This window comes from Achromobacter sp. ACM01, assembly GCF_014851745.1.
GTDB classification, from domain to species: Bacteria; Pseudomonadota; Gammaproteobacteria; order Burkholderiales; family Burkholderiaceae_B; genus Achromobacter; species Achromobacter aegrifaciens.
Genome location: NZ_JACVAF010000003.1, coordinates 456,588 through 569,819, shown reverse-complemented (window position 1 = coordinate 569,819; position 113,232 = coordinate 456,588). Strand labels below are relative to the sequence as shown.

At 66.0% G+C, this 113,232-nt stretch carries 107 protein-coding genes and 1 pseudogene (2 of these 108 running past the window's edge); 65 read left to right on the top strand and 43 right to left on the bottom strand.

Features of this window, described 5'->3' with window-relative positions; translation table 11 throughout:
• The 13 genes from IB268_RS17400 to fdxA all read right to left on the bottom strand — a co-directional run.
• Window positions 1-54 carry the beginning of a phosphocholine-specific phospholipase C gene (locus tag IB268_RS17400; protein WP_192354567.1) on the bottom strand. Its footprint begins 2,091 nt before the window's first position, so only the first 54 of its 2,145 coding nucleotides appear in the window; it begins with the start codon at window positions 52-54; the stop codon falls past the left edge of the window.
• 71 nt (window positions 55-125) lie between these two features.
• Window positions 126-971: a branched-chain amino acid aminotransferase gene (locus IB268_RS17395; protein ID WP_054450557.1), complete on the bottom strand. Its 846-nt coding sequence runs from the start codon at window positions 969-971 to the stop codon at window positions 126-128.
• Between the two features lie 86 nt (window positions 972-1,057).
• Window positions 1,058-2,083, bottom strand: coding sequence for an ABC transporter substrate-binding protein (locus tag IB268_RS17390; protein ID WP_192354566.1), 1,026 nt, complete (start codon window positions 2,081-2,083; stop codon window positions 1,058-1,060).
• A gap of 106 nt (window positions 2,084-2,189) precedes the next feature.
• A complete protein-coding gene (locus IB268_RS17385; protein WP_054450559.1) occupies window positions 2,190-3,173 on the bottom strand; it encodes a branched-chain amino acid ABC transporter permease in 984 nt (327 codons plus the stop codon).
• Window positions 3,170-4,057 carry a branched-chain amino acid ABC transporter permease gene (locus IB268_RS17380; RefSeq protein WP_054450560.1) on the bottom strand — a complete coding sequence of 296 codons (888 nt, stop codon included), beginning with the start codon at window positions 4,055-4,057 and terminating at the stop codon, window positions 3,170-3,172. Before IB268_RS17380 ends, IB268_RS17385 begins: the two co-directional genes overlap by 4 nt.
• Window positions 4,058-4,154: 97 nt before the next feature.
• The gene (locus IB268_RS17375; protein ID WP_054450561.1) at window positions 4,155-5,369 is read right to left on the bottom strand and encodes an ABC transporter substrate-binding protein; all 1,215 of its coding nucleotides are present in this window, start codon (window positions 5,367-5,369) and stop codon (window positions 4,155-4,157) included.
• Between the two features lie 62 nt (window positions 5,370-5,431).
• Entirely contained in the window at window positions 5,432-6,142 is a 711-nt protein-coding gene (locus IB268_RS17370; RefSeq protein ID WP_013392192.1) for an ABC transporter ATP-binding protein, read from the bottom strand.
• Window positions 6,139-6,912, bottom strand: a complete 774-nt coding sequence (locus tag IB268_RS17365; protein ID WP_054450562.1) for an ABC transporter ATP-binding protein — start codon at window positions 6,910-6,912, stop codon at window positions 6,139-6,141. The genes IB268_RS17370 and IB268_RS17365 overlap by 4 nt, the downstream gene beginning before the upstream one ends.
• A 356-nt stretch (window positions 6,913-7,268) precedes the next feature.
• A complete protein-coding gene (nth, locus tag IB268_RS17360; RefSeq protein ID WP_054450563.1) occupies window positions 7,269-7,904 on the bottom strand; it encodes an endonuclease III in 636 nt (211 codons plus the stop codon).
• Window positions 7,901-8,545: an electron transport complex subunit RsxB gene (rsxB, locus tag IB268_RS17355; protein WP_119450984.1), complete on the bottom strand. Its 645-nt coding sequence runs from the start codon at window positions 8,543-8,545 to the stop codon at window positions 7,901-7,903. The genes nth and rsxB overlap by 4 nt, the downstream gene beginning before the upstream one ends.
• A 175-nt stretch (window positions 8,546-8,720) precedes the next feature.
• Window positions 8,721-9,947 carry a polyhydroxyalkanoate depolymerase gene (locus IB268_RS17350; RefSeq protein WP_119450983.1) on the bottom strand — a complete coding sequence of 409 codons (1,227 nt, stop codon included), beginning with the start codon at window positions 9,945-9,947 and terminating at the stop codon, window positions 8,721-8,723.
• Window positions 9,948-10,159: 212 nt separating this feature from the next.
• Window positions 10,160-10,960 (bottom strand): ferredoxin--NADP reductase, encoded by an 801-nt coding sequence (locus tag IB268_RS17345; RefSeq protein ID WP_054450568.1) that lies wholly within the window; start codon window positions 10,958-10,960, stop codon window positions 10,160-10,162.
• 49 nt (window positions 10,961-11,009) lie between these two features.
• Window positions 11,010-11,333, bottom strand: a complete 324-nt coding sequence (gene fdxA / locus IB268_RS17340) for a ferredoxin FdxA (protein WP_006389264.1) — start codon at window positions 11,331-11,333, stop codon at window positions 11,010-11,012.
• 156 nt (window positions 11,334-11,489) lie between these two features.
• Between fdxA and pncB the strand changes: the two genes are divergently transcribed.
• On the top strand, window positions 11,490-12,665 hold the full coding sequence (pncB, locus tag IB268_RS17335) for a nicotinate phosphoribosyltransferase (RefSeq protein ID WP_054450570.1): 1,176 nt from the start codon (window positions 11,490-11,492) through the stop codon (window positions 12,663-12,665).
• A 72-nt stretch (window positions 12,666-12,737) separates the two neighbouring features.
• Window positions 12,738-13,088, top strand: coding sequence for a RidA family protein (locus IB268_RS17330; protein WP_042796825.1), 351 nt, complete (start codon window positions 12,738-12,740; stop codon window positions 13,086-13,088).
• Between the two features lie 94 nt (window positions 13,089-13,182).
• Here IB268_RS17330 and IB268_RS17325 read toward each other — a convergent pair whose 3' ends face one another.
• Window positions 13,183-13,692, bottom strand: a complete 510-nt coding sequence (locus tag IB268_RS17325) for a flavodoxin family protein (protein WP_192354565.1) — start codon at window positions 13,690-13,692, stop codon at window positions 13,183-13,185.
• Window positions 13,689-14,522, bottom strand: a complete 834-nt coding sequence (locus tag IB268_RS17320) for a zinc-dependent peptidase (protein ID WP_119450980.1) — start codon at window positions 14,520-14,522, stop codon at window positions 13,689-13,691. The genes IB268_RS17325 and IB268_RS17320 overlap by 4 nt, the downstream gene beginning before the upstream one ends.
• A gap of 105 nt (window positions 14,523-14,627) precedes the next feature.
• Between IB268_RS17320 and IB268_RS17315 the strand changes: the two genes are divergently transcribed.
• Window positions 14,628-16,895: a bifunctional (p)ppGpp synthetase/guanosine-3',5'-bis(diphosphate) 3'-pyrophosphohydrolase gene (locus IB268_RS17315; protein ID WP_054450575.1), complete on the top strand. Its 2,268-nt coding sequence runs from the start codon at window positions 14,628-14,630 to the stop codon at window positions 16,893-16,895.
• A 40-nt stretch (window positions 16,896-16,935) separates the two neighbouring features.
• On the opposite strand, the gene IB268_RS17310 is transcribed toward IB268_RS17315, so the two are convergent.
• Entirely contained in the window at window positions 16,936-18,249 is a 1,314-nt protein-coding gene (locus IB268_RS17310; protein WP_059374811.1) for an MFS transporter, read from the bottom strand.
• 120 nt (window positions 18,250-18,369) lie between these two features.
• Between IB268_RS17310 and argE the strand changes: the two genes are divergently transcribed.
• From argE to IB268_RS17275, 7 genes are all read left to right on the top strand, one after another.
• Window positions 18,370-19,521 (top strand): acetylornithine deacetylase, encoded by a 1,152-nt coding sequence (gene argE / locus IB268_RS17305; RefSeq protein WP_054450578.1) that lies wholly within the window; start codon window positions 18,370-18,372, stop codon window positions 19,519-19,521.
• Window positions 19,522-19,652: 131 nt separating this feature from the next.
• Window positions 19,653-20,852, top strand: coding sequence for a tryptophan synthase subunit beta (gene trpB, locus IB268_RS17300; RefSeq protein ID WP_054451311.1), 1,200 nt, complete (start codon window positions 19,653-19,655; stop codon window positions 20,850-20,852).
• A gap of 10 nt (window positions 20,853-20,862) precedes the next feature.
• On the top strand, window positions 20,863-21,726 hold the full coding sequence (gene trpA, locus IB268_RS17295; RefSeq protein ID WP_054450579.1) for a tryptophan synthase subunit alpha: 864 nt from the start codon (window positions 20,863-20,865) through the stop codon (window positions 21,724-21,726).
• Between the two features lie 35 nt (window positions 21,727-21,761).
• On the top strand, window positions 21,762-22,637 hold the full coding sequence (accD, locus tag IB268_RS17290; protein WP_054450581.1) for an acetyl-CoA carboxylase, carboxyltransferase subunit beta: 876 nt from the start codon (window positions 21,762-21,764) through the stop codon (window positions 22,635-22,637).
• A gap of 234 nt (window positions 22,638-22,871) precedes the next feature.
• Window positions 22,872-23,420, top strand: coding sequence for an acyloxyacyl hydrolase (locus IB268_RS17285; protein WP_054450583.1), 549 nt, complete (start codon window positions 22,872-22,874; stop codon window positions 23,418-23,420).
• Between the two features lie 291 nt (window positions 23,421-23,711).
• Window positions 23,712-24,719: a tripartite tricarboxylate transporter substrate binding protein gene (locus IB268_RS17280; RefSeq protein WP_192354564.1), complete on the top strand. Its 1,008-nt coding sequence runs from the start codon at window positions 23,712-23,714 to the stop codon at window positions 24,717-24,719.
• 46 nt (window positions 24,720-24,765) lie between these two features.
• The gene (locus IB268_RS17275) at window positions 24,766-26,313 is read left to right on the top strand and encodes a UxaA family hydrolase (protein WP_054450586.1); all 1,548 of its coding nucleotides are present in this window, start codon (window positions 24,766-24,768) and stop codon (window positions 26,311-26,313) included.
• 122 nt (window positions 26,314-26,435) lie between these two features.
• Here the strand turns inward: IB268_RS17275 and IB268_RS17270 are convergent, their stop codons facing one another.
• Window positions 26,436-27,371, bottom strand: a complete 936-nt coding sequence (locus IB268_RS17270) for a dihydrodipicolinate synthase family protein (RefSeq protein WP_192354563.1) — start codon at window positions 27,369-27,371, stop codon at window positions 26,436-26,438.
• Window positions 27,372-27,544: 173 nt separating this feature from the next.
• On the opposite strand from IB268_RS17270, the gene IB268_RS17265 reads away from it, so the two are divergent.
• Window positions 27,545-28,441 (top strand): LysR family transcriptional regulator, encoded by an 897-nt coding sequence (locus IB268_RS17265; RefSeq protein WP_054450590.1) that lies wholly within the window; start codon window positions 27,545-27,547, stop codon window positions 28,439-28,441.
• 142 nt (window positions 28,442-28,583) lie between these two features.
• Here the strand turns inward: IB268_RS17265 and IB268_RS17260 are convergent, their stop codons facing one another.
• Complete coding sequence (locus tag IB268_RS17260) at window positions 28,584-31,640, bottom strand: Rne/Rng family ribonuclease (RefSeq protein ID WP_225591433.1); 3,057 nt, start codon at window positions 31,638-31,640, stop codon at window positions 28,584-28,586.
• Window positions 31,624-31,671: pseudogene (locus tag IB268_RS31330) on the bottom strand (hypothetical protein); the annotation flags it as partial. The gene IB268_RS17260 and the pseudogene IB268_RS31330, both read right to left, overlap by 17 nt.
• A 501-nt stretch (window positions 31,672-32,172) precedes the next feature.
• Between IB268_RS31330 and IB268_RS17255 the strand changes: the two are divergent.
• The 4 genes from IB268_RS17255 (at window position 32,173) to msrQ (ending at window position 35,593) form a co-directional block, all read left to right on the top strand.
• Window positions 32,173-33,135 carry an RluA family pseudouridine synthase gene (locus IB268_RS17255; RefSeq protein WP_175181235.1) on the top strand — a complete coding sequence of 321 codons (963 nt, stop codon included), beginning with the start codon at window positions 32,173-32,175 and terminating at the stop codon, window positions 33,133-33,135.
• A gap of 2 nt (window positions 33,136-33,137) precedes the next feature.
• Window positions 33,138-33,788, top strand: coding sequence for an HAD family hydrolase (locus IB268_RS17250; RefSeq protein WP_054450595.1), 651 nt, complete (start codon window positions 33,138-33,140; stop codon window positions 33,786-33,788).
• A 182-nt stretch (window positions 33,789-33,970) separates the two neighbouring features.
• Window positions 33,971-34,933 (top strand): protein-methionine-sulfoxide reductase catalytic subunit MsrP, encoded by a 963-nt coding sequence (gene msrP, locus IB268_RS17245; protein ID WP_192354726.1) that lies wholly within the window; start codon window positions 33,971-33,973, stop codon window positions 34,931-34,933.
• A gap of 9 nt (window positions 34,934-34,942) precedes the next feature.
• Window positions 34,943-35,593, top strand: coding sequence for a protein-methionine-sulfoxide reductase heme-binding subunit MsrQ (msrQ, locus tag IB268_RS17240; RefSeq protein WP_192354562.1), 651 nt, complete (start codon window positions 34,943-34,945; stop codon window positions 35,591-35,593).
• Between the two features lie 12 nt (window positions 35,594-35,605).
• On the opposite strand, the gene IB268_RS17235 is transcribed toward msrQ, so the two are convergent.
• Genes IB268_RS17235 through IB268_RS17225 form a run of 3 tightly spaced genes read right to left on the bottom strand, consistent with a single transcriptional unit; the run spans window position 35,606 to window position 37,704 of the window.
• Entirely contained in the window at window positions 35,606-36,391 is a 786-nt protein-coding gene (locus IB268_RS17235) for an N-acetylmuramoyl-L-alanine amidase (RefSeq protein WP_192354561.1), read from the bottom strand.
• A 3-nt stretch (window positions 36,392-36,394) separates the two neighbouring features.
• On the bottom strand, window positions 36,395-37,105 hold the full coding sequence (locus IB268_RS17230; RefSeq protein ID WP_192354560.1) for an SAM-dependent methyltransferase: 711 nt from the start codon (window positions 37,103-37,105) through the stop codon (window positions 36,395-36,397).
• Window positions 37,102-37,704, bottom strand: a complete 603-nt coding sequence (locus IB268_RS17225; RefSeq protein WP_054450606.1) for a Maf-like protein — start codon at window positions 37,702-37,704, stop codon at window positions 37,102-37,104. Before IB268_RS17225 ends, IB268_RS17230 begins: the two co-directional genes overlap by 4 nt.
• A gap of 241 nt (window positions 37,705-37,945) precedes the next feature.
• On the opposite strand from IB268_RS17225, the gene IB268_RS17220 reads away from it, so the two are divergent.
• The 18 genes from IB268_RS17220 (at window position 37,946) to IB268_RS17135 (ending at window position 54,789) form a co-directional block, all read left to right on the top strand.
• Window positions 37,946-38,494, top strand: a complete 549-nt coding sequence (locus IB268_RS17220) for a DUF177 domain-containing protein (protein WP_225591408.1) — start codon at window positions 37,946-37,948, stop codon at window positions 38,492-38,494.
• A gap of 52 nt (window positions 38,495-38,546) precedes the next feature.
• Window positions 38,547-38,729, top strand: a complete 183-nt coding sequence (gene rpmF, locus IB268_RS17215; protein WP_013392223.1) for a 50S ribosomal protein L32 — start codon at window positions 38,547-38,549, stop codon at window positions 38,727-38,729.
• 59 nt (window positions 38,730-38,788) lie between these two features.
• Window positions 38,789-39,856, top strand: coding sequence for a phosphate acyltransferase PlsX (gene plsX, locus IB268_RS17210; protein ID WP_054450609.1), 1,068 nt, complete (start codon window positions 38,789-38,791; stop codon window positions 39,854-39,856).
• Entirely contained in the window at window positions 39,856-40,842 is a 987-nt protein-coding gene (locus tag IB268_RS17205; protein ID WP_054450612.1) for a beta-ketoacyl-ACP synthase III, read from the top strand. Before plsX ends, IB268_RS17205 begins: the two co-directional genes overlap by 1 nt.
• Window positions 40,843-40,940: 98 nt before the next feature.
• Complete coding sequence (gene fabD, locus IB268_RS17200; protein WP_054450614.1) at window positions 40,941-41,876, top strand: ACP S-malonyltransferase; 936 nt, start codon at window positions 40,941-40,943, stop codon at window positions 41,874-41,876.
• A gap of 4 nt (window positions 41,877-41,880) precedes the next feature.
• On the top strand, window positions 41,881-42,633 hold the full coding sequence (gene fabG, locus IB268_RS17195) for a 3-oxoacyl-ACP reductase FabG (protein ID WP_059374778.1): 753 nt from the start codon (window positions 41,881-41,883) through the stop codon (window positions 42,631-42,633).
• A gap of 215 nt (window positions 42,634-42,848) precedes the next feature.
• Window positions 42,849-43,088, top strand: a complete 240-nt coding sequence (gene acpP / locus IB268_RS17190) for an acyl carrier protein (protein ID WP_003813816.1) — start codon at window positions 42,849-42,851, stop codon at window positions 43,086-43,088.
• A gap of 192 nt (window positions 43,089-43,280) precedes the next feature.
• Window positions 43,281-44,510, top strand: coding sequence for a beta-ketoacyl-ACP synthase II (gene fabF / locus IB268_RS17185; RefSeq protein ID WP_054450616.1), 1,230 nt, complete (start codon window positions 43,281-43,283; stop codon window positions 44,508-44,510).
• 492 nt (window positions 44,511-45,002) lie between these two features.
• Complete coding sequence (gene rpoE / locus IB268_RS17180) at window positions 45,003-45,602, top strand: RNA polymerase sigma factor RpoE (protein WP_006389292.1); 600 nt, start codon at window positions 45,003-45,005, stop codon at window positions 45,600-45,602.
• A 12-nt stretch (window positions 45,603-45,614) separates the two neighbouring features.
• On the top strand, window positions 45,615-46,121 hold the full coding sequence (locus IB268_RS17175) for a sigma-E factor negative regulatory protein (RefSeq protein WP_054450617.1): 507 nt from the start codon (window positions 45,615-45,617) through the stop codon (window positions 46,119-46,121).
• Entirely contained in the window at window positions 46,121-47,203 is a 1,083-nt protein-coding gene (locus tag IB268_RS17170; protein ID WP_054450619.1) for a MucB/RseB C-terminal domain-containing protein, read from the top strand. Before IB268_RS17175 ends, IB268_RS17170 begins: the two co-directional genes overlap by 1 nt.
• A 40-nt stretch (window positions 47,204-47,243) precedes the next feature.
• Entirely contained in the window at window positions 47,244-48,731 is a 1,488-nt protein-coding gene (locus IB268_RS17165; RefSeq protein WP_054450621.1) for a DegQ family serine endoprotease, read from the top strand.
• Between the two features lie 199 nt (window positions 48,732-48,930).
• Window positions 48,931-50,724 (top strand): translation elongation factor 4, encoded by a 1,794-nt coding sequence (lepA, locus tag IB268_RS17160; RefSeq protein ID WP_054450623.1) that lies wholly within the window; start codon window positions 48,931-48,933, stop codon window positions 50,722-50,724.
• A gap of 22 nt (window positions 50,725-50,746) precedes the next feature.
• Window positions 50,747-51,631 carry a signal peptidase I gene (lepB, locus tag IB268_RS17155; RefSeq protein WP_192354559.1) on the top strand — a complete coding sequence of 295 codons (885 nt, stop codon included), beginning with the start codon at window positions 50,747-50,749 and terminating at the stop codon, window positions 51,629-51,631.
• A gap of 2 nt (window positions 51,632-51,633) precedes the next feature.
• The gene (rnc, locus tag IB268_RS17150) at window positions 51,634-52,395 is read left to right on the top strand and encodes a ribonuclease III (protein WP_054450627.1); all 762 of its coding nucleotides are present in this window, start codon (window positions 51,634-51,636) and stop codon (window positions 52,393-52,395) included.
• Window positions 52,392-53,282, top strand: a complete 891-nt coding sequence (era, locus tag IB268_RS17145; RefSeq protein ID WP_054450629.1) for a GTPase Era — start codon at window positions 52,392-52,394, stop codon at window positions 53,280-53,282. Before rnc ends, era begins: the two co-directional genes overlap by 4 nt.
• Window positions 53,275-53,862, top strand: a complete 588-nt coding sequence (gene recO / locus IB268_RS17140) for a DNA repair protein RecO (RefSeq protein WP_054450631.1) — start codon at window positions 53,275-53,277, stop codon at window positions 53,860-53,862. The genes era and recO overlap by 8 nt, the downstream gene beginning before the upstream one ends.
• 18 nt (window positions 53,863-53,880) lie before the next feature.
• On the top strand, window positions 53,881-54,789 hold the full coding sequence (locus tag IB268_RS17135) for a LysR family transcriptional regulator (protein WP_054450632.1): 909 nt from the start codon (window positions 53,881-53,883) through the stop codon (window positions 54,787-54,789).
• A gap of 24 nt (window positions 54,790-54,813) precedes the next feature.
• On the opposite strand, the gene IB268_RS17130 is transcribed toward IB268_RS17135, so the two are convergent.
• From IB268_RS17130 to IB268_RS17090, 9 genes are all read right to left on the bottom strand, one after another.
• Entirely contained in the window at window positions 54,814-55,911 is a 1,098-nt protein-coding gene (locus IB268_RS17130) for a pyridoxal-phosphate dependent enzyme (protein WP_192354558.1), read from the bottom strand.
• A 3-nt stretch (window positions 55,912-55,914) separates the two neighbouring features.
• Window positions 55,915-56,895, bottom strand: coding sequence for a succinylglutamate desuccinylase/aspartoacylase family protein (locus IB268_RS17125; RefSeq protein ID WP_175181238.1), 981 nt, complete (start codon window positions 56,893-56,895; stop codon window positions 55,915-55,917).
• A gap of 31 nt (window positions 56,896-56,926) precedes the next feature.
• Window positions 56,927-57,889, bottom strand: coding sequence for a tripartite tricarboxylate transporter substrate binding protein (locus tag IB268_RS17120; RefSeq protein WP_192354557.1), 963 nt, complete (start codon window positions 57,887-57,889; stop codon window positions 56,927-56,929).
• Window positions 57,890-57,979: 90 nt separating this feature from the next.
• Window positions 57,980-59,269, bottom strand: coding sequence for an NTP/NDP exchange transporter (locus IB268_RS17115; protein ID WP_175181239.1), 1,290 nt, complete (start codon window positions 59,267-59,269; stop codon window positions 57,980-57,982).
• A 4-nt stretch (window positions 59,270-59,273) separates the two neighbouring features.
• Window positions 59,274-60,191, bottom strand: coding sequence for an aldo/keto reductase (locus IB268_RS17110; protein WP_054450642.1), 918 nt, complete (start codon window positions 60,189-60,191; stop codon window positions 59,274-59,276).
• A 131-nt stretch (window positions 60,192-60,322) separates the two neighbouring features.
• The gene (locus tag IB268_RS17105; RefSeq protein WP_054450644.1) at window positions 60,323-61,033 is read right to left on the bottom strand and encodes a Bax inhibitor-1/YccA family protein; all 711 of its coding nucleotides are present in this window, start codon (window positions 61,031-61,033) and stop codon (window positions 60,323-60,325) included.
• Window positions 61,034-61,163: 130 nt separating this feature from the next.
• Window positions 61,164-61,562 (bottom strand): hypothetical protein, encoded by a 399-nt coding sequence (locus IB268_RS17100; RefSeq protein WP_119450967.1) that lies wholly within the window; start codon window positions 61,560-61,562, stop codon window positions 61,164-61,166.
• 46 nt (window positions 61,563-61,608) lie between these two features.
• Entirely contained in the window at window positions 61,609-62,073 is a 465-nt protein-coding gene (locus IB268_RS17095; protein ID WP_119450966.1) for a DNA polymerase III subunit chi, read from the bottom strand.
• Between the two features lie 22 nt (window positions 62,074-62,095).
• Window positions 62,096-63,604, bottom strand: coding sequence for a leucyl aminopeptidase (locus IB268_RS17090; protein WP_054450650.1), 1,509 nt, complete (start codon window positions 63,602-63,604; stop codon window positions 62,096-62,098).
• A 57-nt stretch (window positions 63,605-63,661) separates the two neighbouring features.
• Between IB268_RS17090 and lptF the strand changes: the two genes are divergently transcribed.
• Window positions 63,662-64,765 carry an LPS export ABC transporter permease LptF gene (gene lptF, locus IB268_RS17085; protein WP_054450652.1) on the top strand — a complete coding sequence of 368 codons (1,104 nt, stop codon included), beginning with the start codon at window positions 63,662-63,664 and terminating at the stop codon, window positions 64,763-64,765.
• Window positions 64,766-64,816: 51 nt separating this feature from the next.
• Here the strand turns inward: lptF and IB268_RS17080 are convergent, their stop codons facing one another.
• Entirely contained in the window at window positions 64,817-65,737 is a 921-nt protein-coding gene (locus tag IB268_RS17080) for a LysR family transcriptional regulator (RefSeq protein WP_192354556.1), read from the bottom strand.
• 223 nt (window positions 65,738-65,960) lie between these two features.
• Between IB268_RS17080 and IB268_RS17075 the strand changes: the two genes are divergently transcribed.
• From IB268_RS17075 to IB268_RS17060, 4 genes are all read left to right on the top strand, one after another.
• Complete coding sequence (locus IB268_RS17075; RefSeq protein WP_054450656.1) at window positions 65,961-67,178, top strand: ABC transporter substrate-binding protein; 1,218 nt, start codon at window positions 65,961-65,963, stop codon at window positions 67,176-67,178.
• Between the two features lie 93 nt (window positions 67,179-67,271).
• On the top strand, window positions 67,272-68,765 hold the full coding sequence (locus tag IB268_RS17070; RefSeq protein ID WP_054450658.1) for a CoA-acylating methylmalonate-semialdehyde dehydrogenase: 1,494 nt from the start codon (window positions 67,272-67,274) through the stop codon (window positions 68,763-68,765).
• Between the two features lie 94 nt (window positions 68,766-68,859).
• Window positions 68,860-69,804, top strand: a complete 945-nt coding sequence (locus tag IB268_RS17065; RefSeq protein WP_054450660.1) for a CysB family HTH-type transcriptional regulator — start codon at window positions 68,860-68,862, stop codon at window positions 69,802-69,804.
• Between the two features lie 193 nt (window positions 69,805-69,997).
• A complete protein-coding gene (locus tag IB268_RS17060) occupies window positions 69,998-70,321 on the top strand; it encodes a DUF2325 domain-containing protein (RefSeq protein WP_054451313.1) in 324 nt (107 codons plus the stop codon).
• Between the two features lie 156 nt (window positions 70,322-70,477).
• Here IB268_RS17060 and IB268_RS17055 read toward each other — a convergent pair whose 3' ends face one another.
• Window positions 70,478-71,137, bottom strand: coding sequence for a C40 family peptidase (locus IB268_RS17055; RefSeq protein WP_054450662.1), 660 nt, complete (start codon window positions 71,135-71,137; stop codon window positions 70,478-70,480).
• A gap of 287 nt (window positions 71,138-71,424) precedes the next feature.
• Between IB268_RS17055 and IB268_RS17050 the strand changes: the two genes are divergently transcribed.
• The 6 genes from IB268_RS17050 to ltaE all read left to right on the top strand — a co-directional run bounded on the left by IB268_RS17050 (window position 71,425) and on the right by ltaE (window position 79,342).
• A complete protein-coding gene (locus IB268_RS17050) occupies window positions 71,425-73,314 on the top strand; it encodes a propionate--CoA ligase (protein ID WP_192354555.1) in 1,890 nt (629 codons plus the stop codon).
• Window positions 73,311-73,718 (top strand): heme-binding protein, encoded by a 408-nt coding sequence (locus IB268_RS17045; RefSeq protein WP_088139066.1) that lies wholly within the window; start codon window positions 73,311-73,313, stop codon window positions 73,716-73,718. Before IB268_RS17050 ends, IB268_RS17045 begins: the two co-directional genes overlap by 4 nt.
• A complete protein-coding gene (locus IB268_RS17040) occupies window positions 73,715-75,055 on the top strand; it encodes an MFS transporter (RefSeq protein ID WP_054450669.1) in 1,341 nt (446 codons plus the stop codon). The genes IB268_RS17045 and IB268_RS17040 overlap by 4 nt, the downstream gene beginning before the upstream one ends.
• Window positions 75,056-75,272: 217 nt before the next feature.
• Entirely contained in the window at window positions 75,273-77,252 is a 1,980-nt protein-coding gene (acs, locus tag IB268_RS17035; RefSeq protein ID WP_054450671.1) for an acetate--CoA ligase, read from the top strand.
• A 153-nt stretch (window positions 77,253-77,405) separates the two neighbouring features.
• Window positions 77,406-78,293: a DMT family transporter gene (locus tag IB268_RS17030; protein WP_119450963.1), complete on the top strand. Its 888-nt coding sequence runs from the start codon at window positions 77,406-77,408 to the stop codon at window positions 78,291-78,293.
• A gap of 38 nt (window positions 78,294-78,331) precedes the next feature.
• Window positions 78,332-79,342: a low-specificity L-threonine aldolase gene (gene ltaE / locus IB268_RS17025; protein ID WP_119450962.1), complete on the top strand. Its 1,011-nt coding sequence runs from the start codon at window positions 78,332-78,334 to the stop codon at window positions 79,340-79,342.
• A gap of 13 nt (window positions 79,343-79,355) precedes the next feature.
• Here ltaE and IB268_RS17020 read toward each other — a convergent pair whose 3' ends face one another.
• The gene (locus tag IB268_RS17020; RefSeq protein ID WP_125472906.1) at window positions 79,356-80,690 is read right to left on the bottom strand and encodes an aspartate aminotransferase family protein; all 1,335 of its coding nucleotides are present in this window, start codon (window positions 80,688-80,690) and stop codon (window positions 79,356-79,358) included.
• Between the two features lie 159 nt (window positions 80,691-80,849).
• Window positions 80,850-81,731 (bottom strand): GntR family transcriptional regulator, encoded by an 882-nt coding sequence (locus IB268_RS17015; RefSeq protein ID WP_054450677.1) that lies wholly within the window; start codon window positions 81,729-81,731, stop codon window positions 80,850-80,852.
• 157 nt (window positions 81,732-81,888) lie between these two features.
• On the opposite strand from IB268_RS17015, the gene IB268_RS17010 reads away from it, so the two are divergent.
• From IB268_RS17010 to IB268_RS16990, 5 genes are read left to right on the top strand one after another with little or no spacing between them, the layout of a single operon-like run.
• Window positions 81,889-82,995, top strand: coding sequence for a C45 family peptidase (locus IB268_RS17010; protein WP_192354554.1), 1,107 nt, complete (start codon window positions 81,889-81,891; stop codon window positions 82,993-82,995).
• Between the two features lie 50 nt (window positions 82,996-83,045).
• Window positions 83,046-84,617 carry an ABC transporter substrate-binding protein gene (locus IB268_RS17005; RefSeq protein WP_192354553.1) on the top strand — a complete coding sequence of 524 codons (1,572 nt, stop codon included), beginning with the start codon at window positions 83,046-83,048 and terminating at the stop codon, window positions 84,615-84,617.
• A gap of 6 nt (window positions 84,618-84,623) precedes the next feature.
• Entirely contained in the window at window positions 84,624-85,568 is a 945-nt protein-coding gene (locus tag IB268_RS17000) for an ABC transporter permease (RefSeq protein ID WP_013392266.1), read from the top strand.
• Between the two features lie 7 nt (window positions 85,569-85,575).
• Window positions 85,576-86,397, top strand: a complete 822-nt coding sequence (locus tag IB268_RS16995) for an ABC transporter permease (protein ID WP_054450682.1) — start codon at window positions 85,576-85,578, stop codon at window positions 86,395-86,397.
• Window positions 86,394-88,169: an ABC transporter ATP-binding protein gene (locus IB268_RS16990; RefSeq protein WP_175161939.1), complete on the top strand. Its 1,776-nt coding sequence runs from the start codon at window positions 86,394-86,396 to the stop codon at window positions 88,167-88,169. The genes IB268_RS16995 and IB268_RS16990 overlap by 4 nt, the downstream gene beginning before the upstream one ends.
• A gap of 10 nt (window positions 88,170-88,179) precedes the next feature.
• Here IB268_RS16990 and IB268_RS16985 read toward each other — a convergent pair whose 3' ends face one another.
• From IB268_RS16985 to IB268_RS16970, 4 genes are all read right to left on the bottom strand, one after another.
• The gene (locus tag IB268_RS16985) at window positions 88,180-88,524 is read right to left on the bottom strand and encodes an antibiotic biosynthesis monooxygenase (RefSeq protein WP_054450685.1); all 345 of its coding nucleotides are present in this window, start codon (window positions 88,522-88,524) and stop codon (window positions 88,180-88,182) included.
• Entirely contained in the window at window positions 88,521-89,624 is a 1,104-nt protein-coding gene (locus IB268_RS16980) for a cytochrome (RefSeq protein WP_192354552.1), read from the bottom strand. Before IB268_RS16980 ends, IB268_RS16985 begins: the two co-directional genes overlap by 4 nt.
• A gap of 72 nt (window positions 89,625-89,696) precedes the next feature.
• Complete coding sequence (locus IB268_RS16975) at window positions 89,697-90,557, bottom strand: NAD-dependent epimerase/dehydratase family protein (RefSeq protein WP_175161943.1); 861 nt, start codon at window positions 90,555-90,557, stop codon at window positions 89,697-89,699.
• 75 nt (window positions 90,558-90,632) lie between these two features.
• Entirely contained in the window at window positions 90,633-92,279 is a 1,647-nt protein-coding gene (locus IB268_RS16970) for an electron transfer flavoprotein-ubiquinone oxidoreductase (protein WP_054450691.1), read from the bottom strand.
• A gap of 112 nt (window positions 92,280-92,391) precedes the next feature.
• Here IB268_RS16970 and IB268_RS16965 point away from each other — a divergent pair, with 112 nt between their 5' ends.
• From IB268_RS16965 to IB268_RS16955, 3 genes are all read left to right on the top strand, one after another.
• Entirely contained in the window at window positions 92,392-92,841 is a 450-nt protein-coding gene (locus IB268_RS16965; protein ID WP_054450693.1) for a thioesterase family protein, read from the top strand.
• A gap of 185 nt (window positions 92,842-93,026) precedes the next feature.
• The gene (locus IB268_RS16960) at window positions 93,027-93,725 is read left to right on the top strand and encodes a CoA transferase subunit A (protein ID WP_025137174.1); all 699 of its coding nucleotides are present in this window, start codon (window positions 93,027-93,029) and stop codon (window positions 93,723-93,725) included.
• An 11-nt stretch (window positions 93,726-93,736) separates the two neighbouring features.
• Window positions 93,737-94,390 (top strand): CoA transferase subunit B, encoded by a 654-nt coding sequence (locus IB268_RS16955; RefSeq protein ID WP_054450695.1) that lies wholly within the window; start codon window positions 93,737-93,739, stop codon window positions 94,388-94,390.
• Window positions 94,391-94,434: 44 nt separating this feature from the next.
• On the opposite strand, the gene IB268_RS16950 is transcribed toward IB268_RS16955, so the two are convergent.
• A complete protein-coding gene (locus IB268_RS16950) occupies window positions 94,435-94,893 on the bottom strand; it encodes a GNAT family N-acetyltransferase (protein WP_054450697.1) in 459 nt (152 codons plus the stop codon).
• Window positions 94,894-95,083: 190 nt separating this feature from the next.
• On the opposite strand from IB268_RS16950, the gene IB268_RS16945 reads away from it, so the two are divergent.
• The 9 genes from IB268_RS16945 (at window position 95,084) to IB268_RS16905 (ending at window position 106,251) form a co-directional block, all read left to right on the top strand.
• Window positions 95,084-95,959 carry a MurR/RpiR family transcriptional regulator gene (locus IB268_RS16945; protein ID WP_054450699.1) on the top strand — a complete coding sequence of 292 codons (876 nt, stop codon included), beginning with the start codon at window positions 95,084-95,086 and terminating at the stop codon, window positions 95,957-95,959.
• On the top strand, window positions 95,956-96,936 hold the full coding sequence (locus IB268_RS16940) for an isoaspartyl peptidase/L-asparaginase family protein (protein WP_054450701.1): 981 nt from the start codon (window positions 95,956-95,958) through the stop codon (window positions 96,934-96,936). Before IB268_RS16945 ends, IB268_RS16940 begins: the two co-directional genes overlap by 4 nt.
• A gap of 44 nt (window positions 96,937-96,980) precedes the next feature.
• Window positions 96,981-98,861, top strand: a complete 1,881-nt coding sequence (locus IB268_RS16935) for a dipeptide ABC transporter ATP-binding protein (RefSeq protein ID WP_054450703.1) — start codon at window positions 96,981-96,983, stop codon at window positions 98,859-98,861.
• 66 nt (window positions 98,862-98,927) lie between these two features.
• Window positions 98,928-100,481: a glutathione ABC transporter substrate-binding protein GsiB gene (gene gsiB, locus IB268_RS16930; RefSeq protein ID WP_054450705.1), complete on the top strand. Its 1,554-nt coding sequence runs from the start codon at window positions 98,928-98,930 to the stop codon at window positions 100,479-100,481.
• 89 nt (window positions 100,482-100,570) lie between these two features.
• The gene (gsiC, locus tag IB268_RS16925; protein ID WP_013392281.1) at window positions 100,571-101,491 is read left to right on the top strand and encodes a glutathione ABC transporter permease GsiC; all 921 of its coding nucleotides are present in this window, start codon (window positions 100,571-100,573) and stop codon (window positions 101,489-101,491) included.
• Between the two features lie 7 nt (window positions 101,492-101,498).
• A complete protein-coding gene (gene gsiD, locus IB268_RS16920) occupies window positions 101,499-102,398 on the top strand; it encodes a glutathione ABC transporter permease GsiD (RefSeq protein WP_192354551.1) in 900 nt (299 codons plus the stop codon).
• A 108-nt stretch (window positions 102,399-102,506) separates the two neighbouring features.
• Window positions 102,507-103,601 carry a P1 family peptidase gene (locus tag IB268_RS16915; protein WP_119450955.1) on the top strand — a complete coding sequence of 365 codons (1,095 nt, stop codon included), beginning with the start codon at window positions 102,507-102,509 and terminating at the stop codon, window positions 103,599-103,601.
• Between the two features lie 20 nt (window positions 103,602-103,621).
• Window positions 103,622-104,446 carry a M55 family metallopeptidase gene (locus tag IB268_RS16910; protein ID WP_054450710.1) on the top strand — a complete coding sequence of 275 codons (825 nt, stop codon included), beginning with the start codon at window positions 103,622-103,624 and terminating at the stop codon, window positions 104,444-104,446.
• A gap of 14 nt (window positions 104,447-104,460) precedes the next feature.
• Entirely contained in the window at window positions 104,461-106,251 is a 1,791-nt protein-coding gene (locus IB268_RS16905) for an aminopeptidase P family protein (protein ID WP_192354550.1), read from the top strand.
• Window positions 106,252-106,323: 72 nt separating this feature from the next.
• Here IB268_RS16905 and IB268_RS16900 read toward each other — a convergent pair whose 3' ends face one another.
• Window positions 106,324-107,277 carry a hypothetical protein gene (locus IB268_RS16900; RefSeq protein WP_225590355.1) on the bottom strand — a complete coding sequence of 318 codons (954 nt, stop codon included), beginning with the start codon at window positions 107,275-107,277 and terminating at the stop codon, window positions 106,324-106,326.
• A 268-nt stretch (window positions 107,278-107,545) separates the two neighbouring features.
• On the opposite strand from IB268_RS16900, the gene IB268_RS16895 reads away from it, so the two are divergent.
• From IB268_RS16895 to ftsB, 4 genes are all read left to right on the top strand, one after another.
• Window positions 107,546-109,198 (top strand): CTP synthase, encoded by a 1,653-nt coding sequence (locus tag IB268_RS16895; RefSeq protein WP_054450715.1) that lies wholly within the window; start codon window positions 107,546-107,548, stop codon window positions 109,196-109,198.
• Between the two features lie 203 nt (window positions 109,199-109,401).
• Complete coding sequence (locus tag IB268_RS16890) at window positions 109,402-109,686, top strand: DUF1330 domain-containing protein (protein ID WP_013392289.1); 285 nt, start codon at window positions 109,402-109,404, stop codon at window positions 109,684-109,686.
• A 4-nt stretch (window positions 109,687-109,690) separates the two neighbouring features.
• The gene (eno, locus tag IB268_RS16885; RefSeq protein ID WP_054450719.1) at window positions 109,691-110,977 is read left to right on the top strand and encodes a phosphopyruvate hydratase; all 1,287 of its coding nucleotides are present in this window, start codon (window positions 109,691-109,693) and stop codon (window positions 110,975-110,977) included.
• Between the two features lie 68 nt (window positions 110,978-111,045).
• Complete coding sequence (ftsB, locus tag IB268_RS16880; protein ID WP_054450721.1) at window positions 111,046-111,459, top strand: cell division protein FtsB; 414 nt, start codon at window positions 111,046-111,048, stop codon at window positions 111,457-111,459.
• Between the two features lie 36 nt (window positions 111,460-111,495).
• On the opposite strand, the gene IB268_RS16875 is transcribed toward ftsB, so the two are convergent.
• Both IB268_RS16875 and hslO read right to left on the bottom strand, forming a co-directional pair.
• Window positions 111,496-112,230 (bottom strand): pilus assembly protein, encoded by a 735-nt coding sequence (locus tag IB268_RS16875; RefSeq protein WP_225591407.1) that lies wholly within the window; start codon window positions 112,228-112,230, stop codon window positions 111,496-111,498.
• Window positions 112,231-112,321: 91 nt separating this feature from the next.
• Window positions 112,322-113,232 carry the 3' portion of an Hsp33 family molecular chaperone HslO gene (gene hslO, locus IB268_RS16870; RefSeq protein WP_054450725.1) on the bottom strand. The gene runs 19 nt beyond the window's last position, so the window shows 911 of its 930 coding nt (coding positions 20-930); its start codon lies off the right edge, out of view; its stop codon occupies window positions 112,322-112,324.

Below are 113,232 nucleotides of genomic sequence, written 5' to 3'. Positions count from 1 at the left end.
GCCGGCGCCGGCCAGCGTCGCGCCGCTGCGGAGAAAATCACGTCGGGTCTGCATGAGGCATTCCTGAGAACGACGCTGCCCGCACAGGGGCGGGCAGCAGGGAGGGGGCTGAAACGGCGGCGTTCCTACTTCGCGCCGGTGCTTTCCGCGTAATCCATGTACAGCTTGTGCGCGCGGCGAGCCATGGGGCCGTATTCCAGCTGGCGGTCTTCCACGCGGTTCACGTGCACCACCTTGCCGTAGTTGCCGGACGAGAACACTTCATCGGCTTCCTCGATGTCGGCGCGGGTCAGGCTGCGTTCCTGCACGTCGACGCCGTCGGCCTTCAACAGCGCCAGCACGCGGCGGCGCGTGATGCCGTTCAGGAAGGTGCCGTTGTCGGCGGGCGTGGACACCACGCCGTTCTTGGCGATCCACAGGTTGCTGGTGGCGAATTCGGCGATGTTGCCCGCGCCGTCCAGCATGATGGCGTTGTCGAAGCCCTTTTCGGCGGCCTCGCGGATGGCGCGCTGGCCGTTGGGGTACAGGCAGGACGCCTTGGCGTCGGTGGGCGCCATGTTGGGCCAGGAACGCGCAAAGCTGGAGAAGCAGGCGGAAAAGCCCTGGTCGCCCGGCATCGGCACCTTGAACACGTGCAGCACGAACTGGGTCTTGTCGGCGTCCGGCAGCAGGAAGCCGTCGGCGCAATAGAACATGGGCTTGATGTAGAGTTCGCTGCCTTGCGGGAACTTGGCTACAGCCTGCAGGCACAGCTTTTGGATCTCTTCCCAGCCGATCTGGGGCTTCATCAGCATTTTTTCGGCCGAGCGCACCACGCGCTGGCAATGCAGATCCAGGTCGGGCGTCAGGCCGCGGAATGCGCGCGCGCCGTCGAACACCATGCTGGCCATCCAGAAGGCGTGGTCGGCCGGGCCGAGCAATTTGGGGTTTTCAGTGGTCCAGTGACCGTTGTGCCAGAACAAGGCATCCATGGTTGTCTTCCTTCACTTGAATTGGGGTGGCGCTATCGGCGCGCCGAAACGTCAGGATACATGAGGCAGCGGCCGGCTTCGCGCCGTCATTCGCGCGCCAGCGCCGCCTGCACGCGGTCGGCTGCCTGCGCCGGCATCCATTGCCGCCAGACCGGGCCGTACTGCTTGAGGAAATAGCGCGCGGCGTCCTCGGGTTCCTTGCCTTCGTTTTCCAGCCAGCCCAGGGTGGCGTCGATGGCGTCGCTGGGCACAGTCAGCTTGCCCAGGAATTCGGCGATCTGCGGCGCCTGTTTCGCGAACTCGGCGTTCACGCCGGTGACGACGGGGTTGGGCTTGAACTCGGTGGGCACGGGATTCGCGCACTTGGGATCGGTCATGCAGGTGTAGGCGGCCTGGTCGAACGCGGGCAGTTCCAGCTTCACCAGATCCAGCGCGCCGACCAGCGAGGTGGGCGTCCAGTAGTAGAAGACGATGTCGCGTTTGCGCTTGTAGGCGGACACGATGGCGGCTTTTTGCGCGGCGCCGGAGCCGGGCGCGAACATCGCGTAGTCCTTATCGAGCTTCAAGGCGCGCAGCAGGTTCTCGTTCAGGGTGCCGCAGGCCCAGCCCGCCGGGCAGCCGTAGATCCGGCCGCGGCCGGGTTCTTCGGGATCGGCGAACACGTCCTTGAAGCGCGCCAGGTCGGCCGCGGACTTCAGCTCGGGATGGCGCTCGACGGTGTAGCGAGGCACGTACCAGCCTTCGCCGGCGTCGTAGACGTGGCCCACGCCCAGCACCTTGCCGCTGGCCAGGGCCTTCTTCCATGCACCCTCGATCTGGCCGGGCCACACTTCCGGCGTGACGTCGACATCGCCGCGTTGCAGCGCCGCCAGCATGGGCAGGGTTTCGCCGATTTCGACCGTGGTCTTGCAGCCGTAGCCGTGTTCCAGCACATAGCGTTCGATGCCGGCCAGCACCAGGTTGGATTCCCAGTTCAGGCCGCTGAAGCGGACGGGCCGTTTGACTTCGCATACCGGCGCGGCGGAATCCGCGGCTTGAGCAGCCGCGGGAAGGAGGGCTGCGGCCAGCGCCAGGGCGCCAAGGCCGGGGGCGAGCGGATGCGGTTTGCGCATGGTCAGGCACCTGTTTGGTTGGGTGCCGTTCATTGTACGGGCGGCAGCCGCCGCGCCAAATGAAAACGGGGCCGCATAAAGCGGCCCCGTGCTTGCGCTGTCAGGATCAGGCGCGGGCGGCGCGGCGGCGATCGATGAAGGCGCCGACCTCGCCGACGATGCCGCGGCGGAAGGCCAGCACGCAGATCACGAAGATCAGGCCGATCACGATGGTGACCGATTCGCCCAGGCGCAGGAACCAGTCCACGCCGGTCAGGTTGGCCATCATCTGGCCGAAGTCGCCCACCTTGTTTTCCATCAGCACCACGATGAAGGCGCCGAGGATGGGACCGGTCAAGGTGCCCAGCCCGCCGATCAGCGTCATCAGGATGACCAGGCCGGACATCTGCCAGGTGGCATCGGACAAGGTGGCCGACACGAAGACCAGGGTCTTGGTGGCGCCCGCCAGGCCGGCCAGCGCGGCCGACAGCACGAAGGCCAGCAGCTTGAAGCGGTCGACGTCGTAGCCCAGCGAGATGGCCCGCGGTTCGTTTTCGCGCAGCGCCTGCAGCACCTGGCCGAAGGGCGAATTCACCGTGCGCCAGATGATGAAGTAGCCGATGACGAAGATGGCCATCACCACGTAGTACAGGTTCAGGTCCTTGGACAGGTCGATCAGCCCGAACAGGGTGCCGCGCGGCACGCTTTGCAGGCCGTCCTCGCCGCCGGTGAACTTCGCCTGGAGGAAGAAGAAGAACACCATCTGCGACAGCGCCAGGGTGATCATGGCGAAATAGATGCCGCTGCGGCGGATGGCGATGGCGCCCATCGCCAGGCCCAGCAGCCCCGCCACGGCCACGCCGAACAGCAGGCCGACCTCGGTGGGGAAGCCCCATACCTTGAGCGCGTGGCCGGTGGCGTAGGCCGCGCTGCCCAGGAAGGCGGCGTGGCCGAACGACAGCAGCCCGGTGAAACCCAGCAGCAGGTTGAATGCGCAGGCGAAGAGCGCGTAGCACATGATCTTCATGGCGAAGATCGGATAGACCCCGATAAAGGGAAGAATGGCCACCACGATGGCCAGTACCGCATAGCCCAGGAATTGACGATTCATTTTTCTTTTCCGAACAGCCCGGCCGGGCGGATCAACAGAACGATGGCCATGATGATGAACACGACCGTGCTGGAGGCCTCGGGCCAGAACACCTTGGTCAGTCCTTCGATCACGCCCAGGCCCAGACCGGTCACGATGGCGCCCATGATGGACCCCATGCCACCGATCACGACCACGGCGAACACGACGATGATGAGGTTGGAGCCCATCAGCGGGGAAATCTGCAGCACGGGCGCGGCCAGCACGCCGGCAAAGCCCGCCAGCGCCACGCCGAAGCCATAGGTCAGAGTGATCATGCGCGGCACGTTCACGCCGAAGGCCTCGACCAGGCGGGGGTTTTCGGTGCCGGCGCGCAACAGTGCGCCCAGGCGGGTGCGTTCGATGACGAACCAGGTTGCCAGACACACTACCAGGGAGGCTGCCACGACCCAGCCGCGGTAATTCGGCAGGATCATGAAGCCCAGGTTGGTGGCGCCGCGCAAGGCGTCAGGCGTGGGGTAGGGCTGACCCGAGACGCCGTAGAAGCTGCGGAACAGACCTTCGATGAGCAGCGTCAGGCCGAAGGTCAGCAGCAGCCCGTACAGGTGATCGAGCTTGTACAGGTGTCGCAGCAACAGCTTTTCTATGATGATGCCGAACAGCCCGACGACCAGCGGCGCCAGGATCAGCATGACCCAGTAGTTCAACCCCAGGTACGACAGCCCCATCCAGGCGATGAACGCGCCCAGCATGTAGAGCGCGCCGTGCGCGAAGTTGATGACGTTCAGCAGCCCGAAGATGACGGCCAGCCCGAGCGACAGCATGGCGTAGAAGGAGCCGTTGACCAGGCCTAGCAAAAGCTGGCCGAACAAGGCCTGTATGGGGATGCCGAAAATGTCAGTCATCTTATGAAAATCCTGCGCGTACGGAGGGAAGCGAGCTAATCAAAACGCGGCCCGACGGGTAGGATCGCCGGGTCGCGTCTGGGGCACATGGGCTGGATTACTTCTTGACCAGCTTGCAGGTGGACTCGGACAACTTGGTGTAGACCTCGTCGCCGGGCAGCGTCGCCACGACCTTGTAATAGTCCCACGGGGCCTTGGATTCGGCCGGCGTCTTGACCTGCATCAGGTACATGTCGTGGATCATGCGGCCGTCTTCGCGCACATAACCGCCTTGCGCGAAGAAGTCGTTGACCTTGTTCGACTTCATCCACTTCATGACGGCGTCGCCGTCGTCCGTGCCGGTGGCCTTGATGGCGTTCAGGTAGAAAGCCGTGGCCGAGTAGTCGCCCGCCTGCAGCATGGAGGGCTTGCGGCCGACCTTGGCTTCGAACTTCTTGGACCAGGCGCGCGAGGCGTCGGATTGATCCCAGTACCAGCCGTCGGTCAGGTACATGCCTTGCGTGGCTTGCAGGCCCAGCGCGTGCACGTCGTTGATGAAGACCAGCAGGCCGGCCATCTTCATGGTCTTGGTCACGCCGAATTCATTGGCGGCCTTGATCGAGTTGATGGTGTCGCCGCCCGCGTTGGCCAGGCCCAGGATCTGCGCCTTGGACGATTGCGCCTGCAGCAGGAAGGACGAGAAGTCCGACGCGCCCAGCGGCGCCCGCACCTGGCCCTTGACCTCGCCGCCCGCGGCCTTGACCACGGCCATGGTGTCGCGCTCCAGCGCGTGGCCGAAGGCATAGTCAGCGGTCAGGAAGAACCAGCTCTTGCCGCCGTCTTTCACCACGGCGGAGCCGGTGCCGCGCGCCAGCGCCACGGTGTCGTAGGCGTAGTGCACGGTATAGGGCGAGCATTGGGCGTTGGTCAGGTCCGACGCGCCCGCGCCGATCGCCATGAAGGGCTTCTTCTTCGCGGCGGCCACGCCGGCCATGGCCAGGCTGGTCGACGAGTTGGTGCCGGCGATGATGACGTCCACCTTCTGCTCGTCGAACCATTCGCGCACGCGCGCCGAAGCCACGTCGGCCTTGTTCTGGTGGTCTGCGGAGACGACTTCGATCTTCTTGCCGTTGATCGAACCGCCGGCGTCCTCGATCGCCATGCGCACGGCTTCCAGACCGGCCTTGCCGTCGATGTCCGAATACACGCCGGACATGTCAGTGATGAAGCCGATGCGGATGACATCGTCGGAGATACCTTGCGCGTGGGCGGTTGCCCCAGCAAATCCCAGGCCCGCCATGGCCAGTGCAGCAGTGATGGTGTGCAGCTTCATGGGATGACTCCTCTCTTCCCTACGGTGTAGTGTTGCCGGATTTCCGGCGGATGACACAGGTTCTAGACGCCCAGCAGTTCGTTGAGCGTGTCCTGTTTTTCTGAAAGTTCTGCGGCTTCGAAGTGCTCGACGATCTGGCCGTGCTCCATGACGTAGAAGCGGTCGGCCAGGGGCGCTGCGAAGCGGAAGTTCTGCTCCACCATGACGATGGTGTAGCCGCGCTGCTTCAGCGCCGTGATCATGCGAGCCAGCGCCTGCACGATGACAGGGGCGAGGCCTTCGGAGATTTCGTCGAGCAGCAGCAGGTTGGCGCCGGTGCGCAGGATGCGCGCCACGGCCAGCATTTGCTGTTCGCCGCCAGACAGGCGCGTGCCGGGAGAATTCCGGCGCTCCTGCAGATTGGGGAACATGTCGTAGATTTCTGCCAGCGACATGCCGCCGCCCAGCGAACCGACGACCGGAGGCAGCAGCAGGTTTTCTTCGCAGGACAGGCTGGCGAAGATGCCGCGTTCCTCGGGGCAATAGCCCACGCCCAGATGGGCGATCTTGTAGGTGGGCAGGTCGATGGCTTCGGTGCCATGGATGCGCACCGAGCCCTTGCGCGATCCCGTCAGGCCCAGGATGGCCCGCAGGGTGGTGGTGCGCCCGGCGCCGTTGCGTCCGAGCAGCGTGACCACTTCGCCTTGTCCAACGCGCATATCCACGCCGTGCAGGATATGCGATTCCCCGTACCAGGCCTGCAGGCCCGAAATTTCCAGTGCCGGGGTGCTCATGCGTGCGCTCCTTGAAGTTCGCCGTCGGTGGTGCCCATGTAAGCCTGCATCACGGCCGGATGGCGGGAGACTTCGGCGTACGATCCTTCGGCCAGCACGCTGCCGCGCGCCAGCACAGTAATGGTGTTGGCAATGGAGGACACGACATTCATGTTGTGTTCCACCATCAGGATGGTGCGTCCGGCGCTGACGCGCTTGATCAGTTGCGTGACGCGGTCCACGTCCTCGTGGCCCATGCCTTGTGTGGGTTCGTCCAGCAGCATCAGCTCGGGTTCCATCGCCAGCGTGGTGGCGATTTCAAGCGCGCGCTTGCGGCCATAGGGCAGGTTTACGGTGGTTTCGTTGGCGAAGGCGCCCAGATCCACCTGCTCCAGCAGGTCGCGCGCCGGCTGATTCAGCACGGCGAGCTGCCTGTCGCTTTTCCAGAAGTGGAACGACAGGCCGGTCCTGCGCTGCAGCCCGATGCGCACGTTCTCCAGCACGGTCAGGTGCGGAAACACCGCCGAGATCTGGAATGAACGGATCACGCCGCGGCGCGCGATCTGCGCGGGCCGCTCGCCGGTAATGTCGATACCGTTGAACTTGATGCTTCCCGACGTGGGAGAAAGAAACTTGGTAAGCAGGTTGAAGCAAGTGGTCTTGCCGGCGCCGTTCGGCCCGATCAAGGCATGAATCTCGCCCCGCTTGATACGCAAATCGACCCCATTGACCGCGACGAATCCGCGGAATTCCTTGGTGAGGCCTTTTGTCTCCAGGATCGTGTCGTCCATGTTCGCTGCACCGGCGTTGTATTTATTTCGGTCTCCACCTGCCGTCGTTGCGCCAGGTCCCCGCAGGGTCCGGAAAACTGTTCAGGAAATCGCAGTTTTCTTATGAGTTGCCGGCGAGTATGCGCACCTATTTATCAAAATTCCATGAGGGTTTGTCATAGGTTTTGCAGTGCGGAATGGGCAATTGTCGGCAGGCCGACAATGCTTGCGCCACAAGGGAATAAAGGCTTTCCATAATGGAAATGCAATGCAGCAAATATGCGTTGATCGTCATCAACGCCTGATGGATTTGAGAGGGAGGGAAAACCCGATTTGCGTGCACCGAATGCCGTGTCGGCGCGTAAGCTAACGCGCCGTCAGGCGGGCGTCTTCTGCTTGAATTCGCAGAGGTCGGAAATGCCGCATTGAGGGCATTTGGGTTTGCGCGCCACGCAGACGTAGCGGCCCAGCAGGATCAGCCAGTGGTGAGCGTCCTGCATGTATTCGCGCGGCACGAACTTTTCGAGTTTCTGTTCGACTTCCAGCACATTCTTGCCGGGCGCGATGCCGGTGCGGTTCGACACGCGGAAGATGTGCGTGTCCACCGCCATCGTGGGTTGTCCGAACGCCGTGTTGAGCACCACGTTGGCGGTCTTGCGCCCAACGCCGGGCAGGGCTTCCAGCGCTTCGCGAGTCTGCGGTACTTCGCCGCCGTGCTGCTCGATCAGGATCTTGCAGGTGGCGATGGTGTTCTTCGCCTTGGTGCGATACAGGCCGATGGTCTTGATGTAGTCGGCCAAGCCTTCTTCGCCGAGCGCCAGCAGGGCTTGCGGCGTGCCGTAAGCGGGGAAGAATTTGCGCGTGGCGATGTTGACCGATTTGTCGGTCGCCTGCGCCGACAGCAGCACGGCAATCAGCAACTGGAACGGCGTGTCGTATTCGAGCTCGGTGGTCGGATGCGGGTTGGCGGCCTGCAGGCGGGCGAAGATCTCTCGGCGTTTGGCTGCGTTCATGATTGAGTGGGGTTGCGGCGGGCCCGGGCGCGGGCCAGCGCGGATTCAATGGCGGAACGCTTGCGGTCCTCATTGCGCGCCTCGTCGGCGGCGGGAGCGGAAGCGCTGGGCGCGGCAGCCGCTTCGGGCGCCATCAGGCGCGCGTTGTCGGCAGCCAGGCGTTCGGTGCGTGCCAGATGGCTGCGGTGGCGCTGGCGGCTGATGGCAGCATCCTGCGAATTCCAGGCGCGACCTGCCGGCACCATCTGGATGCAATCGACCGGACAGGGCGCCACGCACAGGTCGCAGCCGGTGCACCAGTCGGCCAGCACGGTATGCATATGCTTGTTGGCGCCCACGATGGCGTCCACGGGACAGGCCTGGATGCACAGCGTACAGCCGATGCAGTGCGCTTCGTCGATGCGCGCGACCAGCAGCGGGCCGGGTTCGCCGCGGGTGGCGTCCAGCGGCAGGATGGGGGTATCGAGCAGGACCGCCAGCGCGGCGATACCGTCGTCGCCGCCGGGCGGGCAGCGGTTGATCGGGGCGGAGCCGTCCGCGATGGCGTCGGCATAGGGCCGGCAGCCGTCGTATCCGCACTTGGTGCATTGCGTCTGGGGTAGCAAGGCATCGATGCGGTCGGCCAATGAGCGACAGGACATGGATGTGAAGATGAAATCGTGGGACGGGGGCGCGAAAGGCAGGAATCAGGGACCCCAAACGCGAATCGCGCGCAACCCATCAAACAGCGCTGAGATTTCCAGTCACCGCTGTTTGATGGGTTGCGCGCGTCGGAGGTCCGGGTTCTAGTCCGGCTTGACTCGCGCTACACCCATCCTACGCAGATTGCCGGATGAATTCGGCAATTTTAGGACAGATCATTTCGCGCCAGCGGCGGCCCGAGAAAATGCCGTAGTGGCCGCAATTGGGCGCCGTGTAGTGCGTCTTGCGCTCGGCCGGGATGTTCTTGCACAGCTTGATGGCGGCGCGCGTCTGGCCCTGGCCCGAGATGTCGTCCAGTTCGCCTTCGATGGTGAGCAGGGCGACCTTCTTGATGTCCGCCGGACGCACCAGTTTGCCGTCCACTTCCCAGGTGCCGTTGGGCAGCTGGAACTCCTGGAACACCATGCGGATCGTGTCCAGATAGAACTCGGCCGGCATGTCCAGCACGGCGTTGTATTCGTCATAGAAGCGGCGGTGCGCTTCGGCGTCGCTGTCGTCGCCGCGCAGCAGGTCCAGGTAGAAGTCGTAATGCGACTTCATGTGGCGGTCGGGGTTCATGGCCATGAACCCCGCGTGCTGCAGGAAACCCGGGTAGACCTTGCGGCCCGCGCCCGGATAGCGCGGCGGCACCGGATGGATGACCTGGTTCTCGAACCAGCTGTAGGGCTTGGTCGTGGCCAGGCGGTTGACCTGCGTGGGCGACTGGCGCGGGTCGATGGGACCACCCATCATCACCATGCTGCGCGGCTGACAGGGATCGTTGGCGGAGGCCATCAGCGAGACGGCGGCCAGCACCGGCACCGTCGGCTGGCACACGGAAATCACGTGCACGTCCGGACCCAGGTGGCGGATGAAATCCTGCACGTAGCGCACGTAGTCGTTCAGATGGAACGGACCGGCCGACAGCGGCACCATGCGGGCGTCGACCCAGTCGGTGACGTAGACGTCGTGGGCCGGCAGCAGGGCGCGCACGGTGTCGCGCAGCAGGGTGGCGTGGTGGCCGGACAGCGGCGCCACCAACAGGACCTTGGGATCGTCGCGGCCCGTGTGGCGGACATCGCGCTGGAAGTGCAGCAGGCGGCAGAACGGCTTGTCGATGGCCACGCCTTCGATGACGCGGACGGACTTGCCGTTGATTTCGGTGGTGGGCAGGTTCCAGGCAGGCTTCTGGTATTCCTTGCCGATGCGGGTCATCAGCTCATACCCGGCTGCCATCTGGCGGGAGATCGGGGTATAGGCGAGAGGGCTGTAGGGACTGGAAAACAGCTGGGAACCGGCGTCCGTAAATGCAGCGAACGGAGTCAGGAAGGCGCGCTGCATTTCGTGCAATTGATACAGCATTTGAGAAAAGTCCTTCTGGGTCGTGCGTGTGTCCCGATTATTGCTCCGGGCACTAACGATATTTCTAAACAGCCTGAAGAAACGCCGACAAAAAAAGCAAATCTGTTGCTAAAAAGCGACCCAATACCCATTGAGCACCAGTTTAGGGCGCTTTTTACAACGTGCTGTCATACCAAAAGAAGGATTTATGCACTAAGTCGGACGGACCGAAGCTACCAGTAGTTTTCCACTGCCAGGTTGCCGGGGATGCCGCGGCGTCCAGGCTTGAAGCCGCGTTCGCCCAGCAGCTTGCGGGCGTCGGCCAGCATGTCGGGATTGCCGCAAAGCATGATCTTGGCCTGCTCGGGGTCCAGCGGCTGGCCTGCGAGCTGCTCCAGGCGGCCGTCGGCGATCAGCGTGGTCAGGCGTTCCTGCGGCATGCCGGGCAGGGCTTCGCGGGTGGCGATGGGCAGGTAGACGAGTTTCTGCGGATCCGCCGCGAAGAACTCGGCCAGCGCCGGCTGATTGCGCCAGGATTCGATTTCGGTGCGATAGGCGAGCTCCGCGGCGGTGCGCACTCCGTGCACCAGGATGATGCGGCGGTAGGCCCGCCAGACTGCCGGGTCGCGCAGGATCGAAAGGTAGGCAGACAGGCCCGTGCCCGAGGCCAGCAGCCAAAGATCGCCGCCCGGCGCGAAGCGCTCCAGGGTCAGAAATCCGTAGGGCGTCTTTTCCACATATAGCGAGTCGCCAGGCTGCAGCCGCGCCATGCGCGGACTGAACAGGCCTTCGGGGACCACGATGGAATAGAACTCCAGCCAGGGTTCGTGCGGCGCCGACACCATGGAATAGGCGCGCCACAGCGTGGGTTCGCCTTCCGAGGCGCCGGCTTCCGGCAGACCGACCCGGGCGAACTGGCCCGGCTGGAACGTATACGCGTCGTCGCGCGTCACGCGCACGGAGAACAGCTTGTCAGGCACCCAGGTGTGGACGTGGGTAACGGTCTGGCGCGTGTATTTGGAGTCGTCGGTCATCGGTACATCGCGCGAGGCCGGCCGCCAGGGCGGGGCCGGCGTTCGCGGATTATTTTTCCAGGTATTGCAGCTTGTCCTGCTTGCCATTCCATTCGTCGGCGTCGGGCAGGGGCTTCTTGGCACGGCTGATGCTGGCGAACTCGGGCGAGAGTTCGGCATTCAGGGCGATGAAATTCAACTGGTCCTGCGGCACGTCTTCTTCGGCGTAGATGGCATTGGCCGGGCATTCCGGGATGCAGACGGCGCAGTCGATGCATTCGTCAGGGTCGATCACGAGGAAGTTCGGACCCTCACGAAAACAGTCCACCGGGCACACGTCTACGCAGTCGGTGTACTTGCATTTAATACAGTTTTCGGTGACAACGTGGGTCATTCAGGAACTCCGGGAGCGGCGGCTTTTGTGTCTTGTTGGGCGGATTTTACCCAATGCCGCGCCGATGTGCCGGCAATACCCGTATTGACATAGTGGCCCTTCGCCCTGAACAGCGGGAGCTCTATGCTATGGTGTCGCGAAACGAAACGCGCCATCATGATAATCACTTCGCTGCTCGACACCGATCTGTATAAATTCAGCATGATGCAGGTGGTTCTGCATCATTTTCCCGCTGCCCAGGTCGAGTACCGTTACAAATGCCGCACGCCCGGGGTCGACCTGCGTCCCTACCTGGACGAAATCCGCGAGGAAGTGCATCAGCTATGCCAGTTGCGCTTCACCGAGGACGAACTTAAATATTTGGGCGGCTTGCGCTTTATCAAAAGCGACTTCGTCGATTTCCTCGAACTGTTCCATCTGCCGGAGCGCTGCATTCACATCGGCGTGGGCGATGGGCCGGGCGAAATCAGCATCGAGGTCAAAGGCCCCTGGCTGCATACGATCCTGTTCGAGATCCCGGTGCTGGCCATCGTCAACGAGGTCTATTTCCGCAACACTCGCAAGAATCCCGACTGGGAAGAGGGCCGCAAGCGCCTGCAGTCCAAGATGCACCTGGTGCTGGACGATCCGGCGCTGGCCGATTTCCGCGTGGCTGAGTACGGCACGCGGCGCCGCTTTTCCAAGATCTGGCACGAAGAAATCGTGTCCACCATGAAGTCGCAGATGGGCGTGCATTTCGCCGGCACCAGCAACGTGCTGCTGGCCAAGCAACACGAAGTGCTGCCCCTGGGCACGATGGGCCACGAATACCTGCAAGCCTGCCAGGCGCTGGGTCCGCGGCTGCGCGATTCGCAGGTGTACGCGCTGGAGGTTTGGGCCAAGGAATACCGTGGCGACCTGGGCATTGCGCTGTCGGACGTCTACGGCATGGATGCCTTCCTGCGTGATTTCGACATGTATTTCTGCAAGCTGTTCGACGGCGCGCGGCATGATTCGGGCGATCCCTTCGTCTGGGGCGAGCGCCTGCTCGAGCACTACCGCAAGAACCGCGTGGATCCGCGCGCCAAGACGCTGGTGTTCTCGGATTCGCTGACTTTCCCGCGCGCCATCGAGCTGGCCCGCCAGTTTTCCGGTCGCTGCAAGGTGTCCTTCGGCATCGGCACCAACCTGACCAACGACCTGGGCCACGAGCCCCTGCAGATCGTCATGAAGATGGTCCGCTGCAATGGCCAGCCGGTGGCCAAGGTGTCCGACGCGCCGGAAAAGACCATGTGCGACGATCCGGCCTACCTGGCCTATCTGCGCCAGGTATTCCAGCTGCCCCCCGCCTGACGGCGGCTCGGGGTAAATTGCGGGTTCTTCAGTATCGTTCCACCCAACCCACTCGAATCTAGGGGACTATTCATGAGCAGCATCAAGCGCTTCCACGTGGCCAAGCGCCTGTCCGACATGGCCGTGTACAACGGCGTCGCGTACCTGGCCGGCCAGGTGCCGGACGATTCCACGCTGGACATCACCGGCCAGACCGAACAGGTGCTCGCCACGATCGACCGCCTGCTGGCCGAAGCCGGCACCGACAAGACCAAGATCCTGATGGCCCAGATCTACGTGGCCAACATGAAGGAATTCGATGGCATGAACAAGGCCTGGGACGCCTGGGTCGCCGACGGCAATTCGCCTCCGCGCGCCACCGTCGAAGCCCGCCTGGCCAATCCGGACTACAAGGTCGAAATCGTCGTGACGGCTGCCGTCTAAGACGCCTGCCGCGTCGGGCGCCCCGGGCGCCTGATGCGTGCACGGGGCGGGCTGGCGCGTGCGCCACCCGTCTCATCATCCCGCGTTGTGCCGGCTACTGCCCGAGCAACAGCGTCGCGGCCAGCAGGCCGCCCAATTCCTCGCATTTCGCAATATCCGCGCCGGCCACGATCTTGGGCGCCAGGATCTGCTGCGCCGTCTGCGCACCCATGTTGACGATAAGCGCCGGCGCCAGCGCGTTGAGCCGCCAGCCCGTGCAGATGCGCTCGACCTGCCGCGCCGCACCCGCGCCGTCGCTGCCCGCGCTGATGGCGCAGGCGTAGGGCAAGCCTTGTATCCGGTCCAGCACCGCGTAATAGTTGCGGTCGAAGAATTCCTTCATCTCGCCGCTCAGCGAGGCCAGGTTCTCGGGGGCGCAGAACAGGTAGGCCTGGCTGGCGAGCATTTCTTCGGCCTGCGTGTCGGCGGCGCGCCGCAAGACCACGTCCAGGTCTGCCGTCTGTTCCAGTTGCGCGGCGGCCGCGCACGCCCCGCGCGCAGCGGCTTCGGCCATCTGCCGCGCGGCGCCGGTGCGCGAATGCCACACGATCAGCAGCTGTTTCATGCGTAGCGTTCCAGCGGATCCTGCCGGTAGTAGGCCCGCAGCAGCCCATACCATTGCGGCAGCGCTTCGTGCATGGGGTAGGGATCCACGAAGAAATGTTCCGAGCTGACCGCGAAGAACTCGGCTTCGTCGGTGGCGGCATACGGGTCCATCGGCAGTTGGCCGTACCAGGCGTCGGCGGCCTCGCTTTCCGGATCCACATCATGCGGGATGGCGGCCTCGACCGCGTCCACGGCAGCGATGAAGCGGTCCAGGCTGTCGTCCAGGATGCGGCGCCAGGCCTGTGGCTTGAGTTCGGGGTGCGCGGCCAGCGAGGGCATGCCGTCGGCATAGCCCGAACGCAGGTCCAGTTTGTGGGCGAACTCGTGGATGACCACGTTGAAGCCGCCGTCGGAGAACTGCGTGTCTTCCCAGGACAGCACCAGCGGCCCGCCTTCCCAGGCTTCGCCGGCGGCGTCCTCCAGGTATTCGTGCACCACGCCGTCATCGTCCTGGCGCGAGCGCGGGATGCGGAAGCTGGCGGGGTACACGATGATCTCGTCCCAGCCTTCATACAGTTCGGGCGCCAGGTTGAGGATGGGCAGGCTGGCCTGGGCCGCGATGCTCAGGCGCATGAAGTCCGAGACCTCCAGTCCTTGCGCGCCGTTGATGTGCTTGCTGGCCAGCAGCCAGGCCGAACGCGCCTGCAACTGGGCCGCTTCATCGGCTTTCAATGCCGCCAGGAACGGGTGGGCGTCCAGCACCTGTTGCCACAGTTCCGGGGAGATGCGGGCCTGCATTTCGGCCACCGCGGAGGGGCGGGCGCCCCGGCCCTTGAGCCAGCGCAACATAAGCTTCGGTTCCTTCCATATGCCGGGGCTAGCGGCTGCTTTTGGTGTCTACAAACCCTAGTGTAGAGTGTCGGGATATCAAACTACATCCGCCTGCCGTCCGTCATGTCCGCCCCGCCTGTTCCCGACGCGCCTACGCCTTTCGACGCTACCTGGCGCCAGGAGGTAGGCGCCGGCCTGGATGCCGAGGGCGTGGCGCTGATCGACCAGGCCGTGGCCTGGGCCGAACCGCGTTTCGAAGGGCAGCAGGCGCTGACCGGCGAACCCCTGGCCGGACACGGCGCGGGCGTGGTCCGCATCCTGGCGGCCTTGCATACCGATGCCGCCACCCGCGCCGCGGCGTTGCTGGCTGCCTTGCCGACCGACCTGATGGCGCCCGCGCCGTCCCTGCGCAGCGATCCGGTCGCGGCCGCCTTCGGTCCCGAGATCGCGCGGCTGGTGCAGGGCACGCGCGCGCTGCTGCGCCTGGGCGTGGTGGCGCGGCAGGCGAGCGACGCCGCCGCCGAAAGCGGCTCGCAAAAGGAAATGCAGCGCAAGATGCTGCTGGCCATGGCGGCCGACCTGCGCATCGTGCTGATGCGGCTGGCCTCGCGCCTGCGCACCTTGCGCTGGCACGCGGAAAGCAAGGCGCCGTGCTCCACCGATTTCGCCCGCGAAACCCTGGACCTGTATGCGCCGCTGGCGAACCGCCTGGGGATCTGGCAGATCAAGTGGGAAATGGAAGATCTGGCGTTCCGCTTCCTGGAGCCCGACAAGTACAAACAGATCGCCCGCCTGCTGGAAGAAAAGCGGGTGGAGCGCGAAGCCTTCATCGCCGGCGCCATCGAGCGCCTGCAGACGGGATTGGCCAAGGCGGGCGTCGAGGCCGAGGTCAGCGGCCGGCCCAAGCACATCTACAGCATCTGGAACAAGATGCGCGTGAAGCGGCTGGATTTCTCGCAGATGTACGACCTGCGCGCGCTGCGCATCATCGTTGACGACGTGCGCGCCTGCTATACGGCGCTGGGCATGGTGCACGAAATGTGGACGCCGATCTCGGAAGAATTCGACGACTATATTTCGCGGCCCAAGCCCAACGGTTACCGCTCGCTGCACACGGTGGTGGCCGACGACGACGGCCGTCCCTTCGAAGTGCAGATCCGCACGCGCGAAATGCATCAGTTCGCCGAATACGGCATGGCCGCGCATTGGCGCTACAAGGAAGCGGGCGCCAAGGGCGGCCAGGTGGCGGCCTCCAGCGAATACGACCGGCAACTGGCGTGGATGCGGCAACTACTGGCCTGGAACAGCGATGTCGAGGGCGGCGGCGAACCCGCCCAGCCCGCGCCCGCCAAGCCGGCATCGGGCAGGCAGCGCGGCCCGGCGGCGGCGCCGGCCCATACCGATGAGCGCATCTACGTGCTGACGCCGCAGGCGCGCGTGATCGAACTGCCCGCCGGCGCCACGCCGGTCGATTTCGCTTATCACCTGCACACCGACCTTGGCCACCGTTGCCGCGGCGCCCGCGTCGACGGGCAGATGGTGCCGCTGCAGACCCATCTGTCCACCGGCCAGACCGTGGAGATCATCTCCGCCAAGTCCGGCGGGCCGTCGCGCGACTGGCTCAACCCGCAGCTGGGCTTTCTGGCCAGTCCGCGGGCCCGCGCCAAGGTGCGCATGTGGTTCAACGCGATCGAATTGCAGCAGCGCATCACGCAGGGCCAGGCGCTGGTCGAAAAGGAATTGCAGCGGCTGGGCAAGACTGCCGTCAATCTGGAACAGCTGGCGCAGAACCTGGGATTCGCCCGCGCCGACGACCTGTACGTGGCGGCGGCCAAGGAAGAGTTCAGCCTCCGGCAGATCGACACCCTGTTCCAGCAGCCCGGGCCGGTCGTCGAGCCGCAGCCGGCCGCCTTGCGCCATGCCAGCGCCGGCAGCGCCGAGAAAAGCGGCAAGAGCGGCGTGCTGGTGGTGGGGGTGGGGTCGCTCTTGACGCAGCTGGCGCGCTGCTGCCGTCCGGCGCCGCCCGATCCGATCGCCGGCTTTGTCACGCGCGGACGCGGGGTGTCGATCCACCGCAGCGATTGCCACAGCTATCTGGCGCTGGCCGCGCGAGAGCCGGAGCGCGTCATCGAGGTGGCCTGGGGCGAAACCGCCGACACGTTCTACCCGGTGGACATCAGTGTGCGCGCGCACGACCGTTCCGGCCTGTTGCGGGACCTGTCCGAAGTCTTTGCGCGGCTGCGCCTGAACGTGGTGGGCGTGAACACACAGAGCAAGCAGTCGCTGGCCCATATGGTGTTCACGGTGGAAGTGCGCGGCGGGGAATCGCTGTCGCGCGCGCTGGACGCCCTGGCCGAAGTGCCGGGCGTGTCGTCGGCGACACGCCGCTAGGCGGGAAACCCGGGCCGGGCGGCCCGGGCGGGAGCAGGACTCAGTTGTCCAGCTCTTCGTGCGCGCGGTCGCGCATGTAGAACGCGGCGATCAGCCCCAGCGCCACGCCGAACATCACGTAATAGGCGGGCGCCATCGGCGAGCCGGTGGTCTTGATCAGCCAGGTCACGATGAACTGCGCGAAACCGCCGAAGATCATCACGGCCACGTTGTAGGCCAGGGACAGGCCCACCGAGCGCACGCGCGCGGGGAACAGTTCCGCCATCACCGTGCTGAACACGCCGAAGAATGCCGACACGAACAGGCAGACCACGACCTGCACGGCCAGCAGGCGGCCGATGGACGGCGCGTCCGACAGCCAGTAGTACAGCGGATACAGCACGATCAGGTAGCCGATGAGCGAGCCGATCACCAGGGGGCGGCGGCCGATGCGGTCGGACCAGGCGCCCATGAAGGGCGTCAGCAGCACCATCAGCGCCGCGCCCGCCATCTGCACCAGGAAGGTCTGGTTCAGCGGCAGCTTCAGGATCTGCGTGGAGTAGGTCACCAGATACGTGAAGGTGATGTAGATGGACACGGTCGCGGTCACGACCAGGCCCACGCCGATCAGCGCTTCGCGGGTATGCGTCTTCAGCATCTGGCCCAGGCTCAGGCGCTGCACGTCGCCGCGGGCGGCGGCTTGGCGCTCTTCTTCCTTGATCTGCTTGAACGCGTCGGTTTCATCGACGTTGCGGCGGATATAGATGGCGATGGGGACAATGACCAGGCCGAACGCGAACGGCAGGCGCCATGCCCAGTCGGCGATCTGTTGCGGGGTGAAGAACTCGGTGATGAGCGTGCCGCAGGCCGCGCCGATCAGCAGCGCCAGCATCTGGCCGGCCATCTGCCAGGAACCGTAGAAGCCGCGCTTGCCGTTGGGCGCCATCTCGATCAGCAGCGCCGTCGAGGTGCCGAATTCGCCGCCGGCGGAGAAACCCTGCAAGAGGCGGGCGATCAGGATGAAGATCGGGGCCAGGATGCCGGCCGCGTGGTAGGTGGGGGCCACGGTGATCAGCGCGATCGACACGGCCATCAGCGAGGTCACCATGACCATGGCGGCCTTGCGGCCTTTCTTGTCGCCGTACAGGCCAAGGATGATGCCGCCCACGGGGCGCATGAAGAAGCCGACGCCGAAAATGGCGGTGGTCATCAGGATGGCGTTCAGCTCGCTGCCGGGAACGCTTGGGTCGGTGGGGAAGAACAGCTTCGAGATGATCGGCGTCATGAACGCGAACACCAGGAAGTCATACCATTCGAGGGCATTGCCTATTACTGCCGCCACGATGTTGCGTGTGGGAACTGCTTTGTGCTGCACGGTTTCTCCTTGGGGTTTGCCTAACCGGGCGACATTCTAGGCGCTTCGCGCGCCGGACCACGCCGAGACGCGAAGGCGCGCTGGCCTTACACTCCTGTTTTTCCCCAAGAGAGTAGTGACATGAACGCGCGCACCTGGCTGGAAACGCTGGTTGGCTTTGACACCACCAGCCGCAATTCCAATCTTGCCCTGATCGAAACCGTCCGGGATTGGCTCAAGGGCCAGGGCGTCGACGCATGGCTGGCGCACAATCCGGAGCGCACCAAGGCCAACCTGTTCGCGACCTTGCCCGCCCAGGACGGCGGCATGCAGGGCGGCATCGTGCTGTCCGGCCACACCGACGTGGTGCCGGTCGACGGCCAGGAATGGAGCACGGATCCGTTCAAGCTCGTCGAAAAGGACGGCCTGCTCTATGGCCGCGGCAGCTGCGACATGAAGGGTTTCATCGCCAGCTCGCTGGCAATGGTGCCGGAATTCCTGGCCATGCCGCGCAAGAAGCCGATGCACCTGGCGTTCTCGTATGACGAGGAAGTCGGCTGCGCCGGCGCGCCCTACATGCTGGCCGACCTGCACGAACGCGGCATCCGCCCCGAAGGTTGCGTGGTGGGCGAGCCCACCGGCATGCAGGTGGTGGTGGCGCACAAGGGCATCAACCTGTTCCGCTGCAAGGTGCACGGCAAGGCGGCGCACTCGTCGCTGACCCCGCGCGGCTGCAACGCCATCGAATATGCCGCCCGCCTGATCTGCCGCATCCGCGACCTGGCCGACAGCTTCAAGGCCAACGGCCCCTACGACCAGTTCTACGACGTGCCGTTCTCCACGATGACCACCAACCAGATCCGGGGCGGCATCGCGGTCAATACCATCCCCGAACTGTGTGAATTCACCTACGAATTCCGTAACCTGCCCGGCATGCAGCCCGACGAGATCCAGGCAGAAGTTGAAAAATACGTGCGCGAAGAGCTCCTGCCGCGCATGAAGGCCGAATTCGACGGCGCCAGCATCGAAATCGAGACGGGCGCGGCCGCGCCCGCCCTGGAAGCGTCCGAGGAAGCCGCCATCACCCAGCTGGTGCGCGCCCTGACCGAAGACCGCGCCACCCGCAAGGTTGCCTACGGCACCGAGGCCGGCCTGTTCCAGGGCATCGGCATCCCCACCGTGGTCTGCGGCCCCGGCCATATCGAACAGGCCCACAAGCCCAACGAGTACGTCGCGCTGGACCAGTTGGCTGCCTGCGACACCTTCCTGCGCCGCCTGGGGCAGTCGCTCTGAGGGCAGGCTGACGGTTCCCGGGGCGGCTGGGGCGTTGCCCCCGGCCGCTGCCGGCGTCAGGTAAAATGACGGGTTGCAAACCGGATTTGCGGCCGGCAGTGGCCTGCCGCGATACCCGGGGGAGATGCTTGGTGAAACCTTACGACTTTCCGGATGCCCAGGGCCATTTTGGCCCTTATGGCGGTGTTTTCGTGGCGGAAACGCTGATGCACGCGCTCGACGAGCTGCGCGCGGCCTATGACCATTACCGTGTCGACCCCGCCTTCCAGGAAGAGTTCAACTACGAACTCAAGCATTTCGTCGGCCGGCCCAGCCCGGTCTACCACGCACGCCGCTGGTCGGAAATGGTGGGCGGCGCCCAGATCTGGTTCAAGCGCGAAGACCTGAACCACACCGGCGCCCACAAGGTCAACAACTGCATCGGCCAGGCCTTGCTGGCCAAGCGCATGGGCAAGCCGCGCGTCATCGCCGAAACCGGCGCCGGCCAGCACGGCGTGGCCACCGCCACGGTAGCGGCCCGCTACGGCATGGAATGCGTGGTCTACATGGGCAGCGAAGACGTCCGCCGTCAGGCCTCGAACGTCTACCGCATGAAGCTGCTGGGCGCGACGGTGGTGCCGGTCACGTCCGGTTCGCGCACCCTGAAGGACGCGCTGAACGAAGCCATGCGCGACTGGGTCACCAACATCGAAAACACCTTCTACATCATCGGCACGGTGGCGGGTCCCGACCCCTATCCCCGCATGGTGCGCGATTTCCAGACCGTCATCGGCAACGAATGCCTGACGCAGATGCCCGAGGCCACCGGCCGCCAGCCCGACTACGTCGTGGCGGCGGTGGGCGGCGGCTCCAACGCCATGGGCATCTTCCATCCCTACATTCCGTACGAAAATGTGCGCCTGATCGGCGTCGAGGCGGCGGGCGAGGGCATGGACAGCGGCCGCCATGCCGCTTCCCTGGCCGCGGGCCAGGTGGGCGTGCTGCACGGCAACCGCACCTATGTCATGCAGGACGCCGACGGCCAGGTTCAGGAAACGCATTCGGTCTCCGCCGGCCTGGACTATCCCGGCGTGGGCCCGGAACATGCCTGGCTGAAGGACTCCGGCCGCGCCGAGTACGTCGGCATCACCGACGCGGAAGCCCTCAAGGCCTTCCACGATTGCTGCCGCATCGAAGGCATCATGCCCGCGCTGGAGTCCTCGCACGCCATCGCGCAAGCCGTGAAGATGGCCGCCACGCTGCCGCGCGACGCCGTCATCCTGGTCAACTTGTCGGGCCGTGGCGACAAGGACATGCATACCGTGGCCGAACAGGCCGGCATCGAGCTCTGAGGCCCTGTCCATGACCACTCGCATCGACCGCATTGCCGCCGCTTTTGCGCGCACCGCCGAATCCGGCCGCGCCGCGGCGCTGATTCCCTACATTGCCGCCGGCGATCCTTCGCCCGCCGCGACCGTTCCCCTGATGCATGCGCTGGTCGAGGCCGGCGCCGACGTCATCGAACTGGGCGTGCCGTTCTCCGATCCCATGGCCGACGGCCCGGTGATCCAGCGCGCCGCCGACCGCGCCATCGCGCAAGGCGTGGGCCTGGCCCGCGTGCTGGAGCTGGTGGCTGAATTCCGCCAGCGCGACGCATCCACGCCGGTGGTGTTGATGGGTTATGCCAACCCGATCGAACGCATGGGCCAGGCCGAGTTCGCGCGTCGCGCCGAGCAGGCGGGCGTGGACGGTGTGCTGGTGGTGGACTATCCGCCCGAAGAAGTCGTCGAGTTCGCCGCCACGCTGGGCGGGCACGGCATTGCGCCCATCTTCCTGCTGGCGCCCACGTCCACGGAAGCGCGCATCAAGGCCGTCGCCGAAGTGGCGCGGGGTTACGTGTACTACGTGTCGCTCAAGGGCGTCACGGGTTCGGGCTCGCTCAACACTGACGACGTTGCCGAGCGCCTGGCCGTGATCCGCCGCCACGTGCGCGACATTCCGGTGGGCGTGGGCTTCGGCATCCGCGACGCCGAAAGCGCCCAACGCGTGGCGCGCGCGGCGGATGCCGTCGTGATCGGCAGCAAACTGATTGAAACCATGGAGCAGGCGGCGGCGAATGCCCCCGCGGCCCAGAAAACCGACGCCGCAGTCACCGCCGCCAGCGGCTGGCTGCGCACCATCCGGCAAGCGCTGGATCAAGTAAAACGAGCAAGCGCGTCGGCCTGAGCGGCGGGCGTGACCTCATACGGGATGAATAATCAATGAGCTGGATCGAAAAACTCCTGCCTCCTCGCATCAATAAAACCAGCGAAAGCGGCCCCCGCCGCGTTCCCGAAGGCCTATGGGTGAAATGCCCGTCGTGCGAATCGGTGCTGTACAGCGAAGACCTCGCGGCCAACCTGCACGTCTGCCCCAAGTGCGACCACCACATGCGCATCGGGGCCCGTGCCCGCATCGACTCGCTGCTGGATGTCGAGGGCCGCGTCGAGATCGGCCAGACCACGCGTTCGGTCGACACGCTGAAGTTCAAGGACACCCGCAAGTACCCCGAGCGTCTGCAGGAAGCGGTCAAGCAGACCGGCGAAACCGACGCGCTGGTGGTCATGAGCGGTTCGATCCGCGGCGTATCCGCAACGCTGGCCTGCTTTGAATTCGAATTCATGGGCGGCTCCATGGGCTCGGTGGTGGGCGAGCGCTTCGCGCGCGGCGCCCAGGCCGCGCTGGACAACAAGACGCCCTTCATCTGCGTGGCTGCCTCGGGCGGCGCGCGCATGCAGGAAAGCCTGCTGTCGCTGATGCAGATGGCCAAGACCAATGCCATGCTGACCCGCCTGTCGGCGGCCGGCCTGCCGTTCATCAGCGTGTTGACCGACCCCACCATGGGCGGCGTGTCAGCCAGCTTCGCCTTCATGGGCGACGTGGTCATCGCAGAACCCAAGGCGCTGATCGGCTTTGCCGGCCCGCGCGTGATTGAACAGACCGTGCGCGAAAAACTGCCGGAAGGCTTCCAGCGCGCCGAGTTCCTGCTGCAGAAGGGCGCCATCGACATGGTCGTGGACCGCCGCCAGCTGCGCGAGGAAATCGCCCGCCTGCTGGCCTTGCTGACCAATCAACCGGCGGACGTGGTTACGGCCTGAGTTTGCCCCGGCCTGCGCCTGAGGGGACGGGCCAGACGAACAGCGCCAAGATGCCGCCGGCAGCCCAGGGCTTCCGGCGGCATTGTCATATGCGGCCCCGGGGCCGCATATGACGAACAATTTGCGGAACAGTGTTTTCCATCCGCGATGTTGCCTGCGTGCGACAAAGCTTGAGCCTTCCGGCCCGGATTTTGCTATGTTGCGTACTAGGTTTGAAATCTACGGAGTTTTCCAATGCAGTTGACCAAGAAGAAGATGCTTACCGGCCTTGTGGGACTTGCCCTGGCTGCAACCGCGTCGCTGGCAAGCGCCCAATCGTCCGAGGGTACTCAGGGCGGCGTCAGCGTGCATTACGGCATTGGAGACCACTATCAGCGCCTGACGATCAACTACGAAACGGCTTCGGTCTGGACCTACCAGTTCGGTGGCAACTGGGGCCGGCTGGACCTGACGCCCGAACTCGGCGCGTCGTACTGGAAGGCGAGCGGCTCGCGCTCCCCGGGCCATGTCTGGCAGCTCAATGCCATCCCGATGTTCCGCTGGTGGACCGGCGAACGCTTCTACATTGAAGCGGGTATTGGCGCCACGCTCTTCTCCAGCACGCGTTTCGCCGACGAGAACATCAGCACCGCTTTCCAGTTTGGCGACCACATCGGCATGGGCTTTCTCGTGACGCCGAACAATCGCATCGGCCTGCGCTATTCGCACTTCTCGAACGCCAGCATCAAGCGCCCGAACCCGGGCCTGGACGTGGTGCAGCTGACGTACACCTACCAGTTCTGATCACGCCATGTATGTGGGCGTGGCGCGGCCCCAAGGGCCCGCCGCACAGACAGATCCACCCTCAGGGGTGGATTTTTTTTGGGCTGCTGTGCTGCATTGCGGCAAGTCCAATTTGATACCTCAAAAATATTATGTTCTGACGCTGCGTATACATACTTGTTGGTAGGGAGTGCAATCGCCAGAATGCTCTGGCACTGCACAACACACAACGAGCCGCCGCGCGGCTCCGCTTCCCGGCACGCTTGGCTGCGGCCGGGGAGGGGCGCGACGATGGCATACGGAGACCAACGCATGAACACCCCCTGTACGCCCGCGCGTCCCCTGACGCGCATGACGGTAGCCCTAGGCCTGGGCCTCGCGCTGTCCTGCGGCTCATCCGCCACCATGGCCGAGGAGTTTCCTAACAAGCCGCTGCGCATGGTCGTGGGCTTTGCCCCGGGAGGCGGCGCGGACATCGTGGCGCGCCTGGTCGGCGCCAAGATGGCCGAAAGCCTGGGGCAGCAGGTGGTGGTCGAAAACCGGGCCGGCGCCACCGGCACCATCGCCGCCGACAACGTCGCCCGTTCGCCTGCCGATGGCTACTCGCTGTTCCTGGGTTCGCAGTCCACCATGGTGGTGGCGCCTTCGCTGTTCCCGTCCTTGCCCTTCAAGCCCGAGAAGGACTTTGCGCCGGTATCGCAGATCGTGACCATGCCGCTGATCCTGGTGGTCAATCCAGCCTTGGTGGATGCCAAGACCGTACAGGAGCTGACGGAACAGATCCGCAAGGCCGGGGATGGCGCAATGAGCTATGCCTCGTCCGGCCAGGGCGGCCCGCAGCACATAGCCGGCGAGCTGTATGCGCACATGGTGGGCACCAAGGTGACGCATGTGCCGTACAAGGGCGAATCGGCCGCCATGGCCGACGTGCTGGGCGGGCACGTGCCGTACATGTTCGCCAATCTGCCTGTGGCCTTGCCTCACATCGCATCGGGCAAGGTCCGGCCGTTGGCCATTACCAGCCTGAAGCGCGACCCCAAGGCACCGCAAATCCCGACCCTGGCCGAGTCCGGGTTCAAGGACTTCGAAGTGTCGACCTGGTATGGCGTGTTCGCGCCGGCCAATACGCCCAAGCCCGTGGTGGCCAAGCTTTCCGCTTCCATCCGCGCCGCCGTGCAGCAGAACGATATGCAGGCCAAGCTCAGCGAGCAGGGCTTCACGGTGGTGGGCAGCGATTCCGATACCTTCACGCGTTTCGTGGGTTCGGAGCTGCCGCGCTGGTCGGTGCTGATCCGCGACATAGGCATCAAACCCGAATAGGCGTCCAGCCCGCGCGGGCGAGCCTTTATCCCTACGAGATCCAGACATGATCGATTTCACTGAAAAACGTGCAGCCGGCCCCGTCATCCGGCTGCATTCCGCGGACAACGTCGTGGTGGCGCGCGTGCCCATCGGCATAGGCATGGCCGTACCCTCCGAAGGCATCGTCAGCCGCAGCCAGATCCCGGCCGGGCATAAGATCGCGGCGCGCGACCTGCGCGCCGGCGAGCCCATCCTCAAGTACAACGTCTGCATCGGCTTTGCAGCGGGCGACATTCCGGCCGGCACCTACGTCCATTCGCACAACATGGACTTCCAGGAGTTCGACCGGGACTACGCGCACGCCCGCGATTACGTGGCGACGCCGGTCCTGCCCGAGTCCGAGCAGGCGCGCTTTCTCGGCATCGTGCGCGCCAACGGACAGGTCGCCACGCGCAACTACATCGGGGTCATGGCGACGGTCAACTGTTCGGCGACGGTGGTGCATCGCATTGCCGAAGCTTTCACGCCGCAGCTGATGGCCGCCTATCCCAATGTGGACGGCGTGGTGGCGCTGAGCCATGGCATGGGCTGCGGCATGGAAATGTCCGGCGAACCCATGGATTTGTTGCGCCGGACGATGGGCGGTTACGCCTGTCACGCCAACTTCGCCGCCGTGCTGATCGTCGGGCTGGGCTGTGAGCGCAATCAGCTGGATGCCTTGCTCAAGGACCAGGGCCTGGAGGCGGGCGCGCGGTTGAAGACTTTCATCATGCAGGAGACCGGCGGCACGCGCAAAACCATCGAGGCGGGCGTCGCCGCGGTGCAGGCGCTGCTGCCCGAGGCCAATCGGGTCGAGCGCGTGCCGGTGCCGGCGCGGCATCTGACGGTGGGCCTGCAATGCGGCGGTTCGGACGGCTTTTCGTCCATCACCGCCAATCCCGCATTGGGGGCGGCCATGGACATCCTGGTGCGCCACGGCGGCACCGCCATCCTGTCCGAAACGCCTGAGATCTATGGCGTGGAGCACACCTTGACCTCGCGCGCCCGCAACCGCGAGGTCGGCGAAAAGCTGGTGCAGCGCATCCGCTGGTGGAAGGAAGAGTACTCGCCGGGGCGCGACGTGCAGATCAACGGCAAGGTCAGTCCGGGCAACCAGATGGGCGGATTGGCCAACATCTTCGAGAAGTCGCTGGGCTCTTCGATGAAGGGCGGCACCACGGCGTTGATGGAGGTCTACCGCTACGCGGAGCCGGTGCGCCAGCCCGGCATGGTGTTCATGGACACGCCGGGCTTCGACCCCGTGTCCGCGACCGGACAGATCGCCGGCGGGGCCAACATGATCTGTTTCACCACCGGGCGCGGTTCGATGTTCGGCGCCAAGCCCGTGCCCTCGATCAAGCTGGCGACCAATACGCCGATGTATGAAAGGCTGACGGAGGACATGGACGTCAATTGCGGCGACATCCTGGACGGCACCGCGACGCTACAGGAAGTGGCGCAGCGCATCTTCGAGGAAATCCTGCTGGTGGCCTCCGGCACGCGCAGCAAGAGCGAGCTGCTGGGACTGGGCGATCACGAGTTCGTGCCCTGGAACATCGGCGTGGTGAGCTGAGCGGCACCGCCAAAAGAAGCGCCCCGGCGCACGGCTTCAGGTCGCCGTGCGCCGGGGCGCTTCGTGCTGCGGATATTGCGCTGTTCAATCCCGCGGACAACTAGCGCCCGCGGGATTGGGCGCTAGTTGTCCGCCAGGGTCTGCGCGCCGGGCATGTCGAAGCCGTTCTCATCCAGGGCGGCCTGCAAGGCGGTGCGCTGTTCAGCGTTCAGTTCCACCAGGGGCGGGCGTACCGTCGCCCAGGCCGGATCGCCGGATTTCCAGGCAATCGCGGCCTTCATCGCGGGGATCATGGGGAATCTGCCGAACACGTTGCGGGTCGCGTTCAGACCGGCCTGGCGAGCGTCGGCGTCGGCTTCCTGCCAGCGCTGCTGCAGGGCGACGATGGGGCCCGGATTGACGTTGCCGGTGGCGGTGATGCAGCCCACGCCGCCCGCGCGCAGGGTCTGCAGCAGGAAGGCTTCGCTGCCCGCGTAGACCTTGAAGCCGCGCGGCGCGAAGCGTTCGATCATGGCCGCCGTGTTGTTCCAGTCCCCACCACTGTCCTTTACCCCGGCGACCTGGCCGGGATAGCGGTCGAGCAGGCGGTCGATCAGGTCCAGGCTCAGCGGCACCTGGCTCACGGGAGGGATGTGATACAGGTACATGCGCAGCCGGTCGTCGCCTACGCCTTCGATCAGTTCGGCGTAGTAGCGGAACAGGCCTTCGTCGCTCACGCCCTTGTAATAGAAGGGGGGCAGGACCAGCACGCCCATGCTGCCGCTGCGCACGGCGTGGCGTGTCAACTCGATCGCGTCGGGCAGCGCGCAGGCGCCCGTGCCGGGCATCAGCGCCGACGGTTCCACGCCCGCTTCCAGCAGCGCGTCCAGCAGGCTGCGCTTTTCCGACAGGGCGAGCGAGTTGGCTTCCGAGTTGGTGCCGAATATGGCCAGCCCGACGGATTGTTCGCGCAGCCAGCGGCAGTGCTTCACATAGCGTCCCAGCGCCGGGCGATAGGCTGCGTCGAATGGCGTCAGGACCGGAGAAAAAACGCCGGGAATGCTGGCTTGGGTGCTCATTGTCTCTACTCGTTTTCTGATGAATGAAAAGGACGCGCCACGGGGCGCAGCGGCAACGTCTGATTCTGGCACCGAAGCGGCCAGTGAACATCTGCTGTTTAATTGCTTCAATCCATAAAATTGTTGTGGTTTGCCCTGGCGCAAACCATGCCTGCAGAAAAAGGGGGGACGCTTTGGATACGCGATATGTGCAGAGCTTTGTGTCGGTGGTCGAATGCGGATCGCTGGCGGAGGCCGCGCGCCGGCTGGACCTGACCCCCGCTGCCATTGCGGCGCGGGTGCGCACCCTGGAGGAAGAGCTGGGCGCCACGCTCATCAAGCGCGTGGGCCGCAGCGTCAAGGCGACCGAAGCGGGCCTGAAAGTGCTGGAACGAGCCCGCAGCGTGCTGCGCGAAGTGCGCGACCTGCGGGCCAGCGCCAGCGACGACGCGCCCTTGGGCGAGTTGAGGCTGGGCGTGTCGGTGTCGGCGCTGACGGGCATCATGCCCACCGTGCTGGCGCGCCTGTACCGGCGCCTGCCCAAGCTGGCCGTTTTCGTGGAGCCAGGCACCTCCAATCACCTGTACCACCGGGTGATCAACGGCGACCTGGACGCGGCCTTCATCGTCAAACCGCAATTCAACCTGTCCAAGGGCTACGCCTGGAAATTGGTGGCGGAAGAGCCGCTGGTGGTGCTGGCGCCGCCCGATACCGTAAGCAATGACGCCCACGAGCTGATGAGCACGCAGCCTTTCATACGCTATGACCGCAACGTCTGGGGCGGCCGGCTGGCGGACCAGTATCTGCGCCAGCACGGCATCGTGCCGCGCGAGCGCCTGGAGGTCGACGGCCTGATGGGCATCGCCTGCATGGTGTCGGAAGGGCTGGGCGTGTCGCTGGTGCCCGATTGGGCGCCGGATTGGGTGGACAGCCGGCGCGTCAAGCGAGTGCCGCTGCCGGGGCGCGCGCCTCTGCGCTGCATGGGGATCATCTGGGCCCGGCATATGCCGCATTCGGCGTTGGCGGAAGCGTTCGTCGAAGAGGCCGGCCTGGCTTTGAACCTGCCCGCGGAGCCGATAGAGGACGAGTGAGCGGCCGAGGGGGCGCGCTGCGAATCGCGCGGGGCGTCGCTGCCCTGCGGACCCACCATGAAAAACACCCCGTACGCTGGATCGGTATCCAGCGTACGGGGTGCGATGTGCTGCCAGTCGCAAGCCCTTGCGGGCCTGCGGTTTAGTGGCGCGTTTCGACCTGAACCAGCGGCTCGTTGGAAACGGGCGCGACCGGCTTGCGCTCGCGGCCCAGGCGGACCGGCGTGTGCGCAGCGGCGATACGCAGCTGGGTCTGGGCGTGGCGGTCCGGATCGGTCTCCACCCACTGCAGGCCGGCGGCATTGACCACGTCGTGCAGGGCCTGGGCCTTGGCCGACGGGGCGACAGCCGGCACCACGATGGGCTGGCTGGCTGCGGGCGTCGCGGCAGCCGCTTCCTGTGCGACAGGCGCGGCCGGAGCAACCGGGGCGACCGGTGCCGGGGCGGGAGCAACCACGGGCTCGACGGCGGCGGCTTCCACCGGCGCCGGCTCGGTCGCTGCGGGGGCGGAAACCTCGCTCGCGGCCTGCACGGACACCGGCTGGGTCACTTCGGCGGCAGCCGTCTGCACGGGCTGGGCCACGGGTTCGACGGCTTGCTCGGCTTGGGCCTGCACGGGCGCTGCCGGTTGGGTTTCAACCGGAGCAGCGGCAACCTGGACGGGCTCGGCTGTCGTGGTTTCGGGCTGCTGGGCTTGCGCCGGAGCGGCCTGGACATGTGCGGCAGGTTCCTCGGTTTGCGCAGCGGTCACGGCGGGCTGGGCAGCGGCTTCTTCCGACTGTTCGATGCTGTCGTCGTCGGCGCCATCTTCCTGCTGGTCGTCGCTGCCGGCCAAGCCAGCTTCTTCCTGGCTGCGGCGGCCACGGCGGCTGCGGCGGCGGCGGCGCTTGCGCTCGGGATCGGCGGCGCCTTCGGCGCCTTCCACGGCGGGTACGCCATCGGCGGTCTGTTCGAGCACGGCTTCGGCTTCGCCGGCCTCGGCGGTCACCGCGGCGGCTTCAGGAGCCGGTTTGGTTTCGGGCAGGGCGGTGGCGACCGTCTGCGCCAGGGCGGCGACCATGCTTTCCTGTTCGCTCATCGGGGCGTCGGACTGGCCTTCCTCGCGGCGATTGCGGCCACGGCCGCGGCGACGGTTGCGGCCGGCGCCGCTGTCCTCGCCGCCAGCTTCCACGGCTTGCTCGGGGCGGTTGGACGCCAGGGCAGCTTGCGCAGCCTGGGTGTCGCGTTCGCCACGGGCGTCGTTGCGGTTGTTGCGGTCGCCGCGTTCCTGGCGCTCGCCCTCGGCGCGGCGGTTGCCGCGGACGTGGTGGCGGCCGCCTTCGCTGCCCTCGGCGCCTTCGCCGCGGGATTCGCCGCGGCGGTTGCGGTTGCGGTCCGAACCATGGCGTTCGCCACGGCGTTCCTGGCCGTCATGGCTGCTGCGGCCCTTGCCGCGGCCGGAGCTGGCGCGCTTGGCGCTGTCTTCCTGGGCAGCGGGAGCGGGCTTGGCCGCTTCGGAGCTGCCGCCCAGCCACCCGAACAGGCGCTTGAACAGGCCGCCCAGGCCGCCGGTTGCTGCCGGCGCGGGAGCCGGCGCAGCGGGAGCCGGGGTCGAAACCGGAGCGGGCTGCGAGGGCGTGATGCCCTTGACCAGCGCTTCCGGACGCGACTTGATTTCGTGCTCGCGCGGCTGCCAGGGGGCGTCCGTGGCCGGGGCTTCAACCAGTTCGAAGCTGGTCTTCAGTTCTTCCAGGCGCGGATCGTCGTGGCGCAGGCGCTCGATGTGGTGGTGCGGCGTTTCCAGATGCTTGTTGGGGATCAGCATCAGGTTGACCTTGAGGCGGGCTTCCATCTTGGTGATGTCGGCGCGCTTTTCGTTCAGCAGGTAGGTCGCAACGTCGACCGGCACTTGGGCGTGCACGGCGGCGGTGTTTTCCTTCATGGCCTCTTCCTGCAGCAGGCGCAGCACATGCAGGGCGCTGGACTCGGCGTCGCGGATCACGCCGGTGCCGTTGCAGCGCGGGCAGGTGATGTGCGAGCCTTCGTTCAGGGCGGGACGCAGGCGCTGGCGCGACAGTTCCATCAGGCCGAAGCGCGAAATCTTGCCCATCTGGACGCGGGCGCGGTCGAAGTGGAGGGCGTCACGCAGGCGCTGTTCGACGGCGCGCTGGTTCTTGCTGTCCTCCATGTCGATGAAGTCGATGACGATCAGGCCGCCCAGGTCGCGCAGGCGCAACTGGCGGGCCACTTCATCGGCTGCTTCCGAGTTGGTGCGCAGCGCGGTTTCCTCGATGTCGGCGCCGCGCGTGGAGCGGGCCGAGTTGACGTCCACGGAAACCAGGGCTTCGGTGTGGTCGATGACGATGGCGCCGCCCGAGGGCAGCGTGACCGTGCGCGAGTACGCCGTTTCGATCTGGTGTTCGATCTGGAAACGGGAGAAGAGGGGGATATCGTCGCGGTAGCGTTTGACGCGCTGGACGTTGTCCGGCATCACCACGCTCATGAAGGCCGTGGCCTGGTCGGCGATCTCGTCGGTATCGATGAGGATCTCGCCGATTTCCGGGGAGAAGTAGTCGCGGATGGCCCGGATGACCAGGCTGGATTCCAGGTAGATCAGGATCGGCGCGGAGTTGTCGCGCGCGGCGCCGTCGATCGCGGTCCAGAGCTGCAACAGGTAGGACAGGTCCCACTGGAGCTCTTCGACGTTGCGGCCGATGCCGGCGGTGCGGGCGATGATGCTCATGCCCTGGGGCAGATCGAGCTGCTCCATCGTGTCGCGCAGTTCCTGGCGGTCCTCGCCCTCGACGCGGCGCGAAACGCCACCGCCACGGGGATTGTTGGGCATCAGGACCAGGTAGCGGCCGGCCAGCGAGATGAACGTGGTCAGGGCGGCGCCCTTGTTGCCGCGCTCTTCCTTTTCAACCTGGACGATCAGTTCCTGGCCTTCGCGCAGGGCGTCCTGGATGCGGGCGCTGCGGACGTCCACGCCTTCCTTGAAGTAGCTGCGGGCCACTTCCTTGAAAGGCAGGAAACCGTGACGGTCTTCACCGTAGTTGACGAAGCAAGCTTCGAGGCCGGGTTCGATCCGGGTGATGACACCTTTGTAGATATTGCCTTTGCGTTGTTCGCGGCCGGCAGTCTCGATGTCGAGGTCGATGAGTTTTTGCCCATCGACGATAGCGACGCGTAATTCTTCCTGATGCGTCGCATTGAACAGCATGCGCTTCATGAGAGGGGTTCTCCGTTGTCATGACGCGCCGATATCGGCGCGTGACCTCGGGTCACTCGGGCTGCGGGCTGAAGCGGGCAAGAGTTGCGGACCGTACCTGGGCGGCGCCCAGGCGTATCCGCCGCGGGTCAGGCGGGCACGTCGAGCCGTGGGGCTCGGGGTTCTGTCAGCAGGAGGGTCAGCTTCACTGAATGTGGTTTGACGGAAAAGTGCTGTGAACGGCAGTTGCGGTCGGATTGGTTGCCCACGCGCAGCTGGTGCTTTAAATATGCGACGATTCTTGCGGTGCTTCAGAGCCGCTTGCGGCATGCAACGGACCTGCTGGGACAGCGGGCAAAATGAATGCCACACCACTATCCGGCAGGGCGCGGTTGCGCCGGCGACCAAATGACCCCGGGGGTTGAATGAGCAGGCAGTACAATGGCGGCCCGCGCGCTCGACGGAGTTGCGTAACGTTGCATCTCTACGTCAGGCGGCTAGTTCAGCCCCTTTAGGCTGTCCCGATTATATGTCGCTTTTCGCAATGCGCAAAGAAACTTCCCCCTCGCTTTCCCTCTCTAAAGCTCCCCCTGCCGTCCGGATGGTGGAAGTCGATGCCGAGCATGCCGGCCAGCGTCTGGACAACTACCTTGCGCGGCTGTGCAAGGGCGTCCCCAAAACCCATATCTACAAGGCCATACGCGGCGGCGAAGTGCGGGTAAACAAGGGACGCACTTCGGCCGACTACCGCGTCGCCGAGGGCGACGTGGTCCGCGTTCCGCCGCTGCGGCTGCCCGACCCGGGCAAGCCCCGGCCGGTGCCTGGCGCCGAATTCCCCGTGGTGTTCGAGGACGAGGCGTTGCTTGTCGTGGACAAGCCCGCCGGCGTGGCGGTCCATGGGGGCAGCGGCGTGTCCTTCGGCGTGATCGAACAGCTGCGGGCGGCCCGGCCCGGCGCCAAGTTCCTGGAACTGGTCCATCGCCTGGACCGGGAGACCTCGGGTCTCTTGATGGTGGCCAAGAAGCGCAGCGCCCTGCTGGCGTTGCACGCCATGCTGCGCGAAGGAAAAGGGGACAAACATTACCTGGCCCTGGTCGAGGGCGATTGGGTCAATGACCGCCAGCACATCAAGTTGGGGCTGTCCAAGTGGACCACCCAGTCCGGCGAGCGCCGGGTCAAGGTCGATCCGGACGGCCAGTCGGCGCACACCATCGTCACGCTCAAGCAGCGTTTTGGTGGCTATAGTCTGGTCGACGCCGAATTGCGTACCGGTCGCACCCATCAGATCCGGGTGCACCTGGCCGCCAGCGGCTTCCCCATCGTGGGCGACGACAAGTACGGCCACGACGAAGTACGGGCGCAGTTCGCGCGCATGGGTTTTGGCAGGATGTTCCTGCACGCCCACCAATTGACCCTGGCCCACCCGGTGACGGGCGAGTCCCTGACGCTTACCGCCGAGCTGCCCCCAGCTTGCCGGAAAATACTGAAACAACTGGAGTCGGTCTGATTATGTCGTATTCGCTGGTCGTTTTTGACTGGGATGGCACCCTGATGGATTCCACGCACAGCATCGTGGCCGCCATCCAGGGCGCCTGCCGCGACCTGGAGCTGGCGGTGCCTTCGGCATCCGATGCCAGCTGGGTGATAGGCCTGTCCCTGGAAAGCGCCCTGCGCCGCGCGGTGCCGGAACTGACGCAGGCGATGCTGCCGCGCTTCCTGGAGCGCTACCGCACGCACTATCTGCTGCGTGATCCGGAATTGCGCCTGTTCGAGGGCGTGCAGGAACTCTTGGCCGAACTGGCCGGGCAGAACGTGCGCCTGGCGGTGGCTACCGGCAAGAGCCGCGTGGGCCTGACCCGCGCGCTGGCCGCGACCGGCCTGGGGCCGCTGTTCGATGCCACGCGCACCGCCGACGAAACTTTCAGCAAGCCGCATCCGGCGATGCTGCACGAGCTGATGCAGGAGCTGGACGTGGATCCGGACCGCGTCGTGATGGTGGGTGACACCTCGCACGACCTGCAGATGGCGATCAATGCCGGCGTGCATGGCCTGGGGGTGACCTATGGCGCACATACCCTGAAGGAACTTGAGGGTTGTTCGCCCCAGGCGGTGCTGGACAGCGTGCCGAAGGTGCGCGAATGGCTGCTGCCGCGTATCTAGCGGCCTGGCGCCCGGGATTCTCCGGGCGTGCGCAGTCCGGGCGCGGAACGCCCGCCGTACGCGCGGGTCTATAGGAAATACCCGCAAGCGCCGGCTGCCGCGGAATATCATGGGGCGGCGCGGCGTCCATGGCTTGCGCAGGGCGCGTCCATGATCCTGCGGGCGCTACACCGGAGACCATGATGTTGATACGCAAGCCCGACGATATTCTTCCGTCCGAGATCACCTCCGAGGGCGTCTGGCGTTCGCGCCGCGAACTGATGCTGCGCGCGGGGCTGGTCGCGGCCGCCGCAGGCCTGCCGGGGTGGGCCATGCGCAGCGCGCACGCCCAGGAGGCCGGCGTTCTGCCGGGCAAGCTCAACCCCACCTTGAGCGTCATGGACAAGCAGACGACGCTGGCCGACGTCACCTCCTACAACAACTACTACGAGTTCGGCGTGGATAAGGGCGATCCGGCCGCCAATGCCGGCAAATTGCAGACACGCCCCTGGAGCGTGAGCGTCGAGGGCGAAGTCGGCAAGCCGCGCACCTTTTCCATCGAAGAGCTGCTCAAGCTGGCGCCGATGGAAGAACGCGTCTACCGGCTGCGCTGCGTCGAGGGCTGGTCCATGGTGATTCCGTGGATGGGCTATTCGCTGTCGGCGCTGCTCAAGCAGGTCGAACCCACGGGCAACGCCAAGTACGTGGAATTCGTCACCGCCGTGCAGCGCGAGAACATGCCGGGCGTACGCGCCGCGATCCTGGAATGGCCTTATGTGGAGGGCCTGCGCATCGACGAAGCCATGAATCCCCTGGCCATGCTGGTGTTCGGCGTCTACGGAAAGGTGCTGCCGAACCAGAACGGCGCGCCGCTCAGGTTGGCGGTACCCTGGAAGTATGGTTTCAAGTCGGCCAAGTCCCTGGTCAAGATCCGTCTGGTCGAAAAGCCGCCCGTGTCGTCGTGGATCAAGGCCGCGCCCCAGGAGTACGGCTTTTACGCCAATGTGAATCCCGAGGTGCCTCATCCGCGCTGGAGCCAGGCCACGGAACGCCGCATTGGCGAGGACGGGCTGTTCTCCCCCAAGCGCAAGACCTTGATGTTCAACGGTTATGCCGAACAGGTGGCGTCGCTCTACCAGGGGATGGACCTGAAGGCGAACTACTGAGGCGATTCCATGCCTGACGGCACTCCGCAGGTGGCTCCGGCCACGCCGCCGCGCAAGACCCAGCTTTCCGCCAAGACTGTGGGGCGCTTCAAACCGTTCCTGTTCCTGCTGGGGCTGGCGCCGTTCGCGCGTTGGATCTGGCTGGGCGTGAATAACGGGCTGACGGCGAACCCGGTCGAGTTCCTGACCCGTTCATCGGGCACCTGGACCCTGGTCTGTCTGCTCGTGACCCTGGCCATCACGCCGCTGCGCCGGCTGACTGGCCAGCCGGCATTGGTGCGTCTGCGGCGCATGTGCGGTTTGTTCGCGTTTTTCTATGGATCCATGCACTTCATGGCCTGGGTCTGGTGGGATCGCGGCTTCGATCCGGCGGGCATGCTGCGCGATATCGGCGAACGCCCCTTCATCATGGTGGGATTTGTGGCGTTCGTGCTGATGGCCGCTCTGGCGGCTACCTCCACGCAGTGGGCCATGCGCAAGCTGGGCAAGCGCTGGCAAAGCCTGCACCGCGCCATCTATGCCATCGGCCTGCTGGCGGTGCTGCATTATTGGTGGCACAAGGCCGGCAAGAACGACCTGACGCAGCCCGCCCTGTACGCCGCCGTGCTGGCCTTGTTGCTGGGCTGGCGGCTGGTCGCCTGGTTGCGCGGCAGGCGGTAGCGCTGCGCGTCCCTACAGCATCGCCAGCATGATGGCGGCAGTCTCCGCGTCCGGCTGGCCGTCGTATAGTCTCGGCCGGTAGTGCATCTGAAAGGCTGCCAGCGCGCCGATCGTGGCCGGGCTCAGTGTGCCGTCCTGCGGACACGCATAGCCCAACCGTGCCAGCTGTTTCTGGAACCATGCAACATCCGGGATGCCCTGGACCTGAAGGCGCGCGAGGTGTTCGGCGGCTCCGGTCTCGTCGTACCAGCGTCCGATTCCCGCCTCGGCCAACGTTTTCCACGGGAAAAGAGGGCCGGGATCCACCTTGCGCTGGGGCGCGATGTCGCTGTGGCCCACGATGTTCTCGGGCGTGACGCCATGCCGTTGCGCAATATCGCGCAGCAATATGGTCAGTGCGCGCAATTGCTGGTCGTTGTACGGATGCCAGACAGGCTTGCCGTCAGAGCCCTCCGTCCAGCCTGGGTTGACGATTTCTATGCCGATGGACGTGCTGTTCATGGCGATGTTGCCATACCAGGAGCTGGCGCCGGCATGCCAGGCGGCGCGGTTCTCGTCGACCAGCCGGTAGACGCGGCCGGCGTCGTTAACCAGATAGTGCGAACTGACCTTGCCCTTGGAGAGCAATTCCATGGAACGGGCGTCGTCCACGCTGGTGTAGTGCAGCACGATGCTGCGTACCCGGCTGGCCTGGCTGACCGCAGTGATCGAGGTGTCCAGGTCCAGGCCGGCGGGGCCGCGCGCGGCGCATCCCGCCAGGATGGCCGCGGCAAGCGGCACAAGGAATAGGCGGCGCATGGATCAGCGCGCCAGGAAGAGGAATAGCGTGGGCAGCTTGTCGAGCTGGGGCGCCGGCTGCTTTTTCCAGTCGGCCACGCTGCGGGTGACGATCCATTCGTCGGCGGTCGTGACCGAGCGCGCCACGCACAGCTTGGTGTCGCCCTTCAGGCTGGCCAGCAGCGTGGCGAACATGGCGGCGTTGCGATAGGGGGTCTCGATCAGCAACTGGGTCTGGTTGTGCTTGGCCGAGTGCTGCTCCCAGGCGCGCAGCTGCTTGGCGCGTTCCGTGGGGTCCACCGGCGCGTAGCCATGGAAGGCAAAGCGCTGGCCGTCCAGTCCGCTGGCCATCAGGCCCAGCAGGATGGAAGAGGGGCCGACCCAGGGTTTTACCGTGATGCCCAGGCGGTGTGCGGCGTCCGCGACCTTGGCGCCCGGGTCCGCGACCGCGGGGCAGCCCGCCTCGGAGACCAGGCCGATTTCCGCGCCCTTGAGCGCCGGTTCCAGCCAGGCCTTGATCTGGGCGGCGTCTACCTTGTCGTTCAGGGTGTGGATGGTGATTTCCTGCAGTGGCCGGGTTGTGCCGATCAGCTTGAGGAAGGCGCGCGCGGTCTTTGCGTTTTCGGCGATGTAGGTGTCCAGCTGGCCTGCCAGGGTGCGGACCTCGGCGGGGAGCCAGCGCTCGGGCGGGGCTTCACCCAGGCCGACCGGGATCAGGTGCAGCGCGCCGCTCATGCGGATGCTCCGGGGGCGTCCAGCGGATCCAGGCCGAACTGCGCCAGCATGCCGGTCAGTGCGATCAGCGGCAGCCCGATGATGGCGGTGGGGTCGTCGCTCTGGATGCTTTCCATCAGGGCGATGCCCAGGCTTTCCGCCTTGGCGCTGCCTGCGGTATCGTAGGGTTCTTCGGCGCGCAGATAGGCTTCGATCGCGCGGTCCGACAGCTGGCGGAAACGGCAGCGCGTGACGATGTCGGCTTTTTCCACCCGCTGGCCGTCCGTGACCGCCAAGGCGCTGTGAAATTCCACGATTTGACCCGACAGGGCCCGCAATTGCGCCAATGCGCGCGGGAAATCCCCCGGTTTGCCGATGGGCTGTCCGTCGATGGTGGCCACCTGGTCCGAGCCGATCACGATGCTGCCGGGGTAATTGGCCGCGACCGCCATGGCCTTGGCCACGGACAGGCGCAGCGCCAGGGCTTCGGGCGTTTCGCCGGAGTGTGGCGTTTCGTCTACATCGGGGGAAATCGCCGTGAAAGGCAGGCGCAGGCGGGACAGCAGTTCTTTGCGGTAACGCGAGCTGGACGCGAGGATCAGGCTGGGCTTGGAAGGCATGCGATATTTGACGTTAAGGCGTAAGTCACAGTATTATCTAACGTTTTGCGGGATTTTTGCATGAATGGACGCGCGAGCAAGCCGGTGGCGAAGCTTGGCGGCCTCGGCAAAATCATGGGTTCTGGGTTTTCCGGGGTTTAAACCCCCGGGGTTTTAAACCCGCGAGTTCGGGCTCTGTGAACAGCCCCGCGAATGCAAAGGACTGAACATCAAGCGCATCGATGCATACGCATTTGCCCAGATGGGCAAGGAAGCGCAAGGAACCATACCTCTTGTGCGGCTTACGCGCGTGGTTGACGGGCTGCCCGAACAACCGCAGGGCGATGCCGTACTCGTGACGTGGTCCGTGCGCGGCGAAATGGGTAGAACCGGCCTGCTGATGGGCCGGCCGCTACTGCATATCCATGTGCAGGCGAATCCGGTGCTGGTGTGCCAACGGTGCAACGAGCCGTTCGTGTATCCGATCGACAGCGAAGTCCTTTTGCAGCTGGTCAAGTCCGAAGCCGATCTCGACGACGATGCTTCCTACGGGGATCCATCCGGCGAGGACGACGAGGACGAAGAAGGAAATGGTTTTGTGTCCAACCTGCCTGAAAAGGTGGTGGGTTCGCATCATTTTGATCTGCTGGCCCAGATCGAAGATGAGCTCATTCTGAGCGTTCCGTATGTGCCCAAGCATGATGTATGCCCGGGCGCGCTGGCCAAGGTCAGCGAAGCTTCTCCCGAGGAGCCCGCTGTCAAGCGTCCGTCGCCGTTTGCGGTGCTGGAACAACTGAAGCACAAAGATTGAGATCAACATCGGGCCGCATCGCGTACAATGCGCCCCGTTTCTAGGAGTCATCATGGCCGTTCAACAAAACAAGAAGTCCCCGTCCAAGCGCGGTATGCACCGCTCGCACGATTTTCTGGTGAACCCGCCGACCGCGATCGAACCCAACACGGGCGAAGCGCATCTGCGTCACCACATCAGCCCCAACGGCTTCTACCGCGGCCGCAAGGTCCTGAAGACCAAGGCCGACGAATAAGGCCCCCGGGCCGAACTCGTACTCGGACCATTTCGGCTGAGCGCTGATACCTGGCACCCGTGATACGCATCGCCATAGACTGTATGGGCGGAGACTTCGGTCTGCCCGTCACGATTCCGGCTGCGATCGAGTTCGCCCGGCAATTTCCGGATACCCGGCTATTGCTGGTCGGGCTTCCCGACGCCATCGAAGCGGCGCTCTCCGAGCACCGCGGCGTGGCGCGTGATCGCATTGAGATCGTGGCGGCTTCCGAAGTCGTCACCATGGACGACCCGGTCGAGGTCGCCCTGCGCCGCAAAAAAGACTCCTCCATGCGCCTGGCCGCCCAGTCCGTCAAGGACGGGCGCGCCGACGCCTGCGTTTCCGCGGGCAATACCGGCGCGTGGATGGCCATTTCACGCTATGTGCTCAAGACGCTGGACGGCATAGACCGCCCCGCGATCGCCACGTCCATTCCGAACCAGACGGGCCGCGCCACCACGGTGCTGGACCTGGGCGCGAATGTGGACTGCACGGCCGAGCATCTACTCCAATTCGCCATCATGGGCGCCGCGCTGTCGCAGGCGGTGGACCATCGCGAGCGCCCCTCGGTGGGCCTGCTCAACATCGGCGAAGAAGTCATCAAGGGCAACGAAGTCGTCAAGGAAGCCGCCGAGCTCCTGCGCAGCAGCCCGCTCAACTTCTACGGCAACGTGGAAGGCAATGACATATTCAAAGGCACGGTCGACGTCGTCGTCTGCGACGGTTTCGTCGGCAACGTCGTGCTCAAGTCCGTCGAAGGGCTGGCGAAGATGTTGTCCAGCGTCATTCGCGAAGAGTTCAAACGCAATCTGATCACGCTGCTGGCTGGCGCGGTGGCCAAGCCGGTGCTCAACCGCCTGCGCACCCGCGTCGACAACCGGCGCTATAACGGCGCCGCGCTGCTGGGCTTGCGCGGCGTGGTCATCAAGAGCCATGGTTCCGCGGACGTCTACGCCTATGGATTTGCGTTGCAGCGCGCCCGTGAAGCCGTAGTGAGTAAACTGCTGGAGCGCACCGCTGAGACGGTCGCTCAGATTACCAAGCGCGTTCAATCTGGCGAAGGCCCCTCGGTGTCGTCGCCAAACGTGGCTGGGGACACCGCTTGATGGATACCGCAATGAAATATTCCGTGATCGCGGGCACCGGCAGCTTCCTGCCGGAACGCGTGGTTTCGAATGACGAACTGGCGGCGGAGCTGGCGACGCGCGACATCGCCACCTCCGACGAATGGATCGTCGAGCGCACCGGCATCCGCCAGCGCCATCTGGCCGAGCGCGGCGTGACCACCAGCGTGCTGGCGACCGAGGCCTCGCGCCGCGCGCTCGCCGATGCCGGCGTGGACGCCTCCGAGGTCGACCTGATCGTCCTGGCCACGTCGACGCCGGACTTCGTGTTTCCGAGCACCGCCTGCATCGTGCAGTCCAATATCGGCGCCAAGGGTTCGGCGGCATTCGACGTGCAGGCCGTGTGCAGCGGTTTCGTCTACGCGATGACCACCGCCGACAGCTTCATCCGTGCCGGCCGCGCGCGTTGCGCGCTGGTCATCGGCGCTGAAGTCTTCTCGCGCATCCTGGACTGGAACGACCGCTCCACCTGCGTGCTGTTCGGCGACGGCGCCGGCGCCGTGGTGCTCAAGGCTTCCGACAAGCCTGGCATCCTGGCCGCGCAACTGCACGCCGACGGCAGCCAGGCCAAGATCCTGAACGCTGCGGGCAACGTAGCCTATGGCGACGTGACCGGCGATCCGTTCCTGCGCATGGACGGGCAGGCCGTGTTCAAGCAGGCCGTTACCGTGCTGGACCGTTCCGCGCGCGACACCTGCGCCGAAGCGGGCGTCGAGATCGCCGACGTCGATTGGCTGATCCCGCACCAGGCCAACGTGCGCATCCTGAATTTCCTGGCGCGCAAGCTTGCCGTGCCGGTCGAGAAGGTCGTCGTCACCGTCGACAGCCACGCCAACACCTCTGCAGCCAGCGTGCCGCTGGCCCTGGACGCCGCGCGCCGCGACGGCCGCGTCAAGCCGGGCCAGTTGATCCTGATGCAAGGCGTGGGCGGCGGATTCACCTGGGGCTCGGTACTGGCCCGCATGTAAGGGCGCGCTCCGGCGCGGCGTGGCGCTCGGCGCCGCGGCCGCCGGAATGATGTGCCTGGCATTCCACACAGACACTGAATCAATCCAAACGGTCAAACATGAAAATCGCTTTTGTCTTTCCTGGCCAAGGTTCCCAAGCTGTCGGCATGCTGGACGCCTGGTCCGGCGTCGCGGCCGTCACGGACACCGTGGCGCGCGCCTCGCAGGCGCTGGGTCAGGACCTGGGCGCGCTGATCGCGCAAGGCCCTGCGGAACAGCTCAACCTGACCACCAACACCCAGCCCGCCATGCTGACCGCTGGCGCTGCGTTCTACGCGGCCTGGTGCGCTGCTGGCGGCCGCAAGCCCGACGTCGTGGCCGGCCACAGCCTGGGCGAATACGCCGCGCTGACGGCCGCGGGCTCGCTCGCGCTTGAAGATGCCGTGCGTCTGGTGCGCGTGCGCGCCGACGCCATGCAGGCCGCGGTGCCGGTAGGCACCGGCGCCATGGCCGCCATCCTGGGTCTGGACGACGACGCCGTGCGCGCGGCCTGCGAAGCCGCCGCCCAGGGCGAGGTTGTCGAGGCCGTGAACTTCAACGCGCCCGCGCAGGTCGTGATCGCAGGCCACAAGGCCGCGGTCGAACGCGCTTGCGAACTGGCCAAGGCCGCAGGCGCCAAGCGCGCGCTGCTGCTGCCGGTGTCCGCGCCGTTCCACTCCAGCCTGCTCAAGCCCGCCGCAGACGTGCTGGCCGGCGCGCTGGCCGGCGTGACCGTGTCCGCGCCGCAGGTGCAAGTGATCAACAACGTCGACGTGGCTTCGCCTGTCGAACCCGATGCCATCCGGGATGCGCTGGTGCGCCAGGCATGGCATCCTGTGCGCTGGGTCGAAACCCTGCGCGCGATGAAGGCGCAAGGCGTCACGCACGTCATCGAATGCGGTCCCGGCAAGGTGCTGGCCGGCCTGACCAAGCGCATCGATCCCGAACTCACGGGCATGGCCATTACCGATCCTGCTTCGCTTGAAGCAGCGTTGGCCGCCGTCAACGGAAATTAAGAACATGGACAACACCTCGATCGAACTGCAGGGCAAGATCGCGCTGGTGACCGGCGCCACGCGTGGCATTGGCCGCGCCATCGCCCAGGAACTGGCTGCGCGCGGCGCCACCGTCGTCGGCACCGCCACGTCCGAATCGGGCGCTGCCGCCATCACCGAAGCGCTGGCGCCCCTGGGCGGCCGCGGCGTGGTGCTGGACGTGACCGACGCCGCTGCCTGCGATGCGCTGATCGACGCGCTGGGCAAGGAGGGCGGCGGTCCCCACATCCTCGTCAATAACGCAGGCATCACCCGTGATACGCTGGCGATGCGCATGAAGGATGAGGACTGGTCGGCTGTCATCGATACCAACCTGGCTTCGGTTTTCCGCCTGTCGCGCGCCGTGCTGCGCAGCATGATGAAGGCCCGCTGGGGACGCATCATCAACGTCACGTCCGTGGTGGGTTCCAGCGGCAACCCGGGCCAGGCCAACTACGCCGCGGCCAAGGCCGGCGTGGCAGGCATGTCGCGCGCCCTGGCGCGTGAACTGGGCAGCCGCAACATCACCGTGAACTGCGTCGCGCCCGGTTTCATCGATACCGACATGACGCGCGCGCTGGGCGAAAATCAGACTGCGGCCTTGCTGCAGCAGATTCCGCTGGGCCGCCTGGGTTCGCCTGCCGACATCGCCCACGCCGTGGCGTTTTTGTCCGGGCCGCAGGCGGGTTACATTACCGGCACCACCCTGCACGTCAACGGCGGGATGTACATGCAATAAGTCACGAATCGCGCGTAGGCGGCCAGTTCCGCCATGCCGCCGCCGGACACAAACGGCGAGGCAACGCGAGGTTCAACCGGAAACGCCGCACACCGGTTTCCTGCGCCATTCCCGGCGACAGATCAAGTGCGCGGTGTTATTTTTGTCACGGCCAGGCGTCGCAAAACTCCGCGCTTGGCTATAATTCGCGGGATTTTTCCCAATTGGAGATCTGCATGGAAAGCATCGAACAGCGCGTCAAGAAGATCGTCGCTGAACAACTTGGCGTCAACGAAGCCGAGATCAAGAACGAATCCTCCTTCCTTGACGACCTCGGTGCCGATTCGCTCGACATGGTCGAACTGGTCATGGCGCTCGAAGACGAATTCGAGACCGAGATCCCCGACGAAGAGGCCGAAAAGATCACGACCGTGCAACAAGCGATTGACTACATCAATTCGCACGGCAAGCAGTAAGCTGGGCTTTTACCCTTCTGGTTGCCTCGCGACGTCCGTCGCAGCCAGCCGGAAAATCGGGGCGGTTTCAGGAATTTGCCGTGCGGTCCGCATGCGGGAAGGGCGTAGTAATGCCCGACCCGCTTTCGCGTGGGCCGCACGTGCAGCGCATCCCGAAAACCGCCTTTCTTTTGTCTGTTTGAGGAGTCATCCGTGAAGCGACGTGTCGTCATCACTGGCCTGGGTATCGTTTCTCCCGTCGGGAACGACTTGACCACCGCTTGGGACAATATCGTCAACGGACGTTCTGGCATCAGCCGCATCACCCGTTTCGATCCCTCGGCCATCACCACGCATATTGCCGGCGAAGTCAAAGACTTCGACATCAGCACCTATATCTCGGCCAAGGAAGCCCGCCAGATGGATACCTTCATCCATTACGGCCTGGCCGCCGGGATGCAGGCATGGCGCGACAGCGGCCTGGAAGTCACCGAAGCCAACGCGGAACGCATCGGCGTGATCGTGGGCTCGGGCATCGGCGGTCTGCCGCGCATCGAGGAAACGCAGGTTGAATACCTGGCCAAGGGTCCGCGCCGCATTTCGCCGTTCTTCGTGCCGGGTTCGCTGATCAACCTGATCTCCGGTCATTTGTCCATCGCATATGGCATGAAGGGCCCGAGCTACGCGGTCGTGTCGGCCTGCACCACCGGCCTGCATTGCATCGGCGACGCTGCGCGTCTGATCGAGTACGGCGATGCCGACGTCATGGTTGCCGGCGGCGCCGAGTCCACCGTGTCGCCGCTGGGCATCGGCGGTTTTGCCGCGATGCGCGCCTTGTCGACCCGCAATGACGATCCTCAGACGGCTTCGCGTCCCTGGGACCGCGATCGCGACGGCTTCGTGCTGGGCGAGGGTGCGGGCGTACTGGTGCTGGAAGAGTACGAACACGCCAAGAAGCGCGGCGCGCGCATCTACGGCGAGTTCGTGGGCTACGGCATGAGTTCCGATGCGCACCACATCACGGCTCCAGACAAGGACGGTCCGCGTCGCGGCATCGTGAATGCGCTGCGCAACGGCGGCCTGAACCTCGAAGACGTGCAGTACGTCAACGCGCATGGCACCTCGACGCCCCTGGGCGACAAGAACGAAACCGACGCCTTGAAGCTGGCTTTCGGCGATCACGCCAAGAAGCTGGTGGTCAATTCGACCAAGTCCATGACCGGGCACCTGCTTGGCGCGGCCGGTGGTATCGAGGCGGTGTTCACCACCCTGGCGGTCTACAACCAGGTGTCGCCGCCCACGATCAACATCTTCAATCAAGATCCGGAATGCGATCTGGATTACTGCGCCAATGAGGCGCGGCAGATGAAGATCGATGTCGGCCTGTCCAACTCGTTCGGCTTCGGCGGCACCAACGGCTCGATGGCCGTTCGCCGGGTCTGATTTGGAAGAGGCGCTCGGGGAACGCTGGGCGTTTCGCGTGCCCGTCAGGCGGCCAGGAAGCGCCACGGCGCTTTTTGGCCTGGCGCTGGCCGCGGCTGGCGCCAGCGTGCTGACGGCGGCGTCCTGGCACGGCATGGCATGGGCAGCGGGCGCGGCGATTGCGCTCCTGCTTGTGCTGGCCGGGCTGTTACACTCGGCACGGAGCAGCCTGTCCCCCGTATCCGCGTTGCGCGCGGCAGCCGGGGCAGGGAGCTGGCAGGTACGCCTGCCGCAAGGCTGGCAGGACGCAAGGCTGTTGCGAGAACAGCGTGGTCCCCGCTGGCTGACGCTCACTTTGCAGCCCTTGTCCACCGGGAGTACGGCCTTTACCAACAGCACAATCACCCTCACCGTCTGGCAGCGGACGTTGCGCCCCGAGTCCTGGCGGCGCCTGTGCCTGCTGGCCGGCGCGGCGCGGCCTGCCCGTCCGGCGCCCAGCCTGCGGGAGGCGTCATGAGCGAGCGCGAAGTCGACGCCGAGCTTGTCGCACGCGTCCAGCGGGGCGACAAGAAGGCTTTCGACCTGCTGGTGCTCAAGTACCAGCGCAAGATTCTCCGTCTGCTGGCCCGCATGATCCGCGACCCCGCGGAAATCGAGGACGTGGCCCAGGAGGCTTTCATTAAGGCCTACCGCGCCTTGCCCCAATTCCGTGGGGAGAGCGCCTTTTACACCTGGTTGTATCGGATCGCCATCAACACGGCGCGCAACTGGCTGGCCTCGCAGGGCCGGCGTCCCAGCGCGCCCAATGCGATAGAAACGGAAGACGGTGAAACTTTTAACGAAACCGACAACCTAACCGATATAAGCACGCCGGAATCCATGGTCGCCAGCCGCGAAATCGCCGAGACGGTGAACGCGGCTATTGAGGAATTGCCGGAAGAATTGCGTACCGCAATTGTCCTGCGTGAAATCGAAGGTATGAGTTACGAAGACATCGCCCAGAGCATGGATTGCCCGATAGGTACGGTGCGTTCCCGCATTTTTCGTGCGCGTGAAGCCATCGCCACCAAGTTGCGTCCGTTGCTAGGCACCGATGCCGAGCGTCGCTGGTAAGGAGTGGCAGTCATGCAAACAGCAGCCAAATCCGTTGTGATCGCCGAGTCCTCCTGGGAGGAGTCGGTTTCCGCCTGGATGGACGGAGAGGAATCCGACGACATCTTTCCCGGCTTGTTGTCCCGCGAGGGGCGCGAGACCTGGGACACCTATCATCTGATCGGTGATTCCCTGCGCAACGCCGATCTGGCGCTGACCCCCAGCGCGGCCTTCCAGGCCCGCCTGGCACGGGCGCTGGACGCGGAATTGCCCATCGTTGCGGCGCCTCGGCGCCGCTCGCCATTGCGGGTCGGCCTGTCCGGCCTGGCGGTGGCCGCTGCCGTGGCGACCGTCGCCTGGGTGGCGCAGCCTTACCTGACCGGCGAACCGGCGACCGAAGTCCGGGTACTGGCCGATGCCAGCTCGCCCGCCGCGGCTGCCGACGATTCGGGCTTGCGCGACTACCTGGAAGCGCATCGCCAGATGGCTGGCCCGAGCGCCGTGCGCCAGGTGTCCTTTGACACCGGGGTGGGGCGCTGATGGCGTTGGTGCTTCCATCGCGCTGGCCGGTGCTGGGCCGGGCCGCCACGCTGCAGGCCCACCGCGCCGGCTGGTTTGCCGCCACGCTTTTGACCGCTTTCCTGGCTGCGCACGAACCCGCGCGCGCGGCCGATGCCGCGCCTGCCGTCACCGATGACGTGGTCCAGCTGCTGACCCGCATCCAACAAGCCGCCCGCAAGCAGGACTACGCGGGCGTCTTCATGTACCAGCAGGGCGAAACGATCCAGTCCTCGCGCCTGGTGCACGTGGTGGACGGCACCGGTGAACGCGAACGCCTGGAAATCCTCGACGGCCAGCCCCGCGAGTACCTGCGTCACAACGAAGACGTGCAGTGTCTGCTGCCCGAGCGCAAGACCGTGTTGCTGGAGCGCCGCCGAGGCGACCGCTTCCCCGGTCTGCTGCTGGGCGACGCGGCCAACCTGTCCGAGCACTACAAGATCCACGCCGAGTCCGCGCTGCACCGCGTGGCCGGGCGCGAATGCCGCCTGATCACGATCGAGCCGCTGGACAAGCTGCGCTACGGCTACCGGCTGTGCGCGGACGTCGAAACCAATCTGCTGCTCAAGGCCCAGACGCTGAACGCCGCCCGCGGCGTGGTCGAGCAGGTGTCCTTCACCTCGCTGCGGCTGGGCTCGGAAGTCGATCCCCAGTTGCTGAGCTCGCGCTGGAGCACGCGCGACTGGAAGGTGCTGGAACCCTCGATGAAACCGGTGGATCTGGCTGCCCAGGGGTGGCGCATCCCGGCGCCCAAGGGCTTCAAGGCCGTCATGCAGGTGGCCCGTTCGATGGGGAAGGGCATTACGGTCAACCAGATGGTATTGTCCGACGGACTGGCGGCCATTTCCGTGTTCATCGAACCCTACGACAGCCAGCGCGGCCACCGTCCTCCCCACGGCGCCGCGCAGCGCGGGGCGATCACGGTCTATGGCACGCGCATCGCTGATTTCTGGCTGACCGCCGTGGGCGAAGTGCCCATCGCGACGCTGGAGCAGCTGGCGCAAGCCACTGAATATGTGCCCGCCGCGCCTGCGGCAGCAGCCCCCGGGGCCGAGTCCAAGTGATCGGCCGGGTGTGGCAAGCAGCAATTTCGGAGTAACACTTATGAAAGCAATGACAGTGTCGAATGCTTTTTTCCGGCGCTTTCTGGTGGCGGCCGCGGCCAGCGTCATGTTGGCCGGCGCCTATGTGCCTGCCGCCGTCGCCCAGGCGCCGACGGTGACGCTGCCTGATTTCACTAGCATTGTCGAAAAGGCCGACCCCGCGGTCGTCAACATCCGCACCACGGCCACGGTGCCGGTGCGCGGCATGGGCCCCGGCGGCGGCAATGATCCCTATGAACTGTTCCGCTGGTTCTTCGGCCCCGAATTTCAGCCGCCCGGCGGCGGCGCTCAGCCCGGCCCCTCGCCGCGTCAGCGTCCGCAGCCATCCCAGCCCGAAGAGCGCACCGTGCCGCGCGGCGTGGGTTCCGGCTTCTTCATTTCCGATGACGGCTACATCCTGACCAACAACCACGTGGTGGTGGACGCGACGGACATCTACGTCACGCTGACCGACGGCCGCGAGTTCAAGGCCAAGGTCATCGGCACGGACGAGCGCACCGACGTGGCGCTGATCAAGATTGAAGCCAAGGACATGACCCCGCTGGTGATCGGCGATCCCAAGAAGCTGAAGAAGGGGCAATGGGTGCTGGCCATCGGTTCGCCGTTCGGCCTGGATTCCACCGTGACCTCCGGCATCGTCAGCGCCATCGGCCGCGATACCGGCGAATACCTGCCGTTCATCCAGACCGACGTGGCGGTCAACCCGGGCAACTCGGGCGGTCCGCTGATCAACCTGCAAGGCGAGGTGGTGGGCATCAATTCCCAGATCATTTCGCGCAGCGGCGGCTTCATGGGCATTTCGCTGGCCATTCCGATCGACGAAGCCATGCGCGTGGTGGACCAGTTGCGCGCTACCGGCAAGGTCACGCGCGGCCGCGTCGGCGTGCAGATCGGCGAAGTGGGCAAGGACGTGGCCGAAGCCATCGGCCTGCCCAAGGCCGAAGGCGCGCTGGTCAGCAGCGTGGAAGCCGATGGTCCTGCCGAGCAGGCAGGCGTGCAGCCGGGCGACGTGATCCTCAAGTTCAACGGTGAACCCATCAAGCGTTGGTCCGACCTGCCCCGCATCGTGGGCGAAACCAAGCCGGGCACGCGCGCCGACATGGAAGTGTGGCGCAAGGGCAAGAACCTGACGCTGACGGTCAAGGTGGGCGAGATCCCGACCGAGAAGGCCGCGGGCGCCAGCAAGAAGGGCGCGCCGCCAGTCCCGGAAGTCACCAATGCGCTGGGTCTGGGCGTGGTCGACGTGCCGGCCGACGTGCAGAAGAAGCTGCGCATCAAGGGCGGCGTCCAGGTCAAGGTGGCCGAAGGCGCTGCGGCCAAGGCCGGCCTGCAGGAAGGCGACATCGTGTTGGCCCTGAACGACACCGACGTCACGGGCGCCAAGCAGTTCGGCGAACTCGTGGCCAAGCTGGACAAGGGCCGCGCCGCAGGGTTGCTGGTGCGCCGCGGCGACCAGACGCAGTGGGTGGCGGTGCCGGCATCGAAGTAATGCCGGGCCCGTCTTCCGAGTCCGCAGAAAAAAGGCGCAAGACCGGCTAAAATGCCTGGTTGCCGCAAGAGGGGGCGCATGGCGCCCCCTTGTTTTGCCCGGGCCAGGCCCGTTGGCACCCTCCTCGTCAGCCGTGCGTATTCCGGCGGCGGTGTCTTCCGGCCCAGTGCCGAGTGTTCCGTCCCTTATAACTTCAAGCATGCAGCATATTCGCAACTTCTCCATCATTGCCCACATCGATCACGGCAAATCGACCCTGGCCGATCGCCTGATCCAGCGCTGCGGCGGATTGGCGGATCGCGAGATGTCGGCGCAGGTCCTCGATTCCATGGAAATCGAACGCGAGCGCGGCATCACCATCAAGGCCCAGACCGCGGCCCTGCACTACAAGGCGCAGGACGGCAAGGTCTACAACCTGAACCTGATCGACACCCCGGGGCACGTGGACTTCTCGTATGAAGTCAGCCGCTCCCTGTCGGCCTGCGAAGGCGCGCTGCTGGTGGTGGACGCTTCGCAGGGCGTGGAAGCGCAGACCGTGGCCAACTGCTACACCGCCATCGAGCTGGGCGTGGAAGTGCTGCCCGTGCTGAACAAGATGGACCTGCCGCAGGCTGATCCCGACAGCGCCCGCCAGGAAGTCGAGGATGTGATCGGCATCGACGCCTCGCAGGCGGTGCTGGCCAGCGCCAAGACCGGCATGGGCATCGACGAGATCCTGGAAATGGTCGTGGCCCGCGTGCCGCCGCCCAAGGGCGATCCCGACGCGCCGCTGCAGGCCCTCATCATCGATTCGTGGTTCGACAACTACGTGGGCGTGGTGATGCTGGTGCGCATCATCAACGGCGTGCTCAAGCCCAAGGACAAGATCCTGCTGATGGCGTCCGGCGCCACCCACCTTTGCGAGCAGACCGGCGTGTTCACGCCGAAGTCGCAACAGCGTCCGCATCTGTCGGCGGGCGAAGTGGGCTTCATCATCGCCGGCATCAAGCAGCTGGAAGACGCCAAGGTGGGCGATACCGTCACGTTGGCCAACAAGCCTGCAGCCGAACCGCTGCCCGGCTTCAAGGAAGTGAAGCCGCAGGTGTTCGCGGGCCTGTACCCCGTGGAAAGCTCCGAATACGACCAGCTGCGCGATTCGCTTGAAAAGCTCAAGCTGAACGACGCCGCGCTGATGTTCGAGCCGGAAGTGTCGCAGGCGCTGGGCTTTGGCTTCCGTTGCGGCTTCCTGGGTCTTTTGCACATGGAAATCGTGCAGGAGCGCCTGGAGCGCGAATTCGACATGGACATCATCACCACCGCGCCGTCGGTGGTGTACGAAGTCGAACAGCGCGACGGTTCCGTGATCACCGTGGAAAGCCCGTCGCGCATGCCGGAAATCGGCAAGATCGCCGACATCCGCGAACCCATCGTGAAGGTCACGCTGTTCATGCCGCAGGACTACGTGGGTCCTGTCATGACGCTGTGCAATAACAAGCGCGGCGTGCAGGTCAACATGAGCTACCACGGCCGCCAAGTGCACCTGGTGTACGAGATCCCGCTGGCCGAGATCGTGCTGGACTTCTTCGACAAGCTGAAGTCGGTGTCGCGCGGCTACGCTTCGATGGACTACGAGTTCCTGGAGTACCGCTCGGCCGACGTGGTGCGCGTGGACCTGCTGATCAACAACGACCGCGTCGACGCGCTGGCCGTGATCGTCCACCGCAGCAACGCGCGCCATCGCGCCCGCGACGTGGTCACGCGCATGCGCGGCCTGATTCCGCGCCAGATGTTCGACGTGGTGATCCAGGCCGCCATCGGCGCCGAAATCATCGCGCGTGAAAACGTCAAGGCGTTGCGCAAGAACGTGCTGGCCAAGTGCTACGGCGGCGACATCTCGCGCAAGAAGAAGCTGCTGGAAAAGCAGAAGGCCGGCAAGAAGCGCATGAAGCAGGTGGGTAGCGTGGAAATTCCGCAGGAGGCGTTCCTGGCCATCCTGCAAGTGGAAGACAAATAGAACCCGAAAAGGCGGTTAGCTGATGAGTTGGAACTTTGCCCTGATTCTTTTTGTTTTGCTGGTGTTGACCGGCATTATCTGGGTGCTTGATCTGGCAGTGCTGCGCAAGGGCCGCGAACGCCGGGCCCAGGCGGCAATGGCGCAATACGATACGGCCCTGGTCGGCGACGCCCAGGAAGCCGAGCGCCTGCGCCGCGAAGCCGGCGACGCCGCGCGCCGCATGCCGTGGTGGATCGAATACGCCGTCAGCTTCTTCCCCGTCATCCTGTTCGTGTTCATGCTGCGCTCGTTCGTGGTCGAGCCGTTCCGCATTCCGTCGGGCTCGATGCTGCCGACCCTGCAATCGGGCGATCTGATCCTGGTGAACAAGTTCAGCTACGGCCTGCGCCTGCCGGTCATCGACAAGAAGATCATCGAGGTGGGCAAGCCCCAGCGCGGCGACGTGTTCGTGTTCCGCTACCCCGTGGATCCGGACGTCGACTACATCAAGCGCGTGGTCGGCCTGCCGGGCGACGAGGTCGCCTACCTGGACAAAAAGCTCTACATCAACGGCGAATTGGTGCCGCATGAGCGCGACGGCGACTACTTCGAGCCGGATCGTGTGTCATATATTGCGCAATATAAAGAGAAGTTGGGCGACGTTGAGCACAAAATCCTGCTGGATGAGGGCAAGCCGCAGGAGTATGGCCCGATGTGGCAATTTCCCAACCGCCAGAACTGCCAATACAGCCGTAATGGGGTACGCTGCAAAGTACCCGAGGGGCAGTATTTCGCCATGGGCGATAATCGGGATAACAGCGCCGACAGCCGATACTGGGGCTTCGTACCGGAAGCCAATATCGTCGGCCGCGCGTTCTTCATCTGGATGAATTTCAGCGATCTCAGCCGCATCGGCCGGTTCAACTGATTATGTCGCTAGCCACGCTAGAAAACCGCCTGGATCACCACTTCAGTGATTCGGCATTGCTCGAACAGGCGCTGACGCACCGCAGCCACGGTGCGCGCCACAACGAGCGCCTGGAATTCCTTGGGGATTCCGTGCTGAACTTCGTCGTTGCGGCGATGCTGTTCGAGCGTTATTCCAAAATCGACGAAGGCGATCTGTCGCGCCTGCGCGCCAATCTGGTCAAGCAGGCCTCGCTGGCGGATATCGCCCAGCGGCTGGAACTGTCGCAATACCTGCGTCTGGGCGAAGGCGAATTGAAGAGCGGCGGTTTCCGCCGGCCTTCCATCCTGGCGGACACGGTCGAAGCCCTGTTCGGCGCCGTGTTCCTGGACGCGGGTTTCGACGCCGCCCGTCGCGTGATCGTGCGCCAGTACCAGCCGGTGCTGGCTTCGGTCGATCCCAAGACCCTGGGCAAGGACGCCAAGACCTTGCTGCAGGAATTCCTGCAGGGCCGCAAGCTGGCGCTGCCGGTGTACACGGTGGTGGCCACGCATGGCGCGGCCCATAGCCAGCAGTTCGAAGTCGAGTGCGCCATTCCGGCGCTCGAGATCAAGGTGATGGCGCCCGGCGCCAGCCGCCGCGCCGCCGAGCAATCGGCGGCCAAGCTGGCGCTGGAGGCCGCGTTGGCCGTCAGCCCGGCGACCAAGGCTGCCCGCAAGTCGGGCAAGGCGCGCAAAACCGCGCAATTGTCGCTGCCGGTGGCAGTGGCTCAAGAGACTAAATGAGCGATACCCCTTTTCGTACCGGCTTCGTCGCCATCGTGGGCCGCCCCAACGTGGGCAAGTCCACCCTGACGAACGCCCTGATCGGTTCCAAGATTTCCATCGTGTCGCGCAAGGCGCAGACCACGCGCCACCGCATCCACGGTGTGTTGACGCGCGAGCACGAGCAGTTCGTATTCGTCGATACGCCGGGTTTCCAGACCCGCCATGGCGGCGCCATGAACCGCATGATGAACCGCGTGGTCACGCAGGCCCTGGCCGACGTGGACGTGGTGGTGCATGTGGTGGAAGCCGGCAAATGGTCCGAGGGCGACGCCAAGCTGCTGCCGCTTTTGCCCGCGCCGGAACGCACCATCCTGGTCGTCTCCAAGATCGACGCACTGAAGAACCGCGACGACCTGTTCGCCTTCGTGTCCAAGATCATGGCGCTGCATCCGTTCGGCGCCGTGGTGCCCGTCAGCGCCACCAAGAACCAGCAGCTGGATCAGCTGTTGCAAGAAATCGCGTCGCGCCTGCCGGAAGGCGAGCCGATGTTCGAGGAAGACACGCTGACCGACCGCCCCATGCGCTTCATCGCCGCCGAACTGGTGCGCGAGAAGATCTTCCGCCTGGTTGGCGACGAACTGCCTTACGGCTGTACCGTCGTCATCGAGCAATGGGAAGAAACCAGCAAGGGCGCCAGCATCAATGCCTGCGTGGTGGTCGAGCGCGACAGCCACAAGCCCATCCTGTTGGGCGCGGGCGGCATGCACATGAAGCGCATCGCCACGGAGGCGCGGCAGGACATCGCCAAGCTGCTGGACAAGCCGGTGCACCTGGAGGTCTACATCAAGGTGCGCAAGGGCTGGTCCGACCGCGAGGGTGCGCTCCGCGATCTGGGCTATGAGTAGACGGGCGCCTCGCGTCCAGGATCGCCCCGGATACATGTTGCACGCCACCGCGTGGCGTGAAACCTCCCTCATCGTTCAGACTTTCTCACGCGATCACGGCTGTGTGGCCATGGTCGCCAAGGGCGCGAAGCGCCCGTATTCCGTCCTGCGTCCCGTGTTGTCCGCGTTCCAGCCGCTGCTGCTGTCGTGGACCGGCAATGGCGAGGTCAAGACGCTGACGCGCGCCGAGATCGCGGGCATTCGGCCGCTGACCGGCACCGCGCTGATGTCGGCCTGGTATATGAACGAACTGCTGCTGCGGCTGCTGCCGCGCGAAGACGCCCATCCGCTGTTGTTCGACGCCTACGACTTCGCCTTGCAGCAGTTGTCCGGCGGCACCCGCGCCGCGGGCGCGCTGCGCCGCTTCGAATGGACGCTGCTGCGCGAAACCGGTTATGGCGTGGACGAGGATCCCCCCGATTTCGACGACCCGGCGATCGAGCCGGCCCTGCGCCGCGATCTGCGCGAACGGCTGGCCGAAATCCTGGCGGGCCGTCCCTTGTCGACCCGCCGCGTGTTGCTGGACCTGCAACGCATCTGAGCGCAGCGCGATCCGGCCATGACCTTCACGCTCAAGCAGGTCGAGACCTTCCGCACCGTCTATGAAACGGAAAGCGTCACCGCCGCTGCCAGACGGCTGGACGTGTCGCCCGCCACCGTCAGCGCGACCCTGGCCGCGCTCGAAGCCAGCATCGAGCTGCGTCTGTTCGAGCGCGTACGCCAGCGCATGCAGCGCACGCCCGAGGCGACCCTGCTGTATGAAGAAATCCGCCGCCTGAACGTCGGGCTGGAAAGCCTGGGCCGCAAGATCCGCGCCATCCGCGGCGCGGCGCAGCCACGGCTGCGCATTGGCTGCATCCATGCCTATAGCGGCGCCATCATCAGCGACACTATTGCTCGCTTTCGCGAGCGCTATCCTGATACCGGCCTGTATCTGCAGATCCGGGATTCCAATACCTTGCGCGACATGGTGGTGTCGGGCGAGCTGGACCTGGCAGCTGTGGCCGACGAATCCGAACTCGAAGGCTTGCGCGGCCACCGGCTGGCCAGTTTGCGCGCCGTGGCGGTTTTTCCCAAGGGGCATCCGCTGGCGCGGCTGGAGCAAGTGGATTTTTCGCACCTGGCCGACGCCGACGTGATCGCGCTGAACGCCGAGGACGGCTCGCGCAAGCGCCTGGACGCGCTGTTGGCGCAAGCGGGGCAGAGCCTGAAGGTGGCCATCGAGACGCCTTATTCCAGCACCGTGTGCCAACTGGCGCTGGCGGGGCATGGCGTGGGCATCGCCAACCCGGCCACGGCAGTCGGCATGGCGGCGGCGGGCCTGTGCTATCGCCCGCTGGCCGCGCCGGTGCATTTCGAATGCCACATGATCCTGCATGGCAGCCGCCCCTTGTCCGAGGCGGGCAAGTTCTGGGCGACCTGTCTGCGCGGCGCGTTGGCGCCGCTGGTGGAAAGCTTTGGCGTCTAGCGCGCCGAAGCCGGCCCCGGGGCGCTAGCCGCGGCGCCCGTCCGAGGTCACGATCAACACCACGGACGACTCCGCATCCAACAAGCCCGAGCGCCGCAGCCGCGACACGGCAGCCAGCGCCGCGGCCGATGACAGCTCGGTCGCCAGGCCAATGCGTTCCAGCCGCTGCTGCGCTTGCGCGGCCGCGGCGTCCGAGATCTCCACCGGCGTGCCGCCGGAACGCGTCAAGGCTTCCAGCGATTGCAGCGTGCTGGTGCTGCCCGCGATCGAATACTGGTCCGTCACGCCGTCCCATTGCTTGCGCGCGTCGCCCGTGGCGCGCGCGCGCGACAGGCGGGCGTACGGCTCCACCGCATGCAGGCGCGGCAAACGCGCGATGCGGCCGGTTTGCAGCAGATGCTGCCAACCCAGGAAGATGCCCCACAGCAGATCGCCGCGCGCGGTGGGCACCACGATGTCGCTGGGCACGCCGCAGCTTTCCAGGATCTCCTGCGCGATGGGCTTGTAGCCTTCCACGCCGTAGGGGTGGGTGCCCACGGGCGGATTCAGATAGTTCGTGCCGGCGAAGGCGCCGTGGTTGCGACACAGGTCCTCGACATGGGGCCAGCGGCTCAGGCTGTCCTCGAAGGCGGTCAGCCGGGCGCCGAAGCGCTGCATGGCCTCGCGCTGCAAGGGCGGGCAGTTGGTGGTGATGGCGATGTCGGCTTCCAGCCGCGCGGCGGCGCAATAGGCGGCCAGCGAGACGCCGGCATTGCCGCTGGAGGCGGCCGCCACGCGGGTGGCGCCGGCCAGGCGCGCGCGCGACACCAGTTGGGCCGCCATGCGGTCCTTGTGGCTGCCGGTGGGGTTGGCGCTTTCGCATTTCAACCAGAGTTGGCCCACGCCTTCGGTCTGCGCCAGCGCGGGCGCGGCGAGGCAGGGAGTGGCGCCTTCGCCCAGCGTGACGGCGTCCAGCACCGGCAGGGGCATGGAGCCGTCGGCCGAGGGTTCGTACAGGCATTCCAGGCTGGCGGGGTGGCCGGCTTCCAGGCAGCTGGGGCAGCCTTCGGGGTAATCGGCCGGCGGCCACAGGCTGGCGCAACGGATGCAGCGCAGGCCGGACAAGCTAGGGTTCATCTGCATGGGTCAATACTTCGAGGCAAGGGAATCGAGGGGAAGGGCGGGCGCGACTTGCAGCAGGCAATCGCCGTCGTCGCTGCGGGCGATGGCGCGCAGGCACACGACAGTACCGGCCTGCGGACTGGTCAGCGCGCGCGGCGCCATGTCGGGTCGGGCGGGTTCCAGCAGTTGGCCGATGCGCTGGCGCGCATTGACCAGTTGTCCCAGTTCGACAGCGGGCACGAACACGCCAGCCTCGCTGGCGCGCAGGGTGGCGGCGGGAGCGTCCAGGTCATAGAGGCGGACCTCGGGGCGGCGCGCGGGCGGGCGGTCGGGCAGGAGGCCGAGCTCGCCCAGGCAGCCCAGCAGGCCGTCGCGGCAGCGGTCGACCAGCGCCTGGCTGGTTTCGCGGCCGCCCCCGATCTCGGCGCTCAGGCGCAGCACCCCATGGCGGCTGGCGGCGGCCGGCATGGAGCCGGACTCCGTGCCGCGGAAGTACATGCAATCGGGCAGCCCGAAGGCTCGCGCCAGGGCGGGCAGGCGTTCGTCGTAGGCGTCGTCGCCGTAGCGCGTGATGACCGACGAGGGCAGGTAGCGCAGCGACGCGCCGCCGCTGTGCACGTCCACCAGCGCCTGTATGCGCGGCAGCAGCCGGGCTTCCAGCGCGGCGGCCACGCTTTCCGTGTAGCCGCGCGCGGGGGCGCCCAGGAAAGCGCGGTTGAGGTTGCCGCCGTCGGACGGCGACAGGCGCGTGCCCGCCAGCGAGGCCTCGGCGTTGGCCGCGGGCAGCAGGTAGACCGTGCCGCGTTGCAGGATGCCGGGCAGCAGGCGCCACAGCTCCAGGATGGCGGCCTGGCCTTCCCATTCGTCGCCATGCACGCCCGCCATCAAGGCAACGGCGGGGCCAGGCCCCGCCTCGATCCGCAGCATCGGTATGGTGACGCGCCGGTAGGCCGACGCGTTGGTCGCCGCGGCGCAGGAAAAGTCCTCGCGGCTTACCGTGGCCATGCGGCGGCTCCTGCTGATGTGACGATCCGGTTCAATCCAGCGTCGTGCCGGCGGCCTTGATGATGCCTTCCCATTTGGGCAGCTCCTTGCGTATCTGGTTCTGTACGTCCTGCGGCGTGCCACCCAGCGGTTCCTGGGAGCGGCTGCGCAGTTCCTTGCTGACGCCGTCCGAGCGCAGCGCAGCGTTCATTGCCGCGTTCAGCCGCGCGATGACCTCGGGCGGGGTGCCGGCGGGCGCGACCAGCGCGCTCCAGGCCGATTGCTCGTAGTCGGGATACCCTTGCTCCGCCACCGTCGGCACGTCCGGATTGGAGGCGGCGCGGGTCTTGGTCGTGACCGCCAGCGCGCGCAAGCGGCCATCCTTCAGGTTGCCGATCAGTGGCGGCAGGTTTTCCATCATGGAATCGACATGGCCGCCCAGCAGGTCGGACAACTGCGCGGCCGTGGCCTTGTACGGGATCTGGCGCACGGCGGCGCCGGTCTGGGCGATGAAGAGCTTGACCCCGACCTCGCTGGTGGTGCCCGGGTCGGCGGAGGTCATCGTCAGGCGCTCCGGCTGGGCGCGGCTGGCCTCGATGAACCCCTTCAGGTCGCGATAGGGCGAGGACGCGTTCACCACGATGACGTTGGGCGTTTCGGCCACCAGCCCGATGGCGGCGATGTCGCGGTCCAGGTCGTAGAGCTGCTGCTTGAACAGGAACCGGTGCAGCACCAGCGTGCCGACGTGGGCATAGCCGATGGTGTAGCCGTCGGCCGGCGCGCGCGCCACGGCCTGGGTGCCGATACGGCCGCCCGCGCCGACGCGGTTCTCCACGACCACGGGCTGGCCCAGCTGGCGGCTCATTTCCTGGCCCACCAGGCGCGCGGTGATGTCGGCGTTGCCGCCCGCTGCGGCCGGCACGATCAGGGTGATGGCGCGTTCCGGATAGGCGGCCAGCGCGGCGGGCGCGGCCAGGTTTAGCAACACGGCGGCAAGACAGGCGGTGCGTTTCATGACGTTTCCCCAGGCATTGAGAGCTGCGCCATTGTGCGGTCGCGGCCTGGGGAATACGTTTGGTTCAATGAGATGGATGTTCAATAAAACCTAAGACCTGTCCGCATTGCGCCGGTCGGCGGTCCGTCCCAGCCCGTGGCCCACGGCGGCGGCCGCCAGCGCGCACAGGGCGCCCAGCGCGGCGATCAGCGCCGGGCCGTAGCCCAGCATGTCCACGCCCGCCTTGACCCAGCCGCTGGCCGCATCGCCCGCGCGGTAGACCACGGTGTCGATGACGTTCTTGGTCTTGTACTTGTCTTCGGGCGAGACTGCGGTGAACAGCATTTCGCGCCCCGGACGGATCAGCGCGTATTCGCCGACCCGGCGCACGATCATGGCCGCGGCCAGCACGCCGAAGACGGGAAAGGCCGCCAGCGCCAGGAAAGCGGCCGTCATCGTCAGCGGCACGGCGGTCAGCAGGAAGCGCAGCCCCAGACGCGTGGCCACGCGCCCGGTGATGAAGAGCTGCGACAGCAGCGACAGCGCCTGCACCGTGAAGTCCAGCGCGCTGAAGACCCGGATGCGCTGGGCCGTGTCGGTAAAGGCATGCGCCACCAGCCGCGCCTGCTCCATGTAGAGAAACGTGTTGAGCGTGGCCAGCAGGATCACCAGCAGCGAAATCCCCAGCAGGTAAGGTGACTGGAAGATGCGCGAGAGGCCGGCCAGGATCGAACCTTCCAGCGGTCGGCGCATGTCGTCCGACGCCGCGTCCTCGCGGTGGGCCGCGCGCCAGCGCAGCAGCCAGCGCTTGAGGGGCAGGGTGGCGGTCAACAGTAGCGCCGACAGCAGCAACAGGCCGGCCGGACCGAGCGCGCCGGCCAGCAGGCCGCCCAACAGCGGGCCTGCCAGCCCGCCGGCGCTGGCACCCGCGGCAATCAGCGCGAACAGGCGCTTGGCGGACTCCATGCGGAATACGTCGGCCATCAGGCTCCAGGCGATGGAGACGACGAACAGGTTGAAGACCGACAGCCAGACGTAGAAGCTGCGCGCCGCCCAGACGCTGCCGGGGCGCAGATGGAGCAGGGCGGCGAAGCCGGCCATGCTGAGCGCGAAGGCGGCATAGACCCAGGTCACCAGCATGGCGCGCGGCACGCGCGCCGACAGCCAGCCGAACAGCGGCACCACGGCCAGCATGGCGATGAAGGTCGCGGTGAACAGCCATTGCAGCTGGTCGACGCCCGCCTGGATGCCCATGGTCTCGCGTATCGGCCGCAGCATGAAATAGCCGCAGAACAGAAAGAAGAAAAACGCGAAGCCGCAGGCTGCCGGCGCCAGTTCTTCCTGCGGAATGCCCAAGGCCTGCGCGGCGCGGCCTGGCAAGCTGCCGGGGGCGGACGCCATGGCGTCAGGCCAGCAGCGCGGCGATGCGTTCCCGCATGGCGGCGTCCGGCAGCGGCCCGAAGCCGGCCTGCGCGTTGTCCGCCATGTTGGCCGGCTTGGAAGTGGCGGGAATGACGGCGGTGACCGCGGGATGGCCGATGATGAACTTCAGGAAGATCTGCGCCCAGGATCCGCAATCGATCTCGGCGGCCAGCTCGGGCAGCGCCATCCCCTTGACCCGGCGGAACAGCGCGCCGTCCTGGAACGGGCGGTTGATCAGCACCGCGACGCCGTGGGCCTGGCAGGCGGGCAACAGGCGTTTTTCGGCGCTGCGGTCGGCTACGGACAGGTTGATCTGCAGGAAATCGGGCTTTTCGCGTTCGACCAGTTCGGTCAGTTCGTCGTGGGCATGATCGGTGTAGTGCGTGATGCCCAGATAGCGGATCATGCCTTGCTGCTTCAGTTCGCGCAGCAGCGCCAGCTGGTTGGCGGTGTCGATCAGGTTGTGCACCTGGACCAGGTCGAGCTTGTCGCTGCCCAGCGCCTGTTGCGATTGGCGCACCTGGCGCATGGCTGACTCGTGGCCCTGCGTGCTGATCTTGGTCGCCAGGAAGGTCCTGGCCCGCACGCCGCCGTCGCGCGCCAGCAGCGCGCCGGTGACCGCTTCCGCCTGCCCGTAGCTGGGCGCGGTGTCGATCAGCTTGCCGCCCTTCTGCAGCAGCGTATCCAGCACCTGCGCCAGCGGCGCCATGGCGGCCTTGTCGGCGGGGGACACGTTGAAGGTGTCGGCGGTGCCCAGGCCGATCACAGGCAGCGCCTCGCCGGAGGCGGGTATGTTCCGCCTGTGCATGGGAGTTACCACGCTGAGGGCGCGGGCCGTCCAGGCCGGCCCGGTCAGGGCGGCGGCGGCAGCGGTCTGGAGGAAGCGGCGGCGGTCGGGCATGGCGTGGCTCCAGCGGGAAAGGGCGCCCGGGAGGGGCAAAGAAAAGGGCCTACACGTGAATGCAGGCCCAAGGTAAAAAAAGAGCCTACACGTGAATGTAGGCTCTTTGTGCCGGTTTGGCAGCGTTGCGATTACTCGCGGTTGCCGCCGAAGATGCCCAGCAGCATCAGCAGGTTCGAGAAGACGTTGTAGACGTCCAGGTAGATGGCCAGCGTGGCGGACACGTAGTTGGTTTCGCCGCCGTTGACCACGCGTTGCAGGTCGACCAGCATGAAGGCCGAGAAGATGACGATGGCCAGGACCGAGATGGTCAGCATCAGCGCGGGCAGTTGCAGGAAGATGTTGGCCAGGGCCGCCACCAGGATCACGACCGCGCCGATGAACAGGAATTTCTGCAATCCCGACAGGTCGCGCTTGATGGTGGTGGCCAGCGTGGCCATCGTGCCGAACACGATCGCGGTGCCGCCGAAGGCCGTCATGACCAGCTGCGAGCCGTTGCTCATGCCCATGACGAAGCCCAGCAGGCGCGACAGCATCACGCCCATGAAGAACGTGAAGGCCAGCAGCAGGACCACGCCCAGCGAGCTGTTCTTGTTCTTTTCGATCGCGAACATCAGGCCGAACGCGCCCACCAGGAACACGATGGCGGACAGGCCGGGGCTTGCGCCCATGATGCGGTTGATGCCGGTGTACATGCCGACGGCCGCGCCCAGCACGGTCGGGATCAGCGAGAGCGCCAAGAGCCAATAGGTGTTGCGCAGCACCTGGTTGCGCGCGACCTCGCCCGGCGCGCCGGCTACGGCGCCGGAACGGTTAAAAGGGGACGGACGATATTCGTTCATTGAGAACTCCTGTGTGCGGCAGAGTAATGGTTGCCTAGAAGGCTTAGATGGGAAGGATACCTTACAGTTCCCTGAAGAATCCAGTTCTGCCTAGGATTAGACCAGAGGCGCGAAATAGGTTCCAGACGGGTCAACCCGGCCTGACGTCCTGCAGCACCCTGGCGACGATGCGCGGCAATTCTGCGTCCATGCGGGCCTGGATCTGTTCGATGGCTTCGGCCAGGGCTTCGCGCATCAGCTGCTCGACCTCGGCCTGGAGGCGGGCGCTCAGGACCGCGGCGTCCGGCGCCGCGGGAGGCGCAGCCAGGACGGCGGCTGCCGGCGGAATGATATCAGGGGACGCATCTGCGTCGTCCGCCACTTCCGTCAGTAGCGGAAAGGCGTCGTCGTCATGACCCTGCTCGCCATCGTCGGCCAGGTCGGTCAGCACGGGCATGTCCGCGTCGTCCGGGGACGCCGGCGGGTAGAGCGCGGGCTCGGCCCGCTGGGTCAGGGTAGGGATGCCGGGGTCGGCGTGGCGAGAGGGCATGATGGCTCCCGGGTGATCGAGGTGGCGCGCCGCAAGGCCGGCGCGTTCAGCCGTCCGGCTGCTGGCGGCTGAGGTCGTGGCTTTGCGGCGTGTGGCCCGCCGCCAGGTAGGTCCGCCAGCGCTGGCGGGCGGCCTGCTTGTCGTCGGGGTCGTCCGAGACGATTTCAAGCAGGCGCTCGAAGGCTTCGAAACCCGGAGGGCAGTCGAGGTCCAGGTTCAGCAGCCAGGACGGCTGGGGCTGTCCGCCCTGGCCCGCCGCGGCCGCGGCCTGTTGCGGATCGCCGGCAGTGAGAATTACAGGAGTCTCGCCCGCCAGCGGATCGTTGGCCAGCACGTGCGGCACGAAAGAAGTGTCGTCGAAGGCCCAGAGCATGCGGTCGAACGCGGCCAGCCGGGAGCCATCCCTACAGTACACCACCAGCCGCTGCCCTGCCAGGTAGCGCTTGCGCACCACCTGGCAGGCGGTGCGCAAGCGGTCGGGCGCGCCGAAGGCGAAGTCGATGCGCGTCATGCCGGGTTCCGTTGCTGCCGTTTCAAGCCTGGTCCAGCAGGTACTGCATCAGGAGCGGCACGGGGCGGCCGGTGGCGCCCTTGTCCTTGCCACCGCGCCAGGCGGTGCCGGCGATGTCCAGGTGGGCCCAGCGGTACGAGGTGGCAAAGCGCGACAGGAAGCAGGCCGCCGTGACCGCGCCCGCCGGAGGACCGCCGATGTTGGCGAGGTCGGCGAAGTTGGACTTGAGCTGTTCCTGGTAGGCGTCGTCCATCGGCATGCGCCATGCGGTATCCAGCGACTGGCGGCCGGCCGCGGCCAGCGCATCGGCCAGCGCGTCGTCCTTGGAGAACAGGCCGCTATTGACGTTGCCCAGGGCCACCACGCAAGCGCCGGTCAGGGTGGCGATGTCGATCACGGCGGACGGCTTGAAGCGTTCCGCGTAGGTCAGCGCGTCGCACAGCACCAGGCGGCCTTCGGCGTCGGTGTTCAGGATTTCGATGGTCAGGCCAGCCATGCTGGTGACGACGTCGCCCGGCTTGTTGGCCTTGCCGCTGGGCAGGTTTTCGCAAGCCGGGATCAGGCCCACCACGTCCAGCGGCAGCTCCAGTTCGGCCAGGGCACGGAACGAACCCAGCACGCTGGCGGCGCCGCACATGTCGTACTTCATTTCGTCCATGGTGGCGGCGGGCTTGAGCGAGATGCCGCCGGCATCGAAGGTGATGCCCTTGCCGACCAGCACGATGGGGCCTTGCGCGCCCTTGGCGGTCTTTTTGGCGGCCTTGTTGCCGGCATGGCGCAGGACGATGAAGCGCAGCGCTTCCTCGGAGCCGCGCGCGACCGACAGGAACGAGCCCATGCCCAGCGCTTCGACCTGCTTGCGGTCCAGCACTTCCACCTTCAGCGACTTGAACTCGCGGGCCAGGCGCTTGGCCGTCTCGCCCAGGTAGGTCGGCGTGCAGATATTGCCGGGCAGGTTGCCCAGCGTGCGGGTCAGGTCCATGCCGTTGGCGATGGCGCCGCCTTCGCGCAGGCCCTTCTGGGCCTGGGCCGCGTCAGCGCGCTCGACGACCTGGACGATCTTCTTGAGCTTGGGACGGGCGTCGCGGTCGGGCTTGCCGAAGCTGGCGTCGTAATGATAGGTGGCGTTGCCGGCTGCGATGGCGGCGCTGCGGGCGCGCGCGATGACAGCCACGTCGGCGATCGGATTGGCGACCAGCGTGGACACGCCTTCAGCCAGCTGCGCCGATACGCAAGCCGCGGCGAAGGCCTGCTCGGCCGAGGCGTGGGCGCGGGCAGAATATTCTTCCTGCTTGCCCAGGCCCACCAGCACCACACGCTGCGCGGACACGCCGGGCAGGTTGCGCAGGGTCAGTGTGGAGCCGGCGCGGCCGCGGAACTCGGCCTTGACCACCGAACGCACCGCGCCATTGGAAGCGCGGTCGATGAGATCGGCGGCGGGGCTCAACACGCCTTCCGCATAGACCCCGACGGCCAGGGCGGCGGTCTTGACTTGGTGCAGGGAAGCAGTGGTCTGTGTGCTAAATTCCATGAGGGTTTCCCGTGTACGTCTGTGTAGAATGCGGTCGATTATCCCGCATATTCTCCCATGTCTCTATTCAAACGCTCTGTCGTCAGCGAGATCACCAGTCACGCTGGCGTTGTCTTTTCCACGTTGCTCATCGTATGGCTCAGCGTGTTGCTCGTGCGCCTGCTCGGTGAAGCAGCGGGCGGCAACATCGGGGCGGACGTCGTGGTGGTGCTGGCCGCGCTGTCGACCATCACCGCATTGCCGACCATTCTCGCGGTCTCCGTCTTCATTGCGGTCCTCACCACCGTCACGCGCAATTACCGTGAATCGGAAATGGTGGTGTGGTTCGCCAGCGGCCTCTCGCTGGCCGACTGGTTCCGGCCGGTGCTGCGCGTCGCCATCCCCGTGGCGCTGGCGGTGGCGGGGTTGACGCTGGTGGCGGCGCCTTGGGCGTACCGCCAGATCGGCGAATACCACGAACGCTTCGAGCAGCGCTCCGACCTGTCCAAGGTCACGGCCGGCCAGTTCGCGGAATCGTCCGGCGGCAACCGCGTGTTCTTCGCCGAAGATCCGCTGGAACCCAGCGATGAACTGGGCAACGTATTCGCGCGCGAAAATGGTCCCGAATGGCTCAGCGTGCTGACCGCCAGCAAGGCCCATAGCGAAACCATGCCCAACGGCGACCGCTTCCTGGTGCTGGGCGAAGGCCATCGCTATGACCTGAAGCCGGGCACGCCCGAGATCCGGCTGGTGCACTTCGACAAGTACGGCCTGCGCCTCGAAAGCAAGTCCGGCGGCGATCCCGTGGCCGAAGCGCGCGCCAACGCGGAGCGTTCCGCCAAGGCGCGCACGACCTCGCAATTGATTGCGGACAACACCAATAGCAGCTGGTCGCAAGTGATGTGGCGGGTCTCGTTGCCACTGGCCGCGCTGAACCTGGCGTTGCTGGCGATTCCGCTGGGCGCCGTCAACCCGCGCCTGGGACGTTCGGGCGACCTGCTCATCGCCGGCCTGGTGGGCCTGCTCTACATGAACCTGATGAACCTGTCGCGCGCCTGGATCTCCAACGGCAAGCTCAGCTTTGGCGTGGGCGTGTGGGCGATCCATGCCTTGGTGGCGATGCTGACGGTCTTCCTGCTGATGCGGCGCTTGCGCGTGAAAGCGCCCAAGAACAGCGCCTGACGCCGGCACATCCAGCGCCTTGCGGCCCGCCCAGCGCGGGCCGCGGCTTTTTCAGGGCAGGTACTTCATCGTGCCGCCCTTGCCGGCCAGCAGGTCGGCGTTCTTCAGCACTGACTTGCGAATGAATTCCCACAGGGCCGTCACGCGTTTGAGCTTGCGCAGGTCTTCATGGCAGTACATCCAGAACGAGCGCGTGATCTCGACCTCGTCCGCCAGCACGGGCGTGAGCCGCGGGTCCTGCGCGGCGATGAAGCAGGGCAGGATCGCCAGCGACTGGCCCTGCAACGCGGCGTGGTATTGCGCCACCACGCTGGTGCTGCGCAATACCACCCTGCTGGCGGGCAGCAGGTCTTCCAGATAGCGCAGCCGCTCGCTGAACAGCAGTTCGTCGACGTAGCCGATGAAGGTGTGGTCGGCCAGGTCCGCGCGCTCGCGGATCGGCGGATGGCTGGCCAGATAGCCGGGCGTGCCGTACAGGCGCAGCGTGTAGTCGCACAGCTTGCTGCACACATAGGGGCCGCGCTGGGGGCGCTCGATGGTGATGGCCAGGTCGGCTTCGCGCTTGGACAGGCTGACAAAGCGCGGCACCGGCAGGATGTCCAGCGTGATGTGCGGATAGCGCCGCTGGAAGTCCGCCGCCAACGGCGTCAGCACATAGCTGCCGAAGCCCTCGGTGGCGCCGATGCGCAAGTGCCCCGACAGCGCCTGGCCGATGCCCGACAGGTTTTCGCGGGCGGAATGCACCGTGCTTTCCATCTGTTCGGCATGGACGAACAGGCGCTGGCCGTCTTCGGTCAGCACGAAGCCCGCGCCGCGCGACTTTTCGAATAGCAGGGTGTCCAGCTCAGCTTCCAGCGCGCGGATGCGCCGCGACACGGTCGTGTGCTCGACCCCGAGCTTGCGCGCCGCGGCGCTCACCCGCTGGGTGCGGGCCACTTCCAGGAAATATCTCAGGCTGTCCCAATCAAGCACTTTCCGGCTCTCCAGGCCCGGCTGCGCGCTGCGCCGCCGGGCAAATTTTGCTTGTGCATGAATGCACAAGGAATGTGCATTTCTAGTGTTGCTTGTTGATTTTCACACATCTACACTGGGTCGGCGGGCTTGGGGCCTGTAGCCAGGCTCTCCGGGGTCTGAACCCCGGGACCGCAGGCCGCGTAGACGGCGCCATAACGAATAAAACTCAGGAGACAAATCCATGAAATTGCACGCACGCGGGCTGGCCGTAGGCTTGTGTCTGGGCGCCGCATTGGTCGGCCAGGCGCAGGCGGCGGATAAGCCGCCAGTGAAGATCGGCATTCTGACGGACATGTCGGGCACCTACGCCGGCATGGGTGGGCCTGGTTCGGTGGCGGCGGCGCAGTTGGCCATCGACGACTGCCTGGCCGCGGAATGCAAGGGCATGAAGATCGAGCTGGTGTCCGCGGACAACCAGAACAAGGCCGACGTGGGCGCGGCCAAAGCGCGCGAATGGTTCGACCGCGACGGCGTCACCGCCATCGCCGACCTGACCAATTCCGCGGTGGCGCTGGCGGTGCAGGGCATTGCGCGCGAAAAGAACAAGGTGGTGATGTTCTCCGGTCCCGCCACTACGGCGCTGACCAACAAGGAATGCTCGCCGGTGGGATTCCACTGGATGTTCGATACCTACTCGCAGTCCGCGGGCGGCGCCAAGGCCACGGTAAAGGCAGGCGGCAAATCCTGGTACTTCATCACCGTGGACTACGCCTTCGGCCACTCGCTGGAAGCCGACACGGCCAAGGCCGTGCAAGCGCTGGGCGGCACCGTCGCCGGCAGCGTGCGCCATCCCCTGAACGCGCCGGACTTCGCGTCCTACCTGCTGCAGGCGCAGGCCTCCAAGGCCCAGGTCGTGGCGCTGGCCAACGGCGGCCAGGACACGGTCAACGCGGTCAAGCAAGCGCGCGAATTCGGCATCGTGGCCGGCGGCCAGCGCCTGGTCTCGTTGCTGATTTTCCTGTCGGACCTGCGCGCGCTGGGCCTGGAAAGCGCCCAGGGCCTGTCGTACGTGGACGGCTTCTACTGGGATTACGACGACGCCACGCGCCAGTGGTCTGGGCGCTTCGAGAAAGCGTTCCGCGGCCTGAAACCCACCATGACGCAGGCCGGTGTGTACTCCAGCGTGCGGCACTACCTGCGCTCGGTCGCCGCTTCCGGCAGCACCGACGGCAAGGTGGTGGCCGACAAGATGCGCGCGCTGCCCATCGAGGATCCGATCATGCGCAACGCGTCCATCCGTCCCGACGGCCGCGTGATCCACGACATGTACCTGTATGAAGTGAAAAAGCCGTCCGAGTCCAAGGGCGGTTGGGACTATTCCAAGTTGGTGGCCACCATTCCGGCCGCCGAAGCCTTCCAGCCGCTGGCGGATTCGAGCTGCCCGCTGGTCAAGAAGTAAACCCGGGGCGCCGGCAGGCCCTTGCCGCCGGCGCCTCACCATCCATGTATGCGGATTCCATCCGCATCGACCATGCAGTGTGAGGAGCATCAAATGAGTGAAGTCCCCCGCGTTCCGCTATTGATCGGCGGCAAGCTCGTGCAGTCCAAAACCACCGAATGGCGGGACGTGATCAATCCCGCTACCCAGGAGGTCGTTGCCAAGGTGCCCTTCGCCACGCGCGAAGAACTGGACCTGGCCGTCTCCAACGCCAAGGAGGCTTTCAAGACCTGGCGCAACAGCGGGCAGGGCGCTCGCATGCGCGTCATGCTGAAGTTCCAGGAACTGCTGCGCGCCAATACCGGCAAGCTGGCCGAAATGATCACCCGCGAGCACGGCAAGACCCTGCCGGACGCCGAGGGCGAAGTCGGCCGCGGCCTGGAAGTGGTGGAGCACGCATGCTCCATCGCCAACCTGCAGCTGGGCGAGTACGCCGAGAATGCCGCTTCCGGCATCGACGTCTACACGCTGATCCAGCCGCTGGGCGTGTGCGCGGGCATCACCGCGTTCAACTTCCCGGTCATGCTGCCTTGCTTCATGTTCCCGATCGCCGTGGCCTGCGGCAACACCTTCATCCTCAAGCCTTCCGAGCAGGATCCGACGTCCTCGCTGTTCCTGGCGCAACTGGCGCTGGAAGCCGGCCTGCCGCCGGGCGTGCTGAACGTGGTGCACGGCGGCCCGGAAACCGCCAACGGCCTGTGCGAACACCCCGACATCAAGGCGGTCTCGTTCATCGGTTCGACCCGCGTCGGCACCGAGATCTACAACCGTGCCTCCGCCGCCGGCAAGCGCTGCCAGTCCATGATGGGCGCCAAGAACCACTGCGTGATCCTGCCGGATGCCGATCCCGAGGTCGCGCTGAACCAGCTGGTGGGCGCCGCCTTCGGCGCGGCCGGCCAACGCTGCATGGCCTCGTCCGTGGCCGTGCTGGTGGGCGAAGCCCGCAACTGGCTGCCTGACTTCGTCGAACGCTCGAAGAAGCTCAAGGTCAATTCCGGCATGGACCGCGAAGCGGATCTCGGCCCTCTCGTTTCGCCCAACGCCAAGAAGCGCGTCGAAAGCCTGATCCAGAAGGGCGTGGACGAAGGCGCCAAGCTGCTGCTGGACGGCCGCAGCCTGAAGGTCGCCGGCTTTGAGCAGGGCAACTTCGTGGGCCCGACGATTTTCGACGGCGTCACCGAAAACATGACCATCTACACCGAGGAAATCTTCGGGCCGGTCCTGTGCGTGGTGGGCGTGGAAACGCTGGAGGACGCGGTTGCGTTCATCAACCGCAATCCCAACGGCAACGGCGTGGCGCTGTTCACCCAGGATGGCGGCGCGGCGCGCTACTTCCAGAACAACATCGACGTCGGCCAGGTCGGCATCAACGTGCCGATCCCGGTGCCGGTGGCCTGGTTCAGCTTCACCGGCTCGCGCGGCTCCAAACTGGGCGACCTGGGCCCCAATGGCAAGCAGGCCGTGCAGTTCTGGACGCAGACCAAGACCGTCACGGCGCGTTGGTCGGCCCATGCCAAGAGCGTGAACACCACAATCTCGATGCGCTGAACTGGGGGCGCCTTGCATGTAAGCTTATACAAATAAGTTATATAACAAGGCGTCCTTATTGCTTATAATTGGCCCGTCTAACAGGGGCCAATTCATGAACCTGCAGCAATTTCGTTTTGTCCGCGAAACCATCCGGCGCGACTTCAACCTGACCGAAGCCGCCCGGATGCTCTATACCTCGCAGCCCGGCGTCTCCAAGGCGATCATCGAGTTCGAGGACGAACTGGGCATCAAGATCTTCGAACGGCACGGCAAGCGCATCAAGGGGCTGACCAAGCCCGGCCTGGCGGTGTCGCAGGTCATCGACCGCATCATGCGCGAAGTGGACAACCTGAAGAAGGTCAGCGACGAGTTCGCGCGCCGCGACGAAGGCGGCCTTGTCATCGCTTGCACCCACACTCAGGCGCGCTATCTGCTGCCGCGCGTGATTCCCGCGTTCCGCAAGCAATTCCCCAAGGTGCACCTGTCGCTGGCCGAAGGCAGCCCCGCGCAACTGGCCGAAATGGTGCTGCATGAGCAGGCCGACCTGGCCCTGGCGACGGAATCGCTGGCCTTGACGCCGGGCCTGGCGACCTTGCCGGTCTATGCCTGGGAACACACCGTGGTGGTGCGCCCGGACCATCCCCTGGCCGAACTGACCTCCAGCGCCGCCAAGCGCCTGTCGCTGGCGCAGCTGGCCGAGTATCCCATCGTGACCTACGACCGCGCCTTCACCGGCCGCAGCACCATCGATGAGATCTTCGCCAACCAGGGTATCCACCCAGACATCGTGCTGGAAGCCATCGACGCCGACGTCATCAAGACCTATGTCGACGTGGGCCTGGGCATTGGCATCATCGCCGGCGTAGCCTACGATCCGCGCCGCGACAGCAACCTGGTGGGCCTGCCGGTGGGCCATCTGTTCGGCACGCATACGACCCGCGTCGGCGTGAAGGCAGGCGTGTTCCTGCGTGACTACGTCTACACCTTCCTGGAGATGCTGGCGCCTTCGCTGACCCGCGCGGTGGTGACCGAAGCGGTGCAGGGCACGCCCAAGTAGGCATCCGTTTCACGGGGCGAGAGGCGCGGCGTCATTGGGCGGCGCGCCTTTTTTCTTGATGCGTCGCGGTCCGCGCTATCCCTTTTCATGGGCTCATAAAAATAATTAAATAAGAACTGATCTCATTTGAGTTGACTAAAAAATAGGAATCATTATCATTACATCCAGTCTCAACGACCCAGTGAGGTTCATCATGACGGCAGGATTAAGTGCAGTGGTAGTGGGCGCCGACCGCCTTGGCAACATCCCGGATCTGCTCAAAGGGCACAATATTTCGATCACGCACCACATCAGCGGGCGTGATCCCTCGCATCAAAAGAAGACGTTGCAACTGCCCTCGGGCACCCAGCTGGTCATCCTGCTGACCGACTTCCTGGGCCACAACGTCATGAAAACCTTCCGCAACGCCGCGCAACGTGGCGGTATCCGAGTCGTCGCTTGTCGGCGTTCGGTATGCAGCATGCAGCAGGCCCTGCAGCAATGCGGCCTGTGCCAGCGGGCTGGCTCTGTGCACTGAAGACACGGTCTGCCGCCGCCAAACAAAAAACTGGGGAGGCCGAAACGGCCTGCGGCCCAAAGCGCCGCGAAGAGATGGAAAAACGCCGCCGGACTGGAAAGTCCGGCGGCGTTTTGCTTGTAGCGGGGAGAGCCTGGCGGCTATCCTGGGAATGTGTCAGTTGGAGGCGCGGGCGGACGCCATCAGGCTGTTGTCCAGGCGGCGCGCGCCGTTGTAGCGCTTGGACCAGTAGGCCATGGTCATGTTTTCGACGCGGACCACGCCGCCAGCGCTGGGCGAGTGCACGAAGCGGTCGTCGCCCAGGTAGATGCCCACGTGCGAGTAGCGGCGGCCCAGCGTATTGAAGAAGACCAGGTCGCCGGCCTTCAGTTCGTTCTTGGCGACCGAGACGCCTTGCTGCGCCATCTCGGCGGCGTTGCGGGGCAGCTTCAGGCCCAGCGAACGTTCGGCGGTGTAGGTCACCAGGCCGCTGCAGTCGAATCCGGTATCGGGGGAATTGCCGCCGAAGCGGTAGCGGATGCCCAGATGGTTCAGGGCTTCGCTGACCAGGGCGTTGTCGCTGCTGACGCCGGAGTGGGTCTTCTGGCGTTCGCGCTTGAATTTCTGGCTTACCAGTACGCCGATGGGATCATCGGAGGTGGCGACCCATTCCGTCTCGTAGGGGTCAATCTCGGACGTATGGGCGGTTGACTTTTGATTTGTAGCGGCACAACCTGCCAGACCCACCACGCATGCAACCAACGCCAGCAAGCGCAGACCGCGAGTTGCTTGGCCGGAGGATGAATTCAGTCTCGCGTGGTTGGAGTGTCGATGCATGCGCCTGGGGGTGATTTGCAGATAACGGCAAAAAACACGGAATTCGCCGTGAATGTGGCCGAGATGTCAGCAAAATCAACATTGTTCTACAACTTCGCGGGGATTCTACCAAACTTTTAAGACCAGTTAGTTACGAAACCGGCGTTAATGTCCATGCAGCGTGGACATTTGGTAGAACATTTTGACTTGCGGCAAGCCTCGTGCAAGGTTTGCCTACCAGAATGACCGAAGGATCAGAGAAGAAATCAATCAGCCTTAAGGCCTAAGAAAGATAACAGGAGACATAAATGCAAAAAACCCGGGATTTCCATTACCGCTCGATACATGACCGCGACGCGTTCTGGCGGGAAGAGGCCGGCCGCATCCACTGGGAGACGCCCTTCGAGTCCGTGCTGGACTTCTCCCGGCCGCCGTTCGCCAAGTGGTTCACGGGCGGGCGCACCAATCTCTGTTACAACGCCGTCGACCGCTGGCTGCCGACCCAGGCCGAAACGCCGGCCCTGATCTGGGTGTCCACCGAGGTCGACCGCGAGCGCGTCTACACGCGCCAGGAAATGTACGAAGAGGTCAACGCCGCCGCTGCCATGCTCAAGGAGCTCGGGGTGGGGCGCGGCGACCGGGTGCTGCTGTACATGCCCATGGTGCCGGAAGCCGTGTTCACCATGCTGGCGTGCGCGCGGATCGGCGCGGTACATTCGGTGGTGTTCGGCGGCTTCGCCTCGGTCAATCTGGCCCAGCGCATCGACGACGCGGCGCCCAAAGTGGTGGTCTGCACCGACGGCGGTTCGCGCGGCGGCAAGGTCGTGCCCTACAAACCCTTGCTGGACCGTGCCTTGGCGCTGGCCAAGACGCCGCCGGCCTCGGTGGTGGTGTTCGACCGCGGCCTGGCGCCGTTCGAACCCGTCGCAGGACGCGACCTGGATTACGAGACGCTGCGCCAGCGCCACCTGGGCGCGCGGGTGCCGGTGGAATGGCTGGAGTCCTCGGAGCCCAGCTATATCCTCTATACCTCGGGCACCACCGGCAGGCCCAAAGGCGTGCAGCGCGATACCGGCGGCTATGCCGTGGCGCTGGCCTCGTCCATGGAATACCTGTTCGACGGCCGCGCCGGCGACACCTTCTTCTGCACCAGCGACATCGGCTGGGTGGTGGGCCATTCGTACATCATCTACGGCCCCCTGATCGGCGGGCAGGCGACGGTGCTGTATGAAGGCACCCCGGTGCGTCCGGACGGCGCCATCCTGTGGAAGCTGGTGGAGGAGTTCGGCGTCAACACCCTGTTCTCGGCGCCGACCGCGGTGCGCGTGCTCAAGCGCCAGGATCCGGAGCTGCTCAAGCGCCACGACCTGTCCTCGTTGCGTGCGGTCTATCTGGCGGGCGAACCGCTGGACGAGCCGACCGCGCAATGGATCTCGGGCGGCCTGGGCAAGCCCATCATCGACAACTACTGGCAGACGGAATCGGGCTGGCCGATCCTGTCGGCCCAGCCTGGCGTGGAAAAGGTCCCGACGCGCTTCGGCAGCCCGTCGTTCCCGGTATATGGCTTTGACGCGCGCATCGTCAGCGAGTCCACGGGCGAGGATCTGGGCCCCGACCAGAAAGGCGTGGTGGCCATCGTGCCGCCGCTGCCGCCGGGCGCCATGTCCACCATCTGGGGCGACGACGAGCGCTTCGTGCAGACCTACTTCACCTCCATTCCCGGCCGCCAGGTGTATTCGACCTTCGACTGGGGCCTGGTGGACGCCGATGGCTACTGGTTCATCCTGGGGCGCACGGATGATGTGATCAATGTGGCGGGCCACCGGCTGGGCACGCGCGAGATCGAGGAATCCGTCAATAGCCACAACGCGATTGCCGAATGCGCGGTCGTGGGCGTGGCGGACTCGCTCAAGGGCCAGGTTGCGATGGCGTTCGCCGTGCTCAAGAATCCCGCCGGAGCCGAAACCGAGGAAGGGGCAAAGCGCCTGGAAGGCGATATCATGCGGCTGGTGGAAGAGCAGCTGGGAGCGGTGGCTAGGCCCGCCAGGATCCGGTTCGTGGGCGCATTGCCCAAGACCCGTTCCGGCAAGGTCCTGCGCCGCGCGATCGTCGCGGTATGCGAAGGACGTGATCCCGGCGATCTGACCACCATAGAAGATCCCACCGCCCTGGAACAAATAAAGGAGTCGCTGCAATGAATACCAAACCCGTGCTGGCCGCCGAAGACGTCAAGAAGATCTTGGCTGCGGCCGAAGCACACGCCCTGCAGAACAAATGGGCGGTCGCCATTGCCGTTGTCGACGATGGCGGGCATCTGATGGGCATGCTGCGCCTGGATGGCGTGGCGCCGATTTCTTCCCATATTGCGCCGGCCAAGGCCAAGACTGCCGCCATGGGCTGCCGCGAATCGCGGATCTACGAAGAGATCATCAATAACGGGCGTTATTCGTTCCTGTCGGCGCCGCTCCTCGAAGGCATGCTGGAAGGCGGCGTCCCTATCGTGGCGAATGGCCATGTCGTCGGCGCCGTCGGCGTGTCGGGCGTGAAGTCGACCGAAGATGCGCTGATCGCTCAAGCTGGCATCGCCGCCCTGGGCCTATGAGCCACGGCGAGCCGTCGGATGCGCCGGCCGGCGCATCCGCGCAGAACGCTGGAGCAGGGGGCGACGGCCCCCTGAATCCCGGCGTGGCCAAACGCGAGGTCTGGGCCTGGGCCATGTACGACTTCGCCAATTCCGGCTACACCACCGTGATCCTCACGGCGGTGTTCAGCACCTATTTCGTCGGTGTGGTCGGCGGGCGCGCGCCCTGGGCCACGCTGGCCTGGACCGCGGCGCTGTCGCTGTCCTACCTCCTCATCATGCTGACCATGCCCACGCTGGGCGCCCGCGCCGATGCGCGCGCCAGCAAGCGCCGCCTGCTGTTTTCGAGCACGGTGGGTTGCGTGGCCGCTACGCTGGTGCTGACGCAGGCCGGGCCCGGGGACGTCTGGCTGGCGCTGGCCGCCATCGTCATTTCCAACTACTGCTATTGCGTTGGCGAATCCGTGGTCGCGGCCTTCCTGCCGGAACTCGCGCGGCCCTCCGCGCTGGGCCGCGTTTCGGGCTGGGGCTGGAGCTTCGGCTATTGCGGCGGCATGCTCACGCTGGGCTTGTCGCTGGTGGTCGTGACGCTGGCCGAGGGGCGTGGCGAGACGGCCGAGCATTTCGTGCCGTGGGTCATCGTGGTCACGTGCGCGGTGTTCGCGCTGGCGGCGCTGCCGTCCTTCTTCCTGCTGCGCGAACGCGCGAAGCCGCAGGCCGGCAAGCAGGAGGCGCTGCACATGCTCAAGCGCCTGGCCTATGCCTGGCGCGAAACCGGCCAGCATTTTCCGGAGTTCCGCCGCCTGCTCATGTGCATCGCCTGCTACCAGGCGGGCATTTCGGTGGTGATCACGCTGGCCGCGGTCTATGCCTCGGAGGTCATGGGCTTCACCACGCCGCAGATCATGCTGCTGGTGTTCACCGTAAACATCGGCGCGGCGGCCGGCGCGTTTTCGTTCGGCTACGTGCAGGACCGCATCGGCCACAAGCCGGCGCTGGCCCTGACGCTGTGCGGCTGGATCGTGATGGTGCTGGTGGCCTACGCCGCCGTGACCGCGCCCGTGTTCTGGGTCGCGGCCACGTTGGCCGGGCTGTGCATGGGCACCACGCAGAGCGCGGGCCGCGCCATGACCGGCGCGCTGGCGCCCGCCGGCCGGCTGGCAGAGTTTTACTCGCTGTGGACCTTCGCGGTGCAACTGGCCGCGGTGATCGGTCCGCTGACCTACGGCCTGGTGACCTGGGCCACGCACGGCAACCACCGGCTTGCGATCCTGGTGACCGGCCTGTTCTTCGTGGGCGGCCTCATCCTTTTGTCGCGCGTGGACGTGAAGCGCGGGCTGGAACGGCGCGCCGCCTGAGGCGCGCGGTTCGCGCAGGCTGCTATCCTTATGGACTGTCCGGTGCCGCCGCGTCGAGGGCGCGGCGGCACGCCTTGATTACCCGGCGCCGGCCTTGCGCCGCGGGCTCCGGCCCGCATTTTGCGTAAGGTGCCCGTAAGAGCGCGGCGATACGGTTGCGGTTGGGTAATGAACAAGCGGCACAAACAAACAGAATTACCGATTGGAGACAAAGATCATGTCGAACGCTATTGAGTCCGTACTGGTGGAAACCCGGGTGTTCCCGCCGCCCGAGCGCGCAGCAGAAGGCGCCGCGATTCCCAGCATGGAGGCCTACAACGCGCTGTGCGCGCAGGTCGAAAACGATTTCGACGGATTCTGGGCCGGGCAGGCGCGCGACAACCTGCAGTGGACCAAGCCGTTCACGCAGGTCCTGGACGAATCGGACGCGCCGTTCTACCGCTGGTTCGGCGATGGCGAATTGAACGTGTCGGCCAACTGTCTGGACGTGCACCTGACCAACGGCAATGCCGACAAGACCGCCATCATCTTTGAAACCGACGACGGCAAGGTCAACAAGGTCAGCTACCGCGAACTGCTGGCGCGCGTCTGCCGCTTCGCCAACGGCATGAAGGCGCTGGGCTACAAGAAGGGCGACCGCGCCATCATCTACATGCCCATGTCGATCGAAGCCGTGGTGGCCATGCAGGCCTGCGCGCGCCTGGGCGTGACGCACTCGGTGGTGTTCGGCGGCTTCTCGGCCAAGAGCCTGCAGGAGCGCATCATGGACGTGGGCGCGTCCCTGGTCATCACCGCCGACGAGCAGGTGCGCGGCGGCAAGACCATCCCGCTCAAGCCCGCGGTCGAAGAAGCCTTCACCATGGGCGGCTGCGAGGCCGTGAGCAAGGTCATCGTGTACCGCCGCACCGGCGGCAAGGTGCAATGGAACGAAGGCCGCGACCTCTGGATGCACGACGTCGAAGCCGGCCAGCCCGACACCTGCGAACCCGTGCCGGTCAACGCCGAGCATCCGCTCTTCATCCTCTATACCTCCGGCTCCACCGGCAAGCCCAAGGGCGTGCAGCATTCCTCGGCGGGCTACCTGCTGTGGGCGCTGCTGACGGTGAAGTGGACCTTCGACGCCCGCAAGGACGACGTGTACTGGTGCACGGCCGACGTGGGCTGGGTCACCGGCCACACCTACATCACCTACGGTCCGCTGGCCGCCGGCCTGACGCAGGTGGTGTTCGAAGGCGTGCCGACCTATCCCAACGCCGGCCGCTTCTGGGACATGATCGCGCGCCACAAGGTCACCACCTTCTACACCGCGCCCACCGCGATCCGCTCGCTGATCAAGGCCGCCGAGGCCGCGCCCGAAGCGCATCCGCAGAACTACGACCTGGACAGCCTGCGCATCATCGGCACGGTGGGCGAGCCCATCAATCCCGAAGCCTGGATGTGGTACCACAAGAACATCGGCCGCGAACGTTGCCCCATCGTGGACACGTGGTGGCAGACCGAGACCGGCGGCCACATGATCACGCCGCTGCCTGGCGCCACGCCGACCAAGCCGGGTTCCTGCACCTTGCCGCTGCCGGGCATCGCCGCCGCCATCGTCGACGAGACCGGCGGCGACGTGGAGCAGGGCAATGGCGGCTTCCTGGTCATCAAGCGTCCGTGGCCCGCCATGATCCGCAACATCTGGGGTGACCCGGAGCGTTTCAAGAAGAGCTACTTTCCCTCGGAACTGCGCGGCTACTACCTGGCCGGCGACGGCGCGCAGCGCGATGCCGACGGCTATTTCTGGATCATGGGCCGCATCGACGACGTGCTGAACGTGTCCGGCCACCGCCTGGGCACGATGGAAGTCGAGTCCGCGCTGGTGGCGCACGAACTGGTGGCGGAAGCCGCGGTGGTGGGCCGTCCGGACGACACGACGGGCGAAGCCGTGGTGGCCTTCGTGGTGCTCAAGCGTTCGCGTCCGGAAGGCGAAGAGGCGCAAGCCATCGCCAAGGTGCTGCGCGACTGGGTGGCCAAGGAAATCGGCCCCATCGCCAAGCCCAAGGACATCCGCTTCGGCGACAACCTGCCCAAGACCCGCTCGGGCAAGATCATGCGCCGCCTGTTGCGCGTGGTCGCCAAGGGCGAGGAAATCACGCAGGACGTTTCCACGCTGGAGAATCCGGCCATCCTGGATCAGTTGGCCAAGTCGCTGTGATCCTTCCCGTCCACTTGATGGACGGGAACGGCCCGCCTGCAGCCTCCGCGGGAGGCAAGGCAGGCGCATAATGTCATACGCCCGTATCGGAACCGCCGGTACGGGCGTATTTGCTTTTTCGCGCCCAGAATTTTTTCCCACGGAGCCGTGCCAGTGAGCCGCAGCAGTTTCGATCGAGCAGGGCTAGCCCTGATGTTCAGCACCATCCTGGTCTGGGCGGGCAGCTGGATCGCGATGAAACTGATCGTTCCCTACATCGGTCCCTTCGATTTCGTGGCGCTGCGCTACGTTTCGGGCGGCCTGGTGCTGTTCGCGCTGGCCATCGCGATGCGGCGGCCGCTGGCGATGCCGCCCTGGAAGCTGACATTGCTGATCGGTCTGACGCAGACGGCCGGATTCCAGGGTTTTGTACAGACGGCGCTGGTGTCGGGCGGCGTGGGCAAGGTCTCGCTCATGGCGTACACGATGCCGTTCTGGGTGATCCTCTTCGCGTGGTGGCTGCTGGGCGAACGTCCCACGGCGCGGCATGGGGTGGGCATTGCGCTGGCCGCCATCGGGCTGGTCTGCTTCGTCGAACCCTGGAACGGCCTGGGCGATATCCGGCCCGTGTTGCTGGGGCTGGGCAGCGGCCTGTGCTGGGGCGTGGGCACCGTGCTGTCCAAGCGCATGTTCGAGCGGCACGCGCCCGATGTGATGACATTCACCGCCTGGCAGATGCTGCTGGGCGGACTGGTCATGACGCCGGTCGCCTTTCTGGTGCCGCAGATGCCGGCCCAGTGGGGCTGGCAGCTCTGGGCCGGCATGGCTTACATCGTGCTGATCGCGACCGCCGCGGGCTGGTTGTTGTGGCTGCTGGTGGTGCGACTGGTGCCGGCGTCGATCGCAGGCCTGTCCAGCCTGGGCGTGCCAGTCGTGGCCATGCTGTTCGCCTGGGCGCTGCTGTCCGAGCAGCCTACCGCGGCTGAGCTGGGCGGCATGGCGCTGATCCTGGCCGGCATCTGGGTAGTGAGCCGCGCGGCGCCGGCGGCGCGCGCCGAATAAGCGCTTTCCATATTCCTTTTCCTATCCTGGGATTTTCCATGATCGATCTGCGTAGCGACACAGTCACCCGGCCATCCGCAGCCATGTTGCAGGCCATGGTCTGCGCGCCCCTGGGCGATGACGTGATGGGCGATGACCCGACCGTGATCCGCCTGCAGGAGGCGGTTGCCGAGCGCACGGGCAAGGCGGCCGGGCTGTTTTTCCCCTCTGGCACGCAAAGCAATCTGGGGGCTCTGATGGCCCATTGCGAGCGCGGCGACGAGTACCTGGTGGGCCAGCTTGCGCACACCTATAAGTACGAAGGGGGCGGGGCGGCCGTGCTGGGCAGCATCCAGCCGCAGCCCATAGAACATGCGGCGGACGGCTCCTTGCCGCTGGACAAGTTGACCGCGGCGCTCAAGCCCGAGGGCGACGCGCATTTCGCCCGCACCCGCTTGCTGGCGCTGGAGAATACTTTCCACGGAAAGCTGATTCCGGCCAGCTACGTGCAGGCCGCGACCGACTGGGCGCGCCAGCATGGCCTGGCGACGCATCTGGACGGCGCCCGCGTGTTCAACGCGGCCGTCGCCAGCGGCAAGCCGGTGGCGGACCTGTGCGCGCCTTTCGACACGGTGTCCATCTGTTTTTCCAAGGGCCTGGGCGCGCCCGTGGGGTCGGTGCTGGTCGGCAGCGTCGAACTCATCGCCCGCGCCCGCCGCTGGCGCAAGATGCTGGGCGGCGGTTTGCGCCAGGCTGGCGTGCTGGCCGCGGCCTGCCTGTATGCGCTGGAGCACAACGTGGAGCGCCTGGCCGAAGACCACGAGAACGCCCGGCTGCTGGCAGAAGGGCTGCGCGCCATTCCGGGCGTAAAGGTATTGAGCCAGGACACCAACATGGTGTTCGCGGAATTCGAGCCCGCGCGCTGCGATGAACTCACCGCCAAGCTGGCGGCTGACGGTATCCAGATGCGGGCTGTGTATGGCGGCCCGACCCGCCTGGTCACGCACCTGGACGTGTCCGCCGCTGACGTGCGGCAGGTGGTCCAGGCGGTGACCCGGCACCTGGCATAAGCGGGGCGGGCGCTCAGGCGTCCGCGCGCAGCACGTCCGACAAGACCGAGAACAATTCGTCGATCTGCGCGCGCTCGATGATGAGCGGGGGCGACAACAGCATGGTGTCGCCCGCCGAACGGATCAGGCAGCCGCGTTCCAGGCAGGCCTGGTGCACGGCGTACGCCCGCTGGCCGGGCTTGCCTTCCAGCGGTTCGAGTTCGATGGCGGCCAGGAGGCCGATGTTGCGGATGTCCACTACGTGCGGCAGTCCCTTCAGGCTGTGCGCCGCGTCTTCCCAATAGCGCCAGAGTTCGCGGCTGCGCTGGAATAGGCCTTCGCGGCGGCAGATGTCCAGGGTCGCGAGGCCGGCGGCGCAAGCCACGGGATGGCCGGAATAGGTGTAGCCATGCGACAGCTCGATGGCGCTGTCCGGCCCCTGCATGAACGCATCGTAGACATGCTGCTGCACCAGCGTGGCGCCCATGGGGATGGCGCCGTTGGTCAGCCCCTTGGCGCTGGTGATGATGTCGGGCGTGACGCCGAAGTGCGATGAGGCGAACGCGCCATCGATGCGGCCGAAGGCGCAGATCACTTCGTCGAAGATCAGCAGGATGCCGTGCGCGTCGCAGATCTGCCGCAGCTTCTGCAGATAGCCCTTGGGCGGCACCAGCACGCCGGTCGAGCCCGCCACGGGTTCCACGATGACGGCTGCGATGGTGGAGGCGTCATGCAGCGCGACGATGCGCTCCAGCGTATCGGCCAGGTGGGCGCCCCAGTCCGGCTGGCCGCGCGTGTAGGCCATCTGGCTGCGGTCATAGGTGTGCGGCAGATGGTCCACGTAGGGCAGCAGATTGCCGAAAGGCTTGCGGTGGCCGGCGATGCCCGACACCGACAGGCCGCCGAACCCCACCCCGTGGTACGAGCGCTCGCGCCCGATCAGGCGCACGCGCTGGCCCTGTCCGCGCGCGCGGTGATAGCCCAGCGCGATCTTCAGCGCGGTGTCCACCGCTTCGGATCCGGAGTTCGAGAAAAACACGTTGGAGAACCCGGCGGGCGCTTCCTGGCGCAAGGACTCGGCCAGCTCGAAGGCCAGGGGATGGCTCATCTGGAACGACGGCGCGTAGTCCAGTTCATGGGCGGTGCGGGCGATGGCCTCGACGATTTCCGGGCGGCGGTGTCCGGCGTTCACGCACCACAGGCCCGCAATGCCGTCCAGCACGCGGCGTCCGTCCGGCCGGATGTAGTGCATGCCCTCGGCGGCGCTGAACAGCACGGGCGCGCGCTTGTAGCGGCGGTTCGCGGTGAAGGGCATCCAATAGGCTTCGGCGTTGATGGCGGGAGTGGGATGAGGCGCTGACGATGGCATGGGTGTTCCGGCGTGAAGAGATATTCGGGCTTTCTATTTTGTATTAATCAATTGATAAATACAATACAAGAAGACCCGAAGGTACGCCGCAACGAGGACGCCATGCGTGCCGAGGGCCCGCGACGGCGGGCTGGCGGATGAATGAAAGCGGAAAGGGTGTCAGGACACTTGCAGCGAGGTCTTCAAGTGGCGCCGCATGAGCTGCGAAGCCCACTCCTGGTCGCCGGCCTCGAGCGCGTCGATGATCTGCAGGTGTTCGCTGCTGGAGTTGATGAAGCGCGCGTCGCGGTAGAACGCGGCATGCTCTTCCAGCCGGCGCAATTGGTTCTGCTGCTGCACCGCCTGCAGGATGTAGCGGTTGCCCGAGAAGCGGGCCAGCATCTCGTGGAACGAGGCGTTGAGATTGAAGAACTCGGTGGCCGAGATGTCGGCGTCGCTGCGCGCGGCCAGCGCTTCATGCGCGGCGCGCATGCGGGCCAGCGCCTCGCGGTCCAGGCGGAACGTGGGTTCCAGCAGGCCGGCGCATTCGATCGTCATGCGGAAGCGGTAGCTCTCGTTGAGCGCGTCGCGGTTTTCCAGCGACGGCGCGAATTGCCAGCCATGGCCCTTGCGCTTCTCGATCAGGCCGTCCGCGGAGAGCTGCAACAAGGTCTTGGTCAGCACGCTGCGCGGCGCTGGATAGCGCTGTTGCAGGTCGCGCTCGGTAAAGGTTTCCGGCAGCTCGCGCGAGGCGCGGTCATCGATCAGGCGCCGGTATAGCTCGTCCTGGGTGGGGCCGGCGCCCTCGATGGCGGGGGGCGCGGCCGCCGCATGCGCCGCTACCGTGTAGCCGCTGTTGGGGCGGTGCGTGATGAGGCCCTGCGCGGCCAGCAGCTTCAGCGCGCCGCGCACGGGCGTGCGCGACACCTCGTAGCTCGCGGCCAACGTTTCCTCGGACAGGTGGTCGCCGGGCGCATGGCGCCGGGCCACGATGTCTTCCGCGATAAGGCGCGCCAGGTCGACTTGCAGCGGAGTGGGGCGGGCGGGAGCGGCGTTGGACATGAAGGATGGGCGCGAAGGGCGACGGAGTCGGAATGGTACCGGAGAGCTACGCGCGCAACGTTCGCGATAGTGGCCCCGGGGAAACCCTTGTATTGAACTTTTTCTTATATTAGTACAAAATTTGCCCGTCTTGAACCTTGCTCCGGAGCCTTGAGCCGTGACTTTGCCCACCCCCTTCCCCCTGGTCGATGTACAGGGCAGCCCATACGAGCGGGGCCGCCAGCATGGCGCCGCCGTCCCCGAGCGCGTGGCGCGCAGCGTGGCCCTCTACCGCGGGCAGCTGGAGCGGCGCGGCGTTGCCGCGGACCGCTTGAAGGAACTGGCCGCCGCCATGGTGCCGGTGGTGGGCGACTATGACGCGGCCTACCTGGAAGAGCTGCGCGGCATCGCCGACGGATCGGGCCAGGCGCTGGAGGATGTGGTGGTCATCAACTGCCGCACCGAAATGATGTTCGGCCATGCCGAGCTGGGCCGCGCCCGCAAGGGGCTGGACGATGGCTGCACCGGCCTGGTCGTGCTGCCCGAGGCCGCCGCCGGCGGCAAGCTCATGCATGCCCATAACTGGGACTGGCGCGAGGAATGCGTGGACACCGGCATCGTGCTGCGCATGCGCCGCGAAGACGGCCCCGACCTGCTGGTGTTCACGGAAGCCGGCAGCCTCGCGCGCCACGGTTTCAACAGCGCGGGCGTTTCCCTGTCCGGCAATTTCCTGTCTTGCGAACACGACTATCAGCGCCCCGCCGAGGTGCCGCTGGTGCTGGTGCGGCGCAAGATGCTGGAAGCCAGCAACATCTGCAACGCCATGAAGGTGCTGTGGGCCTCGCGCCGCTTTTGCTCCAACAACCTGATGCTGGCGCAGGCGCAGGGCGAGGCGGTCGACCTGGAGTGCTCGCCCGACGAAATCTTTTGGATCACCCCCGAGGACGGCCTGCTGGCACATGCCAACCACTGGATCAGCCCGCCCGCGCGCGCCAAGCTGTTCGACAAAGGGCTGGCGGCCAATCCGGATTCGATCTACCGCCAGCGCCGTGTGCAGGACATGCTGGCGCGCGCCACGGGCGGCATCGACTGGGACACGGTCAAGCGCATCCTGGCCGACGACTTCGCCGCGCCCGACGGCGTGCTGCGTTCGCCCAAGCCGGCCAGTTTCGACAGCATCTCGGCCACGGTGGCCACCACCTTGATGGAGCCGGCCAGCGGCGTGATGTGGATCGCGCGCAAGCCCTACGAAGGACGCAACTTCGCGGAGTACCGGCTCTTCTGAGCCGGCCCCCAGACCCGTATGCGGCGAGCGCCGCGCCTGGAGTGATCCCTATGAATTCGCATGCTACGCGCGCCAAGAACGCGCTGCTGTTGTCCGCCGCGCTGGCCGCCGCCGTGGCCGCTCTGCCCGCCGCCGTGCGGGCGCAGGCCGCCGCGCCAGAAATCCGCTACGCCGAAGGGTCGGGCACGCCGACCACGCTGCCCGGCGGGCGGTCCCGCAACACTTCCACCGACAACGTGCTGGCGCACGTGGTGGAGTCCCTGGTGGCGCTGCGCGCCGACATGAGCGTGGCCCCCATGCTGGCCGACAGCTGGACGCTGTCCGACGACAAGCGCGCCTATACCTTCAAGCTGCGCCAGGGCGTCACCTTCCATGACGGCACGCCCATGACCTCGGCCGACGTCAAATGGACCTACGACTACCTCAACGGCGCCCAGTCCGAGTACTCCTGCAAGAACCTCTACGACGGCAGCAAGGGCGCCAAGGTCGTGGCGGTGGAGACGCCCGATCCGGCCACCGTGGTGTTCAGGCTGGAGCAGCCCTACGCGCTGTTCCTGGACCAGATGGCCAGCGTGCAGTGCCCGATGCCGGTGCTGAGCGCCAAGAGCGTCGACGCCGACGGCAAGTGGGCCAGGCCCATCGGCACCGGTCCTTACGTGCTGGCGGAATGGAAGAAGGAACAGTACCTGCTGCTGACGCCGTACGCCGCCTACAAGCCGCGCGAGGAAGCGCCCAGCGGCATGGCCGGCAAGAAAGTGGCGCGGGCCAATGTGCGCTTCGTGGTGATTCCGGATGCGGCCGCGCAGAAGGCGGCGCTCATGGCGGGGCAGGTCGACGCCTACAACGCGGACGAAGACAATCTGCCGGCCAAGGACCCGCGCTGGAACATCGTCACCGAGCAGGGCCTGGACACCGTCAACCTGCTGATGCAGACGCGCGCGCCCTTGCTGTCGGATGTGAACATGCGCCGCGCCATCGCGCTGGCGCTGGACTTTCCCGGCATCGCCAAGGCTTTGAATAACGGCCAGGCGGCCTATAACCCGTCCCTGGTGCCCGCGGCCAGCGTCTACTACTCCGAGGCCGACCGCGCCGGCTACGAGAAGAACCTGAAAGAGGTCAAGCGCCTGCTCGATGCCGCCGGCTACCGCGGCGAGCCCCTGAAGCTGCAGGCCAACAAGCGCTATCCCTACCTGTACCGCGTCGCGGTGGTGACGCAGCAGCTGTTGGGCAAGGCCGGCATCAAGGCCGAGCTGGACATGCTGGAATGGGGCACCCAGGTGACCAACTTCCGCGAAGGCAAGTTCCAGCTGATGGCATTCGCGTATTCCGCGCGCACGGAGCCGGCGCTGATGTTCCGCGACGTGATCGGCGATAAGTCCAAAACGCCCATGGCCCAGTGGGAAAGTCCGGAGGCCGCGGCCATCCTGGAAGGCATAGAAGCCGAATCCGATCCTGCCGTGCGTAAGCAGGCCTTCGACAAGCTGCATGCCCTGATGCTGCGCGACACGCCGCTGCTGATGTACTACAACAAGCCCGGCTATGTGGTCGTTTCCAGCAAGCTGCAGGGCTTTACCGGCTGGCCGCTGCGCAAGCCGCGTTTCTTCAACGTGACCAAGAACTGAGGCGCCGTGCTGGGCTATCTACTCAAGCGCATCGCGGCGTCGGTGCCCACCGTGATCGTCGTCACGGTGCTCGTGTTCGCGCTGATACGCGCGATCCCCGGGGATCCTGCGTCGCTGATGCTGGGCGATATCGACAACCCGGCGCTGCTGGCGGAAATGCGCCACGCGCTGGGACTGGACCGTCCTGTAGGCGAGCAGTTCCTGATCTGGGTGGGCAACGCGCTGCAGGGCGATCTGGGCATGTCCATCGCGCGGCGCGAACCCGTGATGCATCTGGTGCTGACGCATTTTGCGGTGACGGCCCAGGTGGTGCTGACCGCCACGCTGCTGGCCTGCCTGGTGGCGGTGCCCGCCGGCATGGTGGCCGCCTGGCGCCAGAACCGCCGCGCCGACACCGCCATCGTGTCGACCTCGATCCTGTTCGTATCCATGCCCAGCTTCTGGGTCGGCATCCTGCTGATCTGGCTGTTTGGCGTGAAGCTGAACTGGCTGCCGGTGTATGGCTTCGAATCCATCGCCCAGGGCGGACTGGGCGCGGCGCGGTATCTGGTGCTGCCGGTCTGCGCCATCGTGCTGACGGAAATCGCGGCCATCACGCGCATGATGCGCGCCAGCACCATCGAGACGCTGCGGCTGGAATACGTGGCGCATGCGCGCGCCAAGGGCCTGCCGGAAAAGCGCGTCATGCTGCGCCATGTGCTGCCCAATTCGTTCGGCCCCACCTTGACGGTGATCGGCCTGATGCTGGGCCATCTGCTGTCGGGCGCCGCGGTGATCGAGACCGTGTTCACGCTGCCGGGCATCGGGCGGCTGCTGGTGGAAAGCATCTATGCGCGGGACTACCCCGTGGTGCAGGGCTGCCTGCTGTTCATCGCGCTCTTGTACGTGGCGGTCAACCTGGTGGTGGATCTGCTGTATCCGCTGTTCGACCCGCGCGTGAAGCTTCAATAGGATCATCATGGGCTTTAAACATACCAATGCCGTACTGGGCGGCGCGCTGGTCGGGGGCGTCGTGCTGCTGGCCCTGGTCGGGCTGGTGTACACGCCGCACGATCCGCTGGAAGGCGATCTGCTGGCGCGCTTTTCGCCGCCGTCGGCGGAGTACTGGCTGGGCACCGATGAATTCGGCCGCGACGTGCTGTCGCGGCTGATGGCGGGCGCCGGGGTCAGCGTGGCGGTCAGCGTGTTTTCCGTGCTGCTGGCGCTGCTCTTGGGCACGACGATAGGCGTCACGGCCGGCTATGCGGGCGGCTGGGTCGATCGCGGCATCACCGTGCTGGTGGAATCGCTGATGGCGTTTCCGGGCCTCCTGCTCGCGCTCGGGATCATGACCGTGCTGGGGCCGTCCAAATGGGGCGTGGTGCTGGCGCTGGGCCTGGCGTATTCGCCGTCGGTGTCGCGCATCGCGCGCGGCGCGGCGCTGTCCCTGCGCCAGCGCGATTTCGTCATTGCCTCGCGCGCCACCGGCCATGGGGGGCTATGGACCGTGTTCCGCCACGTACTGCCCAACTGCCTGCCGCCGTTGCTGATCTTCGCGACCTCGATCTTCGGTTCCGCCCTGCTGGCGGAAAGCGCGCTGAGCTTCCTGGGCCTGGGCGTGCCGCCGCCGCTGGCCACCTGGGGCGGCATGCTGTCCGAAAGCCGCAACGCCATGGACCAGGCCATCTGGCTGGCGGTGTTTCCGGGCGCCATGATTTCGTTGAGCCTGCTGGGCATCAATCTGCTGGGCGATGCGGTGCGCGATCTGCTGGATCCGCGCATGCGGGGGGTGATGGCATGAGCGCTGCGCAACCCTTGCTGTCCGTGCGCGACCTGGAGATCCGCTTTCCGGGCAAGCGCGACGCCGCGCCGGTGGTGAACCGGGTGTCATTCGATCTGCACGCAGGCGAATCGCTGTCCATCGTCGGTGAGTCCGGCAGCGGCAAGACGCTGATCGGCAAGACGCTGCTGGGCCTGTTGCCCGATTCGGCGCGCATCACCGGCGGACAGGCGCTGTTCGAAGGCCAGGACCTGTTGCAGCAGGCGCCGCGCGACTGGCTGGCGAAGCGCGGCACCGGCATCGGCATGGTGTTCCAGGAGCCGATGGTGTCGCTCAACCCGGCGTTCCGCGTGGGCGAACAACTGATCGAGGCGCTGGTTCTGCGCCGTGGCATGGCGCGCCGCGAGGCCTGGGACGAAGCCGTCCGGATGCTGGAGCGGGTGCGCGTGCGCGACGCGCAGGATTGCATGAAGCGCTATCCGCATGAATTCTCCGGCGGCATGCGCCAGCGCATTCTGCTGGCGGGCGTGATGCTGCTCAAGCCGCGCCTCCTGATCGCGGACGAACCCACCACCGCGCTGGACTGCGTGGTGCAGAAGGAAGTGCTGGACCTGATGTGCGAACTGACGCGCGAGCAGGGCACGGCGCTGATCTTCATCAGCCACAACCTGGCGCTGGTGGCCGCGTACACGCAGCGCGTGCTGGTGATGTGCCGCGGCCGGGCGGTCGAGACCGGGCCGGTGGCCGAGGTGCTGTCGCGGCCGGCGGATCCGTACACGCTCAGCCTGCTGGACGCGTTGCCCAAGCGCGGTCCGGCCCGGCCTGCCGTCGAAGCGGCGCCCATCCTGCAGGTGGACGGATTGGCGATCGACTACTCGGTCCGCGAGGGCTGGTTCCGCAAGCGCGCGGTGCGCGCCGTGCACCGCGCGACGTTCGCGGTGGCGCCGGGGGAAACGCTGGCCATCGTCGGCGAATCGGGCAGCGGCAAGACCACGGTCATGATGTCCATCCTGGGACTGGTGCCGCAGGCCCAGGGGCGCATCGAACTGGACGGCCAGGCCTTGCCCGCGGGCGGTTCGGGGCAGTCGTGGCAGGCGGCGCGCCGGCGGGTGCAGATGGTGTTCCAGGATCCCTATTCATCGCTGGATCCGCGCATGACCATCGGCGACCTGGTGGGGGAGGGCCTGCGGCTGGAAGCCGGCATGACGGCGGACATCCGCCGCAAGCGCGTGGCCGACGCGTTGCGGGACGTGGGCTTGGGCGAGGACTACGCCGAGCGCTATGCGCACGAGCTGTCCGGCGGCCAGCGCCAGCGCGTGGCCATCGCGCGGGCGCTGGTGCTGCGGCCCGAGGTCATCATCGCGGACGAGCCAGTGTCGGCGCTGGACGTCACCGTGCAGAAGCAGGTGCTGGAGACTCTGATGTCGCTGCAGCGTTCACACGGCTTTGCCTGCCTGCTGATCTCGCATGACCTGGGCGTGGTCGAGCAGATCGCCGACCGCGTGGTGGTGATGCTGCGCGGCCATATCGTCGAAGAAGGCACGCGCGACGAAGTGTTCGACCGGCCCACGCATCCCTACACGCGCCGCCTGTTGCAGGCGGTGCCGGAACTGCGCGGCAACCGGACCGAGGGCTTTCGCGTGGAAGTGCGCGACCTGCCGGCGGGCCCGGGGCGCGACGAGGCCGATTACTTCGATCCCTCGTCCGCGCCGGGCCTGCCCGCAATGACGGCGGTACTCGAATCAGGCGCGACCCACCGGGTGGCGCTGGCGGCAGCCGCGGCCGGGGCCTGAGGCGGGGGCCTCAGCCGTGCCGCTCGCGGCTGTCGACGGGCGCCGCGTCGCGCTGGTTCATGCCGTAGTCGCGCAGCACCTGTGCCACGCGCAAGCGGTAATTGGCGAAGACACCGCCGCGCCCGGCTTCCTGGGCCCGGCGGTGCGACTCCAGCGTGCGCCAGCGCTGGACCGCCGCTTCATCGCGCCAGAACGACAGCGACAGCAGCTTGCCCGGATCGCTCAGGCTCTGGAAACGTTCGACCGAGATGAAGCCGTCAATGGCCTTCAGCTCGTCGATCAGGCTGGCGGCGATGTGCAGATAGGGATCGGGGTTGCCGTGGGCGGGTTCGACTTCGAATATCACTGCGATCATGGTGCTTGTTCCTCGGAAAAATCAAACTGCGGCACGCGCGCGTTGGGCAGCGGCCGGTAACGGAAACGGGCCGCCAGCGCGGCGGCATCCAGGCCTGCGCGCAGCAGGCGCGTGAGCGCGCCCGCCGCATGCAGGCGGGCCGGAAGGCGGCCCGGGCAGGCATGCCCGAAAGCGCCGAAAGTCCAGTGCGCCTCGGGTTGCACCGTGGCGGCCGCGGCCAGCACCAGCAGCACGGTCTGGCCGGCTTCGATGCGCAAGCCGCAGACGTCCATGCCCGCGGCGAGAAAGCGCCGCGTGTTGTGCAACGGCGGGTCGCTGCGTTCCACGTCGTCCACCAGGGCCAGCGCCGCAGCGTCCGTGAGATCCGCGCGCAGGCCGCGCCGTCCGGCCAGGACGATGGCGTTGCCCAGCAGGCCGGCGCCCGCCTCGCAGGACTGGAACAGCAGGCCGGCCAGGTTGGCGGCCAGCACCGCGGGCGCTATCTCCGCCCGCGCGCCGTCTTCGCGCAGCCGGCGCAGGGCCGGCGCGGCGTCGGGGGCTTGCAGATGCGATTCCAGGCGTGTCTGCAGGCGCTGCGCTGCGGCGTGTCCCGCTTCGATGCGATCCGCCGCTGCGGCGGCGGGCAGCGCGGACAGGAACGCCGCAATATCGGCGGCGCAATCCGCATGCAGGTCAGGCGGCAGCCCCAGGAAGGCGGCTTGCGCATGCACCGGCGCGGCGCTCAGGTAACGGTCGACGGCGGCGGCGTCCAGGGGGCCGGGATCGGGACACGCGGGCGTACAGGGCCGCGCCGATTGTTCGCGGAGGTAGGCGCTCAGCAGGGCCTTCACCTGCGTGTGCGTTGCGCTGTCGTTCATGCGCACGAAGCGGCCGAAGAGTTCGCCCGCCGGGCCTGGACACAGCGCCTTGGGCACGGGCTCCGCGGCCGGGCGCACGCGCGCGGCCGGATGCTGCATGATGGCCGCTATCGCGTCCGGATGGCTGGCCACCCACAGGTCCAGCGCCGCCTCGCGATACAGCGGCCGCTCGCGCGCCAGCGCGGCGTAGTACGGGTAGGGGTCGGGGTGAGTGACCGCCTGCAGGGGATGGGCAGGATGCATGGCGATGGCCGGTAATGGATACGGCCGCCAGTATCCGCCAGCCTTGACGGCCACGATTCGATGCGCGGCGAACTATGCCTGCGGCGCGTCCGGGTTGCCTGCCGCCGCCAGCAGCGCGGCATAGCCGAGCCGCGAGTCCGGCCATTGCAGGGTGAAGCCGCTGGCGCGCAGGCGAGCGTTGCTCAGCTTCTTGCTGCCGACGTTGGCCGGCGCCGGCGCCTCGCGCGGCGCGGGGGCGCCGATCAGCCTGGCGAGGTCGGCATAGAGCTCGTGCAGGGGCAGCGGCGTATCGTCGCAGCCTATGTAGACAGGCGCGACGTCGGGCAGCAGCGCCAGATGGACCACGGCCCCCGCCGCGTCGTCGATGTGGATGCGGTTGGCCCAGTGTTCGGGAGCGGTCGGCGCGCCTGCCGCGCCTTGGCGCAGGCGTTCGATCAAGTGCAGGCGTCCGGGGCCGTAGAGGCCCGCCAGGCGCAAGGCGGTCGAGGGCAGGCCGCGGGCCGCCAGCGCGGCTTCGGCCTCGAGCAGGATGCGGCCATTGACGCCCAGCGGCGCGGGCGGCGTGTCTTCGTCGACCCAGCCGCCTTCGTGTTCGCCGTAGACCGCGCTGGACGAGATGAACACGATGCGCTTGAGCTGTGTGGCGTCCAGCGCGTCCAGCACGTGTTTCAGGCCATCGACGAACACCGCGCGGTAGGCGGCGGCTTCGCGCGCGCCGGGCGCGGGCAGGTGGATGAGCCGCGTGACACCCGGGGGCAGGGCGGGCAGCCCGTCGGCGCGGGAGATGTCGCCCCGCAGCCAGTGGATGCCGTCCGCATCCCCTACCGGTGGATTGCGGCGCAGCGCGTAGACTTCGTCGCCGCGCGCCAGGAAACGCCGGGCCGCGCGCTGACCCAGGTCGCCGCAGCCGATAAGGAGTACGCGTTCGGTCATGGAGAGTTCTGCCTGTCGAAAAAAAAAGCGCCCCGCGGGGCGCCTTCGGTGGCCGGGCGCGGGCGTCCGGTAGCGTTACATGCCGCTGTACACGGGCCCTTCGCCGCCTTGCGGGGCCACCCAGACGATGTTCTGGGTCGGGTCCTTGATGTCGCAGGTCTTGCAGTGCACGCAGTTCTGCGCGTTGATCTGCAGGCGGTCCTCGCCGTGGTCGTCCTTGACGAATTCGTACACGCCCGCCGGGCAGTAGCGCGATTCCGGGCCGCCATACTTGGCCAGGTTGACCTGCACTGGCACGGACGGATCCTTCAGCGTCAGGTGGACGGGTTCGTTCTCGTCATGGTTGGTGTTCGAGATGAACACCGAGCTGAGCTTGTCGAAGGTCAGTTTGCCGTCGGGCTTGGGGTAGTCGATGCGCGCGCATTGCGATGCGGGTTGCAGACAGGCGTGGTCGGGCTTGTTGTGGCGCAGGGTCCAGGGCATCTTGCCCTTGAGCAGCAGCTGTTCGACGCCGGTCATCACGGTGGCGATGGTGCGGCCCTTCTTGAACCACTGCTTGAAGTTGCGCGCCTTGTTCAGTTCTGCATGCAGCCAGGAAGACTCGAAGGCCGCGGGGTAGGCGGCCAACTCGTCCTGGCGGCGGTCAGCGACCAGCGCGTCGAACGCGGCTTCGGCGGCCAGCTTGCCGGACTTGATGGCGGCGTGGCTGCCCTTGATGCGCGAGGCGTTGAGGAAACCGGCTTCGCAGCCGACCAGCACGCCGCCCGGGAAAGTCAGCTTGGGCAGGGCCAGCAGGCCGCCCGCGGTGATGGCGCGCGCGCCGTAGGCGATGCGCTTGCCGCCTTCAAAGGTGCCGCGGATGGCGGGGTGCGTCTTGTAGCGCTGGAATTCGTCGAACGGCGACAACCAGGGGTTGGCGTAGTCCAGGCCCACGATCATGCCCACCGCCACCAGGTTGTTGTCCAGGTGATAGAGGAAGGAGCCGCCGTAGGTGTCGGCGTCCAGCGGCCAGCCGGCGGTGTGGATCACCAGGCCGGGCTTGGATTGGGCCGGATCGACTTCCCACATTTCCTTGATGCCGATGCCGTAGGACTGAGGATTGCGGCCGTCGTCCAGCTTGTAGCGTTCGATCAGCTGGCGGCCCAGCTGGCCGCGCGCGCCTTCGGCGAACACGGTGTAGCGGGCGTGCAGCTCCATGCCGGGCTGGTAATGGTCGGTGTGCGAACCGTCGCGGGCCACGCCCATGTCGCCGGTGGCCACGCCGCGGACCGCGCCGTTTTCGTCGTACAGCACTTCCACGGCTGCGAAGCCCGGGAAGATGTCCACGCCCAGGGCCTCGGCCTGCTCGCCCATCCACTTCACGACATCGCCCAGACGGACGATGTAGTTGCCTTCGTTGTGGAAACAGGGCGGCAGCAGCCAGTTGGGCGTGGTGCGCGCGCCGGTCTCGGACAGGAACATGAACTTGTCATGCGTGACGGGCACGTTCAGGGGCGCGCCTTTTTCCTTCCAGTCGGGGATGAGCTCGGTCAGCGCCAGCGGGTCCATGACGGCGCCGGACAGGATGTGTGCACCCAGTTCCGCGCCCTTTTCAAGTACGCAGACGCCGATTTCCTGATTCTTCTCAGCGGCCAACTGCTTAAGACGGATAGCAGTGGCCAGGCCGGCGGGTCCACCGCCAACCACGACCACGTCATATTCCATCGACTCGCGTTCAGACATTGCAAAGCTCCCCGTATGTATTCCATATATGGCTGGAAGTATTATCGGCGATTGTATTGCAGGCGGAGGCCATGGTTGCCTTCGTATTTCTTTTAGCCATCAGGAGTAATTGGTGAACGCGGACAAAACCTCAGCGCGGATCCTGGCCGTGGGAGATATCCATCAAGTCGAACTGCCTTTGCGGTGGGGCGACTCGGACGCTCTGAATCATCTGAACAATGCGATGTATTTCCGCCTCATGGAAGAGGCCCGGATACAGATACTTTATGGCGCGGGTTTCGCGCTCCCCGCAGATCAGGGGCTCATCCTGGCGCATGCGTCCTGCGATTTTCTGCGGCCGCTGACCTATCCCGCCAATGTGCTCGTGACGCACAAACTCATGCGCATAGGCCGATCCAGCGCCGAATTCGAATTGCTGCTGGAGAAGGCGGGCGACGAAGGCGGTCCGTATGCCCGCGCGCGCAACGTGCTAGTCTGGATGGACTATGTGGTCAATGCGTCCGCCCCGTGGCCGCAAGAGGTGCTGTCCAAGCTGGGCGCCATGTTCAAGCCCGGGGCTTGAATCGGCGCCGGCCAAAATAGCGCGTGCGTTGGCCGGCCATGCCGGTAAAATCAGCGCAAAATCAAAAAAGCAATAAGGGCGCGCCACCCTAGGCGCCAGCCGCACAGGACTCCGTACGGTGTTGCTGGGACCGGCGCCGGCAGCCGCGCCCTCTTCAAGTTCGACCTTAACTAGGAGTTGGAGCGATGGACAAGGTTTTTGCAAGCGCCCAGGAGGCGCTGGCAGGCATCGTCAAGGACGGCCAGATGATTGCCGTGGGCGGTTTCGGCCTTTGCGGCATTCCCGAGGCACTGATCGCCGCGCTGCGCGATTCGGGCGTAAAGGATCTCACTTGCATCAGCAATAACGCGGGCGTCGACGGCTTTGGCCTGGGCCAGCTGCTCAATACGCGCCAGGTCCGCAAGATGATTGCGTCCTACGTGGGCGAGAACAAGGAATTCGAGCGCCAGTACCTGTCCGGCGAACTCGAGCTGGAGTTCACTCCCCAGGGCACGCTGGCCGAGAAGCTGCGCGCCGGCGGCGCCGGCATCCCGGCCTTCTTCACCCGCACCGGCGTGGGCACCATCGTCGCCGACGGCAAGGAAATCCGCGAGTTCGATGGCCAGCAGTACGTGATGGAGCGTTCGCTGGTGCCGGACGTGTCGCTGGTCAAGGCGCACATCGCCGACCGCAGCGGCAACCTGGTGTTCCGCAAGACCGCCCGCAACTTCAATCCGAACGTCGCCATGGCGGGCAAGTTCACGGTGGTCGAAGTCGAGGAAATCGTTGACACCGGCAGCCTGGATCCCGATCAGATCCATCTGCCCGGCATCTATGTGCATCGGATCGTGCTGAATGCAACGCCCGAAAAACGCATCGAACAACGCACCACTCGCCCGGCCTAAGGAGAACAGACATGGCATGGTCCCGCGATGAAATGGCGGCACGCGCCGCGCGCGAGCTGCAAGACGGCTTTTATGTGAACCTGGGCATCGGCTTGCCGACCCTGGTGGCCAACCACGTGCCCAAGGGCATGGAAGTGTGGCTGCAATCCGAGAACGGCCTGCTGGGCATCGGCCCGTTCCCCACCGACGATGAAGTCGACGCCGACCTCATCAACGCAGGCAAGCAGACGGTCACGACCTTGCCCGGCTCCTCGATCTTCTCGTCGGCGGATTCGTTCGCGATGATCCGCGGCGGCAAGATCAACCTGGCCATTCTTGGCGCCATGCAGGTGTCCGAAAAGGGCGACCTGGCCAACTGGATGATTCCGGGCAAGATGGTCAAGGGCATGGGCGGCGCCATGGACCTGGTGGCGGGCGTGGGCCGCGTCGTGGTCCTGATGGAGCATGTGGCCAAGAAAAAGGACGGCACCGAGGACATCAAGCTGCTGTCCGAATGCAACCTGCCGCTGACGGGCGTGGGGGTGGTCGACCTGATCATCACCGACCTGGGCGTGATGGAAGTCACCGAAAACGGCCTCAAGCTGCTGGAAACGGCGCCGGGCGTGACGGTGGACGAGATCAAGTCCAAGACCCAGGCCAAGCTGGACGTGTCGGCAGTCAAGTAATCCTTGCGCCGCACCCATGAAAAACGCCCCTCCGGGGCGTTTTTTTATGCCGTTTCGTCGAGCCGCATCCCCACATGCGGGATGCCGTCCTCGATGTACTCCTCGGTGACCTGCACGAAGCCGTGGCCGCCGTAGTAGTTGCGCAGGCGGGCCTGCGCGCCCAGGTACATGGCGCGGCCGGGCCAGCGCAGGCGTACTTCCTGCATCGCGTGGCGGATCAGCTCGTGGCCCAGGCCCTGGCCGCGGGTCCAGGGGGCGGTGATGACGCGTCCGATCTCGATCTGGCCGTCCTTCAGCGACGGATCCAGGATGCGGCAATAGGCGGCGAGCTTGCCGTCCTGCCAGGCCATCAGGTGCGAGGTCTGCCCGATCAGATCCTTGCCATCCATGTCCTGGAAGATGCAATTCTGTTCAATGACAAAGACTTCCGTGCGCAACCGCAGGATCGCGTAGATCTCGGTCACGGTCAGTTCCTGGTGCGGCTTGCAGATCCAATCGGGCATAGCGTCAATCCGGTGTGGCGGGGTGGGGGCCATTAGGGCGGGCCTTAGCGTACCTCAAACCGACCCCGTTTTATTCGATGCACTGTTACATGTTTTCACGGGTATACCCTTAGTATGAAAATCTATTTTCTTCTCTAAAATTTGTTTGTAAACAGATTTACATAAACTCCCGCTACATCTCCCCCCCTCGATGACCAAGGCCGCACTCACGATTGCTGACCGGATCGCCCGGGCCCAGCCCGCGCTGAGCCGTACTCAGCACAAGATGGCCGAGTACGTGCTGGCGCACCAGTTCCGCGCCGCCACCATGACCATCGATGAGTTCGCTGCGGCGGTGGGAGTGTCGGTGGCGACGGCCAACCGCTTCGCGCGCGCCCTGGACCTGCCGGGCTATCCGCAGTTCCGCGCCGAACTCGCGCGCGGCTTCGAGGCGGCGCTGGAGCCGGTGGAAAAGCTGCGCACAGAGCTGGCGCATTCCGCCAGCGCCGTGCAGATCTTCGCCGCTACGCTGGAAGAAGACATCCGCAATGCCCAGCGCAACCTGCAGTCGCTGGACGCCGCCGCCTGCGAGCAGGCAGTGGAGGCCATCCTGGCCGCCGACCGCGTTTTCATCATCGGTTTCGGCGCCAGCGGCTTCCTGGCCGGCCTCCTGCAGCGCGGCCTGTGCATGCATCTGCATTCCGTCGAATCTCTGGCCGGTCCCGGCGGCGTGTCGCACGCGGCGCGCCAGATGGCGCGCATGACGTCCAAGGACCTGGTGATCGCCATCGGCTTTCCCCGCTACCTGGCCGACACGGTGACGTTGGCCGGCGCCGCCAAGCAGGCCGGCGTGCCGGTGCTGGTGCTGACCGACAAGCCCACCTCGCCGCTGGCGCCCACGGCTTCCGTGTTGCTGTATGCGTATTCCGCGCGCCAGCTGATTCCCAATTCCGAAACCGCTGCGCTGGGGCTGATCGAAGCCCTGTCGGCCGCGGTGGCCTATCGGGCCAAGAATTCCGTCGCGGCCGCCGCTGGGGTGACCCAGTCCGTGATGCCGTGGCTCATCCATGGAGTAGGTAAACGATGATTCAACCCGTGATTGCGATTCACGGTGGCGCCGGCGCGATGTCCCGCGCGGCCATGTCGCCCGAGAAAGAACAGGAGTACCTGAGCGCGCTGGAATCCATCCTGACCGCCGGCCAGGCCGTGCTGGCCCGTGGCGGCAGCGCCCTGGACGCCGTGACCGAAGCCGTCCGCCTGCTGGAAGACTGTCCGCTGTTCAACGCCGGCCATGGCGCCGTGTTCACCAGCGCCGCCACCCACGAACTGGACGCCGCCATCATGGACGGCGCCACGCTGCGCTCGGGCGCGATCGCCGGCGTGCACCGCGTGCGCAACCCGATCTTCGCCGCGCGCAAGGTCATGGAAAACAGCAAGCACGTGTTCTTCGTGGGCGAGGGCGCCGAAGCCTTCGCCAAGGAAGAAGGCGTGGAACTGGTCGATCCCTCCTACTTCTCCACCGAAGCCCGCCGCGAACAGCTGCTGCGCGTGCAGCGCGAAACGCCGGAAGCGGCGGTGCTGGACCATGACGGCCAGGCGCTGGTCGCGCGCGGCCAGCCCGCACCGGCCGATCCGCTGGACTCGGACAAGAAGTTCGGCACCGTGGGCGCGGTGGCGGTGGACGCCCAGGGCAACCTGGCCGCGGCCACTTCGACCGGCGGCATCACCAACAAGCAGGTCGGCCGCGTGGGCGACGCGCCGCTGATCGGCGCCGGCACCTATGCCAGCAACAAGACCTGCGCGGTGTCCACCACGGGCACCGGCGAAATGTTCATCCGCATGGTCGCCGCCTATGACGTGGCGGCGCAGATGGAATATTGCGGCGCGTCGCTGGAAGCGGCCGCCGACCGCGTCGTGCATGAAAAGCTGCCCACCATCGATGGCAAGGGCGGCCTGGTGGCCGTCGACGCCCAGGGCAATGTGGCCTTGCCGTTCAACACGGAAGGCATGTATCGGGGTTACGCCCGCGTCGGCGAGAAGCCGGTCACCGCTATCTACCGATAAGCGGCGGCGGGTTCGTTTTTTCAGTATTTGGGGAATCAAAAGAGATGGTTGATCGCGCAAACAGCCTGGCGCTGCCGGAAAACCGCGTGGTCCAGGTCGACGACCTGACGGTGCGCTTCGTGGGATCGGAGCGCACGGTCGAAGCCGTGCGCAATCTGTCGTTCCATGTGGACCGGGGCGAGACCCTGGCCATCGTGGGCGAATCGGGTTCGGGCAAATCGGTGACGTCCCTGGCGCTCATGCGTCTGGTGGAGCACGGCGGCGGGCGCATCGCCCAGGGCAGCATGGCCCTGCGGCGGCGCAACGGTTCCGTGATCGACCTGGTCGGATCCAGCCAACGCGAAATGCGCAGTGTGCGCGGCGCGGACATGGCCATGATCTTCCAGGAGCCGATGACCTCCCTGAATCCGGTCTTCACCGCCGGCGACCAGATCGCCGAATCGATCCGCCAGCACCAGGGCAAGGACGCCGCGGCCGCGCGCGCCGAGGCGCTGCGCATGCTGGAGCAGGTCCGTATTCCGGAAGCCAAGTCGGTGCTGGACCGCTACCCGCACCAACTGTCGGGCGGCATGCGCCAGCGCGTGATGATCGCCATGGCGCTGGCCTGCAAGCCGGCGCTGCTGATCGCCGACGAACCCACCACCGCGCTGGACGTCACCATCCAGGCGCAGATCCTGCAACTGATCCGCCAGCTGCAGGAAGAAATGCACATGGGCGTGGTGTTCATCACCCACGACATGGGCGTGGTCGCGGAAGTGGCCGACCGCGTGCTGGTCATGTACCGCGGCGACAAGGTCGAGGAAGGCCCGTCCGAGCAGGTATTCGCCTCGCCGCAGCACCGCTACACCAAGGCGCTGCTGTCGGCCGTGCCGAAGCTGGGCGCCATGCAGGGCACGGACCTGCCCGCGCGTTTCCCGCTGCTGCAGGCCGAAGGCCAGGCCCAGCCCGAGGCAGCTCCGGTCAGCGCGCCCGCCGCGCCGGACGCCAAGCGCGAGCCTATCCTGAGCGTGCGCAAGCTGGTCACCCGCTTCGATCTGCGCGGCGGCATCATGAGCCGCGTGCAGCGCCGCGTGCATGCGGTGGAGCAGGTCAGCTTCGACCTGTTCCCCGGCGAAACGCTGTCGCTGGTGGGCGAGTCCGGTTGCGGCAAGTCCACCACCGGCCGCTCGCTGTTGCGCCTGGTCGACAGCCAGGGCGGCGAGATCCGCTTCGGCGGCCGCGACATCGTGCGCCTGAAGAACACCGAACTGCAATCCCTGCGCCGCGACATCCAGTTCGTGTTCCAGGACCCGTTCGCCTCGCTGGATCCGCGCGTGACGGTCGGCTTTTCCATCATGGAGCCGCTGCTGGTGCACGGCGTGGCCCGTGGCCGCGATGCCGAGCGCCGCGTGGCCGAACTGCTGGAACGCGTGGGCCTGCCGGCGGAAATGGCGCAGCGCTATCCGCACGAATTTTCGGGCGGCCAGCGCCAGCGCATCTGCATTGCGCGCGCCCTGGCTTTGAACCCCAAGGTCGTGATCGCGGACGAATCCGTGTCGGCGCTGGACGTGTCGATCCAGGCGCAGATCGTGAACCTGCTGATCGACCTGCAGCGCGACATGGGCATTTCCTTCCTGTTCATTTCGCATGACATGGCCGTGGTCGAGCGCGTCAGCCACCGCGTTGCCGTGATGTACCTGGGCCAGATCGTGGAGATCGGGCCGCGCCGCGCCATTTTCGAGAATCCGCAGCACCCTTACACCAAGAAGCTGATGTCCGCCGTGCCGATCGCCGATCCGGCCCGCCGCCACATGAAGCGCACGCTGTTGTCCGACGAAATCCCCAGCCCCATCCGCAAGCTCGGCGACGAGCCCGTGGTGCAGCCGCTGGTGCAGGTCGGAACGGATCACTTCGTCGCCCGGCATCCGGTCGGCGGAGCGTATTGAGTCAGTTGTCGTACTTGTTTTTCTTCCACCAAACCCCCTAATTCCTTTTTGGAACCAGGAGTTGCAATGATGAAAGTTCTGCGCCCCACCAAACTGATGGCCGCCGCTGCGCTGGCCTTCGGCGTGATCGCGTCGCCGCTGGCGCATGCCGCCAAGGACGTGACGTTCGCCGTCTCCATCGCGCTGGAAACGCTCGATCCGTACAACACCAACAGCACGCTGAACCAGGCGGCCGGCAAGGCCTACTATGAAGGCCTGTTCGAGTTCGACAAGGACCTGAAGGTCCAGAAGGTCCTGGCCACCGACTACACCGTCAGCGAAGACGGCCTGGTCTACACCTTCAAGCTGCGTCCCGGCGTGAAGTTCCATGACGGCACCGATTTCAACGCCGAAGCCGTCAAGATCAACTTCGACCGTCCGGCCAATCCGGACAACCGCCTGTCGCGCTACATCCAGTTCAGCGTCATCGACAAGACCGAAGTGGTCGACCCGATGACCGTCAAGATCACGCTGAAGAAGCCGTTCTCGGCCTTCATCAACGCGCTGGCCCACCCGGCCGCCATGATGATCTCGCCCGCCGCGCTGGCCAAGTACGGCAAGGAAATCGGCTTCCACCCTGTGGGCACCGGTCCCTTCGAATTCGTCGAATGGAAGCCGGCCGAATACCTGAAGGTCAAGAAGTTCGACGGCTACTGGAAGAAGGGCTACCCCAAGGTCGACACCCTGACCTTCCGTACCGTGACGGACAACAACACCCGCGCCGCCGTGGTGCAGACGGGTGAAGCGCAGTTCGCCTTCCCGGTGCCGTTCGAGCAGGCCGCCGTGCTGAAGAAGAACGACAAGCTGGACGTGGTCGATCACCACAACTCGATCATGGCGCGCTACCTGTCGATGAACACGCAGCAAAAGCCGTTCGACAACGTCAAGGTGCGTGAAGCCATCAACTACGCCATCAACAAGGAAGCCCTGGCCAAGGTCGCTTTCTCGGGCTATGCCACCATCGTCGACGGCGTCGTGCCGCAAGGCGTGGACTACGCGCACAAGACCGGCCCGTGGCCGTACGACATCAAGAAGGCCAAGGCCCTGCTGGCCGAAGCCGGCTACCCCAACGGCTTCGAAAGCCAGCTGTGGTCCGCCTATAACGACGGCACCTCGGTGAAGGTGGTGCAGTTCCTGCAGCAGCAATTGGCGCAAGTCGGCATCAAGGTGTCCGTCGAAGTGCTGGAATCGGGCCAGCGCGTGCAGCGCGTCCAACAGGTGCAGAAGCCTGAAGACGCCAAGGTCCGCATGTACTACGCCGGCTGGTCGTCCTCGACCGGCGAAGCCGATTGGGGCCTGCGTCCGCTGCTGACCACCGCCGCGTTCCCGCCGGTGCTCAACAACGTGTCGTATTACTCGAACAAGTCGGTGGACGATGGCATCCAGCAAGCCCTGGCCACGACCGACCGCGCCAAGAAGACCGAAATCTACAAGAACGTTCAGGAAACCATCTGGAAGGACGCCCCGTGGGCCTTCCTGGTGACCCAGAACAACCTGTACGTGAAGTCGAAGAACCTGTCGGGCGTGTACGTTGAGCCGGACACCTCGTTCTGGTTCGGTGACATCGATCTGAAGCAGTAAATCTGGCAGTAACTCTCGGGGCCTAGTCGCCCTTGTAAGGCCACATACGGCGGGGGCGCGGTGTCCCCGCCGATGTTGCAGGAATTTCAATGCTGACCTACATCGTCAAACGTCTTTTGGGCATGATCCCCACGCTGCTGCTGGTAGCCGTGGTCGTGTTCCTGTTTGTGCACATGCTTCCGGGCGACCCGGCGCGACTGGCCGCGGGCCAGGAGGCCGACCAGCAGACCGTCGAGCTCGTGCGCAAGGAACTGGGACTGGATCTGCCGCTGCCGCAGCAGTTCGTGCGCTATTTCAGCCACATGCTGCAAGGCGACCTGGGTACCTCCTTGCGTACCAAGCGCCCCGTCTCGACCGAAATCGCCGACCGTTTCATGCCTACCCTGTGGCTCACGCTCGCCAGCATGGTGTGGTCAGTGACCTTCGGCATGATCATCGGGATCGTGTCGGCGGTATGGCGCAATCGCTGGCCCGACCGTCTCGGCATGACGCTGGCGGTGTCCGGCATCTCGTTCCCCGCGTTCGCGCTGGGCATGATGCTGATGCAGGTCTTCTCCGTGAATCTGGGCTGGCTGCCTACCGTGGGCGCCTCGACCTGGCAACACTACATACTTCCGTCCATCACGCTGGGCGCCGCCGTGGCGGCCGTGATGGCGCGCTTTACCCGGGCTTCCTTCGTGGAAGTCATCCAGGAAGACTTCGTGCGGACCGCCCGCGCCAAGGGCCTGACCGAGCGCCGCGTCGTGATCAAGCACGCGCTGCGCAATGCGCTGATTCCCGTCGTCACGATGATGGGCCTGCAGTTCGGCTTCCTGCTGGGCGGCTCCATCGTGGTCGAGACCGTGTTCAACTGGCCCGGCCTCGGCCGCCTGCTGGTGGACGCCGTGACCCAGCGCGACTATCCGGTGATCCAGGGCCTGGTGCTGCTGTTCTCGCTGGAATTCATCCTGATCAACCTGATTGTCGACGTGCTCTATGGCGTCATCAATCCCAGCATCCGTTACAAGTGAGGCGGCCATGAGCAATACGACACCCGCCACGACCATCGCCGCCGCTCCCAAGAACGACGTGCGCACCCCCGCCACCGAGTTCTGGCGCAAATTCAAGAAGCAGAAGCTCGCCGTCGGCGCGGGCATCTTCGTCCTGCTGCTCGTCGTCGTCGCGGTCTTCGCGCCGTGGATCGTGCCGTTCGACCCGGAGAACTTCTTCGACTACGACGCCCTGAACGCCGGACCTTCCGCGACCCACTGGCTGGGCGTGGACTCGCTGGGCCGCGACATCTTCAGCCGCATCATCATGGGCGCGCGCATCTCCCTGGCCGCGGGCTTCCTGTCCGTCGCCATGGGCGCCGTCGTCGGCACTTTCATGGGCCTGATGGCGGGCTACTACGAAGGCTGGTGGGAACGCATCACGATGCGCATCTCCGACGTGCTGCTGGCGTTCCCCGGCATGCTGCTGGCCATCGGCGTGGTCGCCATCCTGGGTTCCAGCATGGTCAACGTGATCGTGGCCGTGGCCGTGTTCAGCGTGCCGGCGTTTGCCCGCCTGGTGCGCGGCAACACGCTGTCGATCAAGCAGATGACCTACGTCGAAGCGGTCAAGAGCGTGGGCGCGTCCGACTGGACCATCATCATGCGCCACATCCTGCCCGGCACGATCTCGCCGATCGTGGTCTACGGCACGATGCGCATCGGCACCTCGATCATCACCGCGGCCAGCCTGTCGTTCCTGGGCATGGGCGCTTCGCCTCCCACGCCGGAGTGGGGCGCGATGCTGAACGAAGCGCGCGCCGACATGGTGATCGCGCCGCACGTGGCAATCTTCCCGGCGCTGGCGATCTTCTTCACGGTGCTCGCGTTCAACCTGCTGGGCGACGGCCTGCGCGACGCGCTCGATCCCAAGATCGACCGCAAGTAATCCTGCCGCCGGCCCTCCCTGGAGGGCCGGCGTGGAGGGCGAATCTTTGCGCCGTCGCCCCAGGGCGGCGGCGTTTTACATTCAGGAGCGTGGCGACACGCAGCGAACATGGACAAACAAGCGCTGGACATCCCCCGCATCGGCGTACTGCCATCGGGACCGCTGGATTCGATCTGCGACGTGGGTGAGGTCGCCGTCGGCCACCGTACGCTGGCCGAGGGCCCGCTGCAGACCGGCGTAACCGTGGTGCGTCCGCATGCCGGCGATCCCTATCTGGATAAGGTGCCGGCTGCCGCCACCGTGCTGAACGGCTTCGGCAAGAGCACCGGCCTGGTTCAGGTGCAGGAGCTGGGCGTGCTGGAAACGCCCATTGCGCTGACCAATACGTTTGGCGTGGGTACGGTGGCCAATGCGCAGATCCGCGCCGCGGTCGCCGCGAACCCTGGCATTGGTCGCGGCATGGCTACCGTCAATCCGCTGGTCTTCGAATGCAACGATGGCTATCTGAACGATATCCAGGCGCTGGCGGTGCAGGAATCGCACTACGCCGAGGCGCTGGCCGCCGCGGGCAAGCCGTTCGAGCAGGGCGCCGTCGGCGCGGGCCGGGGCATGTCCTGCTTCTCGTTCAAGGGCGGCATCGGCTCGGCCTCGCGCCTGGCATCCATTCAGGCCGGACCGCAATACACGGTTGGCGCGCTGGTGCTGGCGAACTTCGGCCGCCTGCCCAACCTGACCGTGGCGGGCAGGCCCTTCGGCCGCCGGCTGGCGCAGCAACTGGACAGCAGCCTCGCCCAGGCGGGCGAGAACGCCGCCATCGTGCCCGAGAAGGGTTCCATCATCCTGCTGCTGGCGACCGATGCGCCGCTGGACTCGCGCCAGTTGCGCCGCCTGTCGCTGCGGGCCGGGGCGGGGCTGGCCCGCACCGGTTCGGTGTACGGCCATGGCAGCGGCGACATCGCGCTGGCGTTTTCCACGGCCTATACGGTGCCGCAACTGCCGGAGCAGCCCATGCCGGCGGTGGCGATGCTGCACGAGGCCCGCATCGATCCCTTGTTCGAAGCCGCCGCCGAAGCCTGCGAACAGGCCATCATTTCCGCGCTGTGGCATGCCGAAGGCGTGACGGGGCGCGACGGCAACCACCGCGCCGCGATCCGCGACGCGGCGCCGCAGTGGCGCCAGTGGCTGTCCGAAACCGAATTCTGAAATCCTCCGAGGCTGATCCCATGAAGATCCTGATTTCCACCGATATCGAAGGCGTCGCCGGCGTCTTTCATTCCGAACAAGTCCGCGCCGGCAACGGCGAATACGAGCGCGCCCGCGCCTGGATGACCGCCGAGGCCAACGCGGCCGTGCAAGGCGCGATCGCCGGCGGCGCCGAAGAGATCCTGGTCAACGATTCGCACGGCGGCTTTCGCAACCTGCTGCCTGACGGCCTGGACGAGCGCGCCCGCCTGGTGCTGGGCAAGCCGCGCTACCTCGGCATGATGGGCGGCCTGGAAGAGGGCTGCGACGCCGTCTTCATGATCGGCTACCACTCGCGTTCGCAGGGCCGCGGCATCCTGGCCCACACCATCAACAGCTTCGCCTTCGCCCGCGTGCTCATCAACGGCATGGAGCTGGGCGAGGCCGGCCTGTACGGCGCGCTGGCGGGCGAGTTGGGCGTGCCCGTCATCCTGGGCACCGGCGACGATGCCTTCATCGAGGAGACCCGCGATACCTTCCCGGGCGCCGAATGGGTGCAGACCAAGGTGGCCCATGGGCAGGGTAGCGGCGTGACCCTGTCGCCCGCTGCATCGCGCCGCGCGATTGCGTCCGCCGCCGAAACCGCCGTGCGCAATTTGAAGAAAGGGGGAGTGGTTCCTTTCCGCATTCCCGCCCCTATAGAATGCCGGTTGCAGACGCAGAGCTCGGCCCTGGCCGACCTGTTCTGCATGTGGCCCACGCTGGAACGCGTGGACGGCGTGACCTTGCGATTCACCACGGATAGCATGCAGTCCGCCGTCCGCACGCTGAACAGCCTGGCCGCCATGTCTTTCATGTTGCGCTAAGGATCCCATCCCCCATGTCTAGCACCGACGCCCGTATTGCCCAATTGCGGCAGGCCATGAGCCGCCGCGGCCTGTCCGCCTATGTCGTTCCGTCCTCGGACCCGCACCTGTCCGAATACCTGCCCGCGCGCTGGCAGGGACGGCGCTGGTTGTCCGGCTTCACGGGCTCGGTCGGCACGCTGGTGGTCACGGCCGATTTCGCCGGCCTGTGGGTGGACAGCCGCTACTGGGTGCAGGCCGAAGCCCAGTTGGCCGGCACCTGCGTGCAGCTGATGAAGATCGCGCTGGCCACGACGCCGGGCCATGTGGACTGGCTGGCGGCCAATGCCAAGGCGGGCGAGGTCATCGGGGTGGACGGACAGGTGCTGGGCCTGGGCGCTTTCCGCGCCTTGTCGGCGGCCGCGGCCTCGGCCGGCGCGGCGCTTGAAATCCGCGAGGATCTGCTGGAAGACATCTGGCAGGAACGCGCCGGGCTGCCCGGCGCCGCCATCTATGAACATGTGGCGCCCGAAGCCTGCGTGACCCGCGCAGACAAGCTGGCGCAGGTGCGCGCCGCCATGCGCACGCATGGCGCCGACGTGCATTTCATCAGCACGCTGGACGACATTGCCTGGCTCTTCAACCTGCGCGGCGCGGACGTGGATTACAACCCGGTGTTCGTCGGCCACGCGCTGGTCGGACAGGACCATGCCACGCTGTTCGTGGCCGACGGCAAGATCGACGACGCCCTGCGTGCTGTGCTGGCGGCCGATGGCGTGGAAGTCGCCGCATATGCCCAGGCCGCCGATGCGCTGGCCTCGCTGGAACTCGATCAGAAGCTGCTGATCGATCCGGCCCGCGTGACCTGCGGCGTGTTCCATGCGATGGACCCGGCCGTGCCGCGCGTCGAGGCCATCAATCCGTCCACGCTGCTGAAATCCCGCAAGACCGATGCCGAGCTGGCGAACGTACGTCTTGCCATGGCGCAGGACGGCGCCGCGCTCTGTGAGTTCTTCGCCTGGTTCGAAGGCGCGCTGGGCAATGAAACCATCACCGAACTGACCATCGACGAGCAGATCACCGCTGCGCGCGCGCGCCGGCCGGCCTATGTCTGCCCCAGCTTCGCCACCATCGCCGGCTTCAACGCCAACGGCGCGATGCCGCACTACCGCGCAACCCAGGAATCGCACGCCACCATCGAAGGCGACGGCCTGCTGCTGATCGACTCGGGCGGCCAATACCTGGGCGGCACGACCGACATCACCCGCGTGGTCGCGGTGGGCTCGCCCAGCGCCGACCAGAAGGTGGATTTCACGCTGGTGCTCAAGGGCATGATCGCGCTGTCGCGCGCCTCGTTCCCGCGCGGCACGCCTTCGCCCATGCTGGATGCCATCGCGCGCGCCCCTATCTGGGAAGGCGGCGCGGAATACGGCCACGGCACGGGCCACGGCGTGGGTTACTTCCTGAACGTGCATGAGGGCCCGCAGGTCATTTCCTACCGCGCCGTGCCGGGTCCGCACACGGCGATGGAGCCAGGCATGATCACCTCCAACGAGCCGGGCATCTACCGCCCGGGCCGCTGGGGCGTGCGCATCGAGAACCTGGTCGCCAACCGCGCTTGGCTGACCTCGGAACTTGGCGAATTCCTGTGCTTCGAAACGCTGACGCTGTGCCCGATCGACACGCGCTGCATCGAGCCGTCGCTGATGCGCGCCGACGAAATCGCCTGGCTCAACGACTATCACAAGACGGTGTACGAACGCCTGTCGCCGCTGGTCGAAGGCGAGGCGCTGGCCTGGCTGGAGCGCCGCACCGCCGCGATCTGAACCGCTGCGTGAGTGCATGAAAAAAGGCCGCGGGCGCAATGCCCGCGGCCTTTTGCTTCGCGCGAAGTCGGGTCAGCTTGCCGGCGTGGCCGTCTTGGCGCGGGGATACAGTGCGAGCCTGCCGATCAGGCAGCCCAAGGCCAGCAGCGCGCCATAGGCCAGCAGCGTCAGGCCGGCGGCCGCATGGGACTCCGCCGCGCGCATCAGTTGTCCCCAGGTCATCGCCCGGACGGCCAGGAATCCCAAACCTATGCCCAGCGCCTGCGCCAGCCAGAAGGCGATGGTGCCGTGGGCGACGGCCCGTCCGAACCGGGCCGCGCCGATCGGGCGCGGCAGGATGTTCAGGCAGACCAGGGTGCATAGCCCCAGCAGGGCCGCAGGCAGGACCAGATAGCCCAGCGCGTACGCCGTCCAGCCAGCGCCCTGAGCCTGCATCTGCAGGAAACCGCCCAACCAGATCGAAACAGTCAGTTGCCAGACCAGCACGGTCAGCGCGGTAGTCCAGGCGGCATGGCGCCGTTCATAGGCGGGGCCGCCAGCCGGGCCCGCAGGCTGCACGGTCCAGGCGGCAATGCGCACGATGACGCAGATGCCGATGATCTCAAGCACGATGGTCACGAGCTTGGTGATGATGTTCAGGGCCAGAAATTGCCCGATCATGCCGAAGCCGAGCCGTTCCTGCAGCACGTCGCGGTGGTCCATGACGAAGCGCATCAGCGTGTTCTGCAGGAAGGCGATGCCTGCCGCCACGGCCAGGGTGTAAAGCAGAAACAGCGCGATGAAGGTGCCGAACAGCTTGCGGGGCTCGGTCACCGCCTGGGTGTCATGGCGCGCCAGCCAGCCTCGCATGGCTCCCCAGGCGGTCAATCCGGCGATCACCGCGCCCGCGACGATATGGACCAGCAGCGGCGCCAGGAACTGCGGCTGGGTGTACATCTCCTGCATTTGCTCGAACTGGGGCAGGGCCAGCAGGCTGTACGACTGGACCAGCGCCGAGTAAGCAAGCCGCAGGAAAACTGCGGTCAACGCAAGGCGCCAGGCGAGCGAGTAGGAGGATCGGGCGGGATCGGTCATCGGCGGAAGCGGGAGTGTTGAGAAAAAACAGCAAGCAAAAAAATAGGGATCGAACATAGCACGGCGCTGCGCCGCGCCACACAAGGCGATGCCCCTTTCGGCGATTCGAGTGCTGCCAAATGTTACGCCCCGGAGCTAGGGGAAAACCCAAATAAGCTCCGCCTCCCGGCTATAATCCAAATTTCCCGCACGCGCCCGCTCGTCCCGGGTGCTCATTACGATGACCAAATACGTATTTGTCACCGGCGGTGTGGTGTCTTCCCTGGGCAAAGGCATCGCCGCTGCGTCGCTCGCCGCCATCCTCGAGTCGCGTGGCCTGCAAGTCACCATGCTGAAGCTCGACCCGTACATCAACGTCGATCCGGGCACCATGAGCCCGTTCCAGCATGGCGAGGTGTTCGTCACGGAAGACGGCGCCGAAACCGACCTGGACCTTGGCCACTACGAGCGTTTCATTTCGGCTCGCATGCACAAGGTGAACAACTTCACCACCGGCCAGATCTACGAATCCGTGCTCCGCAAGGAGCGCCGCGGCGACTACCTGGGCAAGACCGTCCAGGTCATTCCGCACATCACCAACGAAATCCAGGACTTCATCGCCCGCGGCGCCGAAGCCGCCTGGAACGGCAACACGGACGTCGCGATCGTCGAGATCGGCGGCACCGTGGGTGACATCGAGTCCCTGCCGTTCCTGGAAGCCGCCCGCCAGATGAGCCTGCGCATGGGCCGCAACAACGCCGCCTTCGTGCACCTGACGCTGGTGCCCTTCATCGCGTCGGCCGGCGAACTCAAGACCAAGCCGACCCAGCACTCGGTGCAGAAGCTGCGCGAAATCGGCATCTACCCGAACGCGCTGCTGTGCCGCGCCGACCGCCGCATCCCGGACGACGAGCGCGCCAAGATCTCGATGTTCTCCAACGTGCCCCTGGACGCGGTCATCTCCGTCTGGGACGCCGATTCGATCTACAAGATCCCGGCGATGCTGCATGCGCAGGGCGTGGACAACATCGTCTGCGAAGCGCTGGGCCTGACCCCGCCGCCGGCCGACCTGTCCATGTGGGACAACCTGGTCGAGGCGCTGGAGCACCCGCAGCACCAGCTCACCATCGGCATGGTCGGCAAGTACGTCGACCTGACCGAGTCGTACAAGTCGCTGACGGAAGCCCTGGTCCACGCCGGCATCCACACGCGCTCGAAGATCAACATCGAGTACATCGACTCCGAAGACATCGAAACCCGCGGCACCGACCAGCTCAAGCACCTGGACGCCATCCTGGTTCCGGGCGGCTTCGGCAAGCGCGGCACCGAAGGCAAGATTGCCGCGATCCGCTACGCCCGTGAAAACGGCGTGCCGTACCTGGGCATCTGCCTGGGCATGCAGCTGGCCGTGATCGAGTTCGCGCGCCACGTCGCCGGCCTGGGCGGCGCCAACAGCACGGAATTCGATCCCTCGGCGCCGCACCCCGTGGTGGCCCTGATCACCGAATGGATGGACCGCGAAGGCAAGGTCGAAAAGCGCAACCAGTCGTCCGACCTGGGCGGCACCATGCGCAAGGGCGCGCAGCGCGTGCCGATCAAGCCGGGCACCCGCGCGCAGTCGATCTACGGCGACGAAGTGAACGAGCGTCACCGCCATCGCTACGAGGTCAACAACGTCTACGTGCCGCGCCTGGAAGAAGCCGGCATGGTGATCAGCGCCCGCACGCCGACCGAGAACCTGCCGGAAATGATGGAATTGCCCGACCACCCGTGGTTCGTGGGCGTGCAGTTCCACCCGGAGTTCACGTCGACCCCGCGTGACGGCCACCCGTTGTTCGCCAGCTATATCCGCGCCGCCATCGAGCAGAAGGCTCGCCGCGGTCAGGAGGCGTAATGCGCGTCTGCGGTCTGGAGTTCCGTAAGCGGATCTTCGGGACCGCGGGCCACCGCCTCAGCGCCGCCCTATACGGCGGCGCTTCTTTCGGATACAACCAATTAGCATCGGATATGCGTCGCCCGGCCGCCTTGCGCGACACTGGCGGCGTCGCCGTATCCGGCGTCAGACCGAAACCAACGCAACTGCTCTGAAGGAATCCCATGAGTGCCTACCTCATCGCCGACGTCTCAGTGACCAAGCCCGCGCAGTACGAGGACTACAAGCGTCTGTCCACGCTCGCAATGCGCGCGTACGATGCGAAGATCCTGGTGCGCGGCGGCGATTCCAGGCACCTCGAGGGCCGTGAGCCTGGCCGTACCGTCGTCATGGAATTCCCCTCCATGACCGCGGCCCAGGCTTTCTACGACTCCTGGCAGTACCGCCGCGCCCGCAATGCCCGCGAAGGCGCGGCTGTCATGAATATGTTTATCGTTCAGGGAATGTAAAGTCATGAGTGCTATCGTCGATATCATCGGCCGCGAGATTCTGGATTCGCGCGGCAACCCCACCGTCGAATGCGATGTGCTGCTGGAGTCCGGCGCCATGGGCCGCGCGGCCGTGCCGTCGGGCGCGTCCACCGGCGCGCGCGAAGCCATCGAGCTGCGCGACGGCGACAAGAGCCGTTATCTGGGCAAGGGCGTGCTGCGCGCCGTCGAGAACCTGAATACGGAAATCTCGGAAGCCCTGATGGGCCTGGACGCCCAGGAACAGACCTTCGTCGATCGCACCCTGATCGAGCTGGACGGCACCGAATCCAAGGAACGCCTGGGCGCCAACGCGATCCTGGCCGCCTCCATGGCCGTGGCCCGCGCCGCCGCCGACGAATCGGGCCTGTCCCTGTACCGCTATTTCGGCGGCAGCGGCCCCATGAGCATGCCCGTGCCGATGATGAACGTCATCAACGGCGGCGCGCACGCCAACAACACGCTGGACCTGCAGGAACTGATGATTCTGCCGGTGGGCGCAGGCAGCTTCCGCGAAGCCCTGCGCTGGGGCGCCGAAGTCTTCCACATGCTCAAGAAGCTGATCCACGGCCAGGGCATGTCCACGGCAGTGGGCGACGAGGGCGGTTTCGCGCCCAACGTGGCCAGCCATGAAGCCGCCATCCAGCTGATCCTGAAGGCCATCACCGAAGCCGGCTACGAGCCGGGCACGCAGATCGCCCTGGGCCTGGATTGCGCCAGCTCCGAGTTCTATCGCGACGGCAAGTACACGCTGGCCGGCGAAGGCGGCATTTCGCTGTCCTCGCAGGAATTCACCAATCTGCTGGCCACCTGGTGCGACAAGTACCCGATCATCTCGATCGAAGACGGCATGGCCGAAAACGACTGGGAAGGCTGGAAGCTCCTGACCGACCAGTTGGGCAAGAAGGTGCAGCTGGTGGGCGACGACCTGTTCGTCACCAACACCAAGATCCTGCGCGAAGGCATCCAGAAGGGCGTCGCCAACTCGATCCTCATCAAGATCAACCAGATCGGCACCCTGACCGAGACCTTCGCCGCCATCGAAATGGCCAAGCGAGCAGGCTACACCGCCGTCGTGTCGCACCGTTCGGGCGAAACCGAAGACTCCACCATCGCCGATATCGCCGTGGCGACCAACGCCATGCAGATCAAGACGGGTTCGCTGTCGCGTTCGGACCGCATGGCCAAGTACAACCAGCTCCTGCGCATCGAGGAAGAGCTGGCTGAAGTCGCGTCGTATCCCGGCTTGGAAGCTTTTTACAACCTGCGTTGATGAGAAGCGCGGCCCCAGGCGCAATCCCGGGGCCGCATCCACGCCACGACTGCTGAGGGTTCCCGCGTATGCGCCTGTTGTTCCTGGTGCTGTTCGTGCTGCTAGGCCTGATCCAATACCCGCTGTGGCTGGGTAAGGGCGGGTGGTTCAAGGTCTGGGATCTGCAACGCCAGGTGGCGGAGCAACGCGAGACCAACGAAGGCCTGCGCGCGCGCAATGCCGCATTGGAAGCGGAAGTGCGCGACCTCGAAGGCGGCTCCGGCGCCATCGAGGAACGCGCCCGCGGCGAACTGGGCATGATGCGCGACGGCGAGGTGTTCGTGCACATCCTGCCGCAGAACACCCCGGCCCCGGCTGGCGGCGCCTCTTTGGCTGCCGACGCCGCGGCCAAGCCGGCCACCCCCGCGCGCGCCAGCGCGCCGGCGGCCCGCCCTGCGGCTACGCCTCCCAAGCCCGCCAATCAGGCCAACGCCCGGCACTGAGCGCCGGCTGCCGTTCCTGTTCATTCCCCGTTCCGTTCAACCGCAGCGCACGCTGCGGCACTCTCCGTACACGATGCCGGCGGGTTGCGGCGTCCTGCGCGCCCAATCCACCGGGTGCGAATGCATCTCCGTTTCCAGTTCCATGCGCAGGGGCAACAGGCCCCGGGTCTGCGCGTTTCCGGCATAGCTGCCGCGATCGGAGCCCAGCGCGGCCAGCAGCGCCCGCAAGGGCGGCAGCAACGGCTTGTGCAGATAGGTCAGCCGCAGCTTCAAGGTGTTGGCCTGGAATATGGTCTGGCCGCCCGGCTGCGGCGGCCGGCGCGCATGCTGCAGGTCCTGGTAGCCGTTGTCGATGGCGCGCAGGCCTGACGCGGCGGGCACCTTGAGATCCGGGCGGGCGTGTTCGCGGAACGATTGCTCGTCGGGCAGCAGGACTTCGATGCGCCAGGGGTGGGTACCCGAAATGGCGGCCAGCTCGGCTTGCTCGTCTTCCTGGCGGCGGCGTGCGCCGGCCTGGCCTTGCGCATCGGCGTACCGCGGCAGCAGGGCCTGCAGAAAGGCCATGCGCATGCGCGCTGGATCGCCGTGCCCGGTGGCGCCGGCGCGTCCCGCCTCCATCAGCGCCAGATAGGCCATCTGGCGCACGCCCTGCCAGCGGGCCGTTTCGATCGCCAGCAGGCCCAGCAGCAGCACCACGGCGCCCGCCACCGCGAATTCGATGGCGGCGGCGCCGCGTTGCCGGCAGGAGGGTGCATGAAAAAAGGCGGTCATGGCTGCGCAGTCTGGCGCAGGCATGGCCGCCTGTCGATGAGGATAAGCCGGCGTGATCGAAACGTCCCGGCGGCCAGGCCGCCGGTGTGGATCAGTGCACCGTGGGAGGTTCGTCCGCGGCCGGAGCTGCGCCGGACGAGAACAAGGTGGCGCAGTCGACGGAGTCGAACTTATACGGTTTGCCGCAGAAGTCGCAGGCCACGTCGACCTGGCCGCGTTCGGCCAGGATGCTGTTGATCTCTTCCTGGCCCAGCGTGCGCAGCATGCTGGCCACGCGTTCGCGGGTGCAGGGGCAGTGCCAGCGCACCGCCAGCGGATCGAACGCCACCAGGGTTTCTTCCCAGAACAGGCGATGGATCAGCGTGTCGATGTCGGTGGCTAGCAGTTCATCGCGCTTGATGGTGCCGGCCAGGGCGCAGGCGCGGTCCCAGGTTTCGGCGGCGTTCTGCTCGGTAAGAGCGGGCGCGTCCGAGCCGCCGTGGTAGGGCAGGCGCTGGATCAGCATGCCCGTGGCATGGTCGGCGTCGGCCGCCAGCCACAGCCGGGTATCCAGCTGTTCGGAGGCTTTCATGTAGTGCTGCAGGGCTTCGGCCACGGTGTCGCCCTGCAGGGGCACGATGCCCTGATAGGCCTGCTGGCCCGGCAGCTTGCGCTGCGGATCCAGCACCACGATGAAACGGCCGTTGCCGCCCGGGTTCAGCAGGCTTTGCATGTTGCCGTCGCTGGGCACGTCGTGGCCTTCGCGCATCTTGACGGTGGCGCGCAGGCTCAGGTCGTTGCGGCATTCCACCACCAGCAGGGCAATGGGGCCGTCGCCCTGGATCTGCAGCACCAGCGAGCCGTCGAACTTGATGTTGGCGGCCAGCAGCGTGGACGCCGCCACCAGTTCGCCCAGCAGGTGGGTGATGGCGGGAGGGTAGTCGTGATTGGCCTGCACGGCCTTCCAGGTCGCGTCCAGGCGCACGGCCTGGATGCGGACGCTGCGGTCTTCGGTAAGGTATT

Excerpts from the sequence above, each read along its gene's own strand:
- IB268_RS17395 (WP_054450557.1), bottom strand. The coding sequence starts at position 971 with ATGGATGCCTTGTTCTGGCACAACGGTCACTGGACCACTGAAAACCCC.
- IB268_RS17390 (WP_192354566.1), bottom strand. The coding sequence starts at position 2,083 with ATGCGCAAACCGCATCCGCTCGCCCCCGGCCTTGGCGCCCTGGCGCTG.
- IB268_RS17385 (WP_054450559.1), bottom strand. The coding sequence starts at position 3,173 with ATGAATCGTCAATTCCTGGGCTATGCGGTACTGGCCATCGTGGTGGCC.
- IB268_RS17380 (WP_054450560.1), bottom strand. The coding sequence starts at position 4,057 with ATGACTGACATTTTCGGCATCCCCATACAGGCCTTGTTCGGCCAGCTT.
- IB268_RS17375 (WP_054450561.1), bottom strand. The coding sequence starts at position 5,369 with ATGAAGCTGCACACCATCACTGCTGCACTGGCCATGGCGGGCCTGGGA.
- IB268_RS17370 (WP_013392192.1), bottom strand. The coding sequence starts at position 6,142 with ATGAGCACCCCGGCACTGGAAATTTCGGGCCTGCAGGCCTGGTACGGG.
- IB268_RS17365 (WP_054450562.1), bottom strand. The coding sequence starts at position 6,912 with ATGGACGACACGATCCTGGAGACAAAAGGCCTCACCAAGGAATTCCGC.
- nth (WP_054450563.1), bottom strand. The coding sequence starts at position 7,904 with ATGAACGCAGCCAAACGCCGAGAGATCTTCGCCCGCCTGCAGGCCGCC.
- rsxB (WP_119450984.1), bottom strand. The coding sequence starts at position 8,545 with ATGTCCTGTCGCTCATTGGCCGACCGCATCGATGCCTTGCTACCCCAG.
- IB268_RS17350 (WP_119450983.1), bottom strand. The coding sequence starts at position 9,947 with ATGCTGTATCAATTGCACGAAATGCAGCGCGCCTTCCTGACTCCGTTC.
- IB268_RS17345 (WP_054450568.1), bottom strand. The coding sequence starts at position 10,960 with ATGACCGACGACTCCAAATACACGCGCCAGACCGTTACCCACGTCCAC.
- fdxA (WP_006389264.1), bottom strand. The coding sequence starts at position 11,333 with ATGACCCACGTTGTCACCGAAAACTGTATTAAATGCAAGTACACCGAC.
- pncB (WP_054450570.1), top strand. The coding sequence starts at position 11,490 with ATGATAATCACTTCGCTGCTCGACACCGATCTGTATAAATTCAGCATG.
- IB268_RS17330 (WP_042796825.1), top strand. The coding sequence starts at position 12,738 with ATGAGCAGCATCAAGCGCTTCCACGTGGCCAAGCGCCTGTCCGACATG.
- IB268_RS17325 (WP_192354565.1), bottom strand. The coding sequence starts at position 13,692 with ATGAAACAGCTGCTGATCGTGTGGCATTCGCGCACCGGCGCCGCGCGG.
- IB268_RS17320 (WP_119450980.1), bottom strand. The coding sequence starts at position 14,522 with ATGTTGCGCTGGCTCAAGGGCCGGGGCGCCCGCCCCTCCGCGGTGGCC.
- IB268_RS17315 (WP_054450575.1), top strand. The coding sequence starts at position 14,628 with ATGTCCGCCCCGCCTGTTCCCGACGCGCCTACGCCTTTCGACGCTACC.
- argE (WP_054450578.1), top strand. The coding sequence starts at position 18,370 with ATGAACGCGCGCACCTGGCTGGAAACGCTGGTTGGCTTTGACACCACC.
- trpA (WP_054450579.1), top strand. The coding sequence starts at position 20,863 with ATGACCACTCGCATCGACCGCATTGCCGCCGCTTTTGCGCGCACCGCC.
- accD (WP_054450581.1), top strand. The coding sequence starts at position 21,762 with ATGAGCTGGATCGAAAAACTCCTGCCTCCTCGCATCAATAAAACCAGC.
- IB268_RS17285 (WP_054450583.1), top strand. The coding sequence starts at position 22,872 with ATGCAGTTGACCAAGAAGAAGATGCTTACCGGCCTTGTGGGACTTGCC.
- IB268_RS17280 (WP_192354564.1), top strand. The coding sequence starts at position 23,712 with ATGAACACCCCCTGTACGCCCGCGCGTCCCCTGACGCGCATGACGGTA.
- IB268_RS17275 (WP_054450586.1), top strand. The coding sequence starts at position 24,766 with ATGATCGATTTCACTGAAAAACGTGCAGCCGGCCCCGTCATCCGGCTG.
- IB268_RS17270 (WP_192354563.1), bottom strand. The coding sequence starts at position 27,371 with ATGAGCACCCAAGCCAGCATTCCCGGCGTTTTTTCTCCGGTCCTGACG.
- IB268_RS17260 (WP_225591433.1), bottom strand. The coding sequence starts at position 31,640 with ATGCTGTTCAATGCGACGCATCAGGAAGAATTACGCGTCGCTATCGTC.
- IB268_RS17255 (WP_175181235.1), top strand. The coding sequence starts at position 32,173 with ATGCGCAAAGAAACTTCCCCCTCGCTTTCCCTCTCTAAAGCTCCCCCT.
- IB268_RS17250 (WP_054450595.1), top strand. The coding sequence starts at position 33,138 with ATGTCGTATTCGCTGGTCGTTTTTGACTGGGATGGCACCCTGATGGAT.
- msrP (WP_192354726.1), top strand. The coding sequence starts at position 33,971 with ATGTTGATACGCAAGCCCGACGATATTCTTCCGTCCGAGATCACCTCC.
- msrQ (WP_192354562.1), top strand. The coding sequence starts at position 34,943 with ATGCCTGACGGCACTCCGCAGGTGGCTCCGGCCACGCCGCCGCGCAAG.
- IB268_RS17235 (WP_192354561.1), bottom strand. The coding sequence starts at position 36,391 with ATGCGCCGCCTATTCCTTGTGCCGCTTGCCGCGGCCATCCTGGCGGGA.
- IB268_RS17230 (WP_192354560.1), bottom strand. The coding sequence starts at position 37,105 with ATGAGCGGCGCGCTGCACCTGATCCCGGTCGGCCTGGGTGAAGCCCCG.
- IB268_RS17225 (WP_054450606.1), bottom strand. The coding sequence starts at position 37,704 with ATGCCTTCCAAGCCCAGCCTGATCCTCGCGTCCAGCTCGCGTTACCGC.
- IB268_RS17220 (WP_225591408.1), top strand. The coding sequence starts at position 37,946 with ATGGGCAAGGAAGCGCAAGGAACCATACCTCTTGTGCGGCTTACGCGC.
- rpmF (WP_013392223.1), top strand. The coding sequence starts at position 38,547 with ATGGCCGTTCAACAAAACAAGAAGTCCCCGTCCAAGCGCGGTATGCAC.
- IB268_RS17205 (WP_054450612.1), top strand. The coding sequence starts at position 39,856 with ATGGATACCGCAATGAAATATTCCGTGATCGCGGGCACCGGCAGCTTC.
- fabD (WP_054450614.1), top strand. The coding sequence starts at position 40,941 with ATGAAAATCGCTTTTGTCTTTCCTGGCCAAGGTTCCCAAGCTGTCGGC.
- fabG (WP_059374778.1), top strand. The coding sequence starts at position 41,881 with ATGGACAACACCTCGATCGAACTGCAGGGCAAGATCGCGCTGGTGACC.
- acpP (WP_003813816.1), top strand. The coding sequence starts at position 42,849 with ATGGAAAGCATCGAACAGCGCGTCAAGAAGATCGTCGCTGAACAACTT.
- rpoE (WP_006389292.1), top strand. The coding sequence starts at position 45,003 with ATGAGCGAGCGCGAAGTCGACGCCGAGCTTGTCGCACGCGTCCAGCGG.
- IB268_RS17175 (WP_054450617.1), top strand. The coding sequence starts at position 45,615 with ATGCAAACAGCAGCCAAATCCGTTGTGATCGCCGAGTCCTCCTGGGAG.
- IB268_RS17170 (WP_054450619.1), top strand. The coding sequence starts at position 46,121 with ATGGCGTTGGTGCTTCCATCGCGCTGGCCGGTGCTGGGCCGGGCCGCC.
- IB268_RS17165 (WP_054450621.1), top strand. The coding sequence starts at position 47,244 with ATGAAAGCAATGACAGTGTCGAATGCTTTTTTCCGGCGCTTTCTGGTG.
- lepA (WP_054450623.1), top strand. The coding sequence starts at position 48,931 with ATGCAGCATATTCGCAACTTCTCCATCATTGCCCACATCGATCACGGC.
- lepB (WP_192354559.1), top strand. The coding sequence starts at position 50,747 with ATGAGTTGGAACTTTGCCCTGATTCTTTTTGTTTTGCTGGTGTTGACC.
- rnc (WP_054450627.1), top strand. The coding sequence starts at position 51,634 with ATGTCGCTAGCCACGCTAGAAAACCGCCTGGATCACCACTTCAGTGAT.
- era (WP_054450629.1), top strand. The coding sequence starts at position 52,392 with ATGAGCGATACCCCTTTTCGTACCGGCTTCGTCGCCATCGTGGGCCGC.
- recO (WP_054450631.1), top strand. The coding sequence starts at position 53,275 with ATGAGTAGACGGGCGCCTCGCGTCCAGGATCGCCCCGGATACATGTTG.
- IB268_RS17135 (WP_054450632.1), top strand. The coding sequence starts at position 53,881 with ATGACCTTCACGCTCAAGCAGGTCGAGACCTTCCGCACCGTCTATGAA.
- IB268_RS17130 (WP_192354558.1), bottom strand. The coding sequence starts at position 55,911 with ATGCAGATGAACCCTAGCTTGTCCGGCCTGCGCTGCATCCGTTGCGCC.
- IB268_RS17125 (WP_175181238.1), bottom strand. The coding sequence starts at position 56,895 with ATGGCCACGGTAAGCCGCGAGGACTTTTCCTGCGCCGCGGCGACCAAC.
- IB268_RS17120 (WP_192354557.1), bottom strand. The coding sequence starts at position 57,889 with ATGAAACGCACCGCCTGTCTTGCCGCCGTGTTGCTAAACCTGGCCGCG.
- IB268_RS17115 (WP_175181239.1), bottom strand. The coding sequence starts at position 59,269 with ATGGCGTCCGCCCCCGGCAGCTTGCCAGGCCGCGCCGCGCAGGCCTTG.
- IB268_RS17110 (WP_054450642.1), bottom strand. The coding sequence starts at position 60,191 with ATGCCCGACCGCCGCCGCTTCCTCCAGACCGCTGCCGCCGCCGCCCTG.
- IB268_RS17105 (WP_054450644.1), bottom strand. The coding sequence starts at position 61,033 with ATGAACGAATATCGTCCGTCCCCTTTTAACCGTTCCGGCGCCGTAGCC.
- IB268_RS17100 (WP_119450967.1), bottom strand. The coding sequence starts at position 61,562 with ATGCCCTCTCGCCACGCCGACCCCGGCATCCCTACCCTGACCCAGCGG.
- IB268_RS17095 (WP_119450966.1), bottom strand. The coding sequence starts at position 62,073 with ATGACGCGCATCGACTTCGCCTTCGGCGCGCCCGACCGCTTGCGCACC.
- IB268_RS17090 (WP_054450650.1), bottom strand. The coding sequence starts at position 63,604 with ATGGAATTTAGCACACAGACCACTGCTTCCCTGCACCAAGTCAAGACC.
- lptF (WP_054450652.1), top strand. The coding sequence starts at position 63,662 with ATGTCTCTATTCAAACGCTCTGTCGTCAGCGAGATCACCAGTCACGCT.
- IB268_RS17075 (WP_054450656.1), top strand. The coding sequence starts at position 65,961 with ATGAAATTGCACGCACGCGGGCTGGCCGTAGGCTTGTGTCTGGGCGCC.
- IB268_RS17070 (WP_054450658.1), top strand. The coding sequence starts at position 67,272 with ATGAGTGAAGTCCCCCGCGTTCCGCTATTGATCGGCGGCAAGCTCGTG.
- IB268_RS17065 (WP_054450660.1), top strand. The coding sequence starts at position 68,860 with ATGAACCTGCAGCAATTTCGTTTTGTCCGCGAAACCATCCGGCGCGAC.
- IB268_RS17060 (WP_054451313.1), top strand. The coding sequence starts at position 69,998 with ATGACGGCAGGATTAAGTGCAGTGGTAGTGGGCGCCGACCGCCTTGGC.
- IB268_RS17055 (WP_054450662.1), bottom strand. The coding sequence starts at position 71,137 with ATGCATCGACACTCCAACCACGCGAGACTGAATTCATCCTCCGGCCAA.
- IB268_RS17050 (WP_192354555.1), top strand. The coding sequence starts at position 71,425 with ATGCAAAAAACCCGGGATTTCCATTACCGCTCGATACATGACCGCGAC.
- IB268_RS17045 (WP_088139066.1), top strand. The coding sequence starts at position 73,311 with ATGAATACCAAACCCGTGCTGGCCGCCGAAGACGTCAAGAAGATCTTG.
- IB268_RS17040 (WP_054450669.1), top strand. The coding sequence starts at position 73,715 with ATGAGCCACGGCGAGCCGTCGGATGCGCCGGCCGGCGCATCCGCGCAG.
- acs (WP_054450671.1), top strand. The coding sequence starts at position 75,273 with ATGTCGAACGCTATTGAGTCCGTACTGGTGGAAACCCGGGTGTTCCCG.
- ltaE (WP_119450962.1), top strand. The coding sequence starts at position 78,332 with ATGATCGATCTGCGTAGCGACACAGTCACCCGGCCATCCGCAGCCATG.
- IB268_RS17020 (WP_125472906.1), bottom strand. The coding sequence starts at position 80,690 with ATGCCATCGTCAGCGCCTCATCCCACTCCCGCCATCAACGCCGAAGCC.
- IB268_RS17015 (WP_054450677.1), bottom strand. The coding sequence starts at position 81,731 with ATGTCCAACGCCGCTCCCGCCCGCCCCACTCCGCTGCAAGTCGACCTG.
- IB268_RS17005 (WP_192354553.1), top strand. The coding sequence starts at position 83,046 with ATGAATTCGCATGCTACGCGCGCCAAGAACGCGCTGCTGTTGTCCGCC.
- IB268_RS16995 (WP_054450682.1), top strand. The coding sequence starts at position 85,576 with ATGGGCTTTAAACATACCAATGCCGTACTGGGCGGCGCGCTGGTCGGG.
- IB268_RS16990 (WP_175161939.1), top strand. The coding sequence starts at position 86,394 with ATGAGCGCTGCGCAACCCTTGCTGTCCGTGCGCGACCTGGAGATCCGC.
- IB268_RS16985 (WP_054450685.1), bottom strand. The coding sequence starts at position 88,524 with ATGATCGCAGTGATATTCGAAGTCGAACCCGCCCACGGCAACCCCGAT.
- IB268_RS16980 (WP_192354552.1), bottom strand. The coding sequence starts at position 89,624 with ATGCATCCTGCCCATCCCCTGCAGGCGGTCACTCACCCCGACCCCTAC.
- IB268_RS16975 (WP_175161943.1), bottom strand. The coding sequence starts at position 90,557 with ATGACCGAACGCGTACTCCTTATCGGCTGCGGCGACCTGGGTCAGCGC.
- IB268_RS16970 (WP_054450691.1), bottom strand. The coding sequence starts at position 92,279 with ATGTCTGAACGCGAGTCGATGGAATATGACGTGGTCGTGGTTGGCGGT.
- IB268_RS16960 (WP_025137174.1), top strand. The coding sequence starts at position 93,027 with ATGGACAAGGTTTTTGCAAGCGCCCAGGAGGCGCTGGCAGGCATCGTC.
- IB268_RS16955 (WP_054450695.1), top strand. The coding sequence starts at position 93,737 with ATGGCATGGTCCCGCGATGAAATGGCGGCACGCGCCGCGCGCGAGCTG.
- IB268_RS16950 (WP_054450697.1), bottom strand. The coding sequence starts at position 94,893 with ATGCCCGATTGGATCTGCAAGCCGCACCAGGAACTGACCGTGACCGAG.
- IB268_RS16945 (WP_054450699.1), top strand. The coding sequence starts at position 95,084 with ATGACCAAGGCCGCACTCACGATTGCTGACCGGATCGCCCGGGCCCAG.
- IB268_RS16940 (WP_054450701.1), top strand. The coding sequence starts at position 95,956 with ATGATTCAACCCGTGATTGCGATTCACGGTGGCGCCGGCGCGATGTCC.
- IB268_RS16935 (WP_054450703.1), top strand. The coding sequence starts at position 96,981 with ATGGTTGATCGCGCAAACAGCCTGGCGCTGCCGGAAAACCGCGTGGTC.
- gsiB (WP_054450705.1), top strand. The coding sequence starts at position 98,928 with ATGATGAAAGTTCTGCGCCCCACCAAACTGATGGCCGCCGCTGCGCTG.
- gsiC (WP_013392281.1), top strand. The coding sequence starts at position 100,571 with ATGCTGACCTACATCGTCAAACGTCTTTTGGGCATGATCCCCACGCTG.
- gsiD (WP_192354551.1), top strand. The coding sequence starts at position 101,499 with ATGAGCAATACGACACCCGCCACGACCATCGCCGCCGCTCCCAAGAAC.
- IB268_RS16915 (WP_119450955.1), top strand. The coding sequence starts at position 102,507 with ATGGACAAACAAGCGCTGGACATCCCCCGCATCGGCGTACTGCCATCG.
- IB268_RS16910 (WP_054450710.1), top strand. The coding sequence starts at position 103,622 with ATGAAGATCCTGATTTCCACCGATATCGAAGGCGTCGCCGGCGTCTTT.
- IB268_RS16905 (WP_192354550.1), top strand. The coding sequence starts at position 104,461 with ATGTCTAGCACCGACGCCCGTATTGCCCAATTGCGGCAGGCCATGAGC.
- IB268_RS16895 (WP_054450715.1), top strand. The coding sequence starts at position 107,546 with ATGACCAAATACGTATTTGTCACCGGCGGTGTGGTGTCTTCCCTGGGC.
- IB268_RS16890 (WP_013392289.1), top strand. The coding sequence starts at position 109,402 with ATGAGTGCCTACCTCATCGCCGACGTCTCAGTGACCAAGCCCGCGCAG.
- eno (WP_054450719.1), top strand. The coding sequence starts at position 109,691 with ATGAGTGCTATCGTCGATATCATCGGCCGCGAGATTCTGGATTCGCGC.
- ftsB (WP_054450721.1), top strand. The coding sequence starts at position 111,046 with ATGCGCCTGTTGTTCCTGGTGCTGTTCGTGCTGCTAGGCCTGATCCAA.
- IB268_RS16875 (WP_225591407.1), bottom strand. The coding sequence starts at position 112,230 with ATGACCGCCTTTTTTCATGCACCCTCCTGCCGGCAACGCGGCGCCGCC.